This window comes from Undibacterium sp. Rencai35W (genome assembly GCF_049340185.1).
Lineage (GTDB): Bacteria > Pseudomonadota > Gammaproteobacteria > Burkholderiales > Burkholderiaceae_D > Undibacterium.
The window spans coordinates 692,058-807,400 of record NZ_JBMPPC010000001.1 but is presented as its reverse complement, the minus strand read 5'-3'; the positions used below and the strand labels follow the sequence as shown (position 1 = coordinate 807,400).

Here is a 115,343-nt window from a genome sequence, read left to right as displayed (position 1 = left end):
GAGACGACAAACTAACACCTGCCGAACGTGCAGAAAAGTTAATCCAGTCATCGGCAAGAACTGCCGCTCCTATTGATGCCTTAGTCAAAGGTGTCACCAAACTCACAGGCCTTGATCGCGCGACAACAGCGGTCTATAACGGTGCTGCATTCATTCTTGATCGATATACGCCAGAGCAAGTCAAGGCTGGTTTTGTGTCTGACTATGGCGTGCCTGATGCGGTGATAGATCGCCGCGCCGGTCTGTCTGGTCACATGAACGTACAGACACGTAAAGTCGGCAATCTGCTCGACAAGCTCTCATCATTGACGCGAGAAGAATCGCGGATTGCCTACGAATGGATGAGCAACAGCAATCCACAGGCCATTGCCTACCTCGAAAAGCAGTTGCCGCCTGAGTCAGTCAAAGTCCTGGCTGAAGCCAAGAACATGATTGATTCGTTGTCGAAAGAAGCAGTCTCACTGGGGCAATTGTCGCCCGAAGCTTATGAGCGCAATAAGATGGAATACCTGCATCGCTCCTATGAAAAACATACGCTGGAACAAGACAAAGGCGAAGCCAAGAGGCGTGCACGGGCAATTGCGATCATGGGTGATCAGTATAAAGGTCGTGGGCTGTCTGAATCGGTGCCGATGTCATCAATCCAAAATACGGCGCCGGAATGGTGGAATCGTAAGCTGAAGGAGGGGCAAGCTGATAAGCAGCTCAAGGGGGAGTCATTCATCCGTCTGGAAAAACATGCGCCTTCGGGTGAAGGTACTACGCCGCTGGATGGCATCGAGAATCGCCCAAAAGGGAAGCTGCAAGAAGTCGTCTATGTGCCTGCGGGTGAGGCAATCCCTGCAAAATACAGCGAGTGGGATCAGGCTGGTACGTATGAGGTGCAGGATACAAAAGGCGGCAATGCAATCTTGTGGCGTGACTTCACCAAGCAAGAGCGTGAAAAAATGGGCGAAATTGATGAAGCCCGTTTTGCGATTGCGAAGACCTTGCACGGCATGATCCATGACGTTGAAGTTGGCCGCTATATGGAGTGGATAGGTAAGAAGTATGCCTTAGCGCATGAGACACAAGTGCCGGGCAAATTGATTGATGCCAAAGAGTTGAGCTTGGGTACGATGAATACGGTCTACAAGCCTGGCGACTGGGTAAAAATTCCAGAGACGAAGGTGAATGATACCGATGCCTACAAATATGGCAAATTGGCAGGCAAATATATCCCTGGCCCGATCTGGAATGATGTTCGTCAAATCAGTAGTGGGTCATTCAAGCCGTTTGGTGATGTCTATTCATCGATCCTAAAAGTATGGAAGGCCTGTAAAACAGCGTTATCTCCGGCCGTGCATCTGAATAACGTGATGACTAACTTCGTGATGGCTGACTGGCATGATGTCTCTGCCAGCCATATTCATAAAGCATTAAAAATCCTGTTGGCCGCACATGATCGCGACGGTAAGGGCATGCTCGGTACCGCTGGCAATGTCGCTGCGCGCGCGGGGATGGCGGACCGTGAGGCTGCGAAGGAGGTCATCGGACGATATCAGGACTCGGGCGGTAATATCGGCACGTGGGCAAGTAAAGAACTGCAGCAAGATCAAATTCAGCCTTTGCTTGAGGCGCTGGAAAAAGAAGCTGGCATGGATCCAGATTCCATCGCGGCACAAGTCGGGGTCATGAATGCAATGCAATTCCTGCTGCAAGGTGAATTAAGCGCGGCGTGGGATGCGGCAAAAGGGTCGAAGCCAGGCAAGGCAGTCATCACCGAAGGATCGACACTGATTGACCTGTATCAGTCGGAGGACGAGGTATTTCGTCTTGCCGCATGGCTGGCGGCAAAGGAGGGCGGTGCTACGGATATGGACGCCGGGCATGTCTCGCGTAAATCCTTCCTTGACTACAGTATCAATGCACCATGGGTGGCGGGATTGCGCGCAACGGCATTCCCTTTCATGGCATTTAGTTATCGCGCAATCCCGATGATGGCAGAGACGGTAGCTAAGCGCCCATGGAAAGTATTGAAACTGGCAATGCTGGTAGGGCTGTTGAATTCAATTAGCTATGCGCTGTCTGGCGGCAATGAGGATGACGAACGCCGGTACTTGCCTGAAGAAAAAGCGGGGCGTGTCTGGGGCTTGGTGCCGAAGCTGGTCCGGATGCCATGGAACGACTCACATAATCAGCCGGTGTTTCTCGATATTCGACGCTTCATTCCTGTCGGCGATATTGTGGATACGGGGCAATCAAATTCAGCGATTCCGCTGCCGCCTTCCGTGTTGCCAGGTGGTCCGATGGCGCTGATGGGGGAGCTGGTCCTGAATAAATCCATGTTCACCGGCCAAGCGATCACGGAAAATACCGATACAGCAAAAGAACGCGTCACCAAGACACTTGATTATCTGTATAAGTCGATGACGCCTAATCTACCGATTTTGCCCGGCACGCACTCTTGGGACAGTATTGTCAAAGCAAATTCGGGCGGTACCGATGCATTCGGCCGTGAGCTCTCTACCGGTCAGGCAATATTAAATACGGTCGGGGTCAAGGTTGGCAGCTATGGTCAGGATACGTTGCGCCTGAATGCTGCTAAAAAGCTGCAAGCCGAGATGATGGAGATTGATCATAACGTTGCCAAACTAAAACGTGAATATTCACGCAAGGGAATGACCTATGATGAATTTGTCGAAAAAGCACGTTCGCAGCAGATGAAGAAAAAAGAACTGGCTGAAAAGTTCAGGGCGCAATAATGGCGCACCTGATCGTATTCGGCCTGATCTGCGCCTTGGGCTTTTGGATGGATAAATATGCGCGTAACTTTTATGCAAGTGTGATGGGATTCGTTGTATGGTCCATCGGCTTCATTGGCTCATGTACTAGCGTGATTTTGCTGTTCGTGACCTGGTAAAGCGTTTAATATCAACCCTGCTAACTCAAAGTCTCGGGGCTAGAGTAGATTTATTTCACTACTGTATATTGAACGTACTAAAGTTAAAAGCCGCATGGATAGTAGTTATTGGGCGTATTGTATCCCTGCATGGGGTGCACGGGGTCGCAAGTTCGAATCTTGCCGTCCCGACCAATAAATATCAAAGGCTTACAGATTTTTCTGTAAGCCTTTTTTATTGCCCGACAGACCAATAAATTCCCTGATTACGTCTCTATCGACACTTTGTAGATTCTCCAGGGATTTAGTATCTTTAAAGCGTAAAAATGACTAAATTATTTTCACAATCGTATAAAACCTGTGACAATATTGTTCTTATTGCCGCACCTGCGGGTTGCGGCTATCCCAAACTAGCCGACACAGAAAAATAATTCTGGATCAGAAAGAACTGAGCAACATATGTCTATCAAAATTAGTCAAAATTTCGATGCGGGTGCGATTGAGGTTGTTAAAGCGATGCAAGCAGATGCGATTGAATTGAAGTTGCGTAAAGATTCTCATGCTGATATTGCACAATGGTTTTATTTCCGCTTACAAGGCGCACGTGATCAAGATGTAGTGATGCATATTCTGAACGCTGGCGAGTCAACTTATCCTGCCGGCTGGGAAAACTACCAGGCGGTAGCGAGCTATGATCGTGAGAATTGGTTCCGTGTCGATACTGAGTTTGACGGCAAGGTAATGACCATCAGTCATTCGCCAGAATTTGATAGTGTCTATTATGCGTATTTCGAACCGTACAGCTGGGAGCGTCATCTGGCTGTGCTGGGTAGTGTTGAGCAGTCGCCACTGGTGCAGGTTGAGGATCTCGGCAGCACAGTCGATGGTCGAGATCTGAATATGGTGGTTGTCGGCGATCCTGCTGCCAGGAAAAAAGTCTGGATCATTGCGCGTCAGCATCCTGGTGAAACGATGGCGGAATGGCTGGTCGAAGGTACTCTGAACGCATTGATTGATGTGGCAAATCCAATCGCCCGCCGTATTCTGGATCAGGCAGTGTTATATATTGTGCCGAATATGAATCCTGATGGTTCCGTACGCGGTAATCTGCGCACGAATGCTGCGGGTGCCAACCTGAATCGTGAATGGATGACGCCATCGCTGGAAACAAGCCCTGAAGTTTTTCATGTGAAGAATAAAATCCATGAAGTTGGCTGCGATCTGTTTCTGGATATTCATGGCGACGAGGCTTTGCCTTATGTCTTCGTTGCCGGTAGTGAAATGCTTGATGGCTTCAGCGAAAAACAGGCTGCCGAACAACAAGCGTTTGTGGATAGTTTCGTCGCGGCAAGTCCGGATTTTCAAACTAAGTTTGGCTATGAAGCAAGCAAGTACAATGAAGATGTCCTGAAGCTGGCATCCAAGTACATCGGCCATACCTTCAAGTGTGTGTCGCTCACTTTGGAATTGCCATTTAAAGACAATGCCAACTTGCCGGATATAGAAGTCGGCTGGGATGGCGCGCGCAGCATGAAGCTGGGGGAGGCGATGTTGCAGCCGATCTTGACCTCACTGAACCAGATCAATTAATAACCTACGTACTAAGCAAACTGGTGACGCACAGCATGGGCATAGAAATAGAACGTAAATTTCTGGTAGTGAATCAGAACTGGAAGCAGCAAGGGCAGGGCGTTCATCTATGCCAGGGCTATATTTGCGCTGACCCCGGGCGCATTGTGCGTGTGCGCATCGAGGGTGAACATGCGGTGATGACGATCAAGGGCAAGACAGAAGGTATTTCTCGCGGAGAATGGGAATATCCTATCCCCGTCGCTGACGCAAAAGAATTATTGGCCGGATTGTGCGCACAACCTTTGATCGAAAAATTCCGCTACCGTATCGCTTACGATGGTTTGATCTGGGAGGTTGATGAGTTCCTTGGCGATAATGCCGGATTGGTTGTTGCTGAGGTTGAGCTGCAATCCGAGGCACAGGAATTTGCGCGTCCGGCATGGCTTGGCGCAGAGGTCAGTCACGATCATCGCTATGCGAATGCGAATCTTCTGAAGTATCCGTTTTGCCTGTGGCCTAAATCTTAATCTAATCATGGCTACATTGGTTTTCACTCAACAGCTCAGTCGGTTTACCGAGGTGCCTGAAGTGGATACCCCCGCTTACCAATTGCGTGATGCATTAGACTTTGCATTTACAATAAATCCCCGATTACGTGAATATGTACTGGACGAGCAAGGGCATCTGCGCCTGCATGTCGTGATTTTTATTGATGGCAGGCGAGTACTTGACCGTCAGCGTCTGGACGACACGTTATTGTCGGATAGTCGCGTGTATGTTTTGCAGGCTCTCTCTGGAGGTTGATCATGAAAGCGATGATTGCAACGCGCAAAGGTTTGTTTGATCTGGTCCGTACAGACGCTGGCTGGCAACTGGGTGACATCAGTTTTCTCGGTGAGCCAGTGAGTATGTGCCTGCATGATCAACGTGACGGCGCTTTGTATGCGGCATTAAATTTAGGACATTTTGGGGTTAAGCTGCACCGGCGTGATTCTGATCTGGCTGAATGGACGGAGATTGCGGTCCCGGCTTATCCCGAGCAATTGACCCGGCCGCAAGGCGAGGTTGAATGGAAACTGAAGCTGATCTGGTCACTGGTCGCCGGTGGTGCTGATGAGCCTGGCGTCTTGTGGGCAGGTACTTTGCCCGGTGGTTTATTTCGTTCCACCGATCGGGGTAACAGCTGGGAGTTAATGCGCTCATTGTGGGATCAGCCGGGACGTAAAGAATGGTTTGGCGGTGGTTACGACGTGCCCGGTATTCATTCGATTTGCGTCGATCCACGTCACAGCCAGCATGTTGTCATCGGAATCTCTTGCGGTGGCGTGTGGCAGACACGTGATGGTGGAGCAAACTGGGCTCTGACGGCAAAAGGCATGCAGGCAAGCTATATGCCACCTGAGCTGGCGGATAGTGAAAACGTTCAGGATCCACACTTGCTGGCACGCTGTCCGGTTGCACCGGATATTTTGTGGTGTCAGCATCATAACGGCATCTGGCGTTCAGAGAATAATGCTGCGAGCTGGCAGCAAATAATGACGCCCGACGGTGTTTCTGATTTTGGTTTTGCGGTGGCTGCTAGTCCGTGCCAGCCTGATACCGCCTGGTTTGCGCCAGCGGAGGCAGATCAGAGAAGAGTGCCTAAAGGCGGTGCTTTGTCTGTCACACGTACGCGTGACGGCGGTAAGACATTTGAGGTTTTGAGTAATGGTCTCCCGCAGCAGGATTGTTATGATTTGATTTATCGCCACGGATTGATCGTTGCCGATGATGGCAAAACTTTGTTGATGGCGTCGACGACAGGCAACGTCTGGTGCAGCGAGAATGCAGGTGACGAATGGCAGCAAGTTGCTGCTTATTTGCCGCCAGTGTATGCCATTAAGTTTTATTAAAGAGGGCGGTTGATATGACGATTGACCTGACTCTTGATGGGCAAAATTGTCTGTCTGCTTAACGTGCTATCACTTGTCATGCCTCACCGCAGAGATGCGGAGGCATAGGGAAAGGCCAGGAATAGGCGGTTCATAAAATGTCGAATAAAGAATTTTAGACGCTTTTGAAATTGAATCCGCACTATCCATGAGCCTCTCAAGCCATTAATGCTCTGCAAGGCGCATGGATATTGCGGATGCTACGAATTCTGCATATTTTTTTAAGGGATGTATAAAAATCCTTTAATCAAGACGGCACTCCAAACAGAGTTGGTAGCCTCGGCCTGGCAATACGTCAGTATTGCGGACCTAGGATTGTCGACATCGGCTCAATACCGGCGCGAAATTGATTCAGCAACGCAGGCTGGTTTATCACTGCCTTCGCGTTCTATCGTGACTTCCCAAGTCATTTGGGCACCGTCCTTGATATCTTCTACACTGAGCAAATGCATTTTGGCACGGACTCTGCTGCCTGCCGGAACGGGGGATACGAAGCGTACTTTATTCAGGCCGTAGTTCACGCCCATCTTGACGTCGCTCATCGTGATTGCGTTTTGCATCAGCATCGGTAGTAGGGATAAAGTCAGGAAGCCATGTGCAATCGGGCCACCAAACGGTGATTCGCGTTTGCTGCGTTCTACATCAATATGAATCCACTGCAAGTCGCCGGTCGCCTCGGCAAACGTATTAATTCTTTGCTGGCTTATTTCTACCCAGTCTGAGGTCGCAACATCCTGACCGACCAGGGATTTGAGTTCTGTTAAATTGTGTATTTCACGCATTTTGTCTCCGTGATGATGATTAGTTTATGCAGCAGGACGACGGCCAAACATACCCATGCCTTTGATGGTGCAGACCAGTTTGCCATCTTGATTGATGGCTTTCCATAAAGTGATGACTACACCGCGGTCTGGCTTGGAAGTCGATGGACGACTTTCCAATGTTTCTGCACTGACGGTCAGAGTATCCCCTGGTCGTACAGGCAAAATCCAGCGTACTTCTTCTAAGCCCGGCGATCCCATACTGGCCGAGTCGTTGAGAAACCCATCAACGACCATACGCATAATGATGCCGCAGGTGTGCCAGCCGCTAGCGATCACACCACCAAAAATAGAATGAGCGGCGGCTTCTTTGTCGATGTGAAAAGGCTGGGGATCAAATTGTCTTGCGAAGTCGATTATCTCGGTTTCGCCAAGTGTGCGCTGGCCTAATTCAATGACGCTGCCAGGAATAAAATCTTCGAAATACCATTGATAGGTTTTTGCTGTCATGTGCGTCTCCTCGTTTGATACTGCAAGAGATGTTGCGAAGGATAGTACGAGATAGTGCGAGAGTAATTACAAAAACTGGATGCAAGCATGGGTTGCAACGGTCATCAACAATGCAGGTACACAAGGAGCAGTGCGTGCTTGTTGATGACCGGTACTCAGGGTTTTGTTACTTAGTTCTTGCTGTTTATGCCGCTTTTTTGAAGCCTGGCTGCGCTACAAAACGTGCCAGATGATGATCCGTATCGCCCAGTGACAGCTCGATAATGGTCAATCGTTTAAACATATGCGCTGCTGGCAATTCGTTCGTCACACCCATGCCACCATGTAGCTGCACCGCATTTTGACCGACAAAACGCGCAGCTTGACCGACCCGTGCTTTGGCTGCTGAGACAGTGCGGCGACGTTCTTCTGCATCACTGGATGAGACCTTAACAGCCGCCAATGTTGCCATCGAGCGCGCTTGTTCCATCTCCATAAACATTTCTGCCATGCGATGTTGTAAGACCTGGAATTTACCAATTGGCACGCCGAATTGCTGACGAGTTTTCAGATATTCCAGGGTCGCGTTGGTAATTGCCTCGATCACACCAACCGCTTCAGCGCATAACAAGGTCACGCCATAGTCGGATGCCGCATCGAGTATCTCCCATCCCGCAGACTCAGCACCGATGAGTGCACCAGCCGGTACCTGAACTTGATTGAAACTGATATCCGCAGCACGGTAACCATCAATCGTGCGATAGTCGCGACGGCTGATACCCGCACTAGTGACATCCACGAGGAACAGGCTGATACCAGCGGTGTCACGTTGAGCACCATTGCTGCGTGCCGATACGATCAACTTATCCGCTTGCGCACCATGCAGAACGACAGTCTTGGTCCCGTTCAGAATAAATCCGTCAGCATTTTTTGTTGCCATTGTTGCGATATCAAACAGGTCGTGGCGTGATTGTTTTTCTGCCAGGGCGGCAGCGAGTTTAATTTCTCCGCCAGCGACTTGTTCCAGTACGCCGGTGTGTGTACCGGCCAGCTTCAAAAATTCTACCCCGAACACCGTGGCAAAATATGGCTCGATGACGATGCCGCGACCAAGTTCCTGCATCACGATCATCATGTCAATCGCATTACCGTTAAAGCCGCCCTGATCTTCAGGGATCGGCAGTGCCATGGCGCCTAATTCTGCCAGCGCAGCCCAAGCGCTATCCGATACGCCTTCTGGTGATTCGATGATTTTTTTGCGGTGTTCAAAATTATAATCTTTGGCGACCCAGCGTTTGATCGCATCGGCAAATTGCTGCTGTTCTTGAGTTAAGCTGAAATCCATTGTGTTCTCCTCACAGACCCAAAATCATTTGGGTGATGATATTTTTTTGTATCTCGTTAGAGCCGCCATAGATCGACGTCTTGCGGAAGTTGAAGTAATAAGATGCCAGCGGAGCGGCATCATCGTCGCCCATCACACTATGCTCACTGTCACCATGCATGAATGTCGGATCAAATGGCAGGCTGTAAGGGCCGACCGCTTCTATCATCAATTCGGTCAGGCGTTGCTGGATTTCTGTGCCTTTGATTTTGAGCAAAGAGGCTTCCGGTCCCGGACGGCCACTGTCTTGCGAGATCACACGGAGGACAGTAATTTCCAGCGCCATCAATTCGACTTCGAGGCTCGCGACTTTGCTGGCATAGACCGGATCATCGATCAGCGGTTTACCGTTTTTCTGATGGTCATTGGCCACACGTTTGAGAAACTCCAGCTCACGCTTAGCGCGACCGACTGCCGCGATATTGGTACGTTCGTGACCGAGCAGATATTTGGCGTAAGTCCAGCCTTTGTTTTCTTCGCCAATCAGGTTTTGTACCGGTACTTTGACGTTATCGAAGAACACCTCATTCACTTCATGATCTTCATCAAGCATGATGATAGGACGTACGGTAATACCAGGCGTTTTCATATCAATTAGCAGAAACGAAATACCTTCTTGTTTGCGTCCGCCGGATTCTGTACGCACCAGGCAAAATATCATGTCGGCATGTTGGGCCAGCGTTGTCCAGGTTTTTTGACCATTCACGATGTAATAGTCGCCATCGCGCTCGGCGCGGGTTTTCAGCGAAGCGAGATCAGAGCCAGAACCCGGCTCGGAGTAACCCTGACACCACCAGTCATCGCAATTCAGTATGCGGGGCAGATAGTAGTCTTTTTGTGCCTGATTACCGAAGGCCATAATGACGGGAGCGACCATATTGACACCGAATGGCAAGATGGCCGGCGTACCAGCGCGAGCGCATTCTTCTTCAAAAATATGACGCTGCGTTGCCGTCCAGCCGGTACCGCCATACTCCTTGGGCCAGCCTGTAGCAACCCAGCCTTGTTTGGCGAGAATCTTATGCCAGCGGACAAAATCTTCGCGTGACATGCGTTTGTGGTTCAATACTTTTTGTTTGAGGTCGGCTGGCAAATTAGCCTCAAGGTAGGCTCTTACCTCATCGCGAAAAGCCAGATCTTCCGCCGTGTAATTCAAATCCATGTTGTCTCCTTTGTTATTGGTCGCTGTACTCTGATCGGCCTGTCAGTCGATTGTCCGCTGAGTCCTCATACCGTATTCGGCCTGTATATAAGCCAATGTAAGAAGTGCTGACATCAGGTATAAAGTATCCGGAAAAAGAATGATATCTACACCATAAATAAAAAAGCACGACCGTTCAAAACTAATTGTACAACGGATTTATATAACGGTGGCAAGCAAATAATTGGATTATTCCGAGTCAGTCCATAACGGGGAATGCATGGGTAGTAACTAGGAAATACTTTAAAAAAAAGCAAAAAAAAAGCGGAACAAAGATTTCCGCTTTTTTGATCGATTCCGACTGCGATCTCAATGAAAATGCTCCGAGCCTTGTGCGGGCGTATCGGCGGGCATCTCTGCATGGACCAGGTCAGCATCTGCATCGGGGAAGAGCGGCGCATGACAGTCATCGCAAAATTCCATCGAAAATACATCGTCGATTTTACGGATGTCCGATACGCCGCAATCATTGAGGATTGCAGGAATTTCACCAACACAGATATTCTCCGTAGGGTTGTCGATGGCATTGACCTGATCGTCAGGCTGATACAAAGGCCAGACCACACCGTATAACACTTCAGGTGCCGATTTTAATAAAAAACTGATCCGGTATTCTTCAATCTGACCTGGCGAATCTTCATCACCAAACCCTGCGACGATGGTCTGTAGTTCACTGGCGTCGACATCGAGGTGCTGTGTCAGATAGAACACGGCAGAGCGCAGTAACGCAGGCCGTATTTTGATATCGGCTTCGCGGCAGGCGGTATAAAAAGCCTCCGGCATTAACAGGTCGATATGACAGCCCGGCAGCAGGCGGCTCAGTGTGGGTGTTGCTTGCTCAGTCCATTTTTCTAGTGCAACCGTTTTTGCTTGTGCACAATCGAACGGAGCCGCAATCTCCTGCCATTGAAAAAGTGGCTGAGCTTGCGGCACAATCACAACCGCCAGCATAAACCGGATATCGGCCAAAAACGGAATCACTGGCATTAAGTCTTGTGAATGTTGTGGCGTAAGCCCTTTTAATTCCGCCTGCGCCAGGCGCTCCAGTAGCACCGCAGTCTCGCTATGATTGCGTGGCAACTGGTCGAGCGAATACAGGGTAGGCAGCAAATGCAATCTTGCCTGCGATGTTAATAGACAGGCTTGCAATTGCGTCGCCAGTAACTGCGCATGGTCTGTTGCAATTTGCCCGGCGAAGATTTCAAAACGCGTCCACGCAAGCACCGGCGCCGTGATCAGCAGCGCATCGAACCACTGACCATTATGTTCAAAAGCTTGAGATGTGCTCAATGATTCCAGCGTCTCAATCATCACCTCATAAGCTTCGGGATGATGTTTAAACACATGCTCGGCAGCGTTATCGAGCTGGGCGTGATGTGCTTTGAGATTTTTCCTCACTAAAGCATCAAGCTGTTTTTGCCACGCGCTATCCTCAATCCGGCTGGCAGACTGCGATACTGCCACCGCCAGATTGACCAGACGAAGACTTTCCTGCGAGAGCTTGGTACTTTTATTTTGCGGGGGACGACGCATGTGAACCTTATTTTTTACTGTATTGCGTTTTACCAAAAAGAACTTCTTTTGCCTTGTCATCAACCAGAGGCTTACGCAAATTCGCTAATACCTCGACACCGCGTTGCACTGCAGGACGGGCACTAATCGCATCAAACCAACGCTTTGCATGGGGATAATCAGCCCAGTCTATGCCTTGGTTTGCTGCTGATCGCGTCCAAGGGAAGCTGGCGATGTCAGCAATCGTATAAGTATCGCCCGCCAGATATTCTGTCTCAGCTAATTGCTTATCCAGCACACCGTATAAGCGCTTGGCCTCGTTGGTATAACGATCCACGGCGTAGTCAATTTTTGTCGGTGCGTAGATACGGAAGTGATGTGCCTGACCGAGCATAGGACCTAGTCCGCCCATCTGAAACATCAGCCATTGCAAGGTATTGTATTTTTCACGATCGGTTTTGCCCAATAATTTGCCTGTCTTGCCAGCCAGGTATAACAAAATGGCACCAGATTCAAACAAAGAAATTGGTTTGCCGTCAGGGCCGTCAGCATCAACGATGGCTGGGATTTTATTATTCGGCGAGATTGCCAGGAACGATTCTTTAAACTGATCGCCAGCACCGATGTCCACCGGAATCGCACGATATGCCAAGCCACATTCTTCCAGCATGATATGAACTTTATGACCGTTAGGGGTTGGCCAGGAATAAACATCAATCATCAGGGTCTCCAGGAGATTATTGCGCAGTAAAAAATTAACAATTCAAATCAACAACTCTATTATGCAGAGGTTTGCGGTTTCGCGCAGTGATTTGACTATAGCTTAGGAATAGGACGGCGATCATTTACTAGATACAGTATGTAGATATTAAGTTCCTGGCTTTTTCCTAAACGCGCCACCTTGAACTTTCCTTGAAATTTTGTTCAGCAAAGTGATGTAAAGTTCACCTTGGTTGTTACATCGCCAGGCCGTGTTCTGCGCTGTTTACTCTGGTGGTATCAACGAAAATATTGTCTTTATTTTCTATACCACTCAATCGGAGCGGTATCAAATGATGCTGAATTTGTATTTTCGATTGGGAAATCAACGCGGTTTATCGCCTAAGATCATACGGCACACCTAAAATCGGATAATTTAAACCAATGTTATTCATATAATCAATGCCTATAGGTCGCTTAGATAAATATACAAATATATAAATTCAGAGGGTAGGTTTATGTTGAGTTCATCTCATGAATAACAAATCTCTCCAGGCGATCCTTGCCCTGCATGTCGCTGTATTCCTGTTTGGTAGCGCTGGTGTCATCGGGAAGTTGTTCGCTGCCAGTTCTTTGCTGCTGGTATTCGGACGTACTTTGTTTGCGGCATTGAGTTTGTTTCCTGTATTGGTGTTACAGCGGGAATTACGTTTTCGAGGCATTTCTAAAGCCGTGTACTTATGTGGCGTTTTGCTTGCGATCCATTGGCTGACTTTTTTTGCTTCATTAAAGGTAGCACCGGTTGCTTATGGTTTGATGGGGTTTGCGAGTTTCCCTTTGTTTGTAGCCTGGCTTGAGCCTTGGCTATTTAAAGAGCCGCGATATGGTCGTGACTGGATTGCTGCATTGGCGGTGCTTGCCGGTATGGTGGTGATGGTGAGTGATACGCATCTGGATCGCTTGACTGAAAGCAATGCTCTGCTCGGTTTGTCTTTGGGTGTGGCGTCGGGATTCAGTTTTGCGCTACTGACCCTGGTCAATCGCTGGCAAGGTGCCCGTATGGCGGCTTTTACGCTGGCTTTTTATCAGAATGGAGTCGCTTGCCTGAGTTTGTTGCCATTTGTTTTAGTCAGTGGTGCCTTGTCCGTTGTCTCGGCGGCGACATGGTGGGGGCTGGCATTGCTTGGCGTCGTGTTCACGGCGTTGTCACATGGTCTGTTTCTGTTTGGACTGCGTCATGTTTCTACCCGGTTTGCGAGTTTGTTGACTTCTCTTGAGCCGGTGTATGGCATTGTGCTGGCTTACTTTGTGTTGCACGAGTCACAATCATTTAGGGTCATCGTTGGTTGTGCGATGGTGTTGCTAGCGACATCAGTCGCGACTTATTGGCAGTCACGCGCATCTCATTAAGATAATTGTGTTTTGTACTGATCCAATACTTTTTAAAATAAAGACTGGCTCAGAATAAAAAACGGCGAAGAAGGTCTTCGCCGTTTTGTTGTACAGGATTTCGCTGCTTAGGAACGGGTAATCGGCAAACCCAAGTCCTCGGTCAGACTGATATGTTTCGCCAGTTCGAGTTTGGCGATTGCATTGCGGTGGACTTCATCCGGGCCATCTGCCAAGCGTAATGTACGGTTGCCTGCCCATTGTGCCGCCAACGGGAAGTCGCCTGACACACCGCCTGCGCCATGTGCCTGAATTGCCCAGTCCAGCACTTGTTGCGTGACGTTCGGTGCCAGTACTTTGATCATGGCGATCTCTGCTTGCGCAAACTTGTTGCCGACGGTATCCATCATATAAGCGGCTTTCAGCGTCAGCAAACGTGCTGTGTCGATCTGAATGCGTGACTCGGCAATACGCTCGCGCCAGATACTTTGTTCGGATACTTTTTTACCGAAGGCGACACGGCTATTCAGACGTTTGCACATGAGTTCCAGTGCCCGCTCTGCGACACCGATCGCACGCATGCAGTGGTGAATACGACCAGGCCCAAGGCGGCCCTGAGCGATTTCAAATCCACGCCCTTCGCCTAGCAGCAGGTTGGAGGCGGGAACGCGAACGTTTTCAAATAAAATTTCGCAATGACCATGTGGTGCGTCGTCATAGCCGAATACGGGAAGAGGGCGCACGACGGTAATGCCCGGCGTTTTTGCATCGACCAGTATCATCGATTGTTGCGAGTGACGTGCAGCGTTGATGTCGGTTTTACCCATCAGGATATAGACGGCACAGCGCGGATCGCCTGCACCGGAGATCCACCATTTATGTCCATTGATGACATAGTGATCGCCATCACGGTCAATCCGTGTTTCGATATTGGTGGCGTCGGATGAGGCGACGTTTGGCTCTGTCATCGCAAATGCGGAGCGGATTTCACCGCGCAGCAATGGTTCCAGCCATTGTTTTTTGTGTTCCTCGGTGCCGTAGCGTTCGATGGTTTCCATGTTGCCGGTATCGGGCGCTGAGCAGTTAAATACCTCCGGCGCCCAGCCGACTCTACCCATAATTTCGCATAAGGGCGCGTAATCGAGGTTGGATAAACCTTCTGGAGCACGTGCCGATTTTGGTAGAAATAAGTTCCACAAACCTTGTGCACGGGCTTTGGGCTTCAGGTCTTCAATGATTTTGGTCGCGATCCAGCGATTGCCTTTTTCAAGCCCATTGCGGTCAATTTCTTCTTTGTAGGCTTTTTCGTTTGGATAAATATGCTCATCCATGAACTTGAGTAATTTACCTTGCAATTCCTTGCAGCGATCCGAGTAGTCGAATTCCATGCTTGTCTCCTGATGGGTTAGCCTGCTATTTTAGGGTTTTATTTTTAGGTAGTGATTTAGGTGGTGATAGTGAAATGCCGATGAAATCTGTTCGATTACATATGTGCTGTATCTGCTATGCGTGCTTTATGCGTTATTTGTTAACGTAACTCCAGCCGAGCTCTGCCATTGGCCGTGCTGCCTCACCGGATTTTTTCGCTTGTGCGCTGGATGCTGTGCCATCGACGTAGCGCTTCATGATGCCTTGCAAAATACCGGCCATGCGGAACATGTTATAAGCAAGATAGAAGCTAAAATCTTCCTGGCGAATTGTTTTACCAGTGCGCTCGCAATATTTGGCGATGTAATCTTGCTCGCTAGGAATCCCAAGCGCTTTATGATCCAGACCTTTAATGCCACGGAATTGACCCGCAGTCACATGCCAGCTCATGCAGTGGTAGGAAAAATCTGCAAGCGGGTGACCGAGTGTCGATAATTCCCAATCCAGCACCGCCAGAATACGTGGCTCTGTCGGGTGAAACATCATATTGTCGAGGCGGTAATCGCCATGCACAATGCTGGTGTCATCTCCGGCGGGAATATTATTCGGTAACCAGGCAATCAGATTATCCATCGCCTCGATTTTTTCAGTTTCCGACGCTTTGTATTGCTTGGTCCAGCGGTCGATCTGCCTTGCAAAATAATTGCCGGGTCTGCCGTAATCAGCCAGGCCAATCGCCGCGTAATCAATCGTATGCAATTGCGAAATGACGCGATTCATTTCATCGTAGATATCGGCGCGCTGAGCAGGTGTCATTCCTGGTAGAGACTGGTCCCAGAGTACACGGCCATCAACAAATTCCATGATGTAGAAGGCGCGGCCAATGACGTCTTCATCAGCACACAAAGCATATTGCTTCGCCGCCGGAAAGCCTGCTTTATTCAGCGCATCCATGACTTTAAATTCACGTTCTATAGCGTGCGCAGAGGGCAGAAGCTTGGCAACAGGTCCTGGTTTAGCACGCATGACGTAGCGTTGATTGCCCGCCGTGATTTTGAAGGTGGGGTTTGACTGGCCGCCTTTAAACTGTTCAACAGTCAGCGTGTCAGCCGTTTTCGCATCAAAACCCTCGACATGCTGGCGCATATATTCGGCAAGCGCACCCACTTCAAATTTTTGACGGTCAGCTACCGGCATGGTGCCCATGAATTCTTCAAACATCGTGTCTCCTGTTGATCGCTTTAAAGTGATTTGGGTATTGCACTTAAACCCGGATTTTCCATTAGATCACCATGACTTCGTAGAAACGCAGATGGCATGCGCTCTTCAATAAAATAGTGTCATCGTGATGTGAGTGCGAAAGCTACAGCGGTAAATGCGCGTCTGGCGAACTATCTGGCGTTGCTGTTCCTCCTTGCAACATCCAGGTTGCATCGTCGTCACGTCTAGCCAGCCAGTCCGCCGATACGCACTTATCGCTGTTCTAATGGAAAATCCAGATTAAAACATCTCTCAAACATGGTCTCAAACTATTCTATCTCAAAAAATCGTACGTCCGTACTATTTTTTGAAAGGGTGCAAATTTCTCGCATTCATAAAAAAGCCCATTGGCAAGTACGAATGGGCTTGATAGTACCAATCAATTTCCAGCAACTTTTAAGGATACTGAGGATGCAGGATATTCAGCACACCATCCAACCCGACAAAATTCAATGCCACATCAGCCTGCGCTCTGACGACAGGCTTGGCGCGGAAGGCGACTGACAGGCCGGAAATGCTCATCATCTTGAGGTCGTTCGCGCCATCGCCCATGACGATGACTTCTTTGGCAGAGATGCCTAGGTCTGCTGCGATGCGTTCAACCGTGCGTTGCTTTTCTACTGCGTCAACGATGCCGCCGATAACTTTTCCGGTCAGTTTTCCCTGATCGATTTCGAGAACATTGGCGTGCGTGTAGTCGAGATTGCAACGGGTTTTCATGCGATCGGTAAAGAAGGTAAAACCACCGGATACCAGCAGGGTTTTCAAGCCAGCCTGCTGTACTGTCTGTAGCATGTTTTCTGCGCCAGGAGACAGGCGCACACGCTCGTCGTACACTTTTTGCAGAGCGTTTGCATTCAGACCTTTTAGCAAGGCGACACGACGGGTGAGGCTTTCCTGGAATTCGATCTCACCGCGCATTGCTGCTTCGGTGATTTCTGAAACTTGCGGCTTCAGGCCTTGCATATCGGCGATTTCATCGATGCATTCGATGGTGATCAGAGTCGAGTCCATGTCCATCGCGACTAATTTGAAATCGGCTAAAGTTTGTGTCGATTCACTGAGCGTCGCGTCCAGATGTGCCGCTAAACAATTTGCTTCGATCTGTGCTTTGAGTACGGCTAACTCTTTTTCACAACGCAGATTTTCAAGGCGAACTGCTTGCGGTGTAATGGCAATAATTTTTTCTGCATGGGTCAGGCCTGCGATGTGCTTGATCAGCGCCAGGTCGGTCGTCAGAATTTGTCTCAGGCCTTGTATCGTTAAGTGCATGTTATTTTAGTGGGATGTGTAGATGGAATGAAGTTTAACCCGAATTTCCCATTAGACCGCTATCGCTTCGTAGAAACACAAGTGGCATGCGGCCGTCAAGGGAATCGTACTTCCGTGATGTGAGTGGGGCGCTACAACGGCAATTGCGCATCTGGCGAACTGCCTAGCGTTGTTGCGCCTCCTTCCAGAATATAGTCTGCTGCGTCATCACGTCTAGCCAGTCAGCTCGCCCAATACACATTTGCCGTTGTTCTAATGAGAAATCCTGGTTTAATGCAGAGCACGTAAAGCTGTTTTTATTTGCGTGACTCTTGTTGCCAGATCCGGCATGTTTGCGGTAATCCGCAACTTATCCTGACCATTGAGTTTGATATGTTTATTTTTTTGTACGAGTTCGATGATGCGCATTGCGTCAATGGGTGGTTTAGGCTCGAACTGTAAAGTCGCTGCTTCGGCATGCGCATCAATCTTGATGATGCCCAGAGGCTTGGCTGCTACGCGCAGACGGTGTGTTTCTAGCAATGTCTTGACTGGCTCAGGCAGTTTGCCAAAGCGGTCAATCATTTCTTCTTGCAAATCATCAATCGCGTCCTGTTTGCTGCAATTGGCCAAGCGCTTGTAGATGGATAGCCGCTCATGTACGTCGCCGCAAAAATCGTTCGGCAGCAGTGCAGGGATGTGCAAATTGATTTCTGTTGTACTGGACAAAGGCGCTGCGAGATCGGGTTCTTTGCCGTTCTTGAGTGAGCGCACCGCTTCATTCAACATATCTGAATAAAGCTGAAAGCCGATTTCGTGCATCTCGCCGGATTGATTGTCACCCAATACTTCACCGGCACCGCGAATCTCCAGATCGTGCATTGCTAGATAAAATCCGCTGCCCAACTCTTCCATTTGCTGAATCGCTTCCAGGCGACGATCAGCTTGTTTGGTCAGGGTTTGCACATCGTTTACCAGTAAGTATGCATAGGCCTGATGATGCGATCGGCCAACGCGGCCACGTAATTGATGTAGCTGTGCCAAACCGAATTTGTCGGCTCGGTGCATGATGATGGTGTTGGCCGTGGGGACGTCAATACCGGTTTCGATAATTGTCGTGCACAATAAAATATTGTGACGTTGTGCGACGAAATCACGCATGACTTTTTCCAGGTCCCGCTCATGCATTTGACCGTGAGCGACGACGATGCGTGCTTCTGGCAAGAGCGCTTCCAGCATCGCTTTACGGTTTTGTATGGTATCGACTTCGTTATGCAGGAAATAGACCTGGCCGCCGCGTTTCAATTCGCGTAAGCAGGCTTCGCGAATCACCGAATCATTTTCACTGCGGACAAAGGTTTTGATCGCGAGTCGTTTTTGTGGCGCAGTGGCGATGATGGAAAAATCACGCAAACCTTCCAGCGCCATGCCCAGCGTACGCGGGATCGGCGTTGCCGTTAGCGTCAGAACATCGACTTCGGCGCGCAGGGATTTTAAAGCTTCTTTCTGGCGAACACCGAAACGATGTTCTTCGTCGATGATGACCAGACCGAGGCGCGAAAATTTGACGTCTTCAGACAATAATTTATGGGTGCCGATCACGATATCCAGCGTACCGTCGTCCATGCCTTTGATGGCTTGTGCAATTTCTTTACCGGAGCGGAAGCGTGACAACTCGGCGATTTTGACCGGCCAGTTAGCAAAACGATCGGCAAAGGTCTGCGCATGCTGCTCCGCCAGCAAGGTAGTCGGTGCAAGAATTGCCACCTGTTTGCCGCCCATGACAGCGACGAAGGCGGCACGTAAGGCGACTTCCGTTTTGCCGAAGCCAACATCACCGCAGATCAGCCTGTCCATTGGTTTGCCTGATGTCATATCGCCGATGACGGCGGTAATGGCGGCGGCCTGATCGGCTGTCTCTTCAAAGCCGAAGCTATCGGCAAAGGTTTCGTAATCTTTACTCGAATATTCAAACGCATGTCCCTGACGCAAGGCGCGGCGGGCATACAGGTTCAGGAGTTCGGCAGCGGTATCGCGAATTTGCTGGGCGGCTTTGCGCTTGGCTTTTTCCCATTGCCCGGAACCCAGGCTGTGCAAAGGCGCATCATCTGGCGACGCGCCGGAGTAACGTGAGATCACATGTAATTGTGATACCGGCACATACAGCTTGGTATCTTTGGCATATTCGAGATGCAGAAACTCGGTTTCTCCTTCGCCTAGATCCATGCTGATCAGTCCCATGTAGCGCCCGATGCCGTGATTGGTATGCACGACAGGATCGCCGATCTTGAGTTCAGACAAATCGCGCACCATGTGCTCGACCTGAGTGACCGCTTCCTGCTTCTTGCGTCCTATGCGTTTGCCGGAACCTGCATATAACTCGGCTTCGGTGATAAACGCAATGCCTTCAGCCAGTACGCATCCGGCATGTAGCGGTGCGACGCCCAGCATCAGCTTGTCGCTGGCGGTGATGAAATCGCCATAGCCCTCGCACAGCGCCAGTGTGATGTTGTATTCGTTAAAGTACTGTTGCAACGTCTCGCGTCGTCCCAGTGTTTCTGCGCAGATCAGGATGCGGTGCTTGGATTGCAACAGGAACGACCGTAAATTCGTCAGCGGATCATCGGCACGGCGATTGACGGCGACGTCGGGCAGACTGCTGGAGAGCTCCGATGCGACGGGGTCTTTTTGAATAACCCAGCGAGATAGAGATTTGAGTTCAGTAAAAAAATCTTCATCCCGCAAGAAGATGGACTCTGGCGGTAATACCGGCCGTTCACGATCCGATTTTAAGAACTGGTAGCGTGATCTGGTATCTACCCAGAACCTTTGAATCGCTTCTTCGATATCGCCGATCAGGGTGAAGTGTGTGTGGTCTGGCAAATAGTCGAATAGGGTTGCACTCTCGTCAAAAAATAGCGGCAGGTAGTATTCAATCCCGGCAGAGGCAATTCCGCCGCCAATATCTTTATACACCATGGAGCGCGACGGATCGCCTTCAAAAGTCTCGCGCCAGCGGCCGCGAAATGCAGTCCGAGCCGTCTCATCCATCGGGAACTCGCGCCCCGGCAAGAGGCGCACTTCTCTGACGGGATACAGCGAGCGCTGAGTATCGGCATCAAAGGTGCGGATGGTTTCGATACTGTCACCGAACAGATCCAGGCGGTATGGCAGCACCGATCCCATCGGGAATAAATCGATCAGGCCGCCACGTACGGAATATTCTCCAGGTGACATGACTTGTGAGACATGGGTGTAACCAGCCAGTGTTAATTGCGATTTAAGTTTTGACTCATCCAGCGTTTCGCCTTGCTTGAAGAAAAACGTGTAGGCAGCCAAAAACGACGGCGGGGCCATGCGCACCAGCGCCGTGGTGGCGGGTACCAGCAATACATCGCAATTGCCGTTTTGTATCTCATGCAGCGTGGATAAACGTTCCGATACCAGATCCTGATGCGGTGAGAACGCGTCATAGGGCAAGGTTTCCCAGTCCGGCAGCAAATGGCAACGCAATTCAGGAGCAAACCACGGAATTTCATCGAGTAAACGTTGTGCATCTGCTGGATTTGCAACGACGATGCTGAGCATGCGCTGCTGAGCTTTCAGTGCAGTAGCTGCCTGCGATAAGGCATATGCATCAGCAGAGCCATGTAAGGCGGGAAGTACCAAGCGGTTGCCAGGTTTAGGTAAGGCTTTTACGAGATCAAATGCCATTGCTGAGTGGTCGGGTATCTGTTGGATTGCGGTTGAGCTGCGCTTGAGTTGCTGTTGTGTTGCAGTTGTATTGCAGTTGAGTGGCGATGGAGTAGCACATTAGTTCGGGCCATATCGCTTACCAGCCCGTACAACCAGTTTCAACAACGCGTACGAAAGCACTTTAAAGAACTTCGTTGCCATGAATTGGCGGTTAAAATGACTGCAAATGTATAACTATCGTAATCCCCAATTATAAACGATGCAGCCTTTGCTTTTGAGGAACGCAGTGCTTTGATGACCAGCTCTTTACAAACCGATCTGACCCGCAAAAAATATGTTGCCCTGATTCCTGCCGCCGGTGTTGGTGCTCGGATGGGGGGGGCTGTGCCGAAACAGTATTTGATGATTCATGACGTGCCGATTCTGCGTTACACCGTAGAGGCATTTCTGGCGTCGCCCTTGATTGAGCATGTCTATGTCGTCGTCAGCGCGTATGACGCCTACGTGGATGACGCATTGCGTGGACTCGATACGGCAAGTTATAAAGTCAGCATTTTGCGCTGTGGCAGCGTAACACGGCGTGAGACCGTACGTAATGGGTTGCAGGCAATTCAGTCCAAGCTTGATCCGGACGACTGGGTGCTGGTACATGATGCGGCACGGCCTGGCTTGACGCCTGCATTGATTCAAGAACTGATCACTCGCGTGGGTGATCATGTCAGTGGCGGTTTGCTGGCTTTGCCGGTGGTCGATACTGTGAAGCGACTGCAGGACGGTAAGCTTGCTACCATTTCACGCGAAGGCTTGTGGCTGGCCCAGACGCCGCAGATGTTTCGTCATGCCGCATTGAGTGCCGCGCTGGATGCGGCGGGGGAGGTGACGGATGAATCGAGTGCGATGGAGGCTGCGGGACATGTGCCTATGATGGTGGAAGGTCATCCGCGCAATCTTAAAGTAACTTTACCAAGCGACCTTGCGCTGGTGCAGTCGTATTTGGCGGGTACGCCTGAATAATATTATTGTCGCGACTATACTGGAGTGGAGTATTAAATTTTACCTAGATAAAATATGCGGATGAATGCCTGTTATTGACTATACTCCCCATTAATTCTAAAAGCCTGCTGGCGCTTGTGATTGATGGACGCGTCTTCCCGCTGTAGCGTTCGCATTCACATCTCGAGGGTGCTAATCCATTGAATGACCGTAGATCATCGGCGTTTTTACGAAGTGTTCGCGGTCTGATGGGGAATCCGGGTTGAATGGTGAACCGACTTGTGAGCAAAGCGTAATCTTCGTCAAATCTTCGTCAAATTCACCCTCACTATTATTTTTGTTAATTACTTATGACTACTAATATATCCGCTGAGAGCAGCGCATCAGCAACTCCTGATCCTCGTTTTCCGCCATTTCGTATCGGGCAGGGCTATGACTGTCACGCGCTAGTGACGGGGCGCAAACTGATTATCGGGGGCGTTGATATTCCTCACACCACGGGATTGCTGGGGCATTCGGATGCTGATGTGTTGTTACATGCGATTACAGATGCCTTGTTTGGCTCAGCAGCTCTCGGTGATATCGGGCGACATTTTCCGGATACGGATAAGCGATTTGCTGGTGCTGATTCACGTGTTTTGTTGCGGGAGGCAGTAGCGCGATTACATCTGGCCGGTTTTAGAGTTGGCAATCTGGATGCCACCATCATTGCGCAAGCGCCGAAAATGGCGCCGCACATTGCGGGCATGGTGGCGAATATCGCCGCCGATCTGCAAGTGGATACTGGGCAAGTTAATGTCAAGGCTAAAACCAACGAACGTCTTGGCTATCTTGGTCGGGAAGAGGGGATTGCCGCCGAGGCGGTGGTGCTGGTGTTTCGCGTATGACAGGGCTACACTGAAGATGTTCAATACCAAGGAGCACAACGATGGATAAGCAAAATTTAAAAGATCTGTTAAAGCAATTGCACGAGGGTTTGCAGGATGCGGATACGGTGGATGTCGAGCTGCGTTCTTTGCTGGAGGCGCTCGATAAAGATATTGTGCAAGTCTTGAGTCGCGATGACACAGCTGGCGACCCGATTTTTACTGCATTGAGCGAGCGCTCTCAGGCTTTGTCAGCACAATTCGCGGCGCAGCATCCGAAGCTGGAACCGGTCTTGCGTGAACTGGGCGGCATGCTGGAGAAAATCGGCGTGTAGCGCAGTCCACATGTCAGATTGCATGCATAACTATCATGCCGGTCCGAATCAAAAAAGCCCGCGTTATTGCGGGCTTTTTCATGGCTTGTCCTTTGCTGAGAAGCAGGTAGCAGTTCCTGCCAAATTACAGACTAAGTTCCAGCACCTGACGACTCACATCCAATGTCACATCACGTTTTTCGCCAAGCGTCACCATGCGATGAGTTTCAAGCGCAGCTAGAATTGGCGGGATGTTGTCGGCATTTAATTGATAATCTGCCAGACGAGTTTTAACGCCCATTTGCTCGAAGAAATCTTGTGTCATCGTGATCGCTCGATCAATGCGACTGTCTTCGCTACCGTCACGCAGATCCCAGACGCGTTCCGCATATTGCAGCAGCTTGGCGCGCTTACTTTCTTTGCGGATTCTCAGCATGCTTGGCAAGACGATTGCCAGTGTCTGGGCGTGATCGATGCCATGTAATGCCGTCAGTTCGTGACCTATCATATGGGTAGACCAGTCTTGCGGCACGCCGGTAGAAATCACGCCGTTCAGCGCCATGGTTGCGCACCACATCAGATTCGCACGGACATCATAGTCTTCCGGAGCCGCCAAGGCTTTTGGGCCCTCTTCGATCAGGGTTTTCAATAAACCTTCTGCGAAGCGATCCTGTACCGGCGAATTGACCGGATAGGTCATGTATTGCTCCATCACATGAACGTATGCATCGACCGCGCCATTGCCGACCTGACGGATTGGTAGCGTGAAGGTTGTTGTCGGATCGAGGACGGAAAATTTTGGAAAACAATGGCGACTGGAAAATGCCATTTTCGCTTTAATGGATTTGCGGGTAACGACGCCGCCGCTATTCATTTCTGATCCGGTTGCCGGTAAGGTCAGTACGCTACCAAAAGCCAATGCCTGCGTGACATTGCGGCCGCCTTTTTCCAGAATCGCCCATGGATCCTCACCGTCGAACAATGTTGCTGCGGCAATGAATTTGGTGCCATCAATCACTGAGCCGCCGCCCACGGCGAGCAGGAAGTCGATTTTGTTTTTCTTCACAGAGTCGACGGCTTGCATCAGTGTTTCGTAGCTGGGATTCGGTTCGATACCGCTGAATTCAGTGATGCTGCGTGTGCCGAGTGCGCTCATGACCTGGTCGAATACGCCATTTTGCTTGATACTGCCGCCGCCGTAGAGCACTAATACCTTGGCGTCGGCGGGAATGACTTTATCGAGGTCGGCAATGCGGCCTTTGCCAAACATGATTTGGGTAGGATTGTAAAAATCGAAATTCAACATGAGCGTCTCCTTGAGTTGATATGGCCTGGCTTCGCTTTTGTGCTCATTATCTGGATAACTTACTTGAGTTATCCGTAAAGCGGCTAAGCGACTGATAGGTGAATGTGTAAATAACAGATCTGATCGCTATCCTAGCGCAATTTCAGATTTTGTGATCGGTCGTTCTTTTTTTGATGTTTTATTGCGCAAGGAATAAAAATACGCTGGGTTTTTTATGAAAATCGGGTGCCTTGTTTGCCTGGATTTTTGCCTTCCATTCGGCGGCGGTTCTGGTGTTGATGATTTCGCTACTCAGGCTCAGGTCGGTCGCTACGCAAATCAGGGTACCTGGATGGCAGGAATTCGCCAGTGCCTCAAGCATTGCCGCATTACGGTATGGTGTTTCTATCAATAGCTGGGTTTGCTTTTCTTTGCGGGAGCGGTCTTCAAGCTCTTTAATCCGCTTGGTGCGTTGCGCTGCATCGGTGGGCAGATAGCCATGAAAGGCGAAGCTCTGGCCATTTAAACCGCTGGCCATTAAGGCGAGCAACAGGGACGATGGGCCGACTAATGGGCGCACTTTGATGCCGCGTTGATGCGCGAGGCGGACTAAGTTGGCGCCCGGATCGGCGACGGCGGGTACGCCAGCTTCTGAAATCAAGCCAAGATCGTGGCCTGCCAGTAATGGTGTAAGCAGGCCTTCCAGCGCGGCAGCCGGAGTATTGACGTTGAGTTCGCTCATGACAATTTCTTGCAAAGGTGTGGCAAGAGGGTGCTGCTGACTCAGCATTTTCAGGTAAGCACGGGTGGTCTTGGCATTTTCAACGACGAAATGTGTCAGCCCCGCGCTCATCTGCTGGACGGTATCGGGGATGATGCTTTGGAGCAGTGTCTGTTGCTGGTCTTCTGCGCAACCTAAGGTATTGGGAATCAGATAAAGTGTGCCGGGCATAAATATACTGGGTAGGGTATGTGAATTTGATTGTTAATTGCCCGCATAGAATATGCGGATTGTCGATATTTACTAAGGATACTCCCCTGTTTTTATCAAAGGATGTTTGTTCTGCCTGGATGATAATCAGGGTTGGGTAAAAAAGCTGACGCCTGCTTGCCGTAGCATGCTAGTAAGGGCGATCAGTGGCAGACCTGTCAACGCGGTCGGGTCGCTGCTGTCGATTTTTTCAATAATCGCGATGCCCAACCCCTCATTTTTGGCGCTGCCAGCGCAATCATAAGGCTGTTCGATGCGCAGATACGCATCCAGTTCTGCGTCGTTGAGGTCGCGGAATAGGACAGTTGTTGTGATGTCTTCCGTCTGCGTTGTCCATTTGCCCGGAACGCGGGCATCCAGTAAGCACAGTGCGGTGTGGAATACGACCTCCCGGCCACGCATAGTTTGTAATTGTTGCAGGGCGTTGGCATGGTTGCCGGGTTTACCGATTTGCTGTCCGTCGAGCGTGGCGACCTGGTCGGAGCCGATCACTAGCGCGCCAGGTGCAGATTCGGCGATTGCCTTAGCTTTTTGCCTCGCCAGTCTTAGTGCGGTCTGTTCCGGAAGTTCGCCGGAAAATGCTTGTTCATCAATGTCGGGTGAGATTGATTCAAATGGCAATTGCAATCTGGATAATAATTCGCGGCGATACATGGAGCTGGATGCTAAAATCAAACGCACTTGAGTCGGGTTGATGGACATGTTTTGGAATTTGCTAGTGAATTTGGCAAGAGTATGGCGTAAAATACAGTCCATTCATAAAACATTGCCGACAAAATCACAATAATTGCTTGTGGGCTTTGACTTGCAGGGGGCAATCCTGTTATTATCGCAGGTTTTCTGGGTTCAAATAATCCTATGCAAGCAATTGTGATCGACGCTTTCTCGTTTTGCCAGCTTAACGAGCGCCGTGAAGGTAGTGTTTTAATTGCGGATTTGCCTCGTCTTTCCGGAGAAAGTGCTACGCAGGACGGTGCTCTTGCATGGTCACTGACAGGCGGCAAGGATCAGCTTGGTCACCCTCAGCTCACATTGGCTGTGCGTGGTCAGATTCAATTGATGTGTCAGCGTTGCCTGACCCCTTTTGTGTTTGAGCTGGATTCAGAATCAGTATTAATTCTCGCCAAAGATGAAGATAGTGCAGATGAAATAGATGCATTATTGGATAATGACGAGGTTGATGTAGTTGTAGGCAGCAAAACATTGAATATCATCGATTTGATTGAAGATGAGGCGCTGTTAGAAATACCCCAATCGCCCAAACATGCAGTATGTCCAGATGATTCATTAGATTCGTCAGCGGCACCGATTGATGCAGAAGCGAGTAAAAAAGCGTCGCCATTCGCTGTGCTGAAGAAGATAAATGGGCGTACCTAGTGGCATTATTCTGAAAAAACACTCAGGTCGAAGTATTGTTAGGGATTCTTGTTTGTTAATTAATTCGTACAAACAAGTGTGTTAAATTTTAGAAACATTTTTTGAAGTATTAGGAGTTATCATGGCCGTTCAGCAAAACAAAAAATCACCATCCAAGCGCGGTATGCACCGTTCACACGATTTCCTGGTTGCTCCGCAATTAGGTATCGAGCCAACAACTGGTGAAACACATATGCGTCATCACATCAGCCCAAACGGCTTTTACCGTGGTCGTAAAGTATTGAAAACTAAGAACGACGAGTAATCTCTTCTTAGATAGTAAAGCGGCGTAACGAGTCTCGTACTTGGCGCCGCTTTTTTTATGGGAGAAATATTTTTCATTAGAAATTTTCTCTCGTTTTACTTTCATAAAATCCCTCTTTTTGGTGCGTTTTTATTAATCCCAGAAAGAAATAGTGCGACCTGACTATCTCAATCTTGATAAGATAGCTGCTTCGGGATGAAGTTTAGTATCACTACATGACAATAAAAATTTCCATTGACTGCATGGGCGGAGATCACGGACCGGCAGTCACAGTTGCAGCGGCAGTATCGTTTGCGAACCGCGAACCCGATGCTGAATTTATTCTGGTAGGGCTTGAATCACATATTCAGGCAGAACTGAAAAAAAATCGCGCACTCAATCATCCCCGTCTCTCGATTCTCAATGCCACAGAAGTGGTGGAGATGGATGATCCTATCGAGATCGCTCTGCGCCGCAAAAAAGATTCATCCATGCGCGTTGCAGTGAGCCTGGTCAAAGATGGTCAGGCGCAAGCCTGCGTCTCTGCTGGCAATACCGGCGCACTGATGGCGGTATCGCGTTATGTGCTAAAGACCATGCAAGGTGTGGATCGGCCAGCTATTTGCAGCATGTTGCCTAATCAAAAAAATAAACCGACTTACATGCTTGATCTCGGGGCTAATGTCGACTGCGAACCTTTGCATTTGCATCAGTTTGCCATTATGGGTTCGGCGCTGGTGTCCGCCCTGGAAGGCAAGTCGAAGCCAACGATTGGTCTGTTGAATGTCGGCGAAGAAGATATTAAGGGTAATGACGTCGTGAAAAAAACCGCACAGCTGCTGCGTGCGGATCACGAGCGTGGATTGCTGAATTTTTATGGCAATGTCGAAGGCAATGACATTTTCAAAGGTACAACCGACATCGTCGTCTGTGACGGTTTCGTCGGTAACGTGACGCTAAAAGCTGCCGAAGGTATGGGGCGCTTTGTCAAGAGTACATTGACTGATGCTTTTAAGAGCAGCCCTTTGAATATGCTGGGCGCTTTGATTGCGCGTAGTGCGCTGAAGTCTATTTCCCGCACAATGAACCCATCTAACTATAACGGCGGCAGCTTGCTGGGTCTGCGTGGCCTGGTGTTTAAGAGTCATGGCAGCGCTGATAAGTACAGTTACGAATGGGCGATACAGCGCGCATTCGATGCGGCAAAAAATGATGTATTGTCTCGTATCTCCACATCCATGGCAGAACTGATGCCAGCGACGGACGCGATGTCGGAGGAACTTAATGAACCCATGGCACAGAAAACCGCATGACTTTTTTCAGTAAAATTATCGGTACTGGCAGCTATCTGCCACCCAACAAGGTAAGCAATCAGCAATTAACGGATCAACTGGCTGCAAAAGGGATAGAAACTTCAGACGAATGGATTTTTTCGCGTAGCGGTATTTCTGCGCGCCATTATGCTGCTGCCGATGTGACTTCCAGTGATCTTGCGGTAGAAGCGTCGAAGCGTGCGCTGGATGCCGCTGATATGCAGGCTAACGATATCGATCTGATTATCCTGGCGACCTCAACGCCGGATTTTCTCGGTGGTTTTCCGAGCACTGCCTGCGTTGTGCAAAATAAGCTTGGTATTACCAACGGAGCTGCAGCGGTTGATGTGCAGGCGGTTTGCAGTGGCTTTATGTACGCCATTGCCATGGCTGACAGCATGATTAAATCCGGTGCACACAAGAATGTGCTGGTGATCGGTGCGGAAGTTTTTTCCCGTATTTTAAATTTTGAAGACCGTACTACTTGTGTTCTCTTTGGTGATGGTGCTGGTGCCGTTGTCTTATCGCGCTCGGCTGAGCCTGGTGTATTGGCAACGAAATTGCATGCTGACGGTAGCTACGCGAATATCTTATGCGTACCGGGAAACGTGAGTTCTGGTGCGATTACCGGTAATGCATTTTTGTATATGGACGGTCAGGCGGTCTTTAAGCTTGCGGTCTCATTGCTGGAAAAGGTCGCAAACGAAGCGTTGGAAATCGCTGGTATGGACGCCTCGCAGATAGACTGGCTGATACCGCATCAGGCGAATATCCGCATCATGCAAAGCACGGCAAAAAAAATGCGTATGCCGATGGAAAAGGTGGTCGTGACCGTCGATCAGCACGGTAATACCTCGGCCGCATCGATTCCGCTGGCTTTGGATGTTGCCGTCAGGGATGGCCGGGTTAAGCCGGGTCAGACGATTATGATCGAAGGCGTAGGTGGTGGTTTTACCTGGGGTGCTGCGATTATCAAGATGTGAGATGCGACCTTGTTGAGATAATTGTTGTCTTGCGCAGATGGCTTTTCTCAATGGTATCAAAATTTTTGTCATTTCCTTCATTAACTTCTTTATTAAACAAGATTTATGACTCAATTTGCATTTGTTTTTCCCGGTCAGGGTTCGCAGGCTATTGGTATGCTGAATGGCTTTGCCGATAACAGTATCGTCCAGCAAACCTTAGCAGAAGCATCCGATGCGTTGCAGTTCGATCTCGCTAAATTGATTGCTGAAGGGCCAAAAGAATCCCTGGATTTAACGACCAATACGCAGCCAGTGATGTTGACGGCGGCGGTTGCCTGTTACCGCGCATGGATTGCAGCTGGTGGCGCTTTGCCAGCCTTGGTGGCAGGACATAGTCTGGGCGAGTATTCGGCACTGGTTGCTGCTGGTGTGATTAATTTTAAAGATGCGGTGCCACTGGTGCGTTTCCGCGCGGAAGCGATGCAAAGTGCTGTGCCTGTAGGGCAGGGCGGAATGGCGGCAATTCTCGGCCTGTCTGATGAGGATGTGATTGCCGCCTGTGTTGAGGCTATTGCGGGGCATGCTGGCGAGGTGGTTGAGGCCGTTAACTTCAATGCGCCTGCGCAAGTCGTGATTGCCGGCTCTAAGGCCGCAGTCGAGCGTGCTTGTGAGATTGCTAAAGCCAAAGGTGCGAAGCGCGCCTTGGCATTGCCGGTATCCGCGCCATTCCATTCATCGCTGTTGAAGCCTGCATCAGATAAATTACGTGACTACATGGCTGGATTGACTTTTAATACTCCCGTCATTCCTTTGATTAATAATGTTGACGTTGCAATGGTGACTGAGGTTGCTGCGATTAAAGATGCTTTGGTGCGCCAGGCAGCTAGTCCGGTGCGCTGGGTAGAAACTGTGCAAAAAATTGGCAGCAGCGGTATCACGCATGTAATTGAATGTGGCCCTGGCAAAGTATTAGCTGGTTTGACCAAACGAATTCACGGCGAATTAATTGGTGATGCTGTATTTGATCAGGCATCCTTAGATAAAGTAATGGAAATTCTGAAATGACTCAACAATTAGCAAATCAGGTTGCGCTGGTCACTGGCGCCTCACGTGGTATCGGCAAAGCCATCGCAATTGCGTTGGCCAAAGCGGGTGCCCGCGTAATCGGTACGGCAACCTCTGAATCGGGTGCTTTGGCTATTTCTGAGTATCTGGCGGCAGTTGGGCCGGACGCAGGTAAGGGGGTGGCTTTCAATGTCAATGACGTCGCGCGCTGTTCTTCTCTGATAGAAGAAATTCAAAAAGAATTTGGTAGCTTATCTATACTGGTCAACAATGCGGGTATTACGCAAGATCAACTAGCGATGCGCATGAAAGAGGAGGAGTGGGATAGTGTTATCTCTACCAATCTGAGTTCTGTCGGTCGTCTGTCGCGTGCTGTCTTGCGCGGTATGATGAAAGCCAAACATGGTCGCATCATTAATATCACCTCGGTCGTTGGCTCATCCGGCAATCCGGGGCAAATGAATTATGCCGCTGCCAAGGCAGGTGTTGCAGGTATGAGTCGCGCTCTGGCGCGTGAAATTGGTAGTCGCAACATTACAGTCAACTGCGTGGCACCGGGTTTTATCGATACGGATATGACAAAGGCATTAACTGAGGATCAAAAAGCGGCGATTTTGCAACAAATTCCTCTGGCAAGATTGGGGCAGCCGGAGGATATTGCTGCTGCAACTTTGTTCCTTGCGTCGCCTGATGCAGGCTATATTACCGGTACAACGCTCCATGTGAATGGTGGTATGTATTTAGGTTAAAATGATTTTATTGATATTTATCACAACAATCGCCGAAATTAGACGGAGATGTGCTGGTAAAATCCTTACTTGCTTTTTTTGCGCACAAACCTGCTAAAATGCGCGCACTTTCTGTAACCACTCATGGAGAACCATATGTCAGATATCGAACAACGCGTTAAGAAGATCGTCGCCGAGCAACTGGGCGTCGCAGAAGCAGACATCAAAATTGAATCTTCCTTCGTGGACGATCTCGGTGCTGACTCCCTCGACACAGTAGAACTGGTCATGGCACTCGAAGACGAATTCGAAATGGAAATCCCTGATGAACAAGCTGAGAAAATCACTACTGTTCAGCAAGCGATTGACTACGCCACTGCGCACGTCAAGGCGTAATTCAGCAGCGCTGCAGTGCTGCAGTGCTTTTGAAGTGCTGCCCAGAATCCAAGCATAACCAGTTTTCAAGTCCAGGAGAAACGCTTGAGCCGTACGCTTAAACGTCGTGTCGTGGTCACCGGTCTCGGTTGCGTTTCCCCAGTTGGCAATACTATTGCTGACGCATGGGGGGCCGTGACGGCAGGTAAATCCGGTATCGCCACGATTACCAAATTTGATGCAACGCCTTTTTCCACGCATTTTGCTGGTGAGGTAAAAGGTTTCAATGTCGAGGATTATCTCCCGGCTAAAGAAGCCCGCAATATGGATACTTTCATTCATTTTGGTATCGCTGCCGGGATGCAGGCTTTCCGCGATAGTGACATCACAGTGACGGAAGAAAATGCCGATCGTATCGGTGTCATCGTAGGCTCTGGTATTGGCGGTTTGCCTTTGATTGAGGAAACCAAAGAGGTCTTGACTGAGCGCGGACCCCGTCGTATCAGTCCATTCTTTGTTCCAGCCTCCATCATCAACATGATTTCCGGTCATTTGTCGATTAAGTTTGGCTTGAAAGGGCCAAATCTAGCGATTGTGACAGCTTGTACTACGGGTCTGCATTGCATCGGTTCCGCTGCCCGCATGATTGAATATGGCGATGCCGATGTCATGATTGCCGGTGGTGCTGAATCAACGATTTCTCCATTGGGGCTCGGTGGTTTTGCTTCTGCCCGTGCACTGTCTTCTCGTAATGATGACCCTGCGACAGCGTCTCGTCCCTGGGATAAAGACCGTGATGGTTTTGTTCTCGGTGAAGGTGCCGGTGTCATGGTGCTGGAAGAGTATGAGCATGCGAAAGCTCGCGGCGCCAAAATTTATGCGGAAGTTTTAGGCTTTGGCATGAGCGGTGATGCGTATCATATTACATCGCCCTCAATGGACGGCCCGCGTCGCAGTATGCTGAATGCGATGAAAAATGCCGAGATCAACCCGGAACAAATTGATTATCTGAATGCGCATGGTACTTCCACGCCTTTGGGTGATAAAAATGAAACGGATGCGATCAAAGCAACTTTCGCAGATCATGCCTACAAAATGACAGTTAATTCGACCAAGTCAATGACAGGTCACTTGTTGGGTGGTGCTGGCGGTCTGGAGTCTGTATTTACGGTACTTGCGTTGCATAACCAAGTATCTCCTCCAACGATCAATATCATTAATCAGGATCCGGAATGCGATCTCGACTATTGTGCGAACACAGCCAGAGATATGACCATCAATTTTGCGATGAAAAATTCTTTCGGCTTTGGTGGTACTAACGGCACCTTGATTTTTAGTAAAATTTGATTGGCTGCTGTTATAGCTAACGCGTAAGTTTTGCCGGCACTTTGATTCTTTGGATTAAAGTGCCGCTTTCTTTTGGTGCTGCCATGTCAATTGCTGTCTCTGTCCGTATTTTGCCATCGCGCGGATTACTTTTAGCTAGCTGTGGCATGTTGTTCATTGCAATGGTCACGGCGGCTTACAGCATTTTCATGCTGCCGCTTCATATCGTCTTGCAGTTTGCCTTGCTGTTTGTGCTGAGTACGCTAATGGTGACGCGTTTTATACTGTTAATCAAAAGGCGCTCAGCATATAGTCTGGATATCGCTGCTTCAGGCCGTATGATACTCAGAAAATTTCCTGGTAATGGTAAAGACACCCCGGTGATGGTGGTTCGACTGTGCCGGGAAACGACACTTTGGCCATACGTCATGATGTTGCATTTACGTCCGGAGCAAGGTGCTGTGCAGATTGTGCCGGTTTTGCGTGATAGTGTTGATGCATCTGCCTGGCGCGCTTTGAGTGTGGCGTTGCGCTGGCTTGCTGTTCATGAGCGTAATCAAAAAAATACATCGCTGACGATAGGGAACTTTTAAGCCTCGCTATGCATCTATCTACATATAATCGCGTTGAGATTACCCCGAACCTAGGAAAGAGTGAGTGACGACAGAGCGCGAGATTGATCAACTCCTTGTTGAGCGTGTGCAGCGCGGTGACAAAAAAGCATTTGAGCTTTTGGTTTCCAAATATCAAAGGAAATTAATGCGGCTCGTGTCTAGGCTCGTCCATGATCAGGCAGAAGCGGAGGATGTCGTGCAAGAGGCCTTCATTAAAGCCTATCGTGCACTTGCGAATTTCAGAGGCGATTCTGCGTTTTACACATGGCTGTACAGAATCGGCGTCAACACTGCCAAAAATTATCTGGTCACTCAGGGACGTCGTGCCCCGACCTCAACCGACTCCGATATCGAAGAGGCAGAAACTTTTGCCGACGCCGAGGGACTAAGAGATATTAATACCCCGGAATCTCTACTGGCCAGCAAACAGATCGCCGATACCGTCAATAGCGCGATGCAGGCTTTGCCAGAAGAACTACGTAACGCGATTACTCTGCGAGAAATTGAAGGACTTAGTTACGATGAAATTGCGGAAGTGATGTTGTGTCCGATCGGCACAGTGAGGAGCCGTATTTTCAGGGCGCGTGAGGCAATTGCAGAAAAATTACGACCGGTGCTCGGCACCAGTCTGGATCAGCGATGGTGACCTGATCCTGGCTGTAAGCCGAAAGCTCTCAGATGAGCAGCAAAACAGATCAAAAGAACAGGTAGTAAAAAATGTGGATAAAATCATGAACATAGATCACACCAAAAAAGAAAGCATTTCAGCTTTGCTCGATAACGAGTTAAGTGATGCGCAACTGGACGCCATGCTCGCCAGTTTGGGCCAGCATGCCGATGCTGATGCGCGACAAGCCTGGAATATCTATCACCAGATCGGCGATGTCTTGCGTTCAGATGATTTGGCAATAAATGTCAGTCCTGGATTTTCCTCCAAAATGAGCGCATTGCTGGATGCCGAGCCGGTAATCCTGGCGCCGAAACCTGTCGTACAGGTTGCGACAAATCTTAGCCAGAATACCGATAAATCTCGTTTCACCCGTTATACCGCCATGCTCAGCGTTGCGGCAATGGCCGTGCTAGCTTTTATGCTAGTGCCACAAATTACACCTTATATTCACGGTAGTGCATCTTCAGTTCAGATGAGTAAAGCGACTGAAGCTCCAAATAGTCCTGTGCAATTAGTTGCCGACGCCAGTACAGCGCCAGCAATGGAATCAAAAAACAAAGCGCCAGATGAAATCGAGATGTTACGCGATCCACGGCTGGATAGTTATTTACAGGCGCATCAAAAATTTTCTCCGTCTATTGTCAGTGGTTCGCAATTGGCCAATCACATAGCCGGTAGCGCAGCGGGCAGTGCGGTTAGCAACGGTATTGAAAACGCAGCAGCTCCAGCTCCAGCAGCGGCCTCTGCCTCATCCGCTTCATTTGTTCCGGAAAAGTAGACTCTATGTTGTTTAAGCGTTTATCTTTTTCTCTCTTTGTGCTGACGACAGGGCTGGCAGCATCGCCGATCTTGTGCGCGCAAAGCCAGGACGCACAAGATGTGCCGACGATGCTGCGCAAAGTGCAGACTGCTGCACAAAAATTAAATTACACCGGCACTTTTGTTTATCAGCAAGCGAACCAGATGCGCACCTCGCGGATTTCGCATCTTCTGGACGGTAACGTAGAGCTGGAAAAGTTAGAAATTCTGGATGGCAAACCTCGTGAATATATCCGGCGCAATGATGAGGTCAGTTGCTATCTGCCTGAGAGCAAAACCATTCAAGTCGAGAAGCACGTCACCCAGGAAATTTTTCCAGCCTTACTGACCAGTAATGCACAATCATTACCTGAGTCCTATCTGATTAAAAAAGCAGAACAGAGTCGCGTTGCCGGTGCGGAATGCCAGATACTGAGCTTTGAGCCCAAAGATATGTATCGTTATGGCTATCGTCTTTGTATGGATAAATCCACCGGCTTGCTACTGCGTGCCCAGACGGTAAATGCAAAAAATGAAGTGATCGAACAAATCGCTTTCACCCAAATTTTGATTGGTGACGTCGATAAAAATCGCGTCAAACCAAGTTTTCAAAACACGGCGCAATGGCATATTGAAAATCTGACGGTGCAACCCAACGTTAACTCCGGTTGGGTAGTCAAGGCTTTGCCTGCGGGGTTTAAAAAAACCCGTGAGATGAAGCGCCTGATCCCGATCAATAATGCAGCGGCATCATCCGATGCCAGCCAGGCCAAGCCCCATCAGGTCATACAAATGATTTTTTCTGATGGACTCGCTGCCATCTCCGTGTTTATCGAGCCGGACACTCAAGGCCGGACCGAGGGTAGTTTGCAGCAAGGGGCGGTGACTATTATGGGAAAGCGCCAGGGTGAGTATTGGTTGACGGTAGTAGGAGAAGTGCCTTTAGCTGCAATTAAGCAAGTCATGAACTCTATTGAATTTAAACCTAAATGATGACGCCATGAAAAAATCTACATTTATTTCTGTCGACAAAGTCGTTTCTACTTTATTACTTACTACCTGTTTCGGCTTTATCGCCCCCACAATCACCGGGGCTGCACCAGTTGAGGCGGCACCCGCTGTTGTCAGTGGTTTGCCGGATTTTACGGATCTGGTAGAAAAATCAAGTCCCGCCGTAGTGAACATCCGCACTACCGAGAAAATTCAGCAAGGCCAGTCCGGCATGGGCGGTGATGATGAGCAGATGCAGGAATTTTTCCGTCGCTTCTTCGGCATGCCTATACCGAAACAACAACCTGCACCGGCGCCAAAAGGTCGTAAGCAAGCTCCCCAGCAACAGGAGGAGGAAGTGCCGCGTGGTGTAGGGTCGGGTTTTATTATTTCACAAGACGGTTACGTGTTGACCAATACCCATGTGGTCGAGGGCGCGTCGGAGGTCTACGTCAAGCTGACGGACAAACGTGAATTCAAAGCGAAAGTGATCGGCACGGACAAGCGTACGGATGTCGCGGTATTGAAAATCGACGGTAGCAAACTTCCGCGCCTGACAGTGGGTGATTCCGACAAGATCAGAGCAGGTGAATGGGTGCTGGCGATCGGCTCTCCATTTGATCTTGATAATACGGTGACCGCAGGGATCATCTCCGCCAAGGCCCGTGATACAGGCGACTTCCTGCCTTTAATTCAGACAGACGTCGCAGTTAATCCTGGTAACTCGGGCGGTCCGCTGATTAATATGCGCGGTGAAGTCATCGGTATTAATTCGCAAATCTACAGCCGCTCAGGTGGCTATATGGGGATCTCGTTTGCGATTCCTATTGATGAAGCGATGCGTGTCGTTGAGCAATTGAAATCCGCAGGGCGCGTGACTCGTGGTCGTATCGGTGTAGCGATTGATGATTTATCGAAAGAGGTTGCAGAGTCGATTGGCTTGCCAAAAGCACAGGGAGCCTTGGTCACTCGCGTGGAGCCTGGCGCACCGGCAGAAAAAGCAGGCGTTCAGGATGGTGACGTAATCTTGAAGTTCAATGGCGTCACTGTTGAAAAGAGAACGGATCTGCCGCGTATTGTCGGCATGACGAAGCCAGGCAGCAAGGCGACGATTACCGTCTGGCGCAAAGGCGCGGCCCGTGATCTGGCTATCACCGTTTCTGAGGCAGAACCGGACACCAAAGCAGCGCAAAAAACCGATAAAAAACTGAAGCGTGATCAGGCCGCTAATGCGCTCGGTATCTATGTTACCGACATGAGTGCCGCGCAAAAGAAAGAACTGCCTGGTGCGACAGGTGTTGTGATTGAGTCGGTTGAAGGGCCGGCAGTACAGGCAGGCTTAAATCAGGGCGATATTATTCTAATGCTGAATCAGGTTGACGTCAAAGATGCTAAGCAATTCGCAGCGATGGTGTCCAAACTGGATCCAAAAAAAGCGGCATCACTCTTAGTACGCCGTGATAATTTTTCTCAATTTATACTGATACGTCCGACGTCACAATAACCGTACTCAAAGAATCTACTTAGCTGAAGAGCGTAATTCGATCAAAACTGCCCGCAAAACTGCGGGCAGTTTTTTATTCGCTGCGTGATATTTGTCAGCAAACGAGGTGCTTCAAAAATCCCGATTGCGCAAACTCACTCAAACGTTACGCCTGAGGTCATCGCCGACTATAATGCTGCCTTAATCTTACTTAATTCCTGCTTAATGTCTCCTGATGCTGTCATTCAATGCAGTATTCAATGGTTTTAGCTTATGTTGTGTATCGCGCCGACATTCCAGGTCGATTGCTTTTACGTGATGTAGTGTGTGAATTTTTTAAGATACTCTGGAGTAGTATGTTTTCATGTACCGCATAAAATATCCGGATTAATGCCTATTTTTTTAAAAATAATGGGGAGTATCCGTATATCTCCTCTGTCAGCAACCACCTGATGATACAGTTCACGCTATATTCCCGTAGTTATTGCCATCTCTGTGACGACATGCTTGAGCAATTGCAGGCATATCTCGATTCCTATCCGGATTGCCCTGCCTTTGCTGTTAAGGTTCTGGACGTCGATGCGGATGAGGCTTTGCTGGCGCTCTATGATGAACTTGTGCCGGTATTGATCGGGCACAAAGAACATCAGACGGCACAGCAGATTTGTCATTACTTTTTAGATCAAACAAAATTGGAAGCGTTTTTACATGGGTGATACAGCGACATTTTCGCTATTTGATTATGCGGGCGAAGTAATTTGTGGTGTCGATGAAGCAGGTCGCGGCCCTTTGGCTGGACCGGTAATGGCCGCTGCCGTTATTCTTGATCCGCTTCATCCGATTGCCGGTCTGCGCGACTCTAAAAAGCTGAGCGAGCAAAAACGTGATCAGCTCGCTATCGAGATCAAACAACATGCCTTGGCCTGGGCGATCGCCGAATGCTCTGAGGAAGAAATCGACCGACTGAATATTTTGCAGGCCACCATGCTAGCGATGCGGCGTGCTGTCGAAGCATTAAAAATCCAGCCGACGCTGGCACTGATCGACGGCAACCGGTGTCCTGTCATGTCCGTGCGGTCTGAAGCCATTGTGAAGGGAGATGATAAAGTGCAGGCTATTTCCGCCGCATCGATTTTGGCAAAAACGGCACGAGATCACGCACTGGCACAACTGCATCTGCAATATCCGCAATATGCGCTCGATCAGCACAAGGGTTATCCGACAGCGCTGCACCTTGAGCGCTTGCGTGAGCATGGTGTTTCGCCGATACATCGCAAATCTTATGCGCCTGTCAAAGCGCTGCTGATCCAACGTTAACCATGGCTGAACCACGCTGATATGAAATCCATTACTTCGCGCGATAATCCGCTCTACAAAGAATTAAAGCAACTCGCCACTAGTTCCCAGGCTCGTCGTAAATCCGGGCGCACTTTGCTTGATGGCGTTCACTTATGCGAAGCCTACTGGCAGCATCTGGGTGCTCCGCACATGTGTATCGTCGCTGAATCCAGTGTCCAGCATCACGAGGTGTCTTCGATACTTGCCCTATGTGCATCTGCTAAATCTGCTGAAACTACTGAAGTGCAATGTATTTGTTTGCCGGATGCTTTGTATCACGCTTTAAGCCAGGTTGAGCACGGCGTCGGTATTATGTTTGTCGTCGCGACACCGCAAGGAATGACACCAGACGTGCTGCAAGAGTCGGCTGTCATGCTAGACAATCTGCAAGACCCCGGCAATTTAGGATCGATTTTGCGTAGCGCCGCCGCCGCAGGTATCGGTCATGTATTTTGCAGTCCGGGCACCGCTTTTGCCTGGTCACCCAAAGTCATGCGAGCGGGTATGGGCGCTCATTTTTTATTGAATATCGTTGAAAATGCCGATCTGCATCATCTGATCAGTCATGCGGCAATCCCGGTTCTGGCAACAAGTTCGCACACCACACAAACGATTTATCAGGCGCAGCTCAATCGCCCTGTTGTCTGGTTGTTCGGCCATGAGGGGCAGGGCGTAGCGGAAGACTTAATGGCGCTTGCGACGGACTCTGTGACCATACCGCAGCGCCCGGAGATTGAGTCCCTGAATGTGGCGGCCAGTGCTGCGATCTGTTTTTTTGAGCAAGTGCGGCAATCGCTTTAGGCGAAATAATTTGTAGCAATTATTTATAGTAAGCAAATTAAAAAAGGACATGAATTTCCATGTCCTTTTTATTTTTCAGTTACTTCGCTGATTAGTTGAGGTTGCTGACTTAATTAACTTAATTAATTTAGCGATCTAATTCAGCTTAGCTTGTTTTACGTAGCATAATTCTTAATAGACCATCATCAATTCAGATGCTTAGCCAAGGTCAGCGCAGCATATGTAAGCTCGGATTGGCGCGTGTCGGTGTTTTTTTGTTTGCTGCCTGTGTTTCTCCGTGATTGAGTTTAAACACACTCACAATACCTGCCAGTCCCGCCGCCTGATCGTTCAGTGCCTGTGCTGCTGCCGATGCCTGCTCTACCAGTGCTGAGTTTTGCTGCGTCATATTGTCCATCTCGACAATCGCATTATTTACCTGCTCTATGCCGGAACTTTGCTCCTGACTTGCTGCTGAGATCTCGGCAACAATATCCGTCACTTGCTTGACGCTGGCGACTACTTTTTGCATTGTGGCGCCCGCCATTTCGACTAATTTTCCTCCGGCATCGACTTTTTCGGCAGAGTTGTCGATTAGTACCTTGATCTCTTTCGCTGCCGCTGCGGAGCGTTGTGCGAGGTTGCGGACCTCACTGGCGACGACTGCGAAACCACGTCCCTGTTCGCCAGCACGGGCGGCTTCGACCGCCGCATTCAGCGCCAGAATATTGGTCTGGAATGCGATGCCGTCAATCACGCTGATGATGTCGACAATTTTTCTGGACGATTCATTGATGGAACCCATAGTGTCGACAACCTGACCGACCACGGTGCCGCCTTGAGACGCTACTTCAGAGGCAGAAATGGCCAGCTGATTTGCTTGTTTCGCGTTGTCAGCATTTTGTCTGACTGTCGACGTGAGTTCTTCCATCGTCGAAGCGGTTTCCTCTAGCGATCCGGCCTGTTGTTCTGTCCTGGAGGATAAGTCCAGATTGCCGGCGGCGATTTCGCTCGATGCCGTCGTGACCGACTCTGCTCCAGTGCGTACCTGACTCACAATGCTGGCAAGATTGTCTCGCATCGTCTTGATCGCAAATAAGAGACTATGCTGATCGGATGCGCTGGTATCAATCTCGACGGTGAGATCACCTGCCGCAATTTGTTCTACGATACCTGCGGCATAATCCGGCTCGCCACCTAGTTGGCCGAGAATTTTGCGCAACATATGCCATGCCAGACCAGCGACGATAATCATCAATGCTGCGCCAATGGCTAGCAGGGTAAATGCCTGTTTCCAGAATTCATCATTGATGTCGTCAATGTAGGTACCCGTGCCAACTAGCCAATCCCATGGAGCAAATTTGATGACGGCATACATTTTTGCCACCGGCTCTTTGACTCCTGGTCTGGTGCCATCCGCTCTGACGATACCGATCCTGTCCTTCGTTAGTGCAGCGCGATAACGGTCACCTGATGTCTTCATGTCCTTTTGCGGTACGCCGATGCGGGATGCGTTGGGATGGACGTACAGCAGATCGCTCGTGTAGTCACGCACAAAAAAGTACAGATCATCTTTATGCAGGCTACCGATCGCAAGTTTGGCTTGTTTCTGTGCATCCTCTTTGCTGAGTTTGCCTGACTGTTCCAGCGCATAGGCTTTGTCAATCGCACCGCTTGCCATCTCTACCATATTCGAGATTTGCGCTACTCTCTCGGACATCATGGTCTGATGCAATGAATACAGCGACACGGACGCGATGACCGTGATGCCTAGTAATGTGCTGATACATAATAAAATGATGCGGGTACGGAGTTTCATTGTCGCCTCTCTTGAGCGTTTTTTTTTGGGTGTTATGTGGAGACTACATCAGTAAACACGGACATCCGACTTAATTTCTTGCAGTATCGTCGTGGAGATTTCTTCAATCGATTTTGCCGTAGAGGATAACCAGCGTATCCCCTCGCGACGCATCATGGCTTCGGCCTCATTAATTTCATAACGGCAGTTTTCCAGCGAGGCGTATTTGCTTCCCGGCCGGCGTTCATTACGTATTTCGGACAAGCGTTCAGGCGCAATACTGAGACCAAAAATTTTCGCTTTAAAAGGCGGTAAATTCGATGGCAGTTTGCCTCGCTCAAAATCATCGGGAATCAACGGATAATTTGCCGCCTTGATCCCGTATTGCATCGCCAGATATAAACTGGTCGGTGTTTTGCCCGAGCGCGACACTCCTACAAGAATCACATCAGCCGCAGATAAATTTTTGTGCGACTGTCCGTCATCATGAGCCAGAGAGAAGTTAATTGCCTCAATCCGGTTTTTGTATTCTTCCGAATCGGTCATATTGTGGCTGCGGCCGATGGTATGCGTCGATTTGACACCGAGTTCCTGCTCCAGGGGAGCAACAAAAGTCTGAATCAAATCCATGTGCATACCTTTGGATTTAAAGACGACATCGGCCAGATCGGCTTTAACCAGTGTGGAAAAAACAATCGGACGGTTACCGTCAGTGACCAGGGCTTCATTGATGCGACGTACTGCATCGTGGGCTTTATCTACGGTATCGATGAATGGCAGTCTGACCTGTTTGAATTTCAGGTCAAATTGGGTCAAAACCGAGTGGCCAAAAGTCTCTGCGGTGATCCCTGTACCATCGGAAACAAAAAATACCGTACGGTTGGCAGCAGGCATAGGGGTGTGTTGTGGATCAGGCATGGGGTGCTTTGTCTATGTGGTGAGGGAAATGCACAATAAAACTCTTTCTATGCATATAACAAAAAAGACGCTAAATTCTCATGGCGCATGGGCAAATTTTGCAGGACACCATGTAAAATGGGTGGCGATAGGTTTTCTCGTCTATGTATTAGTGTCTGAGTCTATTTAGTCTATTAGCGTCAAGAATAACAAAAAAACAGCGATGGACGAAGCAACACGGTGCAGTTTGTATAGAAAACAGCAAAGATTTCTTACCATCAAAAAGAGGTTGTTATGTCCAACGCAGCAAATACCGGGGCAACTTACGTCGCTTCGTTTGAGCATTTACGCATGACGGATGTTGAATCCGTCGGCGGAAAAAATGCATCTTTAGGCGAAATGATCAGCCAGCTTGCAACAGCTGGTGTCCGCGTGCCAGGTGGATTTGCCACCACAGCACAGGCTTTCCGCGATTTTTTGTCTTACAGCGAAAATGGCGGCGCATCACTGGCGCAGCGGATTGCCGACCGCCTGGCCAATCTGGATATTGATGATGTCAAAGAGCTGGCAAGAGCCGGTGCTGAGATCCGTCAATGGATTGTCGATACGCCGTTCCAGCCGCGCCTGCAGCAAGAAATCGAAGAGTTCTATAACCGGCTCGTTGCGGAATCAACTGCGGAAATGTCATTTGCCGTGCGTTCCTCTGCAACTGCTGAAGATTTGCCCGATGCGTCATTTGCTGGTCAACAAGAGACTTTCCTGAATGTCGTCGGCATCGACAACGTGCTGGAAGCAATGAAGCATGTTTTTGCCTCGTTGTACAACGATCGTGCAATTTCCTATCGCGTGCACAAAGGCTTTACCCACGCAGAAGTTGCGCTGTCTGCCGGTGTTCAGCGCATGGTGCGCTCCGATTTGGGGGCGGCTGGTGTGATGTTCACGATTGATACGGAGTCTGGTTTCAAGGACGTCGTTTTTATTACGTCCAGCTACGGTCTTGGTGAGACAGTGGTGCAGGGTGCAGTAAATCCTGACGAATTTTATGTTCACAAACCGATGCTGGAACTCGGCAAGTTACCAGTGATTCGCCGTAATATCGGCTCCAAGCTGATCAAGATGGAATTTACCGGCGAAGCCAAAGCAGGCCGCTCTGTGAAGACTGTCGATGTGCCGGTCGAAATGCGTAATCGCTATTCGCTGAACGATACTGAAGTTGTTGAGCTGGCAAAATACGCAGTCATCATTGAAAAACACTATGGTCGTCCTATGGATATCGAGTGGGGCAAAGATGGTCGTGATGGCAAACTCTATATTTTGCAGGCGCGTCCGGAGACCGTGAAGTCGCAGCAAAAAGCGACCGACGCACAACAACGTTTTAAACTCAAAGGTACTGGTACTGTTTTAGTATCCGGTCGCGCTATCGGCCAGAAGATTGGCGCAGGACGTGTCCGTGTGATTCATGACCCATCCGAGATGGAGCGTGTACAACCAGGTGACGTTTTGGTTGCCGATATGACAGATCCAAACTGGGAACCTGTGATGAAGCGCGCAGCAGCGATTGTCACGAATCGCGGTGGCCGTACTTGTCACGCAGCGATTATCGCGCGCGAACTCGGTGTACCTGCCGTGGTTGGCTGTGGCGATGCAACCGACATACTCAAAGACGGCACGCTGGTAACGGTTTCTTGCGCTGAAGGTGACGAAGGTAAAATCTACGACGGTTTGCTGGAAACTGAAGTGACCGAGGAATTACGTGGCGAATTGCCTAAGCTGCCATTAAAAATCATGCTGAACGTCGGCAATCCCCAACTGGCATTCGATTTTCAATCCGTCCCGAACGAAGGTGTTGGTCTGGCGCGTCTGGAATTCATCATCAACAATAATATCGGTGTACATCCCAAAGCGATTCTGGAATACCCGAACATTGATGCAGACCTGAAGAAGGCAGTTGAGTCTGTGGCGCGTGGACATGCATCCCCTAAAGCGTTTTATGTCGACAAACTGGCGGAAGGCGTGGCAACGATTGCCGCAGCGTTCTGGCCTAAAAAAGTGATTGTGCGTTTATCGGATTTCAAATCGAATGAGTATAAAAAACTCATCGGCGGCTCACGCTACGAACCGGATGAAGAAAATCCTATGCTCGGCTTCCGTGGTGCAGCCCGTTACCTGGCGAGTGATTTTGCCGAATCATTCGAGATGGAATGTCTCGCCATGAAACGTGTTCGCAATGACATGGGATTGACCAATGTCGAAATCATGGTGCCGTTTGTCCGCACCTTGGGACAGGCAGAAAAAGTAGTTAATTTGCTTGGCAAGAACGGTCTGAAACGCGGCGAAAACGGCCTGCGCTTGATCATGATGTGTGAAGTCCCGTCGAATGCGATTCTGGCTGAAGAGTTCTTGCAATTCTTTGATGGCTTCTCGATCGGTTCCAACGATCTGACTCAGCTCACGCTGGGCTTGGATCGTGACTCGGGTATGGAATTGTTAGCAGCTGATTTTGACGAACGCGATCCTGCGGTGCGTGCCTTGCTATCCAAAGCAATTGCTGCTTGCCGCAAGCTTAATAAGTACGTCGGTATTTGCGGCCAGGGCCCATCGGATCATCCTGACTTTGCAGAATGGCTGATGAAAGAGGGAATCGAATCCATCTCTCTGAACCCCGACTCGGTGATTGATACCTGGCAGAAGCTGGCAGCAGTAGCTAAGTAATACTGCCTGATGCGGCGAGGTAGAGCAGTGACTCGCCGCACACCGCCCGACAGTGATGGTGTAGCGATAAAAAGCGCGACTTTAATCAGGACATCTGATAATAAGTCGCGTTTTTTTCTTGTTGGTGCGCCGCAACAAAATTGCGCTAAACGGGATAGATAAAGCTTGTGATTTCTAAAATTTGGACTAGACTACCTGTGTCGGAACAGTAATAAAAAGAAAATCAAAACTTCCTCAGCATTCCAAGAAAAGCCCTCGCTACCATCCGGTAACGGGGGCTTTTTTGTGGGTAAATTTTGATAACGATTACCGATGATTGTTTCGATACCATCGTAGAGAATGATGAAATCAATTTAATAAAATAATCATAAAAATCACGAGATTTATAACAAGCACAATAAATAGAAATAAGGAGAAGTTAATCATATGAATGCATGGATGACATGGCTAGTGCTGGCAGGCGTAGTAGTGATACTTGAGTTATTTACCGGTACCTTTTATTTATTAATGATCGCAGTTGGTCTGGTGGCCGGCGCTCTGGCTGCGATACTGAGTTTAAGCCCGGCGATGCAACTGATCACGGTTGCCGTCGTCGGCAGTGTCGCTACTCTGGCACTGCATAACAGCAAGTATGGCTGGACCAAGAATCAGGATTCGGCTCGCGATCCTAACGTCAATATGGATATCGGTATGAGTATCCAGGTGAAGGAGTGGCAGGATCAGGGTAACGGCAAATACACCGCACGCACGATGTATCGCGGAGCGATGTGGGATGTGGAGTTGCAGCACTCGGCGGGCTATCCCGGCGCTTTCATTATCGAAGAAATACAAGGTAGCCGCTTGATTGTAAGACCTTCGTAAATAATTCGATCTGATCAATGTCTTGATAAAGACCAATAGCAGAATTACGTATCATCACTTAAAACAATAAAGGTAAGCATATGGAAAATATAGGAAGCGTCGCTCTGGTGCTCTTCGTACTGGCGATCGTATTCGTCGTTAAAACGATCAATGTCGTACCTCAACAGCATGCCTGGGTCGTCGAGCGACTGGGTAAATATCATGCGACTCTTGGGCCAGGCTTAAATATCGTGGTGCCGTTTATTGACCGCATCGCCTACAAACACGTATTAAAAGAAATCCCGCTCGACGTACCGCCGCAAGTTTGTATTACCAAAGACAATACGCAGTTACAGGTCGATGGTATTTTGTATTTTCAGATCACGGATGCGATGCGCGCTTCTTACGGCTCATCGAATTACATCGCTGCGATTACGCAATTAGCACAAACGACCTTGCGCTCTGTCATCGGCAAGATGGAACTTGATAAAACCTTCGAAGAGCGCGATCACATCAACACTACCATCGTGAACGCGATTGATGAGTCTGCCGCTAACTGGGGTGTCAAAGTCCTGCGCTATGAAATCAAGGATCTGACACCACCAAAAGAAATTCTGCATGCAATGCAGGCGCAGATTACGGCAGAGCGGGAGAAGCGTGCGCTGATCGCCGCGTCCGAAGGGCGTAAGCAAGAGCAGATCAATATTGCGACGGGTGAGCGCGAAGCATCGATCGCAAAATCCGAGGGCGAAAAACAGGCTTCGATTAATCGTGCCCAAGGTCAGGCTGCTGCGATTCTCGCAATCGCAGAGGCAAGTTCCGAAGCGATTCGTAAAACCGCGGCAGCGATTCAATCCCCCGGCGGCGCAGATGCGGTCAATCTGAAAGTCGCAGAGCAATACGTCAGCGCCTTTGCGAATTTAGCAAAAACCAATAATTCAATTATCGTCCCGGCTAATCTCGGCGATATGAGCGGTCTGATTGCGACCGCCATGCAAGTAGCCAAATCCCAAAAAGTCATCGCTAGCGAAGTAGCTGCACCGCGACGACCGTCCTGATGTCCTGATCCAGCGAGGAGTGCGACAGACTCCGCGCTACCCCGTAGTAACAATACCCAGCAAAGCAGTAAGGCAGGCGCTCACAAAGTGCCAGTCGGGCTGCTGCATTTCCGAACCATCGGAGTTAACTTGAAAGAGATATTCTCATGTTTGAAATTATTTTAGGCATCATCGTCTTTATAGTGATTATCCTTCTCTATACCAGCAATATACTGGTCTATATATCGAATGAAAAAATCGGTATCGTTGAAAAGAAATGGTCTACTTCCGGCTCTCTGGAACACGGTTTTATCGCACTGAACGGGGAGGCCGGTTTTCAACCCGAAGTCTTGCGTGGCGGTTTTCATGTGTTCTTTCCGTTCCAGTATGCGATTCACCGGCATGATCTGGTGACCATACAGCAGGGGACACTGGCCTACGTATTTGCCCGTGATGGTCAGGCAATGGCACCGACGCAGAATCTGGCATGCAACAAGACCGCGAATGACTTCACCGATGTGCGCGGGTTTCTGACCAGCGGCGGTCAAAAAGGATTGCAGAGAAAAATCCTGCGCGAAGGTACTTACGCGATCAATCTCGCTCAATTTGTGGTGCTGACGACAGATAAAGTATGCGCCTTGCCTTTGCCGGGTGATGGCAACGTCAGTACCGACGGCGAAGTAGTCGGGCAGTTGGCCGAGATGCTAGGTGAACTGCGTACCCGCAATGGCTTCCAGCCTTTAGTGATACGTGACGATAAGCTCGCTGTGATCACGACTCATGAAGGCCAGTCGTTACCTGAAGGTACGATCGTCGCACCTGTTGTCGGTGCTGATCCGCACGAGAGCAGTAGTTATCATCACGACTTTCAGAATCCCGAGGTATTCATTGAGTCCGGTGGCTACAAAGGCCGTCAACTGCAAGTGCTGGTCGAAGGTACGTATTATCTGAACGCTCGTTTCGCCACATATGAAATCGTTGAAAAACGTGTAGTTCCGGTTGGTTATGTCGGTGTCGTCGTATCCTATACCGGCAAGGCTGGCAACGATGTGACTGGTGACGCCTATCGTCATGGTGAATTAGTAGGCAGTGATGAAAAAGGCGTACAGGTCACACCTCTGTTACCAGGTAAATACGCATTAAATCCGTATGCCAAGCGTGTGATTGATGTACCGACTACGAATTTTATTCTGAAGTGGCAATCAGGCGCAGTCGGTTCGCATGAGCTCGACAAACATCTAAGCGAAGTGTCACTGATTACCAAGGACGCATTCGAGCCTGATCTGCCTTTGTCGGTCGTCGTCAACATCGATTATAAAATGGCGCCGCTCGTGATACAGCGTTTTGGCGATATTCAAAAATTGGTCGAACAAACGCTGGACCCTATGGTTGCTGCTTATTTTAAAAATATTGGCCAGGGCAAAACCTTGATTGAATTATTGCAAGAACGTTCGGACATTCAAGAGCGCGCCAAAGCCGAAATGCGCAAGAATTTTGAAGGATATAACCTGACTCTGAACGAGGTTCTGATTGGCACGCCGCGGGCTAAAACAGGTGATACACAAATTGAAGTGATCCTCAAACAATTGCGTGAGCGGCAGGTTTCCAGAGAGCAATTAGAAACCTATAAAACCAAAGAGACCGCCGCAGTACAAGAACGTATTTTGCGCGAGGCCGAAGCCAAAGCCAAACAACAGACCGCGATTACCGAGTCTGAGCTTGCCGTTAAAATCGCTGAGAACCAAGGTAGTGCAGCGGTACAGAAAGCAATCAAGTCTGCCGAAGAAGCACGCCAGGCAGCATCCGGTGCGGCCGATGCCAAACGTACGCTCGCGAACGCCGAGGCCTATCAGTTACAACAAGTGGGGGAAGCGCAGGCCAAGGCCACTCGCCTGAACGTTGAAGCCTACGGTGGACCAGAGCTGCAATTCCAGCAAACTGTACTGCTGCGCTTTGCCGAGGCGATAGAGAAAGGTCATATCGCCATGGTACCAAGCATACAAACTGGTGGTGGCGGCAGCGCCTCAGCAGTCGATGCTTTTCTCGCACTGGCTGCAAAAGACTTGTTGAATAAGAGTGAGAAAAAAGAAGTTGTGATCGCGTCGTAAGCTCTTCTCGTAGAAACGCAAAAAAAAGCAAAGACAAGCTGAGGAGCGAGTGTAGAAGCAAGCGCAGAAACGAGCTTAGAACCACCCCTCTCCTGCATGCGGGAGAGGAGGTAAGGTAATTGCGCTTGTAGTAACTGATGCGGTGACTGGCTAAGTCATTTCTGCCATTTGATGATCCGCATCAAACGCCATTGCATGCCAAATCGTTATGTTTTTTTCATGCCTGAGCTAATTTGAATTAAGATACGTCATTCCCTTAGTCAAATATCTTCATGATGAAATCTCGTCGAATTCTTCTAGCGCTTGTCGCAGTTATGATCACAATAGCGGTAGCAATTACCGCTTATTTTTTTGTTCAATCGACCCCCAAGAAGTCCATAGACAGTGCTGACGGAGTTGCAGCGCTATCCGGAGTTGATCGGACGGCAAACGGATTACCCAAAGAATTCAACGATATTCTTGCTGCGTATCGCAAAGTCATTGTATTGCTGGCAGATGAAAAAACTTTGTCGGTCAAAGAGAAAGCCGCTGCGAACCGTATAGGTCAAGCCTTGTTTCATGAGAATCTGGTGCGACTGGAGAATGTCGATGCGTATTTAAAAACAGTACAAGCGTATAAAACCACCGAGCGTGAAGCAGCATTTGACGCGATGCTGAGTTTTATCGAATCCGGTGATGGCTTATACGACGCTGACCGTCTGGCGTTTCAGGAGGTTTTGCTCAAATTGCAAAAAGCCATTGCCAGCGAACAGACTTTACCCGCGATCAAACTGCACAAGCGGGTCACTGAGGATCTTGTAGCTTTAAACGAGATCGAGAAAGAATACGACAAGGAACTCAAGGATATCTTTTCCCGTTTTGAATCGCGCTCGATTGAGCTCAAGCGCGAGCGCTGGGATGACTACCTGACCAAATTGCGCAAACTATATCCGCGTGAACAAATTCTGAAAGATTACGGCGTGATTTTGCCTTATCCGGACATGCCGGAAGTTGCTGGCAACTCAGCAAAAGAGAAAGAAATTTTCGGCACAGGTCTGCCGGCCAAAACCGTCGTACTGACTTTCGATGATGGTCCGCACTCAACCTACACCGACGAAATCGCAGCGATATTGAAGCAATACAACGTACCGGCTGTCTTTTTTCAGGTGGGGCGCAATGTCGGCAGTATTGATGCGCAAGGTAAAGAAAAACTGAATAAGAATGCGGATACCAGCAAAAAATTACTCGCTGCGGGGCACACATTAGCCAATCATAGTTTCAGTCATGCCTTATTGTCCAAACAAAATGGTGACAGCCTACATGCTGAAATTGCACAAACCGATCAGCTCCTGAAAGCAATCGATCCTGCACGCTCGTCATTGTTCCGCTTCCCTTACGGCGCGAAAAATAAAGAGGGTATGGAGATTTTGTCTAGCCTGGGATTACGCTCGGTGATGTGGAATATCGACTCCTTGGATTGGGCCGATCCGGTGCCGAACTCGATTGCCAATCGTGTGCTCGCCACGGTCGATAAAGAGCAGCGCGGCATTATTTTGTTCCATGATATTCATGAACGTACTGTCAAGGCTTTGCCTCTGGTATTAGACAGGCTGATCGCGGACGGTTATCGTTTTGCAGGATGGGATGGTAATGAATTTAAGATTGGCAAAGATAACAAGGCACCGGTAGAAAAACTCAATGTCACGACCGATTATCAAAACAGTTGGGCTGTTGTCATCGGGATTAACGACTATGCCAAATGGCCGAAACTGCAATACGCCGTGCAAGATGCCAATGCGATCCGCGACACACTCGTCAATCGCATGGGTTTTGCTGGTGATAAGGTGATCACGCTGACCAATGCTGATGCCACCAGAAATAATATTCTTGCGGTGTTTCACGATAAGCTAGGGCATGGCCAATTGAAAAAAGACGATCGTGTCTTTGTCTTCTTCGCCGGTCATGGCGCCACGCGCAAACTGAGTTCAGGCCGTAACCTTGGCTACATTATTCCGGTCGATTCTGATCCTGAGCAGGTTTCTGTCGATGCGATCCCAATGACAGACTTACAGAACATTGCCGAGAACCTGAATGCCAAGCACGTCTTGTTTGTCATGGATGCCTGTTACAGCGGACTGGGATTGACGCGCGGCAGTGGCAGCAGTTCGTTCTTGCGTGAGAATGCGAAGCGACTTGGTCGCCAGATGTTAACGGCCGGCGGTGCCGATCAGCTGGTCGCCGACGGCGGTCCGAACGGACACTCAGTCTTTACCTGGACGCTGTTGCAAGCCTTGTCGGGCAAGGCGGATCTGAATGGTGACGGTATGATCACCGCGACAGAGCTCGCCGCCTACATCGCTCCTGCCGTCTCCAGCGTCTCACAACAAACGCCTGCGTTCGGCAGTTTGCCCGGATCAGAGGGTGGTGAATTTGTGTTCGAGGTGCGTAGTGAAGCAGAATTTTTGAATGCAAAAACGGATCAGTTATCGGCCGACGCAATTGCGCTCAACAGCAAACTCGATGGTGCACGTGTCAAGGCGGGTAACGATACGACAATCGTCATCAAGAACCTGAACGGTGGCGAGCAAAAAATTGCCGCACCCAAACCCGCCGATGCCTCGTCTCGTCAGCTAGCGCAGCGCGCCAACGATCAAGGCTTGCAACATTATCGTGAGAAGCAATATGCGCAGGCAGAGGCGGCATTTACTGAGGCACTGAAATACCGGCCTGACTTCGGTCTGGCAGCCAATAATCTGGGCTTCGTCTATTTCAAACAAGAGAAATACGCCGAGGCCGCTCGCTGGTTTGAAAATACTCTACAAATCGATCCGTCGAGAGCCGTTGCGTATTTGAACCTGGGAGATGCCCGCGCTCGCCTGAACGAGAATGAGAAGGCCAAAGTCGCTTACAACAATTTCTTGCAACTGGCGCCAAATAGTCCGAGCGCAGCAGCGGTAAAAGAAGCCTTAAAAAAACTGAATTGAACTAAATCAAACTGGGTTAAATTAGTCCGCTAGATTAATGCAGTCGAGTTAAGTCTAGCCTTAGTTTTATCGTTCTGGCGAGAGTTGAAATCTAGCGGCGTCCTTGCCTATGCAGGGATGGTAATCTCAGGTTTTTGTGGCTGGATTGAATGGCATTACCAATCTGTGTCGTAGTTATGTCTTGCCCGATCCATGTTGTGTCCATCCTTCTGTATCCTTTGTAGAGAATTTACTAAACATCTTCATGCGATTGGATTTTTGATGAAAACTCCTCAACTCCCGCCATTGCGAAAAATAGTTGCGCTGCTATTGCTCAGCGGCGTCTTGCATCCCGCCGTTTCTGCCTACGCAGCACAGTCTGCGAGTGCTCAAAGTGAATTCACTGCGCCGCCTTTATTGCTCGCACAAAATTACGCAGATAAATTTGATGTCACGCGCTATCTGGTGAGTGAAAAGCTTGATGGCGTGCGGGCATATTGGGATGGACAGCAATTACGTTTTCGTAGTGGCAAAATAATCCACGCGCCAGCCTGGTTCACCGCGGCATTACCAAAGCATGCTCTGGATGGCGAACTGTGGATGGGACGCCGCCACTTTGATCAGGTGTCTGCAGCAGTACGCCGCCAGGAGCCCGATGATGCTGAGTGGAAGTCAATTAGCTATCAACTGTATGAGCTGCCAAACGGCGAGGGCGACTTTTCGCAACGGATTGCTAGCTTAGAGGCAAGCGTGGCAAAAGCGAATGTCGCCTGGTTGCAGGTATTAGCGCAGACACGTATCGCAGACAAAGCAAGCCTCAAGCTACAACTCGCGCAAGTTGTTCATGGCGGTGGTGAAGGTTTGATGCTGCACAGAGCAGATGCGACCTGGCAGACAGGACGATCCGAGTTATTGCTAAAGCTAAAACCGCAGCTCGATGCCGAAGCCGTTGTCGTCGCTCATGAAGCAGGGCATGGCAAATATCAGGGTTTGTTAGGCGCACTGGTCGTGCAAACTCCTGATGGGCAGCGCTTCCGCCTGGGAACCGGATTGAGTGACGCACAGCGCCGCGATCCGCCGGCGATCGGCAGCACAGTCACTTATCGCTATCGTGATCTGACTTCGACGGGGCTGCCGAAGTTTGCGAGTTTTTTGCGCAGCAGACCCAGTGAGTAGTGAGCTAGCGTAGCAGGCGAGGGATGACATTGACTGTCGCGTATCAGCAGAGGGGATTTCTGAAAACACTCCGTACCGCTTACGCCTGCTTTTCTCCGCTCTGTGCTCCGTACTCCGTGCCTCTGTGTTGAGAGGTCTTGGTTTTTGCCTAAGTCCTGTCAATGGGATTTTTTAATTTGGAGGTTTTTAGAAACTTCCGAAATAGATTGCGCAATGTTGATGCGCCTTTCAGACGATTTTTGCTCGCTAAGCCGCACCAGCATTGCGGATTGAGTTTTAGGAATTGTGTATTACATGGTAATCAGGATGATACAAAGCACCATCATCACCGGCTTTCAGCAAGCCTTGATCCCATTCGCCGATCCGCAGCGCGCTCCAGGTATGCGCGCTTATATGAAAGATCGCTTCGACTATCTTGGCATTGCTGCTCCGATACGTCGTCAAGCTGTCATGCCGTTGATCCGTGCGCTCAAGCCGTCAACTGCCACACAACTTTTTGAAATGGCAGATCAACTCTGGTCTTTACCAGAACGTGAGTACCAGTATGTCGCGATTGATCTGCTGGCGAAATATATTCCTGCCCTGACAGCGGCACCCCCGGCGGATACGATTGCGCAGCTACTAACGCTGGTGCAATCCAAATCATGGTGGGATACCGTTGATGGCTTGGCTGGTATAACTGGTGATGTGCTGAGAGCGCATCTCACGCCAGACAGGCGAGTGCAAGCCTTGATGGATACGGCAATTCAGTATCCTGATTTTTGGGTGAGACGCATCGCTTTGTTGCATCAACTTGGCTGGCGTGAGGCGACTGATGTCGATCGGCTCAGCCGCTATGCATTACTCTGCGCAGAAGAAAAAGAATTTTTTATTCGCAAAGCGATTGGCTGGGCTTTACGCGATTATGCCTGGCACGATCCTGATTTTATCCGTCAGTTTTTACAGGCACACCAAGAACAATTATCGGGATTGAGCGTGCGCGAGGCCAGTAAGAATTTACATAAACTCTGACCACGATCTGCACATCGGAATCGGGCATAGACATCACGAAAATACATCGTTCATCTTCGCCGTCTACCTTCATCACTAATACCAAACCACCACACCGCTATGGCACTCACATCCCTGCGCATGTATCTATCCAAAGTTTTTCGCTGGCAGCGAGGCAGGCAGGGCACAGGGTATGACAAAATGCTTTTGCTCACGGCACCCTGGCCGCTTCCGTTCGACAGCTACATCATCCGCTATCCCGACGGTACCGAAATCCCGCCGCATACCGATCCGATACAAAATGGACGTCATTACCGGCTCAATCTCATCCTGAAATCACCACGTTCCGGTGGCGATTTTATCTGTGCGACACCAATTTACAACTCAAAAAGAATCAAGCTATTTCGCCCCGACACCTGCGAACACAGCGTCACCCGCGTTGTTGGCGGAAGTCGTTATGTACTATCGGTCGGTTGGGTGCTGGGTCGGGTAACAAAATCCGGGTAGTCGCGAGTTTGCCTCAAACATCCTGGTTTTGTTTGTGTCACAAAATCAGGTGATTGTTTCAAAAGCGTGCTGTAACCCGGATTTGCTATTAGACCGCTATCGCTGCATATAAACGCAGATTGTTAGATGAGAGCGCTACAACTGCAATTGCGCCAATTGGCTGTAATTGGCTGTAATCGAAGATCCGGGTTTGCCAATATCCGGATTTGCCAATCCTTGCATTAACGCTGACCAATCGACGTCGCACCAAACAAGGCCTTCAATTCACGTGGTTGTGAGCGCCAGTATTGGCGCGGGGCGTCTACCGTGCCGCCTAATTTTGCTGCAGCATGCCAAGGCCAGTGTGGATCGTAGAGTATGCCGCGGGCGAGGGCAACCATGTCGGCTTGTCCGTCGGCGATAATCGACTCGGCGTGTTCTGCTTCTGTGATTAGGCCAACGGCGATGACAGGCACCTTGGTGTGTTGGCGGATCTGGGCTGCGAAACCGACCTGATAGCCAGGTTCGACCGGAATTTTTTGATGTGGCGAAATACCTCCGCTAGAGACATGGACGAAAGCGCAGCCACGTTCTTCTAAAGCTTTCACAAAGACGATGCTTTGTTCTGTATTCCATCCACCATCGACCCAGTCGTTTGCCGAAATCCGAATGCCGACAGGGGTGTCTGCGGGAATCGCGGCCCGTATGGCTTCGAATACCTCCAGCGGAAAACGCAAGCGGTTTTCCAGGCTGCCGCCGTATTGGTCGGTCCGTTGATTCGATATGGGCGATAAAAATTGGTGCAGCAGATAGCCATGGGCTGCATGCACTTCTATCGCATCAAGACCAAGTTTATGGCTGCGTATTGCGGCTGCGACGAAGGCATTTTTTACCCTTGTTAATCCGGCCTGATCCAGTGCAATTGGCGGAGTTTCGTGTTCGCTATGAGGTACTGCCGATGCCGATGAGGTCTGCCAGCCGCCTTGGGCAACCGGGATCAATTGCCCGCCATCCCATGGCGTCTGGCTCGATGCTTTGCGTCCAGCATGTGCGAGCTGAATTGCAATCGGCATTGCCGAATAAGTCCGCAACGCCTTTAGCACACGCGCTAATGCAGCTTCAGTCGCATCCGACCATAAACCTAAATCAGCTGGCGTGATACGGCCTTCCGGCTCCACGGCAGTTGCCTCGATAATTAACATGCCTGCACCGGACAACGCGAGACTGCCGAGATGGAACATATGCCAGTCGGTCGCCTGTCCTTCATCGGCAGAGTACTGACACATCGGTGCGATGATGATGCGATTTTTTAATGTAAGTGTACCGATAGAGACCGGTGTAAAAAGGGCGCTCATAGATGTTCTTTCTGTGCTTGCATATATAAATCTTAAAACTACGACTGGATGCGCTAGTCGAAGAGCAGTGACCCAGTGCTGGCGATTCGTGCTGCGCGATAGATGGTCAGCCGGTTGCCACCGAGCTCACGATCAAATGCCGATGGCGCTGCTTTCGTTTAAGCAGCGCATGCAATCTGTATTGTCATGAAGTGATCGCAACCTGATCAAAAATCCGGACTCAAGTATGGATCAAGCGGCCTCCGCCGAATGACCAGTTTTCCCAGGTGGTTTCTTTAAAGCAGACCATCACATTCTCAGAATCTAATCCTGCCAGAGTCAGTTTTTGCATCAGATCTTCTAAGAGTTTTTTCTTGACCTTGACGCTGCGACCAGCCGACCAGAGAATTTCGATCAGCACAAAATCGTCCGTGCGTGCAGAGCTGAGATCAGGGTAATGACTATCGTACCGAAAGTCGTCAGCATCCAGTTCCAATACCCGTTGGAATTTGTCCGTATCGGGTACGCCGGACGTGACTAAGGCAGAATGAATGGCATCCAGTACGGCGGATTTGAATTCACTGGATTTGGGTTTGCGGACAGTAAGTGTGATGAATGGCATACGCGTTCCTTAGGCTAACTGCAAAATAGGAACGGGTAGCTTAATCGATTATTCGGCACATCGCTCGAAGTGCAAAAGATCATGCCATTCGCCATGCAACTCAACGCTGCGTCGTGACTTGCCAAAGACGTGAAAACCATTTTTCTCCAGCACCTTGGTTGATCCGATATTGGATGGTCGTACCACAGCTTCAAGACGCCAAAGCTTGAGTGGGCCGAAGGCTTCTTGCATGATCAGTTGTACCGCCGCGCTGGCTTGCCCTTTGCCAGTTGCATGCTGCGCCATGCGATAACCGAGCGTCGCCTTGTTGTAATGCGGACGGACGATATTCGTCAGATTAATCCTGCCGATTAATTGCGCTGGAATCGTATCTGATGCCGTCGTCCAGATCAGATATTGAAACGACTTATCCTGCTCACGCTCAGTCTCGGCCGCATGCAATGAGGCACGCACACGCGCTGGCTGGTAGTAAGCGTCGGTACGACTGTGTACCCATTGCTCGAAATAGGCGCGATTCTGCATCTCAAAATCGAGCACCGCATCGGCGTGTGTGCTGCTTGCAGGTGTGATGATGACGGGCATGGTGATCGTTTGACGTTGTCGAGAGGGTGGAGTTTGTTACCTAGATGCGGCCTGACATGATTTATTGACGTAGAGATAGTTTTAGGTGGGATTGCGTTGCACTAATCGCATCTAGGCAGACTGAATCAGAGGCATGGCTCATTTATATTTCTCTTTGTTCGATAAGACGTGCAAAACCAACGCAAAAAAGCCGATAAGTCCAAACGTAAAAAAGAAAGCACCAAAGTAAGACTACGTGACCCATTGATCAACCAATTGTCCGCGACTAAGGTCGATTAGAGTTAATCCATCAAGAGTCTTCATATTTGTTATGACTTCTCCCGTACCAAATAAAACAGGGTAAGGAGCAACTTTAACAGTGACAGTTTTACCCCTTAAATACGAATATTGGCATGGATAACCAGCATTTAAAAAATTAGCCGCACAAAATATCCGGTGTGTTCCTACAAAAGTTTGTTCCGTATTTCTGCCCGATCTATTTTCGTAACTAAATGTTCTAACTACTGTTTCGGTTGGAACAAAATCGTTTGCCTCTGGATATAGAACTTGAATGCAAAAAAATTGCAAAGCCATTAAGATGATAGATGCAAATACGCACGATCTAATGACATTCGAAGGTTGTGGTTTTTTATTCAAGCCTGTCTCTCGTGCCACTTAGTCATAAAAAGTAATAGGAAATTTTGTTTAAAGTACCGCTCCGCACATTATTCTTTAAACTACTAAATCGGTTCGTGCAGGTACGATTACACTGCGCTAATCGTACCTACATAGCTGCCGTAGTGAGCCAGCTTCCTTACGACACAGCCTCCAAAAACTCCTGCTGCTCCAGCCAGTCTGCTTCTGTTTGCTCCAGCTCTTTCACTAGATACGCCTGATCCAGTAAGAGACCTTTTAGCTTCTCTTTGTTGGCATCGCTGTAGATGTCGCTGCCTTCGAGCTGGGCTGCGATGTCTTGTTTCTTGGTGTTGAGCTTGGCCATTTGCTCTTCTAGCCGTTTGATCTTGGATTCGATGGGTTTGCGTTGGGCGGCGAGTTTTTGTCTTTGCTCGGCGTCACGGCGCTTCTTTTCTTTGTCGTCGATTTGTTCAGCCACGGGGACTGGTTTTGCTTGTGGCAACGCGTCTTGTTTTTCTTTGGTTTTGGCTGGTAACGACGGGGCGGATTCTTTGGCGAGTTTGTTTTTGAACAGCCAGTCTTTGTAGTCGTCCAGATCGCCGTCGAATGGTAATAACTCTCCGTCAGCAACGATGATGAATTGATCCGTGGTGGCGCGTAGTAGGTGGCGATCATGGGAGACGACGACCAGTGTGCCTTCGAACTGGGCGAGGGCTTCGGTCAATGCTTCGCGGGTTTCCAGGTCCAGATGGTTGGTTGGTTCATCGAGCAGCAGCAGGTTCGGGCGCTGCCAGACGATCATGGCCAAGGCGAGACGGGCTTTTTCTCCACCGGAGAACGGGGCGATCGGGCTAGTGACCATGCTACCGGGGAAGTTGAAACCGCCGAGGAAGTTACGCAATTCTTGTTCGCGGACATTCGGTGCGATATGGGCCAGATGCCAGAGTGGTGATTCGTCATGGCGCAGCATTTCGACCTGGTGCTGGGCGAAGTAGCCGATGGATAAGCCTTTGCCCGTTTGCATAGTGCCGGACAGCGGGGCGATGTCGCCGACGATGGTTTTGATCAGAGTGGATTTACCTGCGCCATTGACGCCGAGCAGGCCGATACGCTGGCCGATTTGTAGGGAGAATTTGACGTCGGAGACGATCGTTCTTTCGGTAAAGCTGTGATCGGTTTTGGACTCAACGCGGTAGCCGCAATCGACGTCTTCCATGACCAGCATGGGGTTTGGTGCACTGAGCGGTTCGCGGAATTCAAACGAAAATTCAGCTGCTTCCCGCAGTGGTGCGAGCTCTTCCATTTTCTCCAGTGCTTTGATACGGCTTTGTGCTTGCTTAGCTTTAGAGGCTTTGGCGGCAAAGCGGTCAATGAAGGATTGCAGGTGGGCGCGCTTGCGATTTTGCTTGAGGATGGTGCCTTGGGCCAGAATCAGCTGGGCAGCACGCTGGCGCTCGAATGCGGAGTAGTTGCCCGAATAACGCTTGAGTTTGCGCTCGTCAATATGCACGACGACATTCACCACACCATCGAGAAAGTCGCGGTCATGCGAGATGATCAGCAGAGTGCCGGTATAACGCTTGAGCCAGTCTTCCAGCCAGATAATCGCGTCCAGATCCAGATGGTTGGTCGGTTCATCGAGCAGCAGTAAGTCGGATTTGCACATCAGGGCTTGCGCCAGATTCAGACGCATACGCCAGCCACCGGAGAAGCTGGCGACAGATTGCTCCATTTGGACTAGCGTGAAGCCGAGGCCGATCAATAATTGTTCACCGCGTGAGCGCACGGTGTAGGCGTCGGCATCGGCCAGTGCGCCATACATTTCGCCAATCGCGAGGCCATTCTCCGGTGTGTCGGGTTGGGCTTCGAGTTCGGCTAACTGGGCTTCGAGTTTGCGTAACGCAGTATCGCCGTCAATCGCGTAATCAATCGCACTACGTTCCAGTGGCGGTGTTTCTTGGGCGACGTGGGCGAGTTGCCATTTGGCGGGGAATTCGATGCTGCCCTGATCAGGATGCAGCTCGCCGCGCAACATGGCGAACAGGCTGGATTTGCCCGCACCGTTGGAGCCGATCAAGCCTATCTTGTCGCCGGGATTGAGCGTGACATCGACGCTATCGAATAAAGGCTTGGTGCCGCGCGCCAGGATGACTTGTTGAAGACGTATCATTGTGTACTAACTTAAAAAATGGGGAGTATCTGTTTAAAAATGCATAAGCCGCACATCAGTTGTGCGGCTTTGGTTGCTGCTAGTTGATACTGGTACCTAGTATCTGTTTTTTTGTGGCTGTGCGCCGGGTGGCGGATTCAGCTACGGGACGACGTTTTATCCGGTCAATTGGTCTGCATGGAGCAAAAATACCATGTCATCACCAGCACTAGTGGTGAGCCAGGTCAGACCCAGATCGCCAAATGCCTGTTCTGCAAACTCACGTTCGTTGCCGATTTCTACCATCAGAATACCGTTCTTGTTTAGTCGCTGCGCTGCACCTGCAACGATTTTGCGCACCAGATCCATGCCGTCTTCGCCGCCTGCCAGTGCGATTTGCGGCTCATGCAGATATTCTTGCGGGAGCTTGCCCATCGAGCCGGAATTGACATACGGCGGATTCGTGATGATCAGGTCGTATTTTTTCTCTGGTACATTGGTATAGAGATCGGATTCGATCAGGGTAATCCGGTTTTGCAACTCATAGGTGTCGACGTTGCGCTGCGCAACCGCTAATGCATCCTTGGAGATATCGACAGCGTCAATTTGTGCGTCAGGGAAGGCATCTGCCAGCATGATGGGTAGGCAGCCGGAGCCGGTGCACAATTCAAGAATGCTGGTAATCGCATCCGGATCCTGAACCCACGGAGAAAAATGTTCGGGGATTAATTCTGCAATGAAGGAGCGCGGCACAATGACTCGCTCATCGACGTAGAAATTGTAGGTGCCTAACCAGGCTTCATTGGTGATGTAGGACGCTGGTACCCGGTCGGTCGCCCGGCGTTCGATGACGGCTAAAGCGGCTTCGATTTCATGCGGTAACAGGCGGGCATCCAGAAACGGATCAATCTTGTCCAGTGGCAGTTTCAGTGTATGCAGCAGCAGATAGGCGGCTTCATCGAGTGCGTTGGCGCTGCCGTGGCCGAAGAATAATTTTTCGGTGTTGAAGCGAGTGACGGCATGACGCAATAAATCGCGCATGGTCAGGAAGATGGAGGCGGGCAGGTTGCTCATGTCAGCAGATTTTCTAAAGTACGGCGATAAATGTTTTTGAGCGGATCGATGTAACGCACCTCGATGTGCTCATCAATCTTGTGGATGCTGGCGTTCGGCGGGCCAAACTCAACGACTTGCGGGCAGATTTTGGCGATGAAGCGGCCGTCCGACGTGCCGCCAGTGGTCGATAATTCTGTGGTGACGCCGGTTTCTGCGTGAATCGCTGCACCTAGCGCATCGCTTAACTCACCTTTTGGTGTGAGGAAAGGATGGCCGCCGATGGTCCATTTGAGGTCGTAATCCATGTTGTTTTTATCCAGAATCGCATGCACACGTTGCTGCAATCCTTCGGCTGTGCTGGCGGTAGAAAACCGGAAATTGAAATCGATCACAATCGAGCCGGGAATGACGTTCGAGGCGCCAGTGCCCGCATGGATGTTCGAGATTTGCCATGAGGTCGGCAGATAATATTCGTTACCCTCATCCCAGACTTCGGCGACCATTTCAGCCAATGCCGGTGCGGCCAGGTGAATAGGATTTTTGGCGAGCTGCGGATAGGCGATGTGGCCCTGTATGCCTTTGACGGTCAGCTTGCCGGACATCGTGCCACGGCGACCGTTTTTGATGGTATCGCCCAGTTGATCAACCGACGTCGGCTCGCCAACGATGCAGTAATCGAGTTGTTCGCCGCGTGCTTTGAGCTGATTGCACACGACGACAGTGCCGTCGGTTGCCGGCCCTTCTTCATCACTAGTGATCAAAAAGCCGATGGAGCCTTTGTGGTTGGGATTTGCCGCAATAAATTCTTCGCAGGCGACGACGAATGCCGCAATCGAGGTTTTCATATCGGCGGCGCCACGACCATATAACTTACCGTCGCGATGTGTTGGTGTGAACGGCAGCGATTGCCATTGATCGACCGGACCCGTCGGGACGACGTCGGTATGACCGGCAAATACGAGCAAAGGCTGTGTCGTACCACGACGTGCCCATAGATTCGTGACGTCGCCGGATTGGATGGTTTCGCAGGTAAAACCGAGTGGGCTGAGCAGAGAAATTAATTCGTCCTGACAGCCTTTATCTTCCGGTGTGACGGAAGAGAGCGCGATCAGTTTTTCTGTCAGCGCGAGTGTTTTGCTCATGGCGATTACTTGAAAAGAGGTTGGTATTGTTGAGCCGAAAATCCGACTTCGATATGCGACGTTGTTGCTGATGCGGCAGAGTCTGTTTGCATCTGTAAAACCGGACGTTTAATCACGGATGGCGAGGTGATCATCAATGCGATGGCGGCATCGATATCGCTGACGGAGGCTTTTTGCTCATCCGTCAATGCGCGCCAGGTCGTGCCTTTGCGATTGATCAGAGTGTCGAGATCTTTGTGTTGTAACCAGTGTTGAATGGTTGCGCGATCCAATCCATTTTTTTTAAAATCATGGAAGGTGAATGCGATACCTTGCTCCTGCAACCAGGTGCGGGCTTTTTTGACGGTATCGCAATTCGGGATGCCATATAAAACGAGTGAGTGCATTCTTCTCTTTACATATTCAGTGTGAACTCGGTGAAAGACGCTTCTTCTTTCTTTTCCGGTTCGGGTTCTGGTGCGGACTGTGTCTGATCCATTTCATTGTTCAGCAGCCACAACAGGTTATTGGCAGAGTCTGCATTGGCCAGACCTTCTTCCTGACTGATCAGGCCTTCCCGGATCAAATGCATTAATGCACGCTCGAAGGTTTGCGAGCCTGGTGACAGACTTTTTTCAATCGCTTCTTTGATTTGGAAGATGTCGCCTTGCTCAATCAACTCTGCAACATAGCGGGTATTGAGCATGATCTCGACTGCCGGGCAGCGGCCGCCATCGATGGAGCGAATCAGACGTTGCGAAATAATGGCGCGAATCGATGAGGACAAATCTAATAACAGCGCATTGCGGTTTTCCATCGGGAAGAAGCTGATAATCCGGTTCAATGCCTGATAACTATTATTCGCATGCAGTGTCGCCAGAACCAGATGGCCGGACTGCGCATAGGCAATCGCTGCCAGCATGGTCTCCAGATCGCGGATCTCACCGATCAAGATGCAGTCCGGTGCCTGACGCAGAGAATTTTTCAGTGCGGTTTTCAGGCTGTCGGAGTCGGTGCCGATTTCGCGCTGATTCACAATTGATTTTTTACTGCGGAACAGATATTCGATCGGATCTTCCAGCGTCAGAATATGGCCAGTACGCAGCTCATTGCGATGATCGAGCATGGACGCGATGGTGGTTGATTTACCTGATCCTGTTGCACCAACGACGAGGATTAAGCCGCGTTTTTCCATAATCAGATCGGATAACACTGGCGGCAAGTGCAGCGTGTTCAGCGCAGGAATATGTCCGGGAACAAAACGCAATACGGCCGATACCGATCCGCGCTGACGGAACGCCGACAAGCGGAAGCGGCCAATCCCTGGTGCGCCGATACCGATGTTCAGTTCATTTTCGCGTTCGAGTTGCTGCATGTGCTCCGGGGCGACCACTTCACTCAGCAGTGACAAGATATTCGCCTGATCCATTTTCTGCTGATTAATCGGCAGCAGGTTGCCGTTAATTTTTAGATGGATGGGCGAGTTCATGGCGAAAAACATGTCAGACGCCTGTTTTTCTTTCATCAACTGGAATAAGCGATCCATTGCCATGGTGTGTCCCTATTCAAAAACGATTCAAAAACGAAAATGATTATTCACAATACATCTCCGGTCAGAGGAGTCCAGCTCCCCTGATCGAAACAGAAATTTACGCGCCGCGCAGCAATTCGTTGATGCTGGTTTTGGAGCGGGTCTGTGCATCGACACGCTTCACAATCACTGCGCAGTAGAGGCTGTATTTGCCATCTGCGGATGGCAGATTTCCAGAGACTACAACAGAACCGGCAGGAATGCGACCATAGGTGACTTCGCCTGTGGCGCGATCGTAGATTTTGGTTGACTGGCCGATGTAGACACCCATGGAAATCACGGAATTTTCTTCCACGATGACGCCTTCAACGACTTCAGAACGCGCGCCAATGAAGCAGTTGTCTTCAATGATGGTTGGATTGGCTTGCATCGGTTCCAGAACACCGCCAATGCCGACGCCGCCGGACAGATGAACGTTCTTGCCGATTTGCGCGCACGAACCTACGGTTGCCCATGTGTCGACCATGGCACCTTCATCGACGTAGGCGCCGATATTGACATAAGACGGCATCAGGACTACGTTTTTAGCGATAAAACTGCCGCGACGCGCCACGGCAGGCGGTACCACGCGGAAGCCGCCTTTGACGAAATCATCTTGTGTGTAGTTGGCAAATTTAGTCGGAACTTTGTCGTAAAACTGCATGTGATCGCCAGATGGCATCACGATATTGTCTTCCAGGCGGAAGGACAGCAGGACGGCTTTTTTGATCCATTGATTGACTTGCCAGTTGCCGGTGCTGATTTTTTCTGCCACGCGCAGGGCGCCGGAATCGAGTTCTGCCAATACATGGGCAACTGCCTCGCGCAATTCTGCGGGTGCTGATTTTGGTGAGAAACTGGCGCGATCTTCCCAGGCTTGATCAATGATTTGCTGTAATTGTTGAGTCATGTTAGTTCAGTCAGTTTGAAGAAAATAGTTAAGTAATTGAATGTAATTGAATGAGATATTGCGCGCTTTGGTGTCACTTTATAGCCGGGTCACGGCGGTCACGATGGCTTTTGTGGTCGTTCAGCGGCAAGTTTCTTGGTGAAGGCGACGATGCGTTGCGCTGCCTCCATGCATTCTTCGACTTCGGCAACCAGTGCCATACGGATGCGATTTTGACCGGGATTGATGCCGTGGGCATCACGTGCCAGATAGCTGCCTGGCAAAACGGTCACATTATATTCTTGGTAAAGACGCTTGGCGAAGTCGGTGTCGGAAATCGCAATGAATTTATCGACCTTCGCCCACAGATAAAAGGCGGCATCGGGCAAATTCACGTCCAGAACTTCTTGTAAAAGTGGTGTGACTTGCGCAAATTTTTGACGGTACTGCTCACGGTTTTCCTGCACATGGGCTTCATCATTCCAGGCCAGGATCGATGCAGACTGGATGCTGGGGCTCATGGCACTGCCGTGATAGGTGCGGTATAGCAGGAAGTTTTTAATAATCTCTGCGTCACCCGCAACGAAGCCGGAACGCATGCCCGGCACATTCGAGCGTTTTGACAAACTCGATAACGTGATCAGGCGGCGATAATCAGTGCGGCCAAAGGCGCGTGCGGCTTGCAGGCTGCCTAATGGCGCCTCCGGTTTGAAATAAATTTCGGAATAACATTCATCCGCGGCGATCACAAAGCCGTATTTGTCCGAGAGATCGAACAATTCTTTCCAGTCGTCCATGGTCAGCACGGCACCGGTCGGATTGCCTGGCGAGCAGATATAGAGTAACTGGACGCGCTTCCAGATATCATCGGGAATGCTCTTGTAATCGGGGGCGAAATTACGTGCCGGATCGGCATTTGCAAAATAAGGCTCTGCGCCAGCGAGATAGGCGGCGCCTTCATAAATCTGATAAAACGGATTCGGACACAGAATAATCGGTTTGCCGTGCTCGTTATTACTTGGGTCAATGACCGTTTGCGCCAGCGCGAAGAGCGCCTCACGGGAGCCGTTGACAGGCAAAATTTGGCTTGCAGCATCCAGCGCCGGTATGTCATAGCGACGTGCCAGCCATTGTGCAATCGAAAGACGCAATGCGTCCGAGCCTGCGGTGGACGGATAGGCGCTCAAGCCATCCAGATGATCCGTGACTGCCTGGCGAATAAATGCCGGCGTCGGATGCTTCGGCTCTCCAATTCCCAGACTGATGGCTTTGTATGCAGGATTCGGTTTGACGTCCGCAAACAAGCGTTTTAGTTTTTCAAACGGGTAGGGCTGAAGTTTTTGCAGGAAAGGATTCACTAGAAATTCACGTTTAGTTGTGGAACTGAGGTTGAAGAATGCGTCTCATAACATCATGTAAAGCAAATACGACTAGGTGCAGCCATGTGAAACACCCGATAGCGGATTAAGCTGCGCATGAAGCCGTCTATATTATCGACGCTGACCGGCACTAATCGACGTCGTATAAGGAGATCTATAAGCGACACATGAGTCGCACATAGTCGACGCATAAGCAACGTATTATAGCGCTCAGAGCAGGCTTGCGGCGCAGTAACAGTCGTGGAATGCTGTATCAAAAACGGATTTCGGCGGCGTCAAAATGTTATGATGATCAGATAGGATCGGGTGCTTACAGAAATACAGACAAATTTGACACGATTTTGTCGTTTCCTGGAGCGGAATTTGAACATAAAAGATAACAAAATTTTATAACGTGCGTTTAACTTCCATTAAATTGTCGGGATTCAAATCTTTTGTTGATCCGACTAACTTTCAGGTTCCAGGGCAGCTGGTGGGTGTAGTTGGCCCTAACGGTTGCGGAAAATCCAATATTATTGATGCAGTGCGCTGGGTTTTGGGTGAATCCAAGGCATCAGAGCTGCGCGGCGAATCGATGCAGGACGTTATTTTTAACGGTTCTACGCATCGCAAACCCGCCGGACGCTCCTCGGTAGAGCTGGTTTTCGACAATAGTCTGGGAAAAGCCGCCGGTCAGTGGAGTCAATATGCCGAGATCGCTGTCAAGCGTACGCTGACCCGCGACGGTACCTCCACCTACTACATCAACGGTCAGCCCGTCCGTCGCCGGGATATTCAGGATATTTTCATGGGAACCGGCCTCGGTCCCCGTGCATACGCGATCATTGGTCAGGGTATGATTTCACGGATTATCGAAGCGCGGCCTGAAGAGTTGCGGATTTTCCTCGAAGAGGCTGCGGGCGTCTCGCGTTACAAAGAGCGCCGCCGTGAAACTGAAAACCGGATTCATGACACGCATGAAAATTTGGTCCGGGTGGAAGATATCTTGCGCGAACTGAATGCCAACCTGGAAAAACTCGAAGCGCAGGCGATTGTCGCGAATAAATATAATGAGTTGCAAGGCGATCAGGAAGAAAAACAAAAATTGTTATGGTTGTTGCGCAAAAACGAGGCCGCGAACGAGCAGGCACGTCATTTTGCCGAAATAGAAAAAACCCAGCTTGATCTGGAAGAACAAACTGCCAAGCTGCGTCACGTTGAGCTGGAGCTGGAGCAGATGCGCCAGGCGCATTATGCGGTCGGCGACAAAATGCATCAGGCGCAAGGTCACTTGTACCAGACTAATGCAGAAATCGGCAGCCTGGAAGCGCAAATCAAGTTCGTTATTGAATCACGTAGTCGCTTGCAAAGTCAGTTAAATTCATTGACCGCGCAGCGAGATCAGTGGCAGCGTCAGGGACAGCAATTTCAGGACGATTTGTCCGAGGCGGAAGTCCATGTCGAAGAGCTCAATGAACGTTCCGAACAGGCGCAGGAAATCGCGCAGCAACAGAACGATAAGATTCCCGCATTAGAGCAGGTCTGGCGTGAAGCACAGCTCAAGACTACCGAGTCGCGTGCCAAAATTATGCAGTTGCAGCAGCAGATTGAGCTGGAGTCTGCGCATCAGCGCAATGCATCGAATATCCTGAACACGCTGGCAACCCGTAAAGAACGTCTGCAACAGGAAAAGCAGGGTCTGGCTATGCCGGACAATGCCCATCTGGAAAATCTCTCGCTTCAACTCGAAGAGAAAAAACAGGTGCTCGAAGAATCGTCGATGCAACTGGAAGAGGCGCAAGAGTGTTTGCCTCTACTGGAAGAGGAGCGGCGCGCCGCACAGCAGCAGGTGAATCTTGATACTGCGGCATCTACTCAGCTTGATGCACGTCTGCAGGCACTCAAGCAGTTACAGGAAAAAGTACAAAGTCAGGGTAAAGTACAGCCTTGGCTAGAGAAGCATGAATTGAGCGGACTGCCTAAGCTCTGGCAAAAACTCCATATTCAGGCAGGCTGGGAAACCGCACTCGAATCGGTATTGCGCGAACGTACGTCAGCGCTGGAGATGTCAAATCTCGACTGGGCGAAAGCCTTCTTTAGTGATGCGCCGCCTGCCAAACTCGCTTTGTATACGCCGCAAGTAATTGCCCCCGCAACGGATCTGGTTCCCGGCTTACAACCCTTGCTCTCTTTGCTGCAACTCAATGATGCCGGTGTGCGTAGCCTGATGCAGGATTGGTTGCATCAGGTCTATGCTGCCGATGATGTTGTCAACGCGTTTCAGCAGCGCGACAAGCTGCCTGCCGGTGCCTGCTTTATCACCAGGCAAGGCCATGTCATCAGTAAAACCAGTGTGCGCTTTTATGCGGCAGATTCTGAGCAAGATGGCGTGCTCGCCCGTCAGCAAGAGATCGACAATATTACAAAACAATCCCGCGCTCAGCACATGCTGGCCGATGAGGCCAAGACCCGCGCCGTGCGTGCAGAGTCGGCCTATACACAGGCATCGCAGAATTTACAGGAATTGCGGCAGCGGGTGAGTAGTCTGACTCAAGCGATGCATAGCTTGCAAATTGAATTTATGAAGTTGGCCGAAGTGCAGGAACGCTTTAATCAGCGCAGCACGCAAATCATGAACGATCTGGCTGAAATTGCCGAGCAGGAAAGCGAACAGCAACAAGCGCGGGTCGAGTCGGAAGAAAAATTTGAAATGCTCGATATCGAGCTTGCGGAACTGCAAGAAAATCATGAGCAAGGCCAGACAAATTATCTGGAAAAAGAACAGCATCTGAGCGATGCGCGTCAACGCTTGCGCGACTTGGAGCTGGCAGCGCAAGAGGCCGCCTTCGCAGAGAAATCACATCGCAATAAGATGGAAGAACTGCGCCGCAGCATCGCCACTGCGCTCGAACAATCTGCACAGCTTTTTGCCAATATGCAGCAAGGTCGTCTTGAGCTGGAAGAAATGGATGATCAGACGGCGCAAGCCGGTTTGCAATCCTTACTGGAGAAACGTAGCGACCAGGAGCGCGCTCTGGCTGATGCGCGTCACGAACTCGATCAATTGACGCAAAAATTACGTCAGGTCGAAGAAAGTAAGATGCAAGTAGAGCGCAGTCTTCAGCCGCAACGGGATCGCATCGTAGAGTTGCAATTGAAGGAGCAGGCAGCTCGTTTGAATCAAGAACAATTTGCTGAGCAATTACGTAATTTTGAGGTTGATGAGCAGGCTCTTGCGCAGAAATTGCACGATGATATGAAACCATCGTATCTGCAAGGTGAAGTGACCCGACTGACCAACGCAATCGCCGCCTTGGGTGCGGTGAATATGGCGGCTTTGGACGAGCTGGCGCAAGCGACAGAGCGCAAGACTTTCCTCGATGCACAATATGCCGATCTGAACGAGGCAATCACGACCTTGCAGGATGCGATTCATAAGATCGACATAGAAACACGCGATTTGCTGCAGGATACTTTTAATAAAGTGAATCATCATTTTGCCGAACTGTTCCCGATTTTATTCGGTGGCGGTCAGGCAAAACTGATTATGACTGGCGACGAAATTCTCGATTCCGGTGTACAGGTCATGGCCCAGCCGCCGGGTAAGAAAAATGCCACAATTCACTTGTTATCCGGCGGTGAAAAAGCCCTGACTGCGACAGCACTGGTGTTCTCGATGTTCCAGTTGAACCCCGCACCATTCTGCTTGCTCGATGAGGTCGATGCGCCGCTCGATGATTCCAATACGGAACGTTTCTGTAACATGGTGAAACGTATGTCCGCTAACACACAGTTTTTGTTCATCTCCCATAATAAAATTGCGATGGAAATGGCGCAGCAATTGATTGGCGTCACCATGCAAGAGCAGGGGGTTTCTCGTATCGTTGCCGTGGACATGGAGTCCGCAGCACATTTCGTATCTGAGGCGCAAGCAGCATGACAGATCTACAAATCAGCTTATTAGCAATCGGTGGAACCATCGTTGTCGGTGTTGTGATTTTTAATAAATGGCAAGAATATAAAGCAAAGAAAAGTGTTGATCAGGCCTTTGGCAGTGGTCATGACGATGTTTTGATGAATCCTAATGCAGTGACGGAGCCGCGCTTTCAAGAAGATGGCTACGATACGCCGCGTCATGAGCCCAGCCTGGATACGGATTTTTCAGAGGATAATTCTGACTTCGGGCGGCAGTCGCCCGCGTCAATGCCGGGAGCGATTTCTCAGGCTAACCCATTCGATGCCTCGGAAAAAGACTTGCCCGTCGATGAACTCATCGACTGCATCATTCCGCTCGAATTCGATGCGCCGGTACGTGGTGAAAAATTGCTGACAGAAATTCAGGGATTGAAATACGTAGGTAAAAAACCGGTTCATTTTATCGGACTCAGCCACGACGGCGTACGTGATGTAGTTGCCCATGGCGGCATTTACACAACGCTGTTTGCTGGTGTGCAGATGGTCAGTCGCGGCGGCCCGTTGAATGAACTGGAATACTCTGAATTTGTCACAAAATTACGTGAAATTGCAGACAGATTAAATGCGCATCCCGATATTCCTGACATGAATCGTGTCATGTCGAATGCGCGTGACTTGCATCAGTTCGTGTCTGAGCACGATGCGCAACTCAGTGTAAATGTCATGAGCAACGGCGCGCCCTGGGCTGTCAGCACGCTGCTGGCGGCATTGGAGAAACAGGGATTTGATGTGCGGCCAGATGGTCGCCTGGTGATGCCTGACGGTGACGGTGGCAATCTGTTCACTTTGTCGACCAATGTCAGTGTCAGCGAAACAGTGACTGCGCGCCTGACCTTATTGCTGGACGTGCCTTGTGTCGCACCTTTGCGCGATGGTTTTGGTGCGATGGCAGCTTGTGCCAAATCGCTGGCGACACGGCTTGGTGGCACCGTTGTAGATGACGGTAATCAGCCAATCTCTAAGACCGCACTGGACGAAATCGCAGGACAGGTGAACGAATTTTATGCCGCCATGGCAGAGGCGGATATCGCAGCAGGATCAACTCGTGCTCAGCGCTTGTTTAGTTAGTTTTGGCAATATAGGATCAGTTTTTTCTGATTTTAAAAACGAATCCGCAATGAACCCGTAATACTGGTGCGCCTTCTAGACCAAAATGCCTCTGAAGGCCGCATCTAGTATGCGGATTCAGTTGTAAAAACTTCGAAAAATCCTGTAGTCGAGATGCAGCGTTATACCCGGCTGGCAAACCTGATACAGCGATATGTCATCGTGCGAGGTTTTAAAATTTTGCAATAAAATGACATGATGAGCTCGTGTATGGGCTTATTCAAAGTCTTCCTGTTTAAAGCTTCCTTATTCAACGGACAGTGCAGAATTTCTCTGCTTAATGAAAGTAGTTTCTCCGCAAAATGCAAAATGATTTCTTTGGTGATGCCTCATCCAATCAATCCGCCAGTCATCAACACCATGCCGATCTCACGATTAAAGCAGCAGCGCTGCGCGATGAATTAAACCGTTATGCGCATGCCTACTATGTACTCGATACCCCTACGGTGCCGGATTCTGAGTACGACAGGCTGTTTCAGGCTTTGCAAAGCTTAGAGCAAGAACATCCCGAATTGAAAACGCCGGATTCACCCACTTTGCGTGTTGGCGCTGCTCCTCTGCCTGAATTTACTCAGGTTCAGCATGCGACCTCGATGCTATCGCTGAATAATGGTTTTGAAAACGACGATATCGTAGCGTTTGATCGCCGTGTCAGCGAGGGACTGGACACGGCGCAAGTAGTTGAGTATGCCATTGACCTGAAGTTTGATGGTCTGGCGATTAATTTACGTTATGTCGATGGCATTTTTACGCAGGCAGCTACTCGCGGCGATGGTTTTACGGGAGAAGATGTAACGGAAAATATCCGCACCATACGTAGCATCCCTCTGCGTTTGACTACACCGCATCCACCTAAGTTGTTGGACGTGCGTGGCGAAGTTTTGATGTTTAAACAGGATTTTGAAAAACTCAATCAGCGTCAACGTGCCGCCGACGCGAAAGAATTTGCGAATCCACGCAACGCGGCAGCGGGTAGCTTGCGCCAGCTTGATTCTAAAATTACGGCGCAACGAAGTTTGCGTTTCTTTGCCTATGGTATCGGTTCGATGGAAGGGGCGGAGATGCCCTCGTCGCATCGTGCTTTACTCAGCTGGTACGAGCAGATGGGGATTCCCGTTTGTGATGAAAATGCGATTGTGCGTGGCGTCGATGCGTTGATTGCGTTCTATCAGCAGATCCAGCTCAAGCGTGACACCTTGCCTTACGATATTGATGGTGTGGTGTATAAGGTCAATTCGTTTGCGCAACAAGATAGTCTGGGTTTTGTCTCGCGTGCGCCACGTTTTGCGATTGCGCATAAGTTTCCTGCACAAGAGGCTTTAACCACCGTGCTGGATATTGAAGTGCAGGTTGGTCGCACCGGAGCAATCACGCCCGTCGCGCGCCTGGCGCCTGTGTTTGTCGGTGGTGTGACGGTGACCAATGCGACTTTGCACAATGAAGAAGAGGTGCATCGTAAAGATATCCGCATCGGGGATACGGTCTCGGTACGCCGGGCCGGCGATGTCATTCCGGAGGTGGTTGCCAGCGTCCTGGAGAAGCGTCCGGCGGATGCCCGCGAATTCCTGATGCCAACTGAATGCCCGGCCTGTGGGTCAACAATTGTTAAACCGGAGGACGAAGCCATTGCCAGATGCTCTGGTGGCTGGATAAAATGTGTTGCTCAAAGAAAAGGTGGCTTGTTCCACTTTGCGTCCCGCAAGGCGATGAATATTGATGGTGTCGGTGAGCAGTTGATTGATCAGCTGGTTGATAAACAGGTTGTGACGACGGCGGCTGACTTATATAAACTGGGACTGACTTCCTTGGTTGCGCTGGACAGGATGGCGGATAAGTCGGCGCAAAATATTCTGGCTGCGCTGGAAGTGTCCAAAGAGACGAGCTTTGCCCGTTTTATTTATGCACTGGGGATTCGCCATGTCGGTGAATCAACGGCGAAAGATCTGGCAGCGACTTTTGCAAACGCCGATGCGCTGATTGCGGCGACCGAAGAGCAGTTGCTGGCAGTATCCGATGTGGGGCCAGTGGTGGCAAAGTCGATATTGGCTTTTTTCGCTGACCCGCTGAATGTTGAGCTGGTTCAGCAATTACTGGCATCCGGCATACATTGGCCAGCCGTTGAGCAGAAAGAGGTCGGGTCGCAGCATTTGTTGGGATCGACTTTTGTGTTGACGGGAACTTTGCCAAGTTTGAGTCGCGATCAGGCAAGTGCGATGATAGAAAGTGCAGGTGGCAAAGTAGCTGGCTCTGTATCGAAAAAAACCAGTTATGTCGTAGCAGGTGATGACGCAGGTAGTAAATTAGTGAAAGCGCAGGAATTGGGTATCCCTTTACTGACCGAAGCAGAATTGCTTCAACTTTGTTCCAGGAAATAAAAATGAGAAAAATTAGAAAAGCGGTATTCCCTGTTGCTGGCCTAGGTAGCCGGTTTTTACCTGCCACCAAAGCGCAACCAAAAGAGATGTTGCCTATCGTCGATAAGCCATTGATCCAGTACGCGGTGGAAGAGGCCGTCGAGGCGGGTATCACCGAGATGGTATTCATTACCGGACGTGCGAAACGTGCGATTGAAGATCACTTTGACAAAGCCTACGAGCTTGAAAGCGAGCTGGAAGCGGCAGGCAAACAAGCTTTGCTCGATCTGGTGCGCAATGTAATCCCGAAAAATATTAACTGCATTTATATTCGTCAGCAGGCCGCTCTGGGTCTGGGGCATGCTGTGTTATGCGCCCGTCCGGTGATTGGTGATGATCCTTTCGCAGTGTTGCTGGCGGACGATTTGATGGATGCCGATGAGGGTTATCCGTCAGTGATGAAGCAAATGACGGAGCTATTCGAAGAGGAGGGCGGTAGCGTGATTGCAGTCCAGGACGTGCCACGTGAATTTACCCGTCAATACGGTATTGTGAGTGGTACCCCGTACAAGGATCGCGTAGAAAAAATGCATGGCATCGTAGAAAAACCAATGCCAGATGTCGCACCGTCAAATCTGGCGGTTGTAGGCCGCTATGTATTGTCCGGTCGCATTTTTAATTACCTGGAAAAACTGGGTAAAGGCTCCGGTGGTGAGATTCAATTGACGGATGGTATCGCCGCAATGCTCAAGGATTATCCGGTATATGCCTACCGTGCTGCGGCAACGCGCTATGACTGCGGTTCTAAACTTGGTTATCTGAAAGCTAGCGTTGCCTTGGGTATGAAGCACCCGGAAACTCGTGATGAATTCATCGAGTACCTGCGTTCGCTGAAAAACGTATAACGCAAATCTGGCATCATTGGAGTGACTACTAGATAAAGCCAAACGTCGTGATGACGTTTGGCTTTTTATTTGATTGTAGTAATGCAGTAAGATACTGCCGGGGCGGCTATATTGTTGTCAGATACTGTCGTCATAAGATGAAGATGAATGCTGGTGAAATCGCTATATAGGAGCAGAGAAAATGATTCATCCGATTTTAAAAATGGGTGATCCGCGATTGTTGCGGGTTGCCGAGCAGGTAAAGCAATTCAATACGCCAGAGCTGGATGCTTTGATCAAGGATATGTTTGAAACGATGATCGCTGCGAACGGTGCCGGTCTGGCAGCGCCGCAGATAGGGATCAACTTGCAACTGGTGATCTTCGGCTTTAAAGATAATCCACGTTATCCAGATGCGCCTAAAGTGCCGGAGACGGTGCTGCTGAACCCCGTCTTAACGCCACTCTCGGCTGATACGGACGATGCGTGGGAAGGCTGCTTGTCTGTTCCTGGCATGCGTGGTCTGGTACCGCGTTGGAGTCAATTGCGCTACGAGGGATTTGACCAGTTTGGCAATCGTATCAGTCGCGACGTCGATGGGTTTCATGCACGCGTGGTACAGCATGAATGTGATCATCTGAATGGCATTCTGTACCCGATGCGCATCAAGGATCTAAGTCAATTCGGTTTTACGGAAGTCTTATTCCCTGAGTTGGATCCGGATGACGATGACTGACTGGCAGTTTTTTATATAATACGCAGATGTTACGCAAACAAATCTGCCTATCACTATCTTCTGACGAATTAGCATACTCCCATGGTGTATTTTTGGAGCGCACTTTAAAACAGTGCGGATTAAGGCGATTTTTTAAAAATAATAGGGGAGTATCGGTAAAGTTCTTCAGAAGACTATATTAGAACTGCTCGTCATCCCGCAGATAACGCCATTGTCCTTCCGGTAAATTGCCTAACCTGACTTTACCGATGCGCACTCGTTTTAAGCCAATCACTTTTAATCCCACCATCTCGCACATGCGGCGAATCTGGCGTTTTTTTCCTTCGCGTAAAATGAATTTGAGCTGGTCTTCATTTTGCCAGGTGACTTTGGCGGGGAGTAATTTTTTGCCATCGAGAGTTAATCCAAAATTGAGCCGCCTTAACTCGGCGTCCGGCAAGACGCCTGGTTTGGTGTACTCAACCCGTACCAGATATTCTTTTTCGACGACGGTATCCTGACCGATCAAGTGCTTAGCGACCCGGCCGTCCTGCGTCAGGATCAGCAGGCCAACAGAGTCAATATCGAGGCGACCTGCGGGCACCAGGCTACGTAGTTGCGTCGGGTGAAACTGCGTATCTACGGCACATTCACTCCAGCGATTTTCTGCTTTGATCAGCGCGACTGCCGGTGTATAGCCGTCTTCGGCCTGACCACTGACATAGCCGACCGGCTTGTTGATCAGAATCGTCACGCGCTTCGATTGCTCTGCTGCTGCCTGGCGCTCTACTGACACTTTTTGTTCAGGAAAAACTTTGCTACCAAGTTCGGATACGACCTTGCCATCGACCCTGACCCAGCCACGGGCAATCCATTCATCTGCTTCGCGGCGGGAGCAGATGCCCAGTTCAGACATGCGTTTCGAGAGTCGTACCAGTTCAGTCATAAAAACAATCAATCAAATCAAATTAAATCAAAAAAACAAAATAATCCATGCCAAAAAATACGTAGTATTTTCAAATAAATGACACTTAAAAACAGTACTTAAATTCGTAATGCGTCTAATAGCTCCGCCTCAAATTGCAACTGATTTTTTGCACTTTGCAGCACCGCACCGTCGACCAGAAAAACGTCTTCAACCCGTTCGCCCAACGTCATGATTTTAGCCGTATATAAATTGATCTTGTATTTGGTTAAAACCGTGGCGATTGTGTAAAGCAGGCCGTTGCGGTCATTGGCTGAAATCGAGAGCAAAAAGTAGCGGCCTTTTTCATCAGGACGCAAGTCGACGCTAGGCACAATAGGGAAGGTGCGTGACATGCGCGATACGCGTCCGCGATTCGGTGGTGAGAGCGGCGTCTGTTGTGTCAATACGGCAGCAAGTTCATGCTCAATCAGTGTGATGATATCGCGATAGTTATTCGCAAAAGCAGGCTCAATCACCAGGAAGGTGTCGAGTGCATATCCGCCTTTTGTAGTATGAATTTTTGCGTCGAGAATGCCAAAATTCTTGCTGTCGAAGTAATTGCAAATCCGTGCAAACAGGTCAGCCTGATCGGGTACGTATACCGTGACTTGCAAACCTTCGCCGATTGGCGATAGCCTGCATTTCACCACCGGCGTGGGACTTTGAATTTTGTCATGCAATGATCTGGTTTGCCACGCAATATCTGAGGCATCATGCCGCAAAAAATAGGCCATATCGAGTTGCTGCCAAAGCGCTTCGTGCGCATCGGACGGTAAACCATACAGACGCAAGGCTTTTAGCGCATCTTCCTGGCGATTTTTCAGTTCTCGGTCCTTGGACGGCGCTTCGCCGCCTAGCACGCGCAAAGTGATGCGATACAAGTCCTCGAGTAACTTACCTTTCCACGCATTCCAGACTTTCGGACTGGTGCCGCGGATATCGGATACGGTCAGCAAATATAGCGCCGTGAGATGGCGTTCATCTTTGACCAGTTTAGCGAATGCCTGTACTACATCCGGGTCGGACAAATCTTGTTTTTGTGCGACTTGCGACATCGTTAAGTGATGCTGGACAAGGAAAATAATCAGCTCGGAATTGGCTTTGGAAATGCCGTGATCGAAGCAAAATTTCTTGGCATCGCTCATCCCTAAAACGGAGTGGTCGCCACCGCGTCCCTTGGCAATATCATGAAACAAGGCGGCGATATACAGGATCCAGTGCTGATTGAAATTTGCCATCAACTGACTGCAAAACGGATATTCGTGCGCATGTTCCGTCATCGTAAAGCGACGCAGATTGCGGACGACCATCAGTATGTGCTGATCGACTGTATAGGCGTGAAACAGATCATGTTGCATCTGCCCGATGATGCGGCGGAAGTTGGGTAAATAGCGACCCAGTACGCTCATCTGATTCATGCGGCGCAGGGCGTGAGTAATGCCTTGCGGCGATTGCAGAATCTGTAGAAACATTGCGCGATTAAAAATGTTGTGACGAAATCCTGCATCAATCGCGAAACGTGCATGCCACAACGCACGCGTGGTGCGTGCTGTCATCCCTTTCAGCTCGGGATGCTGCGCCATCAATAAAAAGATTTCCATAATCGCCGAAGGCGAGGTCTGGAAAGTATCGTCTTTGGCGATGTCGATCAAGCCATTGACCTCACTGAAATGCTCATTGATTGGTCGTGGAACGGAGGGCTGCGGAAAGAGGTTTGCTTCAATATTTTGCAGCAGAATCGTATTTAACTGTGTGACCGTTTTGGCAGCCCAGTAATAGCGCTGCATCAGATGTTCGCTTGCCCGACGTGATTCTGTGGTCTTGAATCCGAAGGTCTCAGCAATCGCTGTCTGGACGTCAAAAATTAAGCGGTCTTCGCGGCGACCTGCGTGGATGTGCAGACGGATGCGGATGTCTTTGAAGGCGCGCTCATTGCGCTTTAATTGGTGGGCTTCAGTCGCAGTCAGCAAGCCGCGTTCGGCAAGTTCTCGCCATGAGTTACCGAGATTGGCCGCTTTTGCCACCCATAAAATCACTTGCAGATCACGTAATCCGCCGGGACTTTCTTTGCAATTGGGTTCGAGGCTGTAAGCGGTGTCCTCGTACTTGGCATGGCGTTGCTGCAATTCCAGCATTTTTTCCTGAAAAAAATGCTGAGGATTCATATTCGCAGCGTAATTGGTCTGCATCTCTCGGAACAGTTTCCGGCTACCGGTGATGAGGCGTGCCTCTAATAAACTGGTTTTTACCGTGACATCAGCCTTAGCTTCCTCCATGCACTCATCGACAGTACGTATGCTGTGGCCGATATCGAGTCCGATATCCCAGAAGATTTGCACCAGATGCTCCAACTTCTCACGCATGGGCTTGTCTGGATGTTCCGATAGCAGAATTAATACATCTACATCGGAGTAGGGGAATAATTCCCCGCGTCCATAACCTCCAACCGCAACCAATGAGGTGGTGGCCGGGAAGGCGAATTTTTTCCAGATATTACTTAAAACCTGATCCACGTTACGACACAAATCGCGCAACAGGACTTCGGTTTTATGATTTTCTTTGAAAGTGGCAATGACTGCCTGTTGAGCCGCTTTGAGTTCTTCTTTGAACTCAAGAGCGGAGATGCTGGCAACTGTTGTTGCACTTGTCATCATGCAGGTGTGGCTTGAGCCTGAGCTGCCAGGATAAAATCTGGCGGTGGCGGAGAACCTGCGGATAAAGTCAGAACTTCATAGCCGGTTTCAGTAACGAGAACAGTATGTTCCCATTGCGCTGACAAGCTGCGGTCTTTGGTTTTAATTGTCCAGCCGTCACCCATTTCACGAATATCGCGACGACCGGCATTGATCATCGGTTCAATCGTGAAGATCATGCCTGGAACCAGTTCTTCTAATGTGCCCGGGCGGCCATAGTGCAATACCTGCGGCTCTTCATGAAAGACCTTGCCGATGCCGTGACCACAGAATTCGCGCACCACGCTGTAGCCAGCTTTCTCGGCATGTTGCTGAATGATGAAGCCGATGTCGCCAAGATGATTGCCTGGCTTAACTTTAGAAATGCCAAGCCACATACATTCATAGGTAATCTCGTTGAGACGTTTTGCCAGAATTGACGGTTCTCCTACCAAGAACATGCGGCTATTGTCACCGTGGTAGCCATCTTTAATGACGGTAATGTCAAGATTGACCACATCGCCGCTTTTCAATACCTTGTCGCCCGGAATACCATGACAAATGACATCATTCACTGAAGTGCAGATGGCTTTAGGGTAGGGGGTATAGCCTGGAGGGCAGTAATTCAGCGGCGCAGGAATGGAGCCTTGTACGTTCAGCATGTATTCATGACACAATCTGTCGAGTTCGCCCGTAGTGACGCCGACTTTCACGAAAGGTGTGATGTAGTCGAGAACCTCAGAGCCGAGGCGGCCTGCAACGCGCATTCCGGCGATGTCTTCAGGGGTTTTGATAGAAATAGATGTCATGCTGAGCCAAATAAGGTGATTTCTGATAGGACTCAATTATAGACGAGGCAAGTCTTGCTTGCTGGGAGTTCATTTGACTCTTGAATCAAGTCGCATTTTCGTAGTAGAATAGATGGTTAGCTTGGATGAGTTCTAAGTTGATGGTAGTAAAATTATTAAATTTATATTGATTAATGCACGAATCTGTCCGACAAGGGTGTCTGAAATTTTTCGGATCACTGGCTGGATTCAAGACCTAACCCTGGAGTTATTATGTCTGTAACAATGCGTGAAATGCTGGAAGCCGGCGTCCATTTTGGTCACCAAACCCGTTTTTGGAATCCAAAAATGGCACCGTTTATCTTCGGTCACCGCAACAAGATTCATATCGTCAACCTGGAAAAAACTCTGGGTATGTACCAAGAGGCGATGAAGTACATCCGTCAATTGTCCGCTAATCGCGGCACTATTCTGTTGGTTGGTACTAAGCGTCAGGCTCGCGATATCATGGCTGCTGAAGCGCAACGCGCTGGCATGCCTTATGTTGATCAGCGCTGGTTGGGCGGTATGCTGACTAACTTCAAAACTGTTAAAACATCGATCAAGCGTCTGAAAGACATGGAAGCTTCTGTTGAAGACGGTTCTGTAGAAAAGTTGAGCAAAAAAGAAGCGCTGATGTTTCAGCGTGAAATCGTTAAATTGCAGAAAGCAATCGGCGGTATTAAGGATATGGGCGGCATTCCTGACGCAATTTTCGTGGTTGACGTTGGCTACCACAAAGGTGCGATCACTGAAGCTGCTAAATTGGGTATCCCGGTTATCGGCGTGGTTGATACTAACCACTCTCCAGAAGGTGTTACTTACGTCATTCCTGGTAATGATGACTCCTCCAAAGCGATCGCTCTCTACGCTCGTGGCGTTGCTGATGCGATTTTGGAAGGTCGTGCGAATGCAGTGAATGAAGTCTTGGAAGCGGTAAAGCCAAGTTCTGATGAGTTCGTTGAAGTAGAAGATCAGGCGTAACTGCAGGATACTTCGCTAAGTTCACAAGCGTAAAGCAAGTAAAAGGGGGCAACAGTCGTTCGCCCCTTTTTTTAAATAAATTTTGATGACGGCGCCCATTTGGTGCTACTGAATTAGGAGAAAAACATGGCGGCGATTACAGCAGCGATGGTAGGCGAATTGCGTGCGAAGACAGATGCACCAATGATGGAATGCAAAAAAGCATTGACAGAAGCTGAAGGCGATATGGATCGTGCGGAAGAGTTGCTGCGCGTTAAGTTGGGCAGCAAAGCATCTAAAGCAGCATCACGTATTACTGCAGAAGGCGTAGTAGCAACACACATCATCGGTAACGTTGGTGCAATGGTTGAAGTTAACTGCGAAACAGATTTCGTGACAAAAAATGATGACTTCATTGCTTTGGTCAATACATGCGCAAGATTGATTGCTGAACATAACCCGGCAGACGTTGCTGCATTGTCAGCATTGCCACTCGAAGGCGGTACAGTTGAATCCGTACGTGCTGCGTTGATCGGTAAAATCGGCGAAAACATGTCTATCCGCCGTTTCGTTCGTTTCAATACAGAATCAAAACTGGCTGCCTATTTGCACGGCACCCGTATCGGTGTTGTCGTTGATTTCAATGCTGCTGATGACCAGGTTGGTAAAGACGTAGCGATGCATATTGCTGCAATGAAGCCAGTATCTTTGTCCGCAGAACAAGTTCCAGCAGATCTGATCGAAAAAGAACGTTCTGTAGCGTCACAAAAAGCGGCAGAATCTGGCAAGCCAGCAGATATCGTTGCTAAAATGGTCGACGGTTCTGTACAGAAATTCCTGAAAGAAGTGTCCTTGTTGAATCAGACATTCGTTAAAAACGACAAGCAAACTGTCGAGCAAATGTTGAAAGCAGCAAATGCTTCTGTCAAATCTTTCACGATGTATGTTGTCGGTGAAGGTATCGAGAAGAAGCAGGACGATTTCGCCGCAGAGGTGGCCGCTCAGGTCGCAGCAGCAAAACAGGCGTAAGCAAAAAAGCGGGCCGAAAGGCCCGTTTTTTTAAGTCTTGGCTTGTAGGAATTGCATTATTGGAATGGCATTATCTATGCGCCAATAATAGAAAATATTGTTTAGCGCAAACCGCTGGCAAAATTTTTTGTAAGTAGTTTTATTAATTGATCTCACATCCGAAGGAGTCCAGAACGTGACTAAACCAGCATACAAACGTGTCCTGTTAAAACTCTCTGGTGAGGCCTTGATGGGAGATGATCCCTTCGGCATTAATCGCGCAACAATAGAGCGCATGGTTGCTGACGTCGCTGAAGTTTCGCGCATGGGCGTCGAGCTGGCCATTGTGATCGGTGGCGGCAATATTTTCCGAGGTGTAGCGCCAGGCGCGCAGGGCATGGACAGAGCAACTGCCGACTATATGGGGATGCTGGCAACCGTCATGAATGCGCTGGCATTGTCTGATGCAATGCGTCAGGTCGGACTGACTTCCCGTGTCATGTCCGCGATCGCAATTGATCAGGTCGTTGAGCCTTATGTCCGCCCGAAAGCCTTGCAGTATCTGGAAGAAGGTAAAGTAATTGTGTTTGCTGCCGGTACAGGCAATCCTTTCTTCACGACAGACACGGCTGCTGCTTTGCGCGGTTCAGAAATCGGCGCGGAAATCGTCCTGAAGGCCACTAAGGTTGACGGCGTATACACCGCAGATCCAAAGAAAGATCCTTTGGCAACACGTTATTCAACGATTTCTTTTGACGAGGCAATTTCTCGTCATTTGCAGGTGATGGATGCGACCGCATTCGCTTTGTGCCGCGATCAAAAATTGCCGATTAAAGTATTTTCTATTGTTAAGCCAGGTGCGTTGAAAAACGTTATTCTGGGTGCAGACGAAGGTACCCTGGTACACGTATAATTTCTCGTTTGGCACGACGCATTGGCGGTGCTAAGTTGATAGCTTGATGTTGAGGAGGACGGCATGACCGTTGCAGATGTAAAGAAAAATACTGAACAGAGAATGCAGAAGTCGATCGAGACACTGAAATCTGATTTGTCCAAAGTTCGTACTGGCCGTGCTCATACGGGCATTCTTGATCATGTTCAGGTCGATTACTATGGTACGGCGACACATATTACCCAAGTTGCTAATGTCACCTTAATCGATGCACGTACGATTGGTGTCCAGCCTTGGGAAAAGAAAATGATCTCGGCAGTTGAAAAGGCTATCCGTGATGCAGATCTGGGTCTGAATCCATCGACTCAGGGCGACATGATTCGCGTGCCAACACCGCCTTTGACGGAAGAGCGTCGTAAAGAGATGGTGAAGCTGGTCAAGACCGAAGGTGAAGATGCGAAAATTGCTGTCCGTAACATTCGCCGCGATGCTAATGAGTCTCTGAAAAAGCTCTTGAAAGATAAGGCTTGCTCTGAAGATGACGAGCGTCGTGCACAAGATGATGTACAGAAATTGACTGATAAATTCGTCAGTGAAGTAGATAAACTGCTTGCTGAAAAAGAAAAAGAAGTGCTGACCGTATAGATCGGTTCGCAGTTTCTTGCTCTGATCCACATTAGACTGATGATCTTGGTGTAATGTGGATAAGAATTATTTCATTCTGGATATACATGGCTCATCATAGTTCTACAAAAGAAATTCCAGCGATCAGTAATGTTCCTAAGCACATCGCCATCATTATGGATGGTAATGGTCGCTGGGCAACTAAGCGCTTTTTACCGCGTGTGGCTGGTCATGTGAAGGGCGTAGAAGCCGTCAGAGGTATTGTTGAAGCATGTATCAATCGTGGGGTTGATTATCTGACCTTATTTGCTTTCAGCTCCGAAAATTGGCGTCGCCCTGCCGATGAAGTTTCTTTGCTGATGCGTTTGTTTGTCACGGCATTGGAAAAAGAAGTCGCAAAAATGCATGCGAATAATATTCGCCTGAAGGTTGTCGGTGACCTGAGTCGTTTTGATGCGCAGTTGCAAAAAATGATACAAGTCGCCGAAACCAAAACAGCAAGCAATTCAGGATTGACTGTGACAATTTGCGCAAATTATGGCGGTCGCTGGGATGTAGTGCAGGCGTTTAATCGAATGATGACAGAGACCTCGCTTGTCGGTCCCATTGATGAAGATCAACTGGCACCATATTTATCAATGGCTTATGCACCAGAGCCGGATTTATTTATTCGTACTGGTGGCGAAACCAGGATATCGAATTTTTTACTCTGGCAGTTGGCATATAGCGAACTGTATTTCACGGATACCTACTGGCCTGATTTTGATGCTTCAGCGCTGGATACGGCGATTACCTCCTATCAAACAAGAGAACGTAGATTTGGCCGGACCAGTGCGCAATTGGCTGGACAAACATCGTCATAACTCCCAGGCAAATGCATGCTTAAAACTCGTGTCATCACGGCGCTTTTACTCTTGGCAGTATTGTTGCCCATCCTGTACTTAGGAAATTTTGTCGCATTTGCGATTGTGGTGACACTGTTTTTTGCGGCGGCGATGTGGGAAAACCAACGTCTGTTTGGCAAGCCTGCTCCCATCGTACTGGCGGGAATCTGGACCATTCTATTTGCAGGCATACTAATCACCCGCGTTGCATTCTCAGAGCTCATGCTGTTCGCCTTGTGCACGGCATTCTGGATAGCGAAATTGGTGCCGTCGCTGGCTTTAGGTCTTCCTGCTCCCGATCACAAGCTTGGTAATGCTCTGATTAGTGGTATGTACAGCGCCTCTATTTTTGCCTGTTTTATTGCGATTATCAGTTTATTTAATCACTCACCTCTTTTTTTACTGTCTGCTATGGCGATCGTCTGGGTGGCAGATATCGGCGCCTATTTTTCTGGCAAGGCATTTGGTAAGCATAAGCTGGCACCAAGCATTTCGCCAGGAAAGTCCTGGGAGGGCGCAATTGGCGGTTGGATTGCAGTACTCTTGACAGGATTTGCGGCAACTCAGATACCATTTCTGAACGACACCTTGCCAGTAAAGATTTTTGTAGCTTTCGGCTGGATTGGTTTCGCCGCGATCATGACGGTATTGACAGCGGGTAGTGTGATCGGGGATTTATTTGAGTCTTCATTAAAGCGTCGTGCCAGCATGAAGGATAGCAGCGCTTTGTTGCCAGGTCATGGTGGTGTACTTGATCGTATTGATGCGCTTATCCCCGTGTTGCCACTTGCTGCTTTGTTCAATATTTGGTTCAGATAATGTCATCCGTACAGACTATTTGTGTTCTCGGCTCTACCGGCTCGATCGGGGTTTCTACTTTAGACGTTATTGCACGGCACCCGGATCGCTATCAAGTTTTTGCACTAACTGCGCATAGCCAGGTAGTGAAACTCGCACAGCAGTGTGAGCAATTCAGTCCCCAGGTGGCAGTAGTCGGTTCTGCAGCGGCAGCAACAGAATTGCAGGTTCTGCTCAAAGAAAAAAAATTAATGACCCAGGTCTTGTACGGCCCGCAAGCCTTATGTGATGTTGCGTCTGCCAGCGAGTGCAATACGGTAATGGCGGCCATTGTCGGCGCAGCAGGTTTGCCAGCGTCACTGGCGGCGGCAAAGGCGGGTAAAAAGGTCTTGCTTGCTAATAAAGAGGCACTGGTCATGTCTGGTCAGCTCTTTATTAACGCGGTCACGGACAGCGGTGCCGTATTGTTGCCGATTGATAGCGAGCACAATGCAATTTTTCAATGTCTGCCGTTTAATTATGGCCGGCAAGCACAGGCTCATGGCATCAGTAAAGTGATACTCACCGCATCTGGCGGGCCGTTTTTGAACCGTAGTCTTGAATCTTTGTCGGATGTGACGCCGGATGAGGCCGTTGCCCATCCAAACTGGGTCATGGGTAGAAAAATTTCCATCGACTCTGCAACGATGATGAACAAAGGCTTGGAAGTCATCGAAGCGCATTGGTTATTCGCAACGCCAGCCGACCAGATTGATGTACTGATACACCCGCAAAGTGTGATCCACTCCATGGTGTCATATGAGGATGGTTCGGTACTTGCACAGCTTGGTAATCCTGATATGCGCACGCCGATTGCCTATGGACTGGCTTATCCTGAGCGGATTAATTCAGGCGTGGCACCATTGGATCTGGTCAAAATTGCGAAATTGAATTTTGAAGCGCCGGATTTTTCTCGCTTCCCTTGTCTTTCCCTGGCCTATGCAGCCTTGAGGGCAGGGCAGACCGCATCAATTATTCTGAATGCGAGTAATGAGATTGCTGTGCAGGCATTTCTAGATGGCAAAATCGGCTTCAGAATGATTGATCAGATTATTGCTCGTGTTATGGATAAGATTGCGCTATCTGTCGCAGACGATATTGATAGCGTCCTTGAGTGCGATAGGGTGACGCGCAGAGTGACTTCCTCCCTGATCGCATCATGAGCCAGTTACCTAGCTTCTTGCAAACTTTACTAGCATTTGGTTTTGCTTTGGGTCTGCTAGTCATTATTCACGAGTTTGGTCACTATGCAGTCGCCCGTTTGTGCGGAGTGAAAGTACTGCGATTTTCTGTCGGTATGGGCAAGGTGATTTACTCCAGAAGGCTAGGCGCTGATCAAACGGAATGGGCAATCTCTATTTTGCCTCTGGGCGGCTACGTCAAAATGCTGGATGCCAGAGATCAGGATATTAGTTCCTTATCTGAGCAGGAATTGAAGCGGGAATTTTGTCGTCAATCTGTCTGGAAGCGGATTGCCATCGTTGCTGCGGGTCCGGTCGCCAATTTCTTGTTGGCGGTATTACTTTTTTCCGGACTTTATATTCACGGCGTATCTGAGCCTGTCAGTAAAATCCGGGTTCCGTCAATCCAGTCTCAAGCATATATGGCGGGCCTGCGTCATGGCGATATTATCGTTAGTGTGAATGGTGATGCGATACAGACGTACTCGGAGTTACGCTGGAAGTTATTGCAATTAGGTTTAGAAAAAAAGAATGCTCAAATTGGTATTAACAGGGAGAGTGCTGATAAAGGTGCGCTGGTAGACAAACGAGTATTTGAGCTGCCGCTGTCGCAACTAAATAATAAGGATCTCGAAGGGGATTTTTTAGGCAAACTCGGATTTTCAGTCGCACGGCCTCCTGCCATTTTAAATGTGGTCGTTGCTGATGGTCCGGCCATGCGCGCTGGATTGCAGGAGCAGGACCAGATTTTGGAGATTGACGGTAAACCCTTATTGGATGGACTGGAATTTACTGAGATAGTGAATGCTTCTGCGAATAAGCGTCTTCAGCTTCTGGTGAAGCGTGGTGAACGAATTTTTGAACTCGGTGTCACACCAGAGGCAGAAACACTGAACGGCACGCTGATAGGGCGCATCAAAGTTCAGATGATGCTGTCGCCAGAGATGGTGCAGGTGGATAGCAATATTGTCGAGGCGATTGTAAAAGGGAGTAAAAAAACCTGGGATACCAGCATGCTGACTTTTAAAATGCTGGGGAAAATGTTGACTGGGGATATTTCTTTAAAGAATATTACAGGGCCAATCACCATCGCGGATTACGCAGGACAAACCTCTCGCACCGGTGTAGTCAGCTACTTAAGTTTTATTGCATTAATTAGTATCAGTCTTGGCGTCATGAATTTGCTCCCTATACCTGTGTTGGATGGGGGACATTTGTTGTATTATTCGCTGGAAGTTTTGACAGGAAAACCTGTATCAGAGCGCTTCGGTGAGATAGCACAGCGTGCAGGCGTGGCCTTGTTGATGGCCTTGATGGCGGTGGCTTTTTTTAATGACATTACAAGACTAATGTCATAATGCGCAGTTAAAGCAAACTATGCTGCTGGTTGCCGATCTTTCCGGTAGAAATTTAAGATTAAATAACACCCAATGAAATTACATATCGAGCACCTTACTTTGTCAAATTCTTTGCCTACTTTACGACGCCATGTATTGGCATTAGCTGCTTTGGCCCTGTGTTCAGGAAGTGCGATGGCAATTGAGCCATTTACAGTGAAGGACATCCGTGTTGAGGGGATACAAAGAACTGAAGCCGGAACCGTTTTTACCTACTTGCCTGTTCGCGTGGGTGAAGTATTTGATGATGCGAAAAGTGTGACCGCAATCAAATCTTTGTATGCAACTGGTTTTTTCAAGGATGTACAAATTGAAGTGCAAAGCGGTGTATTAGTTGTTTTGCTTGAAGAGCGGCCGTCTATCGCCAGTGTTGATTTCACCGGCACCAAAGAATTTGAGAAAGATGCCCTGATCAAGGCGTTGAAAGACATCGGCGTTGGCGAAGCAAAGATTTTTGATAAAGCGACGGTTGACCGCGCGGAGCAAGAGCTTAAGCGTCAATACCTGTCAAAGGGCTTATACGGCGTCAAAATAACGACCACGATCACGCCAATTGAGCGCAATCGCGTCAATGTGACATTCGCAGTAGAAGAGGGTGATATTGCCCGTATTGCGCAGATCAACCTGATCGGCAATAAAGCGTTTTCGGATAGCGAATTACGTGAACTGCTTGCCTTAACCACGCCTGGTTGGTTTAGCTGGTACACCAAAGCTGATCAGTATTCAAAGCAAAAGTTATCCGGTGATATTGAGACCTTAAGATCTTTTTATCAAAATCGTGGTTATCTGGAAATGCAAATCGAATCGACGCAAATTTCCATTACTCCGGATAAAAAAGACATTTACATCACCATCAATATTATCGAAGGTGATAAATACACAGTATCAGATATCAAACTCGAAGGTGAAACTTTAGGTCGTGAAGAGGAACTGAAATCTTTATTGCTACTTAAGAAAAACGATATTTACAATGCGGCGCGCCTGACGGAGAGTACCAAGCGTATTTCTGAGCGTATGGGTAATTTCGGTTATGCATTTGCGAACGTTAACGCCAATCCTTTGCTGGACAAAGAAAAGAAGGAAGTTGCCTTCACTATCTTTGTAGATCCTGGTAAGCGCGTCTATGTTCGACGCATCAATCTGGCCGGTAATACCCGGACGAGAGATGAAGTGATTCGTCGTGAGTTCCGTCAATTTGAAGGTTCCTGGTATGACGGTGAAAAAATTAAAATTTCCCGTGATCGCGTAGATCATCTGGGTTATTTTAAGGATGTCAATCTTGAGACACCGGAGGTGCCAACCAGTGTTGATCAGGTCGATGTGAACCTGACGATCACTGAAAAACCTACCGGTAATATTTTGCTGGGCGCAGGCTATTCCAATGCTGAAAAGTTGACCTTAACCGGTTCTATTCAGCAGGCAAATGCGTTTGGTAGTGGTGATACGATCGGCTTAGATATTAATACTAGCCGACAAAATCGTACGATTGCGGTGTCGCATACAGATCCTTACTTTACCGATGATGGCGTGAGTCGTAGTTTTGACTTGTACTTGCGTACAACACGTCCGATTATCGGTAGCTATGGTGACTACAAGATCCAGACCACAGGTGGCAACCTTCGTTTCGGTGTCCCGTTCTCAGAAATTGATACTGTATTCTTCGGCTTAGGATTTGAGCGTACGAATGTTCAAACATATATTGGTAGTCCGAGCCGCTATTTGCAGTATGTTGCAGATTACGGTGATGGCGTTAAAGATAGAACCTCTGCTTTGTATGGTATCGGTAATGCGGTAACTAACTCGTTTCCTTTAACGGCTGCATGGCAAAGAGATAGCCGCGATAGTGCAATTACGCCATCAATTGGCCAATACAAACGAGCTAATATTGAATTGGCCGCAGTCGGTAACTTTAAATATTATCGTGCAATTTATAATCAGCAATACTTTAAACCCATCTATCGCTCCATTGTCTTGGCGATGAACGGTGAGTTTGATTATGGCCACGGCCTAGGCGGTAAACCTTACCCTTTATTTAAAAACTTCTACGCTGGTGGTATCGGTTCGGTGCGCGGCTATGAGCCGTCATCTTTGGGCAGCAAGGATCCGAATGGCGATTCTTTAGGTGGTGCAACTAGGTTAATCGGTAATATCGAATTACAATTGCCATTTCCTGGCGCAGATAAGTCTCTGAGATGGTTTACTTTTATTGACGGCGGCAATGTATTTGATGAAGGTCAAAAAATACGTGTTAGTGATCTGAGATACTCTGCAGGTATGGGAATTAGCTGGATTTCTCCGGTAGGTCCGTTAAAATTGAGTATTGGCCGTGCTTTGAATGCGAAACCTGAAGATAAGAAACAGGGTTTCCAATTCCAGTTAGGTACTGGTTTCTAAGCGTAATGCTTGCTTTTATGTACTTGTTCTAAATTGTTTTAGTTTGTTTTTCGGAGAATATTTTGAGTCAACTTACTACCCCGTCCAAATTGTTGCAACGCCTGATGGTTTGTGCGGCTTGTTTTGTCAGCGTTGCTCAAGTTCATGCACAGGACTCAAAGGTCGCAATTTTTGATTCGCAACGGGTCATGCGCGAATCGGGTCCTGCTAAAGCAGCAGAAGAGAAAATCAAACTGGAATTCTCCAAGCGCGGCAAGGAGCTAGATGATTTTGGCAACAAAATCAAAACTTTAGCCGAGAAATTAGAAAAAGATGCACCAGTGATTTCTGAAGCTGATCGTATCAAACGTCAGCGTGAACTAGCTGATCTGGACCAGGATTTCAAACGTAAACAGCGTATCTTCAATGAAGACTTGAATCAGCGTAAAAATGAAGAAATTGCTGCTCTGGTCGATCGTGCCGTGAAAGCGGTCAAGCAAATCGCGGAAGCGGAAAAATACGATATCGTTTTACAAGATGCCGTTTACTTCAATCCACGCGTTGACATCACAGACAAGGTACTCAAAGCCTTATCCAAATAAATAATGACCACCATTAGCATTCGGCTGGGGGAATTGGTCGATCGCTTCGGTGGTCAATTAATTGGTTCCCCCGATCTTTGTGTCACAGGCATTGCCCCTCTTAGCGATGCTGGCTCAGATCAGCTCAGTTTTCTCTCCAATTCAAAATTACGTGGACAGGTTGCTTTATCCAAGGCTGCGGCACTGATTGTGTGCGCTCAAGATCATACGGGTCTGGCAGACTCGTATTCTGGTGCATTCGTCCTCGTGGATAATCCCTACGTCCAATTCGCCCGCGTAGCGCAATATTTCGCCAGCTTACATGCGATTCCTCCTGAGACCGGCATTCATCCTGGTGCGTCAGTCAGTCCGTATGCTCACGTTGATCCGACAGCCTCGATTGGTTCTCACGCGACTATTGAAGCAGAGGCAGTAATCGGAGCGCATACCGTGATCGGTGCCGGTTGCTTTATCGGTCGGGGTGCCAGTGTTGATGCGCATAGCCTGATTCATCCTAATGTCACTATTTACGATTATTGTAGTATCGGGTTGCGCGCCATCGTACATTCAGGTGCAGTGATCGGTGCGGATGGATTTGGTTTTGCGAATGAACGTGGTAACTGGATCAAAATTCCGCAGACAGGGCGGGTTCTGATTGGCAATGATGTCGAAATCGGTGCCAATACAAGTATTGATCGTGGTGCCCTGGCAGATACGGTGATCGAAGATGGTGTAAAGCTCGATAATCAGATTCAGATCGGTCACAATTGCCATATCGGTGCACACACAGCCATGGCTGGCTGCGTCGGCGTTGCAGGGAGTGCCAGGATAGGCAAACATTGCACGTTTGGTGGCGCGGCGATGGTATTGGGACATTTGAATATTGTTGATAATGTCCATATCTCTTCCGGCAGCCTGGTCACCCGGTCGATTTTAGAGCCTGGTCAGTACACCGGTTTTTATCCATTGGCAAAAAACGCGGATTGGGAAAAAACAGCATCCATCGTGCGTAATTTAAGCAGCATGCGCGAAAAAATTCGACAATTAGAAAAAATAATTAAAACGCTCACAGAGAAGTCATCATGAATACCCTTGATATTAATCAGATTAAACAGTACCTCCCGCATCGTTATCCTATGTTGTTAGTTGATCGCGTTTTGGATTGGGAAAGCGGTAAACGCATTACAGCAATCAAGAACGTGACGGCGAATGAAGAGTTCTTCAACGGGCATTTTCCTAACAAGCCGGTCATGCCGGGTGTGCTGATGATAGAAGCGATGGCACAGACTGCGGCGATTCTTTCTTTCCTGACGATGGACCAAAAGCCGGATGAAAACACGATTGTGTACTTTCTGGGTATTGACGGCGCGCGCTTCAAGCGTCCGGTCGAGCCGGGTGACCAGTTGAAAATTGAAGTGGAAATTCTGCGTATCGCACGTGGCATCTGGAAGTACCAGGCGAAAGCGACCGTCGATGGTCAGTTGGCCGTAGAAGGCGAATTGATGTGCACGATGCGTTCCGCAACTGACGCAACAACGGCGGCATAAAATGTCTATCCATTCAACCGCACTGATTGATCCTAAGGCTCAACTCGACAGTACAGTTGAGGTTGGTGCTTATTCCATTATCGGGCCGCATGTCCGCATTGACTCCGGTACCAGGATCGGGCCACATGTTGTCATCGATGGTCATACGACGATCGGCAAAGATAATCATTTTCATGCGTATTCTTCGATCGGCGGACCGCCTCAGGATAAGAAATATGCAGGTGAAGTCACTTACCTTGAAATCGGCGACAGAAACCTGATCCGTGAGTTTTGTACTTTTAATTGCGGTACGGTGCAGGACAGGGCAGTTACGCGGGTTGGCAGTGATAACTGGTTTCTTGCCTATGTCCACATCGCACATGATTGCACTGTTGGCAACCATACGATTTTTTCAAATAATGCCGCTTTAGCAGGTCATGTCGAGGTCGGCGACTGGGTCATCATGAGCGGCTTTTCTGCCGTACATCAGTTTTGTAAAATTGGTGCTCATGCCTTCGTTGGTATGAATACCAGCCTGACCCAGGATGTGCCACCGTTCGTACTGTTGTCCGGTAATCCGGCACAAGCGCATGGTGTTAATCTGGAAGGCTTGAAACGTCGAGGCTTCAACCGTGAGCAGCTCAATGCGATTCGTCAATCCTACAAATTAATTTATAAATCAGGCTTGACACTCGAAGAAGCAAAATCTGCTCTTGAGCAGCAACAAGTGGGCATGGCCGATGAGGTTGCCGCGCAGGTCAAATCGATGCGCGACTTTCTTGATGCCTCTACACGCGGCATTGTCCGCTAAATTCAGCACGTGTCGACTCGCCCTATCATCGCGATGGTTGCCGGAGAAACTTCCGGCGATATGCTGGCTAACCGCATGCTATCTGGCTTACGACCAAAAATACCTGATGCTTTGATGCATGGAATTGGTGGCCCGCGGATGGCAGAATTTGGCTTTGTGAACGACTGGCCCATGGATAAGCTATCCGTGCGAGGTTTGTTTGAGGTGTTGGCGCATTACCGCGAAATCAGCGGCATACGCAAGCAATTGCGTGAGCAGCTACTGATTGAAAAGCCGGATATTTTCATTGGTGTAGATGCCCCAGATTTTAATCTCGACTTGGAGATCCAATTAAAGCAGGCAGGCATTCCGACCATGCATTACATCAGTCCATCAATCTGGGCATGGCGTGGTGCGCGGATAAAAAAAATTGCTGAAGCGGTTTCCCACATGCTGGTCGTATTCCCCTTCGAGGAGCAGATTTACCGCGATGCCGGGATTCCTGCAACCTATGTCGGCCATCCACTTGCGCAAGTGATTCCTTTGCACATTGATGTTGCTTCAGCGCGTGACGAGCTGGGCTTCCCTCATGATGCAAGGATAGTCACGATCTTGCCGGGTAGTCGTATTTCGGAAATCAAATACAATACTGTTGCGTTCATTTCGGCTGCAAAAATTCTTTGTGAACGCGATCCGCAATTGCAGATTGTCGTGCCGATGGCAGGTTCGAAACAGCGCAGTTATTACATTAAATTAGTTGTGCAGGCCAAACTTGAGGGCGTGCCGGTTTTGCTGATTGATGGTAAATCGCATGTGGCGATTGCCGCTGCAGATGCTGTCCTGGTCGCCTCTGGCACAGCCTCACTGGAAGTTGCATTATTTAAAAAACCGATGGTCATCGCCTACAAAATGATGGAGGCTTCATGGCAGATATTGCGCCACATGGGTTACCAGCCCTGGATAGGGTTGCCAAATATTCTTGAGCGTGACTTTGTCGTGCCGGAATTTTTGCAAAGTGCGGCGACTCCCGAAGCCTTAGCTGATGCGCTGTGGAAGCAATTGAACGACGCCAGCTTGTGTGATCGCCTCAAGCAACGCTTCACGGATATGCATCAGACGCTCTTGCGCGATACGGCGGAACTCTCTTCTAATGCAGTGCTCGATCTGATTGCACAAAGCAAAAAATAATCCACTCTCTGTTGATATGCTGACTTGCTCATTTTTGGATGCGCTGCATTGAGCAAGAGATTCGACTATGCTAGATCTTAGTAATTCCATTCAATTCAATTCAATCTCATCCATTGCTTTCTTATGTACATCGATTCTCATTGCCACATCAATTTCCCCGAACTCGCTGAGCGGATGCCTGAGATTATGGCGAAGATGGTCGAGAACGGTGTCACGCATGCCTTATGTGTTTCCGTCGATTTGCCGGATTTTCCGCAGGTGTTGGCTCTGGCTGAAGCCTATTCGCACATCTATGCGTCAGTTGGTGTGCATCCTGATTATGAAGATACGGAAGACCCAAGCGCGGAGCAATTACTTGCCTTGTCTCAGCATCCTAAAATTATTGCTATTGGTGAAACCGGACTTGATTACTTCCGACTTAAAGGTGATCTTGAGTGGCAGCGTGAGCGCTTCAGGCAGCATATTCGCGCGTCCAGACTTAGTCGCAAACCCTTGATCATCCACACCAGAGCCGCTTCCGAAGACACGATAAGAATTATGCAGGAAGAGGGCGCTGGCACGGATCAGGGTGGCGTTGCTGGCGTCATGCACTGCTTCACTGAATCACTTGAGGTGGCTGAGGCAGCGATTGCCATGGGGTTTTATATTTCCTTCTCCGGGATTTTGACATTTAAGAGTGCCAGGGATTTGCAGGCAGTCGCACGTGCCTTGCCTCTGGAACGTATCCTGATCGAGACGGATTCTCCTTACCTCGCGCCGGCACCCCATCGCGGCAAAATGAATGAGCCTGGCTTTGTCCGTCATGTAGGAGAATTTTTGGCAGACTTAAAAGGTATTCCGCTTAAGCAGGTACAGGAAGTGACCTCGTCCAATTTTTTCACATTATTCAATCTGTCCCATTGATCATTGCTAGTGATTACGCTATCTATGGACTTGTTCAAACCGTTTTTGCATTATTTTTCTCATCATTTACATAAGATATCGGTCTTTAAATTGATCGCTATGTTGGTGATTGTCGCAGGATGTAGCTTCATATCGCCCGCTTATGCTGACGCCTATGATGATTTGATCGTCGCAGTAAAATTTGATGACATCGACGTCGTTAATTCATTGCTGACTAAAGGCATTGATCCAAATTCAGTCGAAGCAACTCGTGGTGAGACCATCTTAATGCTGGCATTGCGCGAGCATTCTCAAAAGGTATTTGAAACGCTGCTAAAGCAGTCCGAGATTAAACTCGATGCTAGAGCTAATAATGGCGATACCGCAATCATGCTTGCCTGCTTTGAAGAGAATGCGCTGGCCGTCAAACAGCTCATTGATGCCGAGGCGCAAATTAACCAACCAGGCTGGACTGCCTTGCATTACGCTTCTGCTAAAGGCAATGTAGAGATCATCACCATCTTGCTCGATCAATCAGCTTATATCGATGCGGCGTCGCCCAATGGCACGACGCCGCTGATGATGTCTGTGCGTTCAGGCAAATTGGATGCAGTAAAATTTTTGCTGGATGAAGGTGCCGATGCGAATCTCAAAAATCAATTGGGAATGACTGCACTGGATTTCGCGATTGAGTTTGAGCAAAAAGAAATCGCAGACTTATTGACGTCTGCTATGAAAAAATAATTTTTCAGCTCAGTCATTTTTCAATCTGACGGCACACCCATGATTTATTTCATGAGTTATTACCGGGCCATTTTGCTATTCATTACATCCGGCCACGACCCGGCGTCAACCACCTGCAATCTGAACAAAAACGAGGTTGCCAATCGCATCGTCGCTATGGTAAAGTTCGCGCTTCGTCGTTATGGAGTTTTATCTGTGGATAGTTATAGTAGTCGATCTTATATCGACCACACCTTGGCACTGTAACTGCAGAACTCCTGTCGCTACTTTGCCAAATGCATGGCAAGTAGTGATGTCAATAGTTTCGAATTCAGCTTTAATATTATTGTGAATTCAGACTAATCTCTTCTCTACTTATCCCCAAATTGTTGCGTGTCATCACGCTGAAATGTCAATTCTGTATGTAGTTCACAGGACTACGTAAAACCAGATCTGCAGGCAGCTATCTTGTGTTGTTCAACATGAACGGCGCTCTTAGTCACTAACGGTTACCAGCGTTTTATGTAAGTTTTACCTAAGCTTTAGCAGTCTTAGCGAAAGCTTAGTTCAGAAGAATGACATTTGATTTACTTGCTTCTTATGCCATTTGCTTGAGGCTAGTCGATTAGATGATGCGCGTTTGTTCTTGATGACCGATGCTGATCGGTCTGGGAGGTAGTTTGTTCGAATTGTTTAATCCTCAAAAACGGCCATCTCTGGCTCAGGGTAAAGGGCCAAATCGCTGGGACTGGGCTTTGTTGCCGCTGGTGCTGGCACTGTTGATGGCCTTTGGCTTTGCAGCAATGCAAATGAGTCGCCCCTTCGTGGTCGGTGAAGTGCTACAGGTTTCGCTGGACCCCAGCTATCTGCCTTATTACCTGCTGCGTACCATTCTGCGTATGTTCACTGCGCTGGCTTTTTCACTTTTGTTCAGTCTGGTATTCGCTGCGATAGCAGTGAAATATGCCGCCGCTGAAAAATTCATGATTCCATTATTGGACATCTTGCAATCGGTCCCGATTCTTGGTTTTCAGGCGATTGCGATTGCTCCTTTTATTGCTTTATTCTCCGGTGATTTGCTTGGAGTCGAGTGTGCTGCGATTTTTGCGATCTTTACTTCGCAAGCCTGGAATATGGCCTTCAGCTTGTATCAATCAATCCGCAATGTGCCATCGGAATTGAATGAAGCCGCAAGGATTTTCAGGCTGTCTGGCTGGCAGCGCTTCTGGCGCCTAGAGTTGCCGTTTGCGATGCCAGGTTTGCTCTGGAATATGATGATGTCGATGTCGGGAGGCTGGTTTTTTCTGGTCGCGGCAGAGGCCATTTCGGTCGCCGGTCAGGATATTAAATTGCCTGGCATCGGCTCCTATATTGCGGTGGCGATCGAAGCGAAAAATGGCACGGCGATTGCGTGGGCGATTGCCGCGATGCTGACGGGGATTCTGCTATATGACCAGTTATTTTTCCGTCCTCTGCTGGCGTGGGCGGACAAGTTTCGCTTTGAAGAAAGTCAGGGCGACACCGCGCAACAGTCATGGCTGCTGGACTGGATGCGTAATAGCTATTGGTTCCGCGAATGGTCTGCGAATTTGTGGAAATTGCTAAGCCGCGCGCTGGGCTGGTTTAGCGTGCGGTATGACGGTACGTCTTCCAAGGCGAAGGAGCGAAATATACCTTCGTATTGGAATAAAGTTTGGGATGGTTTCCTGATACTTGCCTCCTTGCTGGCGGCGTATCGCTTATTGATTTTTATCCATAGTGATGTTGGCTGGTCAGAAGCCTTGCATGTTGTTGGTCTGGGCCTGATTACTCTGGTCAGGGTAATGCTCTTGATTGGTCTCGCTTCGCTGGTATGGGTGCCGATTGCTGTCTGGATAGGTTTGCGTCCGCAGTACTCGCAAAAGGTGCAGGCAGTAGCACAGTTTCTGGCTGCTTTTCCAGTTAATCTGATGTTTCCTATCGTGGTGTTTGCGATGGTCAGTTTTGATTTGACGCCGAATATCTGGCTCAGCCCTTTAATGGTATTTGGTACGCAGTGGTACATCTTGTTTAATGTGGTCGCTGGTGCCTCAACCATTCCGAATGAGCTGCGTCTGGCGGCGGACAATCTGGGTTTAAAAGGCTGGCTGAAATGGAAACGCGTGTATTTGCCAGCAGTTTTTCCTAGTTACATCACTGGCGCAATTACTGCCAGCGGTGGTTCCTGGAATGCGAGTATCGTCGCGGAATATGTGACCTGGGGTAAGACGACCTTAGTCGCGGATGGTTTGGGTAGCTATATCAAGCAAATGACGGAGGCGGGAGATTTTCACCGTATCGCCTTGGGTATCGGCGTGATGTGTATCTTCGTGATGTTATTAAATCGCTTTTTCTGGCGCAAACTATATTTGCTGGCCGAAGACCGTAGCCGCTAACGGCGGATGAAAGGCCGTGGCACAACTGCTGATGGTGCGCCAGGCCGCATGTGGAGAATAAAAAATGACGCAAAAATTATTGATCGACCTCAAGGACGTTGCCAAATCGTTTCGTGCTGCGGATGGTACCGCGCGCCTTGTGCTGGACAAGGTAGATTTTGAATTGAAAGAGGGCGAGATCGTCGCCTTGCTGGGTAAGTCCGGCTCGGGAAAATCAACCTTATTACGTATCATGGCAGGCTTGATTCCCGCCGATCATGGCAAGGTGGATTATCGCGATAAACCGATTTTTGGTCCTGTTGCCGGCATCGCGATGGTGTTTCAGTCTTTCGCCTTATTCCCATGGCTGACCGTGCAGCAGAATGTCGAGCTCGGCCTGGAAGCGCAGGGTGTGCCGTCTGACGAGCGCGAAATGCGTGCCGATGCCGTACTGGAGTTGATTGGCCTCGCTGGTTTTGGCGGCGCCTTGCCGCGCGAATTGTCCGGCGGGATGAAGCAGCGTGTCGGCATTGCCCGTGCGCTGGTGACCAATCCGGATATCTTGCTCATGGATGAGGCATTCTCCGCTCTTGACGTGCTGACGGGCGAAACCCTGCGTAACGATATGCTGGAGTTATGGGAAGAAAGTCGTATTCCGACCAAAGGTATTTTGATCGTATCGCACAATATCGAAGAGGCCGTGATGATGGCAGATCGCATCATCATTCTGTCCAGCGATCCTGGCAGTATACGCTGCGAGGTCAAGATCGATTTGCCTCGCCCGCGCGATGTCGAGTCGGTCGAAGTCCGCGCCTTGATCGATGAAGTGTACGGCCTGATGACTATGCGTCATGCGCAAGAAACCGTGACCGGCGTACCAATTTCCAAACATCTGGGATACCGCTTGCCAGAAACCGATGTCAGTCGTATCGAAGGCGTACTTGATTTGCTTGCCGATGCACCGTTCAACGGACGTGCCGACTTGCCACAGTTGTCAGAGGAAGCAGAAATTTCCGATGAAGACCTGTTCCCGACCTACGAAGCTCTGGGCTTATTAGGCCTGGCAGTGATCGAGAAAGGCGATATCAGTTTGACGCCATTAGGTCATCGTTATGTCGAAGCCGATCAGGCGCAGAAGCAAGAATTGTTTGGTCAACAGTTGCTGACGCATGTACCGCTGGCATCGCATATACGCCGCAATCTGGAGCAGGAAACGAACGGAAGTTTGCCGGAAGAACCTTTCCTCGAACTACTATCTGAATTCTTGAAAGCTGATGAAGCCAAGCGCGTGCTGGAAATCGCGATTGAGTGGGGACGTTATGGTGAAGTCTATGAGTATGATTACCACACAGGACGATTGACCTTGCCTGAGCCGGAAGAGGGCTGACCTGGTTTTTGGTTGGCAAGCTTCTGAATTGATGTGGTATCGAGTGCTCAATTTCTTTTGGCGGTACGATGTAATATTGAGACCTTCATTCGACATATGAATATACTCCCTTCTAGTATATTTTCATTGCCTATATAGATATTGCGGTAATAAGGCTATTTTTTATAAAAATATGGGGAGTATATGTGCTCTTGCCTTGTTTCAGACTATGCGCTGCAATGCGAAAAATATAGGATTGACATCAAATTGTTGTAAAATAGGCCACATCATATCCATAGTCATTGGTTGACTTCTGATGTCGATTACCTTTGTTTTTGCTCGCATAAACTATCCTCCACCGTGTCATTTACCTTCTCATTTTTATGAAAAAAATTCTTTCCTTTTGCGTTTTACTATTTAGCGTAAGCACCTGTTTTGCCGAGGATTACTTAGATGTCGTTACAAGCAAATCTTGTGCGTGTATCGACAAAATTCCAAGTAATGCCGATAAGAGAAACTTGAAGATGCAAATGGGCTTTTGCATGTTGGAAGCTTTTTCGAAAGACGATAAAGAAAAATTCAAAAAAGAATTCAATCTCGATTTTTATCAACTCGATAAAAACGGCGAAAAAATCGGCGCGATCGTTGGCATGAGGATGGCAACACAATGTCCTAAAACTGTGATGGCGATGGCGAATGCTGACAAACAAGCAGATGCCGATATGCTGAATGGTACGATCACCAAAATTGAAAAAGATAATTTCGCAGTTTTCTTCCTCAAAGATGGCGAAGGTAAAACAACGAAACTATATTGGCTAGGACCAGTGCAAACCACGATGGATTTGCCAACAATTTATCAAACCCTGGTAGGTAAGACAGTGGAAGTGCAATATGAGAATAAAGATATCTTTGATCCTAAAATTGGTGAGTATCGACAATTTAAAGTGATCACTAAACTCAAGTGATTTTTTACTCTCTGCCTGGCGTCTGTTTGGACAGCAAGCAGGGAGCAAGTAATTTTATTCGTAAAAATCATCGATGTATGCCTCGTACACATCTGACGTAGTTCAACAGTAATTCAACAAAAATCCCGACTTCCCGTTTGCAGCGATCCCAGCAGATGGGACATATCGACCAGACGCTTGGCGACCAGATGACGGACCTCTCCTTCGCATTGCCAGATGCCGTAGACGCCGAGTAGCGGTGCATTGAGTACTTCACGACGCTGCTTTTCTACCAGGCTTGGCCAGATAATCACATTGACTGGTCCAGTCTCGTCTTCGATGGTGATAAACAAAACGCCATTCGCTGTACCCGGTCGTTGTCGTACCGTAACGATGCCGCAGCCTCGTGCAAACTGACCTTGCTGAAAGGTATTGAGCATCTCCGCCGGTAAGAAGCGCTTGGCGAGCAGTTGTTGCCTTAGCAGTGCAACCGGATGACGCTGTAAGCTGAGTCCCATTGCCCGGTAGTCACTGACAATTTCCTGACTTTCGGTGGGGGCGGTCAGCGGTGGCATCTGTTCGGCAACGCTGACGACGCGTAACAAATCCTTATCTGGCACAGCGCCTGCTGCTTGCCACAAGGCTTGCCGGCGATGTCCTGACAAGACGGCCAAGGCATTGCTGGCCGCCAGTACCTGCAGATCCTGCCGGCTCAATTGCGCCCGGCGCGCGAGGTCGTTGACGTCGCTGAAGACAAGCTGCTTGCGCGCTTGGGTGATGCGTGTTGCGGTCTCTGCCGATATACCGGATAGCAGAGAGAAGCCCAGCCTGACTGCTGCTTGCTCTGTGTTGTTATACGGGTTGATACTGCGAGTACCGTGGGTATTCGCTTCTAAAGTGGAGTCCCATTCACTGATATTGATGTCAATCGCCAGAACCGTAACCTGATGTCGCCTGGCATCTTGTATCAACTGCGACGGGGAATAAAATCCCATTGGTTGAGAGTTCAGTAAGGCACATAAAAATACGGCAGGTTCATGACACTTGATCCAGCTGCTGGCATAGGCAAGCGAGGCAAAACTGCTGGAATGACTTTCAGGAAAGCCATATTCACCAAAGCCCAGCATCTGTTGAAAAATTGCTTCCGCAAATTCTTCTTCATAACCACGCCTGACCATCGTCTTCACGATGCGGTCATGATAACGCTGCAGACCGCCTTTACGCTTCCAGGCTGCCATGGCACGTCTTAACTCATCAGCTTCGCCCAGCGTGAACTCGGCAGCGATTACGGCAATTTGCATGACCTGTTCCTGAAAAATCGGAATTCCCAAGGTTCTGCCTAATGCTTCTCTGAGTTCTTCCTTTGGATAACTGACGGCTTCACGGTTTTTTCTGCGTTGTAAATACGGATGCACCATCCCGCCTTGTATCGGCCCGGGTCTGACGATCGCGACCTGAACTACAAGATCATAAAATACTCTGGGCCGTAAACGAGGCAGCATACTCATTTGCGCACGTGATTCAATTTGAAATACACCGACCGTATCGGCTTTGCAAATCATGTCGTAAGTGACCGGATCTTCACGCGGGATATCTTGCAAACGACTGGGGCGGCCAGGCAGGCTGGACATCAATACCAATGCACGCTTCAGCGCCGACAACATGCCGAGTGCCAGCACATCAACTTTTAGCAAACCTAAGGATTCCAGATCGTCTTTATCCCATTCAATGACGGAGCGATCTTTCATCGCGGCATTCTCTATCGGTACCAGTCGCGATAATTTGTCGCGCGAGATGATGAAGCCGCCAGTGTGCTGGGACAGGTGACGTGGGAAGCCGCGCAACTGACTGGCCAGACTTGCCCATTGTTGTGCGACGGGGCCTTCAGGATCTAAGCCGTTTTCAGCAAAACGCAGTAATAAATCCTGCTTCCCGTCAAACCAGCGATGCGATTTGGCGACCGTATCCACCAGTTCCAGATCAACACCGAGTGCTTTGCCTACTTCACGTAAAGCGCCACGTGAACGTATGGTATGTACCGCAGCCGCAATCGCCGTGCGGTCTCTGCCATATTTTTTATAGATATATTGAATCACTTCTTCACGTCGCTGATGTTCAAAGTCCACATCAATATCGGGTGGTTCGTTACGTTCTTTGGACAAAAAACGCTCAAACAACATCGTGCTGCTATCAGGATCAACTTCGGTGATGCCAAGGCAGTAACAGACGACAGAGTTCGCTGCCGAACCCCGCCCCTGGCAAAGAATCTTGATTGAACGTGCATACCGGACGATGTCATAGACCGTCAGAAAGTACGGCTCATAAGCCAGGTCATTAATCAGATGTAATTCGTAGTCGATGCGTTTTGCGACTTTGTCCGATACCCCATGAGGGAAGCGAGTTGCGGCGCCGAGTGCGACTTCTTGCTTGAGATAAGTTGCTGGCGTATGACCTTTGGGGACGAGCTCTTCGGGATATTCGTAGCGCAATTCCTTGAGGGAAAATTGGCATAGGCTGGCTATTTTGACAGACTCTGCTAATGCCGTTGCCGGATAAATATTCGCTAGTCGTAGTCGTGACCGCAAATGCTGTTCTGCATTCGGTGCAAGTGCATAGCCGCATTCGGCAACGGGCCGGCTGAGCCTGATTGCGGTCAATACGTCTTGTAATGGTTTGCGGGAACGTACATGCATACAGACATTGCCAGTTGCCACGACCGGTAGCTGGTATTGACGGGCAATCGAGGTAACAGTGTGGCGATGTATATCATCCATGGCCTGATATAACAAAGTGAGACTGATCCAGACACGCTGCGGAAAGGTTTTTTTCACCCACGCAGCTTGCTTCGCCAGCGTATCTGGGTTCGCCGGATAGTCAGGAACCAGCAGGATTAAGCAATCTGGCAAGCCTTGCAGGTGGGCGTATTCTGCTGGCGGATGACTAAAGTCTTCCTTTGTCATCAGGTAACTACCTTTACTAATGCGGGTTCGCGCCATTGTGATGAGTTCGGACAAGTTGCCGTAGCCCTCACGGTTTTGAGCCAGAGCGATCAGTGCTGGCGCAGGAATATGCGTATCCGCCACATCTTCTGCATCAGGCCCAGTCGTATCGGTTAGCTGAAAATACGATCCGATAATCAGATGCAGCGCGGTATCTTTAACAGCAACATGAGCGCGTACGACACCCGCAAGTGAACATTCATCCGTAATCGCCAACGCCTTGTAAGCGAGCTGCGCTGACCGCTGCGCCAGTTCTTCTGCATGCGAAGCACCATGCAAAAAACTGAAATTGGACTGGCAAAATAATTCGGCATACTCAGGCAAGGCATAGGCTGGCGCCGGATTGAACGGAGGTGTTGTCTGCATGATGTTTTATCCAAATAAACCATGCACAAACCAGCTGGCACCAGTATCTGACTGCTCGCCCAGACGCTCTCTATAAATCCAGTAACGAACATGACCAGGGTTTTCAGCAATAAAATAGTCGCGGGTCACGAGTTGTCCGTTCCACCAGCCAGCTTCTATCCGCTCGGCGCCAGATAATAGTTTTAAGGGGGCATGGTAATACGGTCGGTGATGACGGATCGTCAGGGGAAGTGCCTTCTCAAATAACCAGACCGGACGCGCTGCCTGATTGGGTATATTGGGTATTCGTGTCGACAAGGGTTGTGACTTTGAGGTGTTTTTCTTTTGTGCATGGACGACTGAGACCCAGGTATTGGCGACTTCTGGCCGGTGGTCCTCTTGCGGTGCGGCTTGCAGTACCTGATCATCGCCCAGCCGTGCGACCAATAGTTCCAGTAACCGGTGATGGTCTTCTGCATACGCTTTGGGCTCTGGAAAGAGGGTGGCATTTGCCACCTGTCTTGCCTGCACCTGGCTTGCTACAAGGCTGACGGCAATCGCCGGCGCGTGAAGGCAGGTTATTGCGAGTCTTTCTTTTAGCAATCTGAGCAAATGATCTTCACGCCAGACGGGTTCTGCCAGCTTGAGATTGAGATGCGTCGGTGCCATTGCCTGACGACCGCGTTCATGGTCGAGGTACAGATCAATTTGCGATACGGCGAGTTGCTTGACTGCCAGCCAGCCCATCAGTTGCATGAGCAGACTATGAATGAACGCCAGAATCATTTCTGCATGTTCAATTCTGTCGGGTAATTCCGTGTGGCTCCGGAATTGCAGCGGGACCGAGATCCATTCAAACAATGCGGCTTGATGACCATATGCCTGATCCATAAGATCAAGAATTTGTGTGCCACAGCGCCGCTTGAGTCCGGCGCGAGGCAGCGTTTGCAGAGATCCCAGCGTAGTGCAAGCGATGCCGTGCAACCATTCTAGCCAGGGCTGTGCTTCGGGTAGCAGGGCGACAGGTAATTGATCCAGACTTTGTTGAAGTTTTTTTAGTTTTAAAACACGCTTCAAAGTGCGCGTTTTTTGCAGATGAGATGTTCCCATCATTGTGCTGCGGGCCAGAAGCCACGCACCCATTGCGGTTGGAGCACAACTCAAAGAGATGCTGATCCCCATGACGCGCATGCTGTGTCGTATCAGATGGCATAAGCGGTGTATGCCACCAAACAGTCGCAGACTAGCGCCGACCTCCATCAGCAGGCAGTCATGCGCCGCATGGGTAACTTGTGGTGTGTATTGCAGTAAGGCTATCGCCACTTGCTCCAGACATCGCTGCTCTAAAACTGGCTGACGCGTATAAAGCATGACGTCTGGTAACAGCATTTGTACGCTGGCTTTTTTCATGGCGTGCTGAGCACCTGCTGCCAGCGCGCTGCAGGATGCGCAACTGATACGATTTTGTTCCAGTACGACCTCAGTCCCATCAGGAGTAATGCGCCAGTTCGGGCGAAATACTTCGAGCTGCAACAAAGGCAGATGTAGTGCGATCCATAGAGGTTTCATTCAATGCCTCAACAGGCGAAATAGGTAAATGTGAAAACAAGGACGGTAGCGCCAATAACAAAGGCTGTTCTCGCTGGACACCGCGCCGTTTAATGAATTGAATCTGTATGCCATCAATCACCGGCGTGAGATGCAAGCGCAAAGGTGCCGGTGAGGGCATCTCTGCACAGGTGCTGGGCCGCATCATAAAAAAAACGGTATCTCCGCTTTGTGCTGCCAGATGTAATCGTCTCAGAGCCTCATTGCGGATATGTGTTTGCCAGATTAAAAGTGCCGCGCAACTGCCGCTGCGCAAGACCTGTTCTGCCGCCCATAAGGCATCGCCTGGTCTTTTACAGTGTATCCAGAGACATTGTTTCAGCGGAATTCCGTAGGCGTGCAGGGCTAATAATTGTGGCTGATGTGGTGGTCGTATCAGCACAATGGTGCGCTCATCTGATTGCAGGAGCTGTGCCAGAGCCGGCTGCAAAAGACGCAATTCAGCGCTTCCATACTGCTTGAGTAGTAATTCATTTAATGAGCCGCGAGGCCAGCCACCGCCGGGTAATTCTTTCGATAAACTCGGAAAAGTGCTGTTGATACAGGCCGTCGTGCTACTGGCTAGTTGCGAGGCGCGCCATAAGGAAGGATGAATGTGATCGGGAGAGTCGGTAAACATAGAGGCTTCAATAAATACTGTATATATATTCAGTATAATATTTAAAGCGCTTATTTTTCAATAGCTTAGGAAAATACGAAAATAAATAAAATACTGATTGCATATACAGTATTTTGTGATAAAGTATGTTTTGTGGCATCCATTTGCAGTGTCTTGTATTGAGTTGTATTGGCAAATGTTGTGGCTCAGAAGAGTTAAGAGATTTATTTAGTCGATAAGTTATTGAACGAGACGTACAGATCAAACTTATTCATCGGATTTATTCATTTACTGATTGGGATATGATTCAACATGGCACACCTTGACAATTCATTTGACGGACAATTTAGCCTGCAAGTCGCACCAACTTCATTTTTAATGCGCTTGGGTAGTCGTGAGATTTTTGTATGTCGTGATTTCCGCCGACGCTACTACCATGTCAATCCTTTGATGGATTTTTCTACCGGTATCGAGGCGGGTCATCTGGAACTTTTGCTGTTCCGTAAATGGCTCATTATCTTTTCTAAGGCCAGATGGTAATTCGGTTGTTTCTAAGCTTCCTAAATGCTGGATAAGGTAAATAGTGGTTACTGGTATTTCGTCGTGTTTTGAGATATCTGGATGATCAAAAACGAAGTCTGCGTTCGCTTGGGTCAAATAATGGATCTGGTCCATTTTCTAATTTTTTGACAATCCCCGACTGATCAAAATAAACGGTCATCAAGGAATTCCAGACACCGCTTTCCTTGTATGGGTAAGACCAGGCTTCAAGCGCTACACGCGGGTAATAAGCTGTTTCTCCGGGAGCACCAATGAGCTTGATGACCGCATTTTTATCCATGGAACCTACTGTGATTTCAGCAAATTTTTGCAAAGTCAGTACTTGTTCATATGAAATAAGCCGCCCGTCATGATCGAAGCGGGCTATATGAGTTGCCTGCGCCATTCTGCCACGCATGTATTCCCATAGATGCTGGTCGCCGTCTTGATAAATATGTGTTGGCTTACCTAGTTCAAGTACGACTTCCTGTTCTGTTTGCCCAGTTTTTACGCTACTCAGACCGTAACTGACGCAGGACGTCAAACTCAAGGCAATGATTGAGATGAGACTGCTGGCAAGGAGGCGTGATAGTTTCATGGCAAGCGTTAGGTTTTGTTGAGATTCAAACGCATGCCAGACGCATCGCGTTTTTGTAGAGTTTTGCCACACGTTGTAATACCTGGCCATTACTTTATCGTAGCTGGCAAGGGCTTAGCGCTGGATTTCTCGGTTAAAGGATTTTTGCAAACGCTTCTATCCTAAACCTTATTCGTGAATGCGGTTGTCTATGCGGAAAAAGCGATGCTGCCACAATAATTCTCGGGCAAATCAAGCTGGTACGCAGACATGGTTTGTAACTTGATATGCCGCCCGGTAGCAACCGTATCTGACCATTCGCTTAATGCCATACCCGCACATTTATAGCGAGCTTCGAGCCTAGTCCATTCTTGTACAAAGCTCAGTCGCTGTTGTTGAGGCGTCAGGCTGCGTATCATCTGGTGGCGATCCGGGTCCAGATAAATACTCGCGATATCTTGCCATTCAAATGACTCTTTAGCCAAACTCTTGGTGTTGAGCAGGTCGATACCGACGCTGGAGTCCAGGCAAATTGCCGCTAATGATAAGCCTGCTTCATGACTGATCGATAAAGCAGCTTCATGACCTGAAAAAAAGAGTCGGGGCGCTGTGCCGGATGATGCCGCAATCTCAATGTCGCGTCTGTCGATTTGATAGCATTGCTGAATCAAGGTAATGATTGCAGACCGTATTTGTTGTCTTGCTATTGTACGATCTTGGGTATTGCCAGTAGAGATGGCTATGACGACATACCCGTTTAATCGCAATGCGGTACTTGCTTCTTCCAAGTGCTCAGGCGAATAAAATACCGGTATAGGTACCGGTATTGGCGTGAGAAGTAATGAGGCAGGCATTACTTTGGTAGCGATGAACTAGTTCGCGATTGCGGCAGGGCAACCGCGCCAGCTGGATTTTGCGGGAATAAATTCTCCCTTCATGACCAGCGTCAGAGCACCAAGCTGCGCATCATCACCGACAACTGCGCTGTAAAGTACCGAACTTCGCGGCCCCATATAAACGCGCTCACCGATGATCACTTCATCGATCTTCATGACGCGATCTTCAAACAGATGGGTTTGCGGGCAACAAAGAGCGTTAATTTCGCTATAAGCACCGATGCTGGCACAATCAAATTCAGTAATATCTGTCGTATCAAGATAAACACCGCGTCCGATTTTACAACCCAGTAATCTGAACGCCAACGGCAACCAAGGTGTGCCACGCAGATAACGCATGAAGTTAGGAACAGCGATACCTTCATATAAATTCGTAATACCTTCAGACAGCCAGACAAAGGATGTCCACATTGGTACGCTACTTTTTTTATAGCGGAAAATGAAGACCCATTTGAGTACCAGAACGAAGCCAAAACTGCCGATGCCGTACCACAATCCAGCAATAGATAAATAATAAGCGACTTCATCCCAGCGATCATCACCTGCCAGTGGCATGAGATCTAATACGATCGTATAGCCAACGGCAATGACCATCGCATGCGGTGCAATAATTCTGAATGCTTCAATCAGTCCGCGACCTAGCCTGCGCATAAGGGAAGGGTGGAAGGTAAGTTCTTCAGGAAAGCCTTTTACTTCCTCACGTGCAGGTAAATGGATGGGAGGGGAACCCAGCCAGGTATCACCTTCATGCATCTGACTATTCTTTGGCGCACTAGTATGGACGCCGATCAGTACATTCTCAGGCAGGATCGTGCCATCGGGAATGTAGGCGCCATTGCCGACAAAGCTGCGTCGCGAAATGATGGTCGGTTGCATGCTCATCCAGCCGCCATCAATCTCCTCATCACCCAGCAACACGGCATCGGCAATAAACGTCTCGTCGCCCAGCGTCAGCATATCCGGTACCACGCCGAGAGCCGTGGAGATTTCAGCACCACGCCCGACTTTTGCGCCAAGTAAGCGATACCAGTAAGGCGCATAGACCGTGGCATATACCCCGTGCAAGACGTTCAGGCTAGATTCCTGAATCTGGTTCACCAGCCATTTACCGCAGTAGGTATTGCCATGTACGGGATAACTGCCAGGTTTTAATTTAGGCAAAATACTCCAGCGTATACCCGCAGAAAGTAAGGCGGTGCAGACAATCAATACGGCCGTAGCCGGAAACGCGAGGATGAAATATTTAACGAGTTGAAACGAGAGACTTGTGTTTTGCAACCAAGCTAAACCATCGATATTGTCGATCCAGTCTATCGTAATAAAACTTGGAAACACTGGCAGAAAAAATAAAGCGGTAATGAGCAAACTACCCATAATAAAAAAAATGGCCTCACTAAAGAAGCGCAGAGTCGAGACCTCAGGACGCGGTGGCTGCGATGCGTGGTCAAAGGCACCGGCATCTGCGGCCGGTGAGCCGCGCCATACTCTGTTAGCCGGGACTGATTGACCTTCGCTGAGTGCTGACTGTCCTTCAAGATGGGCAAATTCACCAAGTGATGTACCACCTTCAAGCACAGAATAAGAGCCGACATAGGCTTCATTCGCGAGGGTAATCTGACCTAGACGAAGCTCACCATGCTGTACTCTGGCGTTTTCAAAATTACAGGCATTGCCGATACTGACGCCATCACCAATCTGTAATAAATCCGGTGAGCGCAAGGTCATTGAGCCGATATTCACATCCTTGCCGATTTTGGCACCTAAAGCCCGCAACCACCACGCATACATCGAGGAGCCACTCAACATATACGTCGGCGCAGCCTCGACCAGACGGTCCGCCAGCCACCAGCGGTAATAAGTCAGCCCCCATAACGGATACTGACCCGGTTTTAAGCGTCCTGCGATGAGCCATTTACCTGCGATGGCAATCGCAAACTCCAGCAAGGTCAGCAACAGGAAGGCCGCAACCGATAACAGCGTCGCACGCACAATCGAGTCGCCAGGCTCACCGGTAAAGAAGTGATAGGCAAAGAAGGGGGCCAGCCATTGCACCATCCGCATCGCAACCAGGAATGGAATCATCGCAGCCTGCGCGATACCACAAACCCAGCGCTTCACATCCGATGGCTGAGTCCAGGCAATATGGGCACTGGTTGTCGTAATCGCACCAGCCAGCATAACGGCGGCAATCGCACCGACTTGTCTTGATTGATAGATGTCACTGATTTTGAAATAAGCAAAGCGGGCATCTGCACGCAGCAAGGACACCAGGCGAGCTGCCATCAAAGAATGTCCCCCTAGTTCAGAGAAGAAATCTGCTTCGCGACGTATCGCTTGCCCGGGAAATAACTTAGTTAATGCAGCGAATAAAACTTCTTCGGCTGGATTGTCGGGAATATCCGATTCTGCTGAGTTGACAGCTACGCTAAGAGGCGTTGCTTTCAAGGTTTTTCTATCGATTTTGCCTGAGGTGAGGCGAGGCATCTCGTTTAAAAACTCAAAGCGCGTCGGTACCATATAGGATGGCAAGACTGCCAGTAACGCATGGCGTAAGTTCGCAATACTGATTTCTTTACTGAGTTCTTTGCTTGTATCGTTAACGATGAAGGCGATCAGCTGATCTACACCTTGTTCAGAACGCAGAATAACGGCGACCGTACCAACACCTGGCTGTTGCGCCAGCACGGCTTCAATTTCACCTAGCTCAACTCTGAAACCACGTATTTTCACCTGATCATCGGCACGTCCCAGACATTGCACAGAGCCGTCTTCACCGATACGGGCAAGATCACCGGTGCGATATAGACGCGCATCGATATCTTGTCTGGCCCATGGATTAGAGATGAATTTTTCGGCCGTTAAATCTGGTCTGCCTAGATAGCCATCCGAGACACCGGGGCCAAAAATACATAACTCACCTGTTTCACCGCGAGGCAATAGCCGGATACCTTTTTCAACGTCGGCATCAATGACGAGCAAACCATAATTGGGTAAAGGATGACCAATCGTCACTGGCTGATTTGCCTGTAGTCTTGCCAGGCTCGCTGAAACGGTAGCTTCAGTCGGGCCATAGGTATTGAACATCTGCCGGCCAGGTTTAGACCATTTTGCGACCAAGCTCTCCGGACACATCTCGCCGCCGAGATTGATAATGCGCAAGCCAGGTACATCAATGGCAAACAGGGCTAGCAAAGTGGGTACGGCATGTAATACCGTAACGTGATGATCGATCAGGGCCTGCGGTAGTGCTTCAGGATCAACCGCCACCTCTTTGGGCGCAATCCATAAGCTTGCTCCAACCAGATAACTTATCCAAATTTCTTCAAACGACATATCAAAGGCGACAGAAAACCCCTGATAAACGCGATCATTTTGCGTAATGCCAAGCACCTGATTTTCGCTACGCAGAAAATGGCAGATGCTGCCTTGTGTAATCGAGATGCCTTTAGGCTTGCCGGTTGATCCTGAGGTGTAAATTACATACGCAGGATCACCGGGCGTGGTACCGAACCGTTGCTGCAATCCCTCTTGCGGGATCTGCGATAATTGAATGTCAGTCCAGACGGCACAGCTTAGCTCGCTAAGCTGCCCGGATTGTGTATCACTAGTGAGAATACCAAATGCCTTTGCGTCCTCAAGACAAATCGCGATTCTCTCAACGGGCACATCGATGTCAAATGGTAGCCATGCCGCGCCTGATTTTGCGATTCCGGCTTGCAATACCAGCAGTTCAATGCCGCGAGGTAGCCATAAACCCAGAATATGTCCCGGTCTGACACCTGCACTGATCAGATGTGAGGCGACGATATCGGCTCTGGTATTTAATTCGCGATAGGTCATCCGCTCATTCGCAAACTGAAGTGCAACCTGGTCGGGTGACCTGTGTGCTGTCGCCTCCAGCAAATCTGCCAGAGTTTCTTGACGAATTAATTCGGGTGCGTCGCTGCCGTAAAGAATGGCGGAAATAGGATCATTGTCAGGAATGGGATTGACATTGATCATGTCAGATGCTTCAGTGATACGGTGCTCAGGCATAAATCGCAATGCAAAATTAAGGGTGAAGTAGTTTGAATTTTTATAATCTTCTTGTTGTACAGTTTATCACTCGTCAGAGACAAAAACGTGACAATTTGTACGATTACCTGAATGTGTACGCAGAGAATTGGCCCCTTAATACATTTGATCGTCATATAGGCTTAAACATAGCGGATCAATAAGCCGAACAGGGCGCAGGCTGCAATGACATGAATAAGGTTTTGCTTGTATTTAAAAAGGGCAATCGCCGCCGCTAAAGCAATAAGTGCGACAATCCAGTCAAAAGCTCCCTGGATTCCTTTTGGCCAGAGCACGTGATAACCAAAAAATATCGCTAGATTTAAGATTACACCAACTACCGCTGCCGTAATAGCGGTCAATGGTGCCGTGAGTTTTAAGTCATTGTGAGTGGACTCGATTAAGGGGCCGCCAGCCAGAATGAAAATAAAGGAAGGCAAAAAAGTGAACCAGGTCACCAGGCCAGCGCCCAGCGCACCTGCCAGAAAGGGGAACTCTGGTCCCACTAACTGCTGCAGATAAGCACCGATGAATCCCACATATGCCACGATCATGATGAGTGGTCCCGGTGTCGTCTCACCTAAGGCCAGTCCATCCATCATTTGCGCAGGGCTAAGCCAGCCATAGTGTTCTACCGCTCCTTGATAAACATAGGGCAAAACGGCATAGGCGCCGCCAAATGTCAGTAATGCGGCTTTGGTAAAAAACCATGCCATTTGTGTGTAAGCATGCTCCCAACCTAATTGACGCCATAACCAACCTATGGGTAGCAGCCACAAAACGGCACCTACAAACAGGACTTTACTCAGGCGGAACCAGCTAAATGTTGCGTGTGGCGGCGTTGGTGTATCGTCGTCAATCAGGACAGGCCTCAATGGTCGCTTTGCCGCAGCATGTCCTCCGCCAGTTTGAAAAAAATCAGGCAGGTATCGTCCGCCAAGATAGCCAATGAGTGCGGCACTCATGACGATCAGGGGGAAAGGTGTGTTGAGCCCGAAGATCGCGACAAAAGAGGCTGCAGCAATACCCCATAAAATTTTATTCTTTAAGGCGCGCGATCCTATCCTATGTGCTGCCTGCAAGACAATCGCCGTTACTGCGGGTTTAATCCCATAAAACAAACCAGCGACCAGAGGCAAATTACCAAACGCCACATAAATCCAGGACAAGCCAATCAAAATGAAAAGCGACGGCAGTATAAATAAAACTCCTGCAACTACGCCACCCCAGGTTCTATGCATCAGCCAGCCGATATAGGTTGCGAGTTGCTGAGCCTCAGGTCCAGGCAGTACCATGCAGTAATTTAAGGCGTGCAAAAACCGCCGTTCACTAATCCAACGACGATTTTCAACAAGTTCCTGATGCATGATGGAGATCTGCCCGGCGGGGCCGCCGAAGCTAATGAACCCGAGCTTCAGCCAGAATTTAAATGCATGCCAAAAACTCACAGGCAAAGGCAGATCAATTTCATTGGCATTCACAGGTAGTTCAGGATAGTCCAATGATTTGGCTCCTTAATTTTTAAGCCATCGCGATAATCTGACGCAATGCCTGTTCAAAAACGTCGGATGTCTGACCGCCAGAGATCAGATGTTTGTCGTTAATAATCACCGCAGGTACCGAATTAATACCTTGCTGATGATAAAAATACTCCTGAGCGCGGACATCACTGGCATAAAAGTCAGAGTTTAAGATGGCACGGGCACTGACAGTATCTAAGTCGACTTTCTCTGCGATACGAATCAGTGTTTCGTGATCGCTGGGATTTTCTCCATCGGTAAAATACGCGCCGAACAGGGCATGCTTCAAAGCCACTTGCTTGCCCTCGATTCCTGCCCAGTGCAGCAGACGATGTGCATCAAAGGTGTTGTAAATCCGCGCTCTTTTATCCATACCGAAAGTAAAACCCTCTGCTGCGCCACGAGCACGAATTGCTTCCCGGTTGCGCGCTGATTGTTCCTCGGTTGCACCATATTTTTGTGCCAGATGCTCGTTGATATCCTGCCCTTCGGCAGGCATCTGTGGATTCAGCTCAAAGGGCTGAAAGTGAATTTCGGTGGTGACTTCGCTGCCGAGTCTCGATATAGCGGTTTCCAGCGATTTAAGTCCGATAATGCACCATGGACAGGAAACGTCAGAAACAAAGTCAATTTTGATGTGTTTGCTCATAATTATTTGCTTAATTGAAGTGGATCAGCGACACATCATGGTTTGTATGTATCCCAATCGGTCTTACGCATGATATTCTGCGACCTGCAATAGTAACCATATCAGATTATTTTCATGACCACACCGAATAACACGGCAATTGAGACGCCAGTCAGCTCAACCGCGCCAGTAGCGACACCTAATCAACTTGCTCGCAAGCTCATCAAACAGTTGCAAACAGATTTCTCCGTCTTTGATGAGCACTTGCCTCTGGCAATTGGTATAGATAAACAGTTACAACAAAAAATGCCTGAGCTTGATCGTAAGATATTACGTATCGCTTTGGGTATTCATACGAATTCAGTTCGTTACTTGTTTAATGTCTCTAAGGCGCAAAAACGTGTGGATCTTGAGGGTAAAGAAGTCGATGATGTCACTGAGGTACATCGTACTCACGCCGCTGGCATCTTGAAAGAGCGCTCCAAGAAAAATGCGGATGCGCGCAAAGCAAAATTCCAGGCAGAAAAAAATCAAAAACAAGAAGCGGAAGCAGCGCGTCAGCATCAGGATAAACTGAACCAGCTTGCTGCTAAATTTGCTCGTAGCTAAGTAGTTACGGATTTCCTTTTTGGAAATCGATATTTTTCCTAATACGCATATTGATATTAAGAAAAATACCAACAATTTGTTTAATCAAATTAATCAAATTAATCAAATTAATCAAATCGCCCATCTCTCCATCCGGAGGCATGGGCGATTTGATTTGGCGTGCATCTTCATAGTTTTGATTGACTCATTACGATCACTGCAAAATTTGCCTAAGATTCGCTTAATATAGACAAAGCAAAATTCTAAAATAGGAGATTCCATGACGATAGCCAGCCAACACTCACTTGCCAGACATGCATTTGATTTTGTGGTTCGAAAAGATGATTTACATCAGGTTGAATTTGTCGAATCCAGCGTACATGCCGAGTCGCCCCTTGAAGAGGGACAGATACTGATCCGTATCGACCAGTTTGCATTTACCTCGAACAACGTGACTTATGCAGCGTTTGGAGACGCGATGCATTATTGGGATTTTTTTCCGGCAAAGGAAGGTTGGGGACGCATTCCTGTATGGGGTTTTGGTGATGTTGTGCAATCGCGTAATGAGGCGATACCAGTAGGCCAGCGCTATTACGGCTATTTCCCGATGTCGGATTATGTGCTGATGCAGCCAGACCGTATTAACAACAGTGGATTTGTTGATGCCGTAGCGCACAGACAAGCTTTACACCCTCTGTATAACCAATA

The 115,343-nt window shown here is 49.2% G+C and carries 97 protein-coding genes (2 of these 97 cut by a window edge); 61 read left to right on the top strand and 36 right to left on the bottom strand.

The window, feature by feature from the left end; translation table 11 throughout:
- From ACO0K3_RS03595 to ACO0K3_RS03570, 6 genes are all read left to right on the top strand, one after another.
- A protein-coding gene (locus tag ACO0K3_RS03595; RefSeq protein WP_422981939.1) for a hypothetical protein crosses the window boundary here: on the top strand, positions 1 to 2,744 show its 3' end. 4,960 nt of this gene lie to the left of the window's left edge; 2,744 of the gene's 7,704 nt are visible here — the last part of the coding sequence; its start codon lies off the left edge, out of view; it ends in the stop codon at positions 2,742 to 2,744.
- A complete protein-coding gene (locus ACO0K3_RS03590) occupies positions 2,744 to 2,902 on the top strand; it encodes a hypothetical protein (RefSeq protein ID WP_422981937.1) in 159 nt (52 codons plus the stop codon). The genes ACO0K3_RS03595 and ACO0K3_RS03590 overlap by 1 nt, the downstream gene beginning before the upstream one ends.
- Before the next feature lie 438 nt (positions 2,903 to 3,340).
- Complete coding sequence (locus ACO0K3_RS03585; RefSeq protein WP_422981935.1) at positions 3,341 to 4,471, top strand: M14 family metallopeptidase; 1,131 nt, start codon at positions 3,341 to 3,343, stop codon at positions 4,469 to 4,471.
- Between the two features lie 35 nt (positions 4,472 to 4,506).
- On the top strand, positions 4,507 to 4,980 hold the full coding sequence (locus ACO0K3_RS03580; RefSeq protein WP_422981933.1) for a CYTH domain-containing protein: 474 nt from the start codon (positions 4,507 to 4,509) through the stop codon (positions 4,978 to 4,980).
- Between the two features lie 7 nt (positions 4,981 to 4,987).
- Positions 4,988 to 5,257, top strand: a complete 270-nt coding sequence (locus ACO0K3_RS03575; RefSeq protein ID WP_422981931.1) for a MoaD/ThiS family protein — start codon at positions 4,988 to 4,990, stop codon at positions 5,255 to 5,257.
- Positions 5,258 to 5,259: 2 nt separating this feature from the next.
- Positions 5,260 to 6,345 carry a WD40/YVTN/BNR-like repeat-containing protein gene (locus ACO0K3_RS03570; RefSeq protein ID WP_422981929.1) on the top strand — a complete coding sequence of 362 codons (1,086 nt, stop codon included), beginning with the start codon at positions 5,260 to 5,262 and terminating at the stop codon, positions 6,343 to 6,345.
- A gap of 368 nt (positions 6,346 to 6,713) precedes the next feature.
- On the opposite strand, the gene ACO0K3_RS03565 is transcribed toward ACO0K3_RS03570, so the two are convergent.
- The 6 genes from ACO0K3_RS03565 to ACO0K3_RS03540 form a co-directional block, all read right to left on the bottom strand.
- Positions 6,714 to 7,166 (bottom strand): MaoC family dehydratase, encoded by a 453-nt coding sequence (locus tag ACO0K3_RS03565; RefSeq protein ID WP_422981927.1) that lies wholly within the window; start codon positions 7,164 to 7,166, stop codon positions 6,714 to 6,716.
- Positions 7,167 to 7,190: 24 nt separating this feature from the next.
- A complete protein-coding gene (locus tag ACO0K3_RS03560; protein ID WP_422981925.1) occupies positions 7,191 to 7,655 on the bottom strand; it encodes a MaoC family dehydratase in 465 nt (154 codons plus the stop codon).
- Positions 7,656 to 7,839: 184 nt separating this feature from the next.
- Positions 7,840 to 8,979, bottom strand: coding sequence for an acyl-CoA dehydrogenase family protein (locus tag ACO0K3_RS03555; RefSeq protein ID WP_422981923.1), 1,140 nt, complete (start codon positions 8,977 to 8,979; stop codon positions 7,840 to 7,842).
- Between the two features lie 10 nt (positions 8,980 to 8,989).
- On the bottom strand, positions 8,990 to 10,180 hold the full coding sequence (locus ACO0K3_RS03550) for an acyl-CoA dehydrogenase family protein (RefSeq protein WP_422981921.1): 1,191 nt from the start codon (positions 10,178 to 10,180) through the stop codon (positions 8,990 to 8,992).
- A gap of 348 nt (positions 10,181 to 10,528) precedes the next feature.
- A complete protein-coding gene (locus ACO0K3_RS03545; RefSeq protein ID WP_422981919.1) occupies positions 10,529 to 11,752 on the bottom strand; it encodes a DUF2863 family protein in 1,224 nt (407 codons plus the stop codon).
- Positions 11,753 to 11,759: 7 nt separating this feature from the next.
- On the bottom strand, positions 11,760 to 12,452 hold the full coding sequence (locus ACO0K3_RS03540) for a glutathione binding-like protein (RefSeq protein ID WP_422981917.1): 693 nt from the start codon (positions 12,450 to 12,452) through the stop codon (positions 11,760 to 11,762).
- Positions 12,453 to 12,964: 512 nt separating this feature from the next.
- On the opposite strand from ACO0K3_RS03540, the gene ACO0K3_RS03535 reads away from it, so the two are divergent.
- Positions 12,965 to 13,840: a DMT family transporter gene (locus ACO0K3_RS03535; RefSeq protein ID WP_422981915.1), complete on the top strand. Its 876-nt coding sequence runs from the start codon at positions 12,965 to 12,967 to the stop codon at positions 13,838 to 13,840.
- 107 nt (positions 13,841 to 13,947) lie between these two features.
- Here the strand turns inward: ACO0K3_RS03535 and ACO0K3_RS03530 are convergent, their stop codons facing one another.
- The 4 genes from ACO0K3_RS03530 to mfd all read right to left on the bottom strand — a co-directional run bounded on the left by ACO0K3_RS03530 (position 13,948) and on the right by mfd (position 21,412).
- A complete protein-coding gene (locus ACO0K3_RS03530) occupies positions 13,948 to 15,207 on the bottom strand; it encodes an acyl-CoA dehydrogenase family protein (protein ID WP_422981913.1) in 1,260 nt (419 codons plus the stop codon).
- 133 nt (positions 15,208 to 15,340) lie between these two features.
- Positions 15,341 to 16,408 carry a phosphotransferase gene (locus ACO0K3_RS03525; protein WP_422981911.1) on the bottom strand — a complete coding sequence of 356 codons (1,068 nt, stop codon included), beginning with the start codon at positions 16,406 to 16,408 and terminating at the stop codon, positions 15,341 to 15,343.
- A gap of 435 nt (positions 16,409 to 16,843) precedes the next feature.
- Positions 16,844 to 17,719: a phosphoserine phosphatase SerB gene (gene serB / locus ACO0K3_RS03520; protein WP_422981909.1), complete on the bottom strand. Its 876-nt coding sequence runs from the start codon at positions 17,717 to 17,719 to the stop codon at positions 16,844 to 16,846.
- Between the two features lie 270 nt (positions 17,720 to 17,989).
- Positions 17,990 to 21,412 carry a transcription-repair coupling factor gene (gene mfd, locus ACO0K3_RS03515; RefSeq protein ID WP_422981907.1) on the bottom strand — a complete coding sequence of 1,141 codons (3,423 nt, stop codon included), beginning with the start codon at positions 21,410 to 21,412 and terminating at the stop codon, positions 17,990 to 17,992.
- A gap of 276 nt (positions 21,413 to 21,688) precedes the next feature.
- Here mfd and ispD point away from each other — a divergent pair, with 276 nt between their 5' ends.
- The 3 genes from ispD to ACO0K3_RS03500 all read left to right on the top strand — a co-directional run bounded on the left by ispD (position 21,689) and on the right by ACO0K3_RS03500 (position 23,588).
- Positions 21,689 to 22,408, top strand: coding sequence for a 2-C-methyl-D-erythritol 4-phosphate cytidylyltransferase (gene ispD / locus ACO0K3_RS03510; protein ID WP_422981905.1), 720 nt, complete (start codon positions 21,689 to 21,691; stop codon positions 22,406 to 22,408).
- A gap of 329 nt (positions 22,409 to 22,737) precedes the next feature.
- Complete coding sequence (ispF, locus tag ACO0K3_RS03505) at positions 22,738 to 23,274, top strand: 2-C-methyl-D-erythritol 2,4-cyclodiphosphate synthase (protein WP_422981903.1); 537 nt, start codon at positions 22,738 to 22,740, stop codon at positions 23,272 to 23,274.
- 41 nt (positions 23,275 to 23,315) lie between these two features.
- A complete protein-coding gene (locus tag ACO0K3_RS03500; protein ID WP_422981901.1) occupies positions 23,316 to 23,588 on the top strand; it encodes a DUF4404 family protein in 273 nt (90 codons plus the stop codon).
- A 124-nt stretch (positions 23,589 to 23,712) separates the two neighbouring features.
- Here the strand turns inward: ACO0K3_RS03500 and ACO0K3_RS03495 are convergent, their stop codons facing one another.
- The 3 genes from ACO0K3_RS03495 to ACO0K3_RS03485 all read right to left on the bottom strand — a co-directional run bounded on the left by ACO0K3_RS03495 (position 23,713) and on the right by ACO0K3_RS03485 (position 26,545).
- Entirely contained in the window at positions 23,713 to 24,873 is a 1,161-nt protein-coding gene (locus ACO0K3_RS03495; RefSeq protein ID WP_422981899.1) for an iron-containing alcohol dehydrogenase, read from the bottom strand.
- Positions 24,874 to 25,051: 178 nt separating this feature from the next.
- Complete coding sequence (locus ACO0K3_RS03490) at positions 25,052 to 25,804, bottom strand: SAM-dependent methyltransferase (protein ID WP_422981897.1); 753 nt, start codon at positions 25,802 to 25,804, stop codon at positions 25,052 to 25,054.
- Positions 25,805 to 25,930: 126 nt separating this feature from the next.
- A complete protein-coding gene (locus ACO0K3_RS03485; RefSeq protein ID WP_422981895.1) occupies positions 25,931 to 26,545 on the bottom strand; it encodes a Maf family nucleotide pyrophosphatase in 615 nt (204 codons plus the stop codon).
- 156 nt (positions 26,546 to 26,701) lie between these two features.
- On the opposite strand from ACO0K3_RS03485, the gene ACO0K3_RS03480 reads away from it, so the two are divergent.
- The 16 genes from ACO0K3_RS03480 to ACO0K3_RS03405 all read left to right on the top strand — a co-directional run bounded on the left by ACO0K3_RS03480 (position 26,702) and on the right by ACO0K3_RS03405 (position 39,969).
- Complete coding sequence (locus tag ACO0K3_RS03480; RefSeq protein ID WP_422981893.1) at positions 26,702 to 27,220, top strand: YceD family protein; 519 nt, start codon at positions 26,702 to 26,704, stop codon at positions 27,218 to 27,220.
- 121 nt (positions 27,221 to 27,341) lie between these two features.
- Positions 27,342 to 27,524: a 50S ribosomal protein L32 gene (gene rpmF, locus ACO0K3_RS03475; RefSeq protein ID WP_186945318.1), complete on the top strand. Its 183-nt coding sequence runs from the start codon at positions 27,342 to 27,344 to the stop codon at positions 27,522 to 27,524.
- Between the two features lie 215 nt (positions 27,525 to 27,739).
- Entirely contained in the window at positions 27,740 to 28,816 is a 1,077-nt protein-coding gene (gene plsX, locus ACO0K3_RS03470; RefSeq protein ID WP_422960136.1) for a phosphate acyltransferase PlsX, read from the top strand.
- The gene (locus ACO0K3_RS03465; protein ID WP_422981891.1) at positions 28,813 to 29,799 is read left to right on the top strand and encodes a beta-ketoacyl-ACP synthase III; all 987 of its coding nucleotides are present in this window, start codon (positions 28,813 to 28,815) and stop codon (positions 29,797 to 29,799) included. The genes plsX and ACO0K3_RS03465 overlap by 4 nt, the downstream gene beginning before the upstream one ends.
- 105 nt (positions 29,800 to 29,904) lie before the next feature.
- Positions 29,905 to 30,846: an ACP S-malonyltransferase gene (gene fabD, locus ACO0K3_RS03460; RefSeq protein ID WP_422981889.1), complete on the top strand. Its 942-nt coding sequence runs from the start codon at positions 29,905 to 29,907 to the stop codon at positions 30,844 to 30,846.
- Entirely contained in the window at positions 30,843 to 31,595 is a 753-nt protein-coding gene (fabG, locus tag ACO0K3_RS03455; protein ID WP_422981887.1) for a 3-oxoacyl-ACP reductase FabG, read from the top strand. The genes fabD and fabG overlap by 4 nt, the downstream gene beginning before the upstream one ends.
- A 135-nt stretch (positions 31,596 to 31,730) precedes the next feature.
- The gene (gene acpP, locus ACO0K3_RS03450; RefSeq protein ID WP_008449912.1) at positions 31,731 to 31,970 is read left to right on the top strand and encodes an acyl carrier protein; all 240 of its coding nucleotides are present in this window, start codon (positions 31,731 to 31,733) and stop codon (positions 31,968 to 31,970) included.
- Positions 31,971 to 32,054: 84 nt separating this feature from the next.
- A complete protein-coding gene (gene fabF, locus ACO0K3_RS03445) occupies positions 32,055 to 33,296 on the top strand; it encodes a beta-ketoacyl-ACP synthase II (protein WP_422960132.1) in 1,242 nt (413 codons plus the stop codon).
- Positions 33,297 to 33,379: 83 nt separating this feature from the next.
- Complete coding sequence (locus tag ACO0K3_RS03440) at positions 33,380 to 33,868, top strand: protein YgfX (RefSeq protein WP_422981885.1); 489 nt, start codon at positions 33,380 to 33,382, stop codon at positions 33,866 to 33,868.
- Between the two features lie 64 nt (positions 33,869 to 33,932).
- Positions 33,933 to 34,535 carry an RNA polymerase sigma factor RpoE gene (rpoE, locus tag ACO0K3_RS03435; protein WP_422956671.1) on the top strand — a complete coding sequence of 201 codons (603 nt, stop codon included), beginning with the start codon at positions 33,933 to 33,935 and terminating at the stop codon, positions 34,533 to 34,535.
- Between the two features lie 85 nt (positions 34,536 to 34,620).
- Positions 34,621 to 35,337: a sigma-E factor negative regulatory protein gene (locus ACO0K3_RS03430; protein ID WP_422981883.1), complete on the top strand. Its 717-nt coding sequence runs from the start codon at positions 34,621 to 34,623 to the stop codon at positions 35,335 to 35,337.
- Positions 35,338 to 35,342: 5 nt separating this feature from the next.
- Positions 35,343 to 36,350: a MucB/RseB C-terminal domain-containing protein gene (locus tag ACO0K3_RS03425; RefSeq protein ID WP_422981881.1), complete on the top strand. Its 1,008-nt coding sequence runs from the start codon at positions 35,343 to 35,345 to the stop codon at positions 36,348 to 36,350.
- 7 nt (positions 36,351 to 36,357) lie between these two features.
- The gene (locus ACO0K3_RS03420) at positions 36,358 to 37,851 is read left to right on the top strand and encodes a DegQ family serine endoprotease (RefSeq protein WP_422981879.1); all 1,494 of its coding nucleotides are present in this window, start codon (positions 36,358 to 36,360) and stop codon (positions 37,849 to 37,851) included.
- A gap of 431 nt (positions 37,852 to 38,282) precedes the next feature.
- Positions 38,283 to 38,546, top strand: coding sequence for a glutaredoxin family protein (locus ACO0K3_RS03415; RefSeq protein ID WP_422981877.1), 264 nt, complete (start codon positions 38,283 to 38,285; stop codon positions 38,544 to 38,546).
- Positions 38,539 to 39,147, top strand: coding sequence for a ribonuclease HII (rnhB, locus tag ACO0K3_RS03410; RefSeq protein ID WP_422981875.1), 609 nt, complete (start codon positions 38,539 to 38,541; stop codon positions 39,145 to 39,147). Before ACO0K3_RS03415 ends, rnhB begins: the two co-directional genes overlap by 8 nt.
- 21 nt (positions 39,148 to 39,168) lie before the next feature.
- Positions 39,169 to 39,969, top strand: coding sequence for a TrmH family RNA methyltransferase (locus ACO0K3_RS03405; protein ID WP_422981873.1), 801 nt, complete (start codon positions 39,169 to 39,171; stop codon positions 39,967 to 39,969).
- A gap of 208 nt (positions 39,970 to 40,177) precedes the next feature.
- On the opposite strand, the gene ACO0K3_RS03400 is transcribed toward ACO0K3_RS03405, so the two are convergent.
- Complete coding sequence (locus ACO0K3_RS03400; protein WP_422981871.1) at positions 40,178 to 41,767, bottom strand: methyl-accepting chemotaxis protein; 1,590 nt, start codon at positions 41,765 to 41,767, stop codon at positions 40,178 to 40,180.
- A 48-nt stretch (positions 41,768 to 41,815) separates the two neighbouring features.
- Positions 41,816 to 42,664: a posphoenolpyruvate synthetase regulatory kinase/phosphorylase PpsR gene (ppsR, locus tag ACO0K3_RS03395; RefSeq protein ID WP_422956678.1), complete on the bottom strand. Its 849-nt coding sequence runs from the start codon at positions 42,662 to 42,664 to the stop codon at positions 41,816 to 41,818.
- 273 nt (positions 42,665 to 42,937) lie between these two features.
- Between ppsR and ppsA the strand changes: the two genes are divergently transcribed.
- The 8 genes from ppsA (at position 42,938) to ACO0K3_RS03355 (ending at position 54,955) form a co-directional block, all read left to right on the top strand.
- On the top strand, positions 42,938 to 45,355 hold the full coding sequence (ppsA, locus tag ACO0K3_RS03390; RefSeq protein WP_422981869.1) for a phosphoenolpyruvate synthase: 2,418 nt from the start codon (positions 42,938 to 42,940) through the stop codon (positions 45,353 to 45,355).
- Positions 45,356 to 45,781: 426 nt separating this feature from the next.
- Positions 45,782 to 46,216 carry an NfeD family protein gene (locus ACO0K3_RS03385; RefSeq protein WP_422981867.1) on the top strand — a complete coding sequence of 145 codons (435 nt, stop codon included), beginning with the start codon at positions 45,782 to 45,784 and terminating at the stop codon, positions 46,214 to 46,216.
- Positions 46,217 to 46,296: 80 nt separating this feature from the next.
- Complete coding sequence (locus tag ACO0K3_RS03380; protein WP_422956681.1) at positions 46,297 to 47,253, top strand: SPFH domain-containing protein; 957 nt, start codon at positions 46,297 to 46,299, stop codon at positions 47,251 to 47,253.
- Positions 47,254 to 47,399: 146 nt separating this feature from the next.
- Positions 47,400 to 49,340, top strand: coding sequence for an SPFH domain-containing protein (locus tag ACO0K3_RS03375; RefSeq protein ID WP_422981865.1), 1,941 nt, complete (start codon positions 47,400 to 47,402; stop codon positions 49,338 to 49,340).
- A 314-nt stretch (positions 49,341 to 49,654) separates the two neighbouring features.
- Positions 49,655 to 52,303, top strand: a complete 2,649-nt coding sequence (locus ACO0K3_RS03370) for a polysaccharide deacetylase family protein (protein WP_422981863.1) — start codon at positions 49,655 to 49,657, stop codon at positions 52,301 to 52,303.
- A gap of 261 nt (positions 52,304 to 52,564) precedes the next feature.
- Positions 52,565 to 53,458, top strand: coding sequence for a DNA ligase (locus ACO0K3_RS03365; protein ID WP_422981861.1), 894 nt, complete (start codon positions 52,565 to 52,567; stop codon positions 53,456 to 53,458).
- Between the two features lie 306 nt (positions 53,459 to 53,764).
- Entirely contained in the window at positions 53,765 to 54,469 is a 705-nt protein-coding gene (locus ACO0K3_RS03360; RefSeq protein ID WP_422981859.1) for a DNA alkylation repair protein, read from the top strand.
- A 99-nt stretch (positions 54,470 to 54,568) separates the two neighbouring features.
- Positions 54,569 to 54,955 (top strand): 2OG-Fe(II) oxygenase, encoded by a 387-nt coding sequence (locus tag ACO0K3_RS03355; protein WP_422981857.1) that lies wholly within the window; start codon positions 54,569 to 54,571, stop codon positions 54,953 to 54,955.
- 221 nt (positions 54,956 to 55,176) lie between these two features.
- Here the strand turns inward: ACO0K3_RS03355 and ACO0K3_RS03350 are convergent, their stop codons facing one another.
- The 10 genes from ACO0K3_RS03350 to dapC all read right to left on the bottom strand — a co-directional run bounded on the left by ACO0K3_RS03350 (position 55,177) and on the right by dapC (position 66,230).
- Entirely contained in the window at positions 55,177 to 56,289 is a 1,113-nt protein-coding gene (locus tag ACO0K3_RS03350) for an NADH:flavin oxidoreductase/NADH oxidase (protein ID WP_422981855.1), read from the bottom strand.
- Between the two features lie 220 nt (positions 56,290 to 56,509).
- On the bottom strand, positions 56,510 to 56,890 hold the full coding sequence (locus ACO0K3_RS03345) for a tautomerase family protein (protein ID WP_422981853.1): 381 nt from the start codon (positions 56,888 to 56,890) through the stop codon (positions 56,510 to 56,512).
- A 48-nt stretch (positions 56,891 to 56,938) separates the two neighbouring features.
- Positions 56,939 to 57,472 (bottom strand): GNAT family N-acetyltransferase, encoded by a 534-nt coding sequence (locus ACO0K3_RS03340; protein ID WP_422981851.1) that lies wholly within the window; start codon positions 57,470 to 57,472, stop codon positions 56,939 to 56,941.
- 793 nt (positions 57,473 to 58,265) lie between these two features.
- Positions 58,266 to 60,257 carry an ATP-binding cassette domain-containing protein gene (locus ACO0K3_RS03335; protein ID WP_422981849.1) on the bottom strand — a complete coding sequence of 664 codons (1,992 nt, stop codon included), beginning with the start codon at positions 60,255 to 60,257 and terminating at the stop codon, positions 58,266 to 58,268.
- 156 nt (positions 60,258 to 60,413) lie between these two features.
- Positions 60,414 to 61,310 (bottom strand): 50S ribosomal protein L3 N(5)-glutamine methyltransferase, encoded by an 897-nt coding sequence (gene prmB / locus ACO0K3_RS03330; RefSeq protein WP_422981847.1) that lies wholly within the window; start codon positions 61,308 to 61,310, stop codon positions 60,414 to 60,416.
- Positions 61,307 to 62,434 (bottom strand): succinyl-diaminopimelate desuccinylase, encoded by a 1,128-nt coding sequence (gene dapE / locus ACO0K3_RS03325; protein ID WP_422981845.1) that lies wholly within the window; start codon positions 62,432 to 62,434, stop codon positions 61,307 to 61,309. Before dapE ends, prmB begins: the two co-directional genes overlap by 4 nt.
- 5 nt (positions 62,435 to 62,439) lie before the next feature.
- Positions 62,440 to 62,820, bottom strand: coding sequence for an ArsC family reductase (locus ACO0K3_RS03320; protein ID WP_422981843.1), 381 nt, complete (start codon positions 62,818 to 62,820; stop codon positions 62,440 to 62,442).
- 8 nt (positions 62,821 to 62,828) lie between these two features.
- The gene (locus ACO0K3_RS03315) at positions 62,829 to 63,965 is read right to left on the bottom strand and encodes a PilT/PilU family type 4a pilus ATPase (RefSeq protein WP_422956698.1); all 1,137 of its coding nucleotides are present in this window, start codon (positions 63,963 to 63,965) and stop codon (positions 62,829 to 62,831) included.
- Positions 63,966 to 64,062: 97 nt separating this feature from the next.
- A complete protein-coding gene (gene dapD, locus ACO0K3_RS03310; protein ID WP_422981841.1) occupies positions 64,063 to 64,893 on the bottom strand; it encodes a 2,3,4,5-tetrahydropyridine-2,6-dicarboxylate N-succinyltransferase in 831 nt (276 codons plus the stop codon).
- Positions 64,894 to 64,991: 98 nt separating this feature from the next.
- Positions 64,992 to 66,230, bottom strand: coding sequence for a succinyldiaminopimelate transaminase (dapC, locus tag ACO0K3_RS03305; RefSeq protein ID WP_422981839.1), 1,239 nt, complete (start codon positions 66,228 to 66,230; stop codon positions 64,992 to 64,994).
- Between the two features lie 415 nt (positions 66,231 to 66,645).
- On the opposite strand from dapC, the gene smc reads away from it, so the two are divergent.
- The 5 genes from smc (at position 66,646) to def (ending at position 75,286) form a co-directional block, all read left to right on the top strand.
- The gene (gene smc / locus ACO0K3_RS03300; RefSeq protein WP_422981837.1) at positions 66,646 to 70,170 is read left to right on the top strand and encodes a chromosome segregation protein SMC; all 3,525 of its coding nucleotides are present in this window, start codon (positions 66,646 to 66,648) and stop codon (positions 70,168 to 70,170) included.
- Positions 70,167 to 71,273: a cell division protein ZipA C-terminal FtsZ-binding domain-containing protein gene (locus tag ACO0K3_RS03295; RefSeq protein WP_422981835.1), complete on the top strand. Its 1,107-nt coding sequence runs from the start codon at positions 70,167 to 70,169 to the stop codon at positions 71,271 to 71,273. The genes smc and ACO0K3_RS03295 overlap by 4 nt, the downstream gene beginning before the upstream one ends.
- 341 nt (positions 71,274 to 71,614) lie before the next feature.
- Positions 71,615 to 73,687 (top strand): NAD-dependent DNA ligase LigA, encoded by a 2,073-nt coding sequence (gene ligA / locus ACO0K3_RS03290; protein WP_422981833.1) that lies wholly within the window; start codon positions 71,615 to 71,617, stop codon positions 73,685 to 73,687.
- A 2-nt stretch (positions 73,688 to 73,689) separates the two neighbouring features.
- A complete protein-coding gene (gene galU, locus ACO0K3_RS03285; protein WP_422981831.1) occupies positions 73,690 to 74,571 on the top strand; it encodes a UTP--glucose-1-phosphate uridylyltransferase GalU in 882 nt (293 codons plus the stop codon).
- Between the two features lie 181 nt (positions 74,572 to 74,752).
- Positions 74,753 to 75,286, top strand: a complete 534-nt coding sequence (gene def, locus ACO0K3_RS03280) for a peptide deformylase (RefSeq protein WP_422956705.1) — start codon at positions 74,753 to 74,755, stop codon at positions 75,284 to 75,286.
- 178 nt (positions 75,287 to 75,464) lie between these two features.
- Here def and ACO0K3_RS03275 read toward each other — a convergent pair whose 3' ends face one another.
- The 3 genes from ACO0K3_RS03275 to map form a co-directional block, all read right to left on the bottom strand.
- Entirely contained in the window at positions 75,465 to 76,211 is a 747-nt protein-coding gene (locus tag ACO0K3_RS03275; protein ID WP_422956706.1) for a pseudouridine synthase, read from the bottom strand.
- A gap of 98 nt (positions 76,212 to 76,309) precedes the next feature.
- Positions 76,310 to 78,886 (bottom strand): [protein-PII] uridylyltransferase, encoded by a 2,577-nt coding sequence (locus tag ACO0K3_RS03270; RefSeq protein WP_422981829.1) that lies wholly within the window; start codon positions 78,884 to 78,886, stop codon positions 76,310 to 76,312.
- Entirely contained in the window at positions 78,883 to 79,713 is an 831-nt protein-coding gene (gene map, locus ACO0K3_RS03265; protein WP_422960097.1) for a type I methionyl aminopeptidase, read from the bottom strand. The genes ACO0K3_RS03270 and map overlap by 4 nt, the downstream gene beginning before the upstream one ends.
- Before the next feature lie 252 nt (positions 79,714 to 79,965).
- On the opposite strand from map, the gene rpsB reads away from it, so the two are divergent.
- The 19 genes from rpsB to ACO0K3_RS03170 all read left to right on the top strand — a co-directional run bounded on the left by rpsB (position 79,966) and on the right by ACO0K3_RS03170 (position 100,304).
- Complete coding sequence (gene rpsB / locus ACO0K3_RS03260; protein ID WP_422956709.1) at positions 79,966 to 80,715, top strand: 30S ribosomal protein S2; 750 nt, start codon at positions 79,966 to 79,968, stop codon at positions 80,713 to 80,715.
- A 126-nt stretch (positions 80,716 to 80,841) separates the two neighbouring features.
- A complete protein-coding gene (tsf, locus tag ACO0K3_RS03255; protein WP_422981827.1) occupies positions 80,842 to 81,723 on the top strand; it encodes a translation elongation factor Ts in 882 nt (293 codons plus the stop codon).
- 175 nt (positions 81,724 to 81,898) lie between these two features.
- Positions 81,899 to 82,615, top strand: a complete 717-nt coding sequence (gene pyrH / locus ACO0K3_RS03250) for a UMP kinase (protein WP_422956711.1) — start codon at positions 81,899 to 81,901, stop codon at positions 82,613 to 82,615.
- Positions 82,616 to 82,678: 63 nt separating this feature from the next.
- Positions 82,679 to 83,239, top strand: a complete 561-nt coding sequence (gene frr, locus ACO0K3_RS03245) for a ribosome recycling factor (protein WP_422956712.1) — start codon at positions 82,679 to 82,681, stop codon at positions 83,237 to 83,239.
- A gap of 86 nt (positions 83,240 to 83,325) precedes the next feature.
- Positions 83,326 to 84,081, top strand: coding sequence for an isoprenyl transferase (locus ACO0K3_RS03240; protein WP_422981825.1), 756 nt, complete (start codon positions 83,326 to 83,328; stop codon positions 84,079 to 84,081).
- Positions 84,082 to 84,096: 15 nt separating this feature from the next.
- Positions 84,097 to 84,921, top strand: a complete 825-nt coding sequence (locus tag ACO0K3_RS03235) for a phosphatidate cytidylyltransferase (protein WP_422981823.1) — start codon at positions 84,097 to 84,099, stop codon at positions 84,919 to 84,921.
- Positions 84,921 to 86,102: a 1-deoxy-D-xylulose-5-phosphate reductoisomerase gene (gene ispC / locus ACO0K3_RS03230; protein ID WP_422981821.1), complete on the top strand. Its 1,182-nt coding sequence runs from the start codon at positions 84,921 to 84,923 to the stop codon at positions 86,100 to 86,102. Before ACO0K3_RS03235 ends, ispC begins: the two co-directional genes overlap by 1 nt.
- A complete protein-coding gene (rseP, locus tag ACO0K3_RS03225; protein ID WP_422981819.1) occupies positions 86,099 to 87,478 on the top strand; it encodes an RIP metalloprotease RseP in 1,380 nt (459 codons plus the stop codon). The genes ispC and rseP overlap by 4 nt, the downstream gene beginning before the upstream one ends.
- A 72-nt stretch (positions 87,479 to 87,550) precedes the next feature.
- Positions 87,551 to 89,911, top strand: a complete 2,361-nt coding sequence (bamA, locus tag ACO0K3_RS03220; RefSeq protein ID WP_422981817.1) for an outer membrane protein assembly factor BamA — start codon at positions 87,551 to 87,553, stop codon at positions 89,909 to 89,911.
- Positions 89,912 to 90,015: 104 nt separating this feature from the next.
- Positions 90,016 to 90,492 (top strand): OmpH family outer membrane protein, encoded by a 477-nt coding sequence (locus ACO0K3_RS03215; RefSeq protein ID WP_422956952.1) that lies wholly within the window; start codon positions 90,016 to 90,018, stop codon positions 90,490 to 90,492.
- A gap of 12 nt (positions 90,493 to 90,504) precedes the next feature.
- Positions 90,505 to 91,557, top strand: coding sequence for a UDP-3-O-(3-hydroxymyristoyl)glucosamine N-acyltransferase (gene lpxD, locus ACO0K3_RS03210; protein ID WP_422982113.1), 1,053 nt, complete (start codon positions 90,505 to 90,507; stop codon positions 91,555 to 91,557).
- Positions 91,554 to 92,018 carry a 3-hydroxyacyl-ACP dehydratase FabZ gene (fabZ, locus tag ACO0K3_RS03205; RefSeq protein WP_422956718.1) on the top strand — a complete coding sequence of 155 codons (465 nt, stop codon included), beginning with the start codon at positions 91,554 to 91,556 and terminating at the stop codon, positions 92,016 to 92,018. The genes lpxD and fabZ overlap by 4 nt, the downstream gene beginning before the upstream one ends.
- A gap of 1 nt (position 92,019) precedes the next feature.
- Positions 92,020 to 92,808, top strand: coding sequence for an acyl-ACP--UDP-N-acetylglucosamine O-acyltransferase (lpxA, locus tag ACO0K3_RS03200; protein ID WP_422981815.1), 789 nt, complete (start codon positions 92,020 to 92,022; stop codon positions 92,806 to 92,808).
- Complete coding sequence (lpxB, locus tag ACO0K3_RS03195) at positions 92,809 to 93,975, top strand: lipid-A-disaccharide synthase (RefSeq protein WP_422982111.1); 1,167 nt, start codon at positions 92,809 to 92,811, stop codon at positions 93,973 to 93,975.
- A gap of 123 nt (positions 93,976 to 94,098) precedes the next feature.
- Complete coding sequence (locus ACO0K3_RS03190) at positions 94,099 to 94,878, top strand: TatD family hydrolase (RefSeq protein WP_422981813.1); 780 nt, start codon at positions 94,099 to 94,101, stop codon at positions 94,876 to 94,878.
- Between the two features lie 99 nt (positions 94,879 to 94,977).
- On the top strand, positions 94,978 to 95,601 hold the full coding sequence (locus tag ACO0K3_RS03185; protein ID WP_422981811.1) for an ankyrin repeat domain-containing protein: 624 nt from the start codon (positions 94,978 to 94,980) through the stop codon (positions 95,599 to 95,601).
- A 659-nt stretch (positions 95,602 to 96,260) separates the two neighbouring features.
- Entirely contained in the window at positions 96,261 to 97,994 is a 1,734-nt protein-coding gene (locus ACO0K3_RS03180; protein WP_422982109.1) for an ABC transporter permease, read from the top strand.
- Between the two features lie 64 nt (positions 97,995 to 98,058).
- Entirely contained in the window at positions 98,059 to 99,360 is a 1,302-nt protein-coding gene (locus ACO0K3_RS03175) for an AAA-associated domain-containing protein (RefSeq protein ID WP_422981809.1), read from the top strand.
- Positions 99,361 to 99,722: 362 nt separating this feature from the next.
- Positions 99,723 to 100,304, top strand: coding sequence for a hypothetical protein (locus tag ACO0K3_RS03170; protein WP_422981807.1), 582 nt, complete (start codon positions 99,723 to 99,725; stop codon positions 100,302 to 100,304).
- A 113-nt stretch (positions 100,305 to 100,417) separates the two neighbouring features.
- Here the strand turns inward: ACO0K3_RS03170 and ACO0K3_RS03165 are convergent, their stop codons facing one another.
- The 3 genes from ACO0K3_RS03165 to imuA are packed head-to-tail and all read right to left on the bottom strand — an operon-like array spanning position 100,418 to position 105,854.
- On the bottom strand, positions 100,418 to 103,648 hold the full coding sequence (locus ACO0K3_RS03165) for an error-prone DNA polymerase (protein ID WP_422981805.1): 3,231 nt from the start codon (positions 103,646 to 103,648) through the stop codon (positions 100,418 to 100,420).
- A gap of 6 nt (positions 103,649 to 103,654) precedes the next feature.
- Positions 103,655 to 105,196 (bottom strand): Y-family DNA polymerase, encoded by a 1,542-nt coding sequence (locus tag ACO0K3_RS03160; protein WP_422981803.1) that lies wholly within the window; start codon positions 105,194 to 105,196, stop codon positions 103,655 to 103,657.
- Positions 105,117 to 105,854: a translesion DNA synthesis-associated protein ImuA gene (gene imuA, locus ACO0K3_RS03155; RefSeq protein ID WP_422981801.1), complete on the bottom strand. Its 738-nt coding sequence runs from the start codon at positions 105,852 to 105,854 to the stop codon at positions 105,117 to 105,119. Before imuA ends, ACO0K3_RS03160 begins: the two co-directional genes overlap by 80 nt.
- Positions 105,855 to 106,145: 291 nt before the next feature.
- Between imuA and ACO0K3_RS03150 the strand changes: the two genes are divergently transcribed.
- A complete protein-coding gene (locus ACO0K3_RS03150) occupies positions 106,146 to 106,373 on the top strand; it encodes a hypothetical protein (RefSeq protein ID WP_422981799.1) in 228 nt (75 codons plus the stop codon).
- Between the two features lie 85 nt (positions 106,374 to 106,458).
- On the opposite strand, the gene ACO0K3_RS03145 is transcribed toward ACO0K3_RS03150, so the two are convergent.
- From ACO0K3_RS03145 to ACO0K3_RS03125, 5 genes are all read right to left on the bottom strand, one after another.
- Positions 106,459 to 107,061 (bottom strand): hypothetical protein, encoded by a 603-nt coding sequence (locus ACO0K3_RS03145; RefSeq protein WP_422981797.1) that lies wholly within the window; start codon positions 107,059 to 107,061, stop codon positions 106,459 to 106,461.
- 98 nt (positions 107,062 to 107,159) lie between these two features.
- Positions 107,160 to 107,804, bottom strand: a complete 645-nt coding sequence (locus ACO0K3_RS03140; protein ID WP_422981795.1) for a 4'-phosphopantetheinyl transferase family protein — start codon at positions 107,802 to 107,804, stop codon at positions 107,160 to 107,162.
- A gap of 18 nt (positions 107,805 to 107,822) precedes the next feature.
- A complete protein-coding gene (locus ACO0K3_RS03135) occupies positions 107,823 to 111,848 on the bottom strand; it encodes a Pls/PosA family non-ribosomal peptide synthetase (protein WP_422982107.1) in 4,026 nt (1,341 codons plus the stop codon).
- A gap of 194 nt (positions 111,849 to 112,042) precedes the next feature.
- Positions 112,043 to 113,401, bottom strand: coding sequence for a chromate efflux transporter (gene chrA / locus ACO0K3_RS03130; protein WP_422981793.1), 1,359 nt, complete (start codon positions 113,399 to 113,401; stop codon positions 112,043 to 112,045).
- A 19-nt stretch (positions 113,402 to 113,420) separates the two neighbouring features.
- Positions 113,421 to 114,068: a DsbA family oxidoreductase gene (locus ACO0K3_RS03125; protein WP_422981791.1), complete on the bottom strand. Its 648-nt coding sequence runs from the start codon at positions 114,066 to 114,068 to the stop codon at positions 113,421 to 113,423.
- Positions 114,069 to 114,182: 114 nt separating this feature from the next.
- Between ACO0K3_RS03125 and ACO0K3_RS03120 the strand changes: the two genes are divergently transcribed.
- Together ACO0K3_RS03120 and ACO0K3_RS03115 are read left to right on the top strand one after the other, a co-directional pair.
- Entirely contained in the window at positions 114,183 to 114,656 is a 474-nt protein-coding gene (locus ACO0K3_RS03120) for a ProQ/FINO family protein (protein WP_422981789.1), read from the top strand.
- Positions 114,657 to 114,915: 259 nt separating this feature from the next.
- Positions 114,916 to 115,343, top strand: partial view of a DUF2855 family protein gene (locus ACO0K3_RS03115; RefSeq protein ID WP_422981787.1) — the beginning only. 697 nt of this gene lie beyond the right edge of the window; only the first 428 of its 1,125 coding nucleotides appear in the window; it begins with the start codon at positions 114,916 to 114,918; the stop codon falls past the right edge of the window.

Coding starts and splice junctions, on each gene's coding strand:
- ACO0K3_RS03590 (WP_422981937.1), top strand. CDS start 2,744: ATGGCGCACCTGATCGTATTCGGCCTGATCTGCGCCTTGGGCTTTTGG.
- ACO0K3_RS03585 (WP_422981935.1), top strand. CDS start 3,341: ATGTCTATCAAAATTAGTCAAAATTTCGATGCGGGTGCGATTGAGGTT.
- ACO0K3_RS03580 (WP_422981933.1), top strand. CDS start 4,507: ATGGGCATAGAAATAGAACGTAAATTTCTGGTAGTGAATCAGAACTGG.
- ACO0K3_RS03575 (WP_422981931.1), top strand. CDS start 4,988: ATGGCTACATTGGTTTTCACTCAACAGCTCAGTCGGTTTACCGAGGTG.
- ACO0K3_RS03570 (WP_422981929.1), top strand. CDS start 5,260: ATGAAAGCGATGATTGCAACGCGCAAAGGTTTGTTTGATCTGGTCCGT.
- ACO0K3_RS03565 (WP_422981927.1), bottom strand. CDS start 7,166: ATGCGTGAAATACACAATTTAACAGAACTCAAATCCCTGGTCGGTCAG.
- ACO0K3_RS03560 (WP_422981925.1), bottom strand. CDS start 7,655: ATGACAGCAAAAACCTATCAATGGTATTTCGAAGATTTTATTCCTGGC.
- ACO0K3_RS03555 (WP_422981923.1), bottom strand. CDS start 8,979: ATGGATTTCAGCTTAACTCAAGAACAGCAGCAATTTGCCGATGCGATC.
- ACO0K3_RS03550 (WP_422981921.1), bottom strand. CDS start 10,180: ATGGATTTGAATTACACGGCGGAAGATCTGGCTTTTCGCGATGAGGTA.
- ACO0K3_RS03545 (WP_422981919.1), bottom strand. CDS start 11,752: ATGCGTCGTCCCCCGCAAAATAAAAGTACCAAGCTCTCGCAGGAAAGT.
- ACO0K3_RS03540 (WP_422981917.1), bottom strand. CDS start 12,452: ATGATTGATGTTTATTCCTGGCCAACCCCTAACGGTCATAAAGTTCAT.
- ACO0K3_RS03535 (WP_422981915.1), top strand. CDS start 12,965: ATGAATAACAAATCTCTCCAGGCGATCCTTGCCCTGCATGTCGCTGTA.
- ACO0K3_RS03530 (WP_422981913.1), bottom strand. CDS start 15,207: ATGGAATTCGACTACTCGGATCGCTGCAAGGAATTGCAAGGTAAATTA.
- ACO0K3_RS03525 (WP_422981911.1), bottom strand. CDS start 16,408: ATGTTTGAAGAATTCATGGGCACCATGCCGGTAGCTGACCGTCAAAAA.
- serB (WP_422981909.1), bottom strand. CDS start 17,719: ATGCACTTAACGATACAAGGCCTGAGACAAATTCTGACGACCGACCTG.
- mfd (WP_422981907.1), bottom strand. CDS start 21,412: ATGGCATTTGATCTCGTAAAAGCCTTACCTAAACCTGGCAACCGCTTG.
- ispD (WP_422981905.1), top strand. CDS start 21,689: ATGACCAGCTCTTTACAAACCGATCTGACCCGCAAAAAATATGTTGCC.
- ispF (WP_422981903.1), top strand. CDS start 22,738: ATGACTACTAATATATCCGCTGAGAGCAGCGCATCAGCAACTCCTGAT.
- ACO0K3_RS03500 (WP_422981901.1), top strand. CDS start 23,316: ATGGATAAGCAAAATTTAAAAGATCTGTTAAAGCAATTGCACGAGGGT.
- ACO0K3_RS03495 (WP_422981899.1), bottom strand. CDS start 24,873: ATGTTGAATTTCGATTTTTACAATCCTACCCAAATCATGTTTGGCAAA.
- ACO0K3_RS03490 (WP_422981897.1), bottom strand. CDS start 25,804: ATGCCCGGCACACTTTATCTGATTCCCAATACCTTAGGTTGCGCAGAA.
- ACO0K3_RS03485 (WP_422981895.1), bottom strand. CDS start 26,545: ATGTCCATCAACCCGACTCAAGTGCGTTTGATTTTAGCATCCAGCTCC.
- ACO0K3_RS03480 (WP_422981893.1), top strand. CDS start 26,702: ATGCAAGCAATTGTGATCGACGCTTTCTCGTTTTGCCAGCTTAACGAG.
- rpmF (WP_186945318.1), top strand. CDS start 27,342: ATGGCCGTTCAGCAAAACAAAAAATCACCATCCAAGCGCGGTATGCAC.
- plsX (WP_422960136.1), top strand. CDS start 27,740: ATGACAATAAAAATTTCCATTGACTGCATGGGCGGAGATCACGGACCG.
- ACO0K3_RS03465 (WP_422981891.1), top strand. CDS start 28,813: ATGACTTTTTTCAGTAAAATTATCGGTACTGGCAGCTATCTGCCACCC.
- fabD (WP_422981889.1), top strand. CDS start 29,905: ATGACTCAATTTGCATTTGTTTTTCCCGGTCAGGGTTCGCAGGCTATT.
- fabG (WP_422981887.1), top strand. CDS start 30,843: ATGACTCAACAATTAGCAAATCAGGTTGCGCTGGTCACTGGCGCCTCA.
- acpP (WP_008449912.1), top strand. CDS start 31,731: ATGTCAGATATCGAACAACGCGTTAAGAAGATCGTCGCCGAGCAACTG.
- ACO0K3_RS03440 (WP_422981885.1), top strand. CDS start 33,380: ATGTCAATTGCTGTCTCTGTCCGTATTTTGCCATCGCGCGGATTACTT.
- ACO0K3_RS03430 (WP_422981883.1), top strand. CDS start 34,621: ATGAACATAGATCACACCAAAAAAGAAAGCATTTCAGCTTTGCTCGAT.
- ACO0K3_RS03425 (WP_422981881.1), top strand. CDS start 35,343: ATGTTGTTTAAGCGTTTATCTTTTTCTCTCTTTGTGCTGACGACAGGG.
- ACO0K3_RS03420 (WP_422981879.1), top strand. CDS start 36,358: ATGAAAAAATCTACATTTATTTCTGTCGACAAAGTCGTTTCTACTTTA.
- ACO0K3_RS03415 (WP_422981877.1), top strand. CDS start 38,283: ATGATACAGTTCACGCTATATTCCCGTAGTTATTGCCATCTCTGTGAC.
- rnhB (WP_422981875.1), top strand. CDS start 38,539: ATGGGTGATACAGCGACATTTTCGCTATTTGATTATGCGGGCGAAGTA.
- ACO0K3_RS03405 (WP_422981873.1), top strand. CDS start 39,169: ATGAAATCCATTACTTCGCGCGATAATCCGCTCTACAAAGAATTAAAG.
- ACO0K3_RS03400 (WP_422981871.1), bottom strand. CDS start 41,767: ATGAAACTCCGTACCCGCATCATTTTATTATGTATCAGCACATTACTA.
- ppsR (WP_422956678.1), bottom strand. CDS start 42,664: ATGCCTGATCCACAACACACCCCTATGCCTGCTGCCAACCGTACGGTA.
- ppsA (WP_422981869.1), top strand. CDS start 42,938: ATGTCCAACGCAGCAAATACCGGGGCAACTTACGTCGCTTCGTTTGAG.
- ACO0K3_RS03385 (WP_422981867.1), top strand. CDS start 45,782: ATGAATGCATGGATGACATGGCTAGTGCTGGCAGGCGTAGTAGTGATA.
- ACO0K3_RS03380 (WP_422956681.1), top strand. CDS start 46,297: ATGGAAAATATAGGAAGCGTCGCTCTGGTGCTCTTCGTACTGGCGATC.
- ACO0K3_RS03375 (WP_422981865.1), top strand. CDS start 47,400: ATGTTTGAAATTATTTTAGGCATCATCGTCTTTATAGTGATTATCCTT.
- ACO0K3_RS03370 (WP_422981863.1), top strand. CDS start 49,655: ATGATCACAATAGCGGTAGCAATTACCGCTTATTTTTTTGTTCAATCG.
- ACO0K3_RS03365 (WP_422981861.1), top strand. CDS start 52,565: ATGAAAACTCCTCAACTCCCGCCATTGCGAAAAATAGTTGCGCTGCTA.
- ACO0K3_RS03360 (WP_422981859.1), top strand. CDS start 53,765: ATGATACAAAGCACCATCATCACCGGCTTTCAGCAAGCCTTGATCCCA.
- ACO0K3_RS03355 (WP_422981857.1), top strand. CDS start 54,569: ATGGCACTCACATCCCTGCGCATGTATCTATCCAAAGTTTTTCGCTGG.
- ACO0K3_RS03350 (WP_422981855.1), bottom strand. CDS start 56,289: ATGAGCGCCCTTTTTACACCGGTCTCTATCGGTACACTTACATTAAAA.
- ACO0K3_RS03345 (WP_422981853.1), bottom strand. CDS start 56,890: ATGCCATTCATCACACTTACTGTCCGCAAACCCAAATCCAGTGAATTC.
- ACO0K3_RS03340 (WP_422981851.1), bottom strand. CDS start 57,472: ATGCCCGTCATCATCACACCTGCAAGCAGCACACACGCCGATGCGGTG.
- ACO0K3_RS03335 (WP_422981849.1), bottom strand. CDS start 60,257: ATGATACGTCTTCAACAAGTCATCCTGGCGCGCGGCACCAAGCCTTTA.
- prmB (WP_422981847.1), bottom strand. CDS start 61,310: ATGAGCAACCTGCCCGCCTCCATCTTCCTGACCATGCGCGATTTATTG.
- dapE (WP_422981845.1), bottom strand. CDS start 62,434: ATGAGCAAAACACTCGCGCTGACAGAAAAACTGATCGCGCTCTCTTCC.
- ACO0K3_RS03320 (WP_422981843.1), bottom strand. CDS start 62,820: ATGCACTCACTCGTTTTATATGGCATCCCGAATTGCGATACCGTCAAA.
- ACO0K3_RS03315 (WP_422956698.1), bottom strand. CDS start 63,965: ATGGCAATGGATCGCTTATTCCAGTTGATGAAAGAAAAACAGGCGTCT.
- dapD (WP_422981841.1), bottom strand. CDS start 64,893: ATGACTCAACAATTACAGCAAATCATTGATCAAGCCTGGGAAGATCGC.
- ACO0K3_RS03295 (WP_422981835.1), top strand. CDS start 70,167: ATGACAGATCTACAAATCAGCTTATTAGCAATCGGTGGAACCATCGTT.
- ligA (WP_422981833.1), top strand. CDS start 71,615: ATGCAAAATGATTTCTTTGGTGATGCCTCATCCAATCAATCCGCCAGT.
- galU (WP_422981831.1), top strand. CDS start 73,690: ATGAGAAAAATTAGAAAAGCGGTATTCCCTGTTGCTGGCCTAGGTAGC.
- def (WP_422956705.1), top strand. CDS start 74,753: ATGATTCATCCGATTTTAAAAATGGGTGATCCGCGATTGTTGCGGGTT.
- ACO0K3_RS03275 (WP_422956706.1), bottom strand. CDS start 76,211: ATGACTGAACTGGTACGACTCTCGAAACGCATGTCTGAACTGGGCATC.
- ACO0K3_RS03270 (WP_422981829.1), bottom strand. CDS start 78,886: ATGATGACAAGTGCAACAACAGTTGCCAGCATCTCCGCTCTTGAGTTC.
- map (WP_422960097.1), bottom strand. CDS start 79,713: ATGACATCTATTTCTATCAAAACCCCTGAAGACATCGCCGGAATGCGC.
- rpsB (WP_422956709.1), top strand. CDS start 79,966: ATGTCTGTAACAATGCGTGAAATGCTGGAAGCCGGCGTCCATTTTGGT.
- tsf (WP_422981827.1), top strand. CDS start 80,842: ATGGCGGCGATTACAGCAGCGATGGTAGGCGAATTGCGTGCGAAGACA.
- frr (WP_422956712.1), top strand. CDS start 82,679: ATGACCGTTGCAGATGTAAAGAAAAATACTGAACAGAGAATGCAGAAG.
- ACO0K3_RS03240 (WP_422981825.1), top strand. CDS start 83,326: ATGGCTCATCATAGTTCTACAAAAGAAATTCCAGCGATCAGTAATGTT.
- ACO0K3_RS03235 (WP_422981823.1), top strand. CDS start 84,097: ATGCTTAAAACTCGTGTCATCACGGCGCTTTTACTCTTGGCAGTATTG.
- ispC (WP_422981821.1), top strand. CDS start 84,921: ATGTCATCCGTACAGACTATTTGTGTTCTCGGCTCTACCGGCTCGATC.
- rseP (WP_422981819.1), top strand. CDS start 86,099: ATGAGCCAGTTACCTAGCTTCTTGCAAACTTTACTAGCATTTGGTTTT.
- bamA (WP_422981817.1), top strand. CDS start 87,551: ATGAAATTACATATCGAGCACCTTACTTTGTCAAATTCTTTGCCTACT.
- ACO0K3_RS03215 (WP_422956952.1), top strand. CDS start 90,016: ATGGTTTGTGCGGCTTGTTTTGTCAGCGTTGCTCAAGTTCATGCACAG.
- fabZ (WP_422956718.1), top strand. CDS start 91,554: ATGAATACCCTTGATATTAATCAGATTAAACAGTACCTCCCGCATCGT.
- lpxA (WP_422981815.1), top strand. CDS start 92,020: ATGTCTATCCATTCAACCGCACTGATTGATCCTAAGGCTCAACTCGAC.
- ACO0K3_RS03190 (WP_422981813.1), top strand. CDS start 94,099: ATGTACATCGATTCTCATTGCCACATCAATTTCCCCGAACTCGCTGAG.
- ACO0K3_RS03185 (WP_422981811.1), top strand. CDS start 94,978: ATGTTGGTGATTGTCGCAGGATGTAGCTTCATATCGCCCGCTTATGCT.
- ACO0K3_RS03175 (WP_422981809.1), top strand. CDS start 98,059: ATGACGCAAAAATTATTGATCGACCTCAAGGACGTTGCCAAATCGTTT.
- ACO0K3_RS03170 (WP_422981807.1), top strand. CDS start 99,723: ATGAAAAAAATTCTTTCCTTTTGCGTTTTACTATTTAGCGTAAGCACC.
- ACO0K3_RS03165 (WP_422981805.1), bottom strand. CDS start 103,648: ATGCAGACAACACCTCCGTTCAATCCGGCGCCAGCCTATGCCTTGCCT.
- ACO0K3_RS03160 (WP_422981803.1), bottom strand. CDS start 105,196: ATGAAACCTCTATGGATCGCACTACATCTGCCTTTGTTGCAGCTCGAA.
- imuA (WP_422981801.1), bottom strand. CDS start 105,854: ATGTTTACCGACTCTCCCGATCACATTCATCCTTCCTTATGGCGCGCC.
- ACO0K3_RS03150 (WP_422981799.1), top strand. CDS start 106,146: ATGGCACACCTTGACAATTCATTTGACGGACAATTTAGCCTGCAAGTC.
- ACO0K3_RS03145 (WP_422981797.1), bottom strand. CDS start 107,061: ATGGCCAGGTATTACAACGTGTGGCAAAACTCTACAAAAACGCGATGC.
- ACO0K3_RS03140 (WP_422981795.1), bottom strand. CDS start 107,804: ATGCCTGCCTCATTACTTCTCACGCCAATACCGGTACCTATACCGGTA.
- ACO0K3_RS03135 (WP_422982107.1), bottom strand. CDS start 111,848: ATGATCAATGTCAATCCCATTCCTGACAATGATCCTATTTCCGCCATT.
- ACO0K3_RS03125 (WP_422981791.1), bottom strand. CDS start 114,068: ATGAGCAAACACATCAAAATTGACTTTGTTTCTGACGTTTCCTGTCCA.
- ACO0K3_RS03120 (WP_422981789.1), top strand. CDS start 114,183: ATGACCACACCGAATAACACGGCAATTGAGACGCCAGTCAGCTCAACC.